We start from the raw sequence: 115,343 nt of genomic DNA, 5'->3' as shown, positions 1-115,343 counted from the left end.
CACGCGTGAGGCCGTCCTCGTCCAGCGCTGGCGTCCCGCCGAGTCCCTCGACCTGCCGTGCCCGTGCGGCGGCACGTGCGAGCCCGGCGAGACGTGCGAGCGGTGCCACGCCCGGCACCGGCACGTGGCGCGGTACCCGGGAAGCGCCACCGAGGTGGAGACCTGGGTCGACCGGTACGAGTGCACCGGCTGCCCGGCCTCGTACACGCTGCTCGTCGAGCTGCCGGGGCGGCCCTGGGGCGTGGCGGAGACGGTGATCCAGGGCGGTTCGGCCGAGGAGGTCGTGCGGGCCCGGGTCTTCCCCGGTGTGGTGCACCCGCTGCTGAAGCCCGAGACGCCGGAGGAGGACTGACGCGGCGCGTCGGTCCTCCTCGTGGCGGTGCCCCGGCGTCAGGCGTCGGGGGTCAGCCGCAGTGAGATCGAGTTGATGCAGTACCGCTGGTCCGTGGGGGTCGGGTAGCCCTCGCCCTCGAAGACATGGCCCAGGTGCGAGCCACAGCGGGCGCAGCGGACCTCGGTGCGGACCATGCCGTGGGCGCGGTCCTGGACGAGTTCGACCGCGTCGGTGTCCTTCGGGTCGTAGAAGGACGGCCAGCCGCAGTGCGACTCGAATTTGGTGTCGGAGCGGAACAGCTCCGCGTCACAGGCGCGGCAGGAGTAGACGCCCGTCGTTTTGGTGTCGGTGTACTCGCCGACGAAGGCGGGCTCGGTGCCGGCCTGGCGCAGCACCGCGTACTCGGCGGGGGACAGCTCCGCCCGCCACTCCTCGTCCGGCTTGTCGATGTCGTACGGCACGGTGGCTCCCTCAGCTCGACAGGTGGTCCAGGATGTGCGGGCCGAGGTCCGTGACATCGCCCGCCCCCATGGTGAGAACGAGATCGCCGGGCTTCGCCATTCCCGCGATGACCTCGGGGACCGCAGCCTTGTCGTGGACGGCGGTGACATCGGCGCCGGCGGCCCGTGCGGCGTCGATGATCAGGGTGCTGGTGATGCCGGGGATCGGGTCCTCGCGGGCCGGGTAGATGTCCAGCACCACGGAGGCGTCGGCCAGCGCGAGGGCCTGGCCCATCTCGGTGCCGAGCTCCTGGGTGCGGGAGAAGAGGTGGGGCTGGAAGACGACCAGGAGGCGGGCGTCGGAGGCGGCGCCGCGCATCGCTTCGAGGTCGGCGGTCATCTCGGTGGGGTGGTGCGCGTAGCTGTCGATGACCTGGACGCCGGCCGCCTCGCCCTTGAGCTGGAGGCGGCGCTTGACCCCGGTGTACTTGCCGAGGGCCGAGGCCAGGTTGTGCGCCGGGATGCCGAGGGCGACGCCTGCGGCGAGGGCGGCCACCGCGTTGAGCGCGTAGTGGCGGCCGGGGACGGAGACGGTGAAGGTGAGGTACTTCCCGTTGAGGACGACCGTGACCTCGCTGGTCAGGCCGCGCTGGGTGATCTTGTGGACGCGTACGTCGGCGTCCGCGGCCTCGCCGTAGGTGACGACCTTGAGCGCGGACAGGTCGCGCACCCGGCGGGTCAGCTCGACGGCGCCGGACTGGTCGGCGGAGACGACCAGGGTGCCGTCGGGGACGACCTTGCCGACGAAGGTCTCGAAGGAGTCGTAGATCTCGTCCATCGAGGCGTAGTTCGCGTGGTGGTCCAGCTCGACGTTGAGGACGATCGCGACCTCGGGGTCGTACTTCTGGAAGCTGCGGTCGCTCTCGTCCGCCTCGGCGACGAAGATCGCGCCCTCGCCGTGTGCGGCGTTGGTGCCGGGTCCCGCCAGGTCGCCGCCGATCGCGTACGAGGGGTCGAGGCCCAGCTCGGTCAGGGCGACGGCCAGCATCGACGTGGTGGTCGTCTTGCCGTGGGTGCCCGCGACGGCGATGGCCCGCAGCCCCTCCATCAGCGAGGCGAGCGCGTCGGAGCGGTGCACGACGGGGATCGAGAGATCACCGGCGCGCACCAGCTCCGGGTTGTCGGCGCGGATGGCGCTGGAGACGACCACACAGGTGGCGTCGTCCGCCAGATGCCCGGCGGCGTGCCCGATGTGGACGGTCGCCCCCAGCGTGCGCAGGGCCTCCGCGGTGGCGGACTCCTTGGAGTCGCTGCCCGCGACCTTCGCGCCGCGCCTGGTGAGGATCTTCGCGATGCCCGACATTCCGGCGCCGCCGATGCCGATGAAGTGCGGCCGTTCCATGGCGGCAGGAATACCGGGTGCCATGCGTGTGTCTCCCAGGGTCGGTACGGGTGGGGCCTCCCAGCCTATTCGCTGTGCGCGAAGAGCTTGAGCACCGGTACGCCGACCTTGTGCCGGGCCCGGGACGCCCAGTCGCGGTGGAAGAACTCCTCGACGTAGTGCGGCGCGGTCAGCACGATGACCTCGTCCGCTTCCGAGTCCTGGACCACGGAGGTGAGCTTGTCCAGGGGGTGGCTCTCGATCACCTGCCCGACGGCCTCGGAGCCCGACTGCCGCAGGGCCTCCAGGGACACTTCGAGCGCGAGTTCGGCGGAGGCCCTGGCGTTCTTGCCCTCCGGTTCCTCGCTCTCCCGGGCCGCTTCCTTCAGTTCGCCCATCGCCAGGTCGTCGATGGCCCGCAACAGCACATCCGCCTGGTCGCCACGTGGCTGCATCAGCACGACGAAGGAGATCTGCTCCTCCCCGTGCAGGGTGGTGACGAACTCGACGTCCTCGGAAGTGAGGGGCTTCTCGATCATCAAAACGCTGGTGAACACCACAGGCGCCCTTCTGCTTCACTGACCGTCGCCGGCCACTGCTGAAACCATCCTTCCCCGTGCTCGCACGGGGTCCGCGTTCCATTCTGCCCACCGAACGCTAACCGGAACGGTATATTCCGCTGATTGTCAGATCCGACGGTATCGAGAGAAGAGAAACCCGGCCTCCTCCAGCACCGCCGCCAGGGCGAATCGTTCCGGCACCGCCACCGACGGACCGCCCGCGATCCGCTGGGCGTCCCCGGCCGTCAGCATCGGCGCCAGCGTCAGACACATCTCGTCCAGCATGCCCGCCGCGACGAACTGACCGAGCAGCCGGGGCCCGCCCTCCGTCAGCAGCCGCTTGAGCCCCCGGTCGGCCAGCTCCCTTACGGCCCTGGCGGGGTCCACCCGGGACCCCTCCCCCGCGATCACCACCTCCGCACCCGCCGCGCGGGCCGCCGCGATCCGGTCCGGGGGCGCGCCCGCGCCGGTCAGCACCAGCGTCGGGACCAGCGGCGAGACGAAGAGCGGCAGCGAGAAGTCCAGGTCCAGGCTGCCACTCACCACGGCGACCGCCGGGGCGGGCCCCTGGCCGGCCGCCGCCCGCCGGGCCGCGAAGGCCTCCCGGGCGCGGGCGGGCCGGTAACCCTCCAGCCGTACCGTCTGCGCGCCCGCGATCACCACGTCCGCGAGCCCCCGCAGCGTGCCGAAGATCCGCATGTCGCTCGCGCAGGAGATCGGCTGCGAGCGGCCGTCGTGCTGGGCGGCCCCGTCGAGCGTCGACACCATGTTGGCGCGCAGCCAGGAGCCGTCCGTGTCGGGGTAGGCGTAGGCGTCGGCGAGAGCGTCGAGGCTCCACTCACCTCGGTCGTCGGCCGCTGTCAGGTCGGTCACAGGGAACAGGCGTCGCATGTTCCGCAGTCTGGCACGGCCTAAGCTGGGGAGTTGTGTCGTCCTTCACTGCCGTGCCGGGGCCCGGCCCCATAGCCGAAACGGCCCCGCTGTCCCTGTGCGCCCTCGAACCGCGCGTCCCCGCCGACCGGCTGGTCGCCGAGATGGTGCCACCGCCGCGCTTCGACTCGGTGCGCTTCGATACGTACGTCCCCGACCCGAACCAGCCGAGCCAGACCGAGGCCGTCAAGGTCCTCGGTGACTTCGCCGCCGGGCTCGGCGGGGCGCACGCCAGCGGGGAGCGGAAGCGCACGTGGTTCGGCAAGAAGGCCGAGCCGCCCCGCGCGCCGCGCGGCGTCTACCTCGACGGTGGCTACGGGGTCGGCAAGACCCACCTGCTCGCCTCGCTCTGGCACGCCACGCCCGCCGCGCCTTCCCTGAAGGCCTTCGGCACCTTCGTCGAGCTGACCAACCTGGTGGGCGCGCTCGGCTTCCAGCAGACCGTGCGGACGCTGAGCGGGCACCGGCTGCTGTGCATCGACGAGTTCGAGCTCGACGACCCGGGCGACACGGTGCTGGTCTCCTCGCTGCTGAGCCGGCTGGTCGAGGCGGGGGTGGCGCTCGCCGCGACCTCCAACACGCTGCCGGGCAAGCTCGGCGAGGGCCGGTTCGCCTCGGCCGACTTCCTGCGGGAGATCCAGGGGCTGTCCGCGCACTTCCGCCCGCTGCGCATCGACGGCGAGGACTACCGGCACCGCGGTCTGCCCGACGCCCCGCCGCCGTTCTCCGAGGAGCAGGTCACCCGGGCCGCGTACGCGACCGAGGGCGCCAGTCTCGACGACTTCCCCGCGCTGCTCGACCATCTGGCCCGAGTCCATCCCAGCCGGTACGGCGCGCTGACGGACGGTCTGCGGGCCGTGTGCCTCACCGAGGTGCAGCCGGTGCCCGACCAGTCGACCGCGCTGCGGCTCGTGGTGCTCGCGGACCGGCTGTACGACCGGGAGGTCCCGGTCCTCGCCTCCGGGATGCCGTTCGACCGGCTGTTCAGTGAGGAGATGCTGAACGGCGGGTACCGGAAGAAGTACTTCCGGGCAATCTCGCGGCTGACGGCACTGGCGCGCGACGCAAAGGAACTGGTGGGGCAGTAGGTTCGGGGGCGTGACACCGGCCGGGCACGACGGAGTGCCCCGCCACTCCCGTACAACCGCGCATTCCGTTTGAAGGGATCCAGCATGGCTACCACGCGTCAGGCGCACACGGTCTGGGAAGGCAACCTGATCGAGGGCAAGGGCGTCGTCACCCTCGATTCCTCGGGGATCGGGGAGTACCCGGTCTCCTGGCCCTCCCGCGCGGAGAAGGCGAACGGCAAGACCAGCCCGGAGGAGCTCATCGCCGCGGCCCACTCCAGTTGCTTCTCGATGGCGCTCTCCAACGGGCTGGCCACGGCCGGCACCCCGCCGACCCGGCTGAACACCCAGGCCGAGGTCACCTTCCAGCCGGGTACCGGTATCACCGGTATCCACCTCACCGTCGAGGGCGAGGTGCCCGGTCTCGACGAGGCGGGCTTCGTCAAGGCGGCCGAGGACGCGAAGGCGAACTGCCCGGTCAGCCAGGCTCTGACGGGCACGACGATCACGCTCACCGCGTCGCTCGCCTGAGTCGCCCGCCGGGCCGCGCACGGCCCGGGGCACGTATGAGACACAGATGAGGCCGGTGGCCCGCATGGTTTCCGCGCGGTGTTACGCGTGGTACACACGTGCGGGTCACTGCTCCTGTCCCCCACAGGAAGTTGCCTCATGTCATCCGCAGCAGCACAACAGCCCGCGACACGACGTCAGGTCCTGGCAGGCACCGGCGCCGCCGTCGCCTCGGTCGCCTTCGCCGGGGTGTTCACCGAACTCTTCGCGGGTACCGCCGCCGCCCACGGGCACGGCGGCTACGGCCCGCTGGTGCCCGACCCCGACGGACTGCTCGATCTGCCGAAGGGTTTCCGCTACCGGGTGCTGTCCCGCGAGGGAGACCCGCTCCGCTCCGGCGAGGGCCCGGTCCCCAGCCACTGCGACGGCATGGCCGCGTTCGCCGGCCGCCGCGGACACGTCCGGCTGGTGCGCAACCACGAGAACCGCGTCGACGCGGCGCTCGCCGTCCCGACCGTCGAGGGCCTCACCTACGACCCGATGGGCAAGGGCGGCTGCACGGCCCTGGAGCTGGACGGCGACAACCGCGTACTCGGCGAACGCGTCGCCATCGCCGGTACCGCGGTGAACTGCGCGGGCGGGCGCACCCCTTGGGACACCTGGCTGACCTGCGAGGAGACCGAGGACAGGGCCGGCACCAACGGCTACACCAAGGACCACGGCTACATCTTCGAGGTGGACGGCGCCGACCCGCGCCGCACCGGAGCCGTGCCGCTGACCGCGATGGGCCGCTTCCAGCACGAGGCGATCGCGATCGACCCGCACAACGGCATCGTGTACGAGACCGAGGACGCGTTCGACAAGCCGTTCGGGCTCTTCTACCGCTTCCTGCCGAAGAAGCCGCTCGGCGGCACGGGCTCGCTCCGGGCCGGCGGACAGCTGGAGGCCATGCGGGTGCCGGGCGTCCCCGACCTCTCCGCGGTCCAGGAGACCGGGACGAGCTTCGAGGGCATCGAGTGGGTCCCCGTACCGGATCCGCAGGCAACCGGGACCCCCATCCGGTTCCAGGACTTCGGGCCGCGGGGGATCACCCACGGACAGAAGCTGGAGGGCTGTTACTGGGGCGGTTCGTGCGTCTACTTCGTGTCCAGCTTCGCGCACAGCGCCGAGGGCTCTGCGGCCGACCACTTCGGCCAGGTCTGGCGGTACGAGCCGCGGCGGCGCCGGCTGACGCTGGTCATCGTCTTCGGGCCCGGCACGGACATCCAGCTGCCCGGCGAGTCCCCGGACAACATCTGTCTGGCCTCCGACGGCGGTCTGATGGTGTGCGAGGACGGGGGCGGCGCCCAGCACGTGTTCGGCCTGACCCGGCGGGGTGAGGTGTACGCGATGGCACGCGGCCGGCAGAACATCGGAACGCCCGAGAAGCCGGAGTGGGGCGAGTTCGCCGGGGTCACGTTCGCCCCGGACCGGCGGACGATGTTCATGAACTGCTACACGCCCGGGACGACGTTCGCGGTGACGGGGCCGTGGCACTGAACCGCTGAACCGGACGGCGGGTGGCCGCATCCACCCGCCGTCCGGGGGCCGCCGCACGACGCAGGAGCGCCGCGGCGCAATCGGTGACGGTTGATCAGTTATTTTCCGATAATGACAACTTCTGCACGGAAAATGACGACCCTGACCGTTCTGGGCATGGTGCTCGGAGGCGCCCTCGCCGCCTGCGGAGGCTCCGGGGGCACGGGTGGCACCGGAAGCCCCGGGGGCTCCCCCGGCGACAGACCCGCGACCGCCTCCGCGACTCCCTCCGGAACCGCGTCGAGCGCGTCCCCCGCCGCGAGCGGGCCGCCCCGCACGGCCCCGGGCCCCGACGGCCTGGCCCGTGTCCTCACCCGAGGCCCGAAGAGCCCCGGCAAGGTCGTCGCGCTCACCTTCGACGCCGACATGACGGCCGACGAGGGGCCGCGCGCGGCCGAGGGCGAGCACTTCGACAACCCGGAGCTGATCGCCCTGCTGCGCTGGCTGAAGGTGCCCGCGACGGTCTTCATGACCGGCCGCTGGGCCGAGGAGTACCCCTCGCAGGCCCGCTCCATCGGCACGGACCCGCTCTTCGAGATCGCCAACCACTCGTACAGCCACTACGCCTTCACGTCGCCCTGCTACGGGCTGCCGACGCTGGGGAAGGAAGCGATCGGCGGCGAGGTGGAGCGGGCCTTCGGCGCGATCCGGAAGACCGGCGCCCGCAACGTGGTGCCGTACTTCCGCTTCCCCGGCGGCTGCTACGACGATGTCTCGCTGCGCGCGCTCGCGGCGGAGAAGGTGACGGCGGTGCAGTGGGACGTGGTCAGCGGCGACGCCTTCGCGACGGACGCGGACGCGGTGGCGCAGCAGACGCTCGACGGGGTGAAGCCCGGTTCGCTGGTCGTCATGCACTGCACCCGCAGCGCGGCACCGGTCACCGGTCAGGCGGTCAGCCAGGTGGTGCCGGAGCTGCGGAAGCGCGGCTACCGCTTCGTGAAGGTGTCCGACCTGGTGCGCGGCTGAGCACCGCTCTGGCCCGCCGCGTCAGCCCGAGCAGGCCGAGCGCTGGGCCTCCTGCCATTCACAGACCGGGCAGAGCGTGCTCCCCCTGACCGACTCGGGGTACTCGGTCGGCTTCCGGCACAGCACGCACTCCGCGAACGGGGGCCCGGAGTCCGACTGGTCCACGCTCTCGTTCACATCGTCACGCACGCTCCGGTCCATGGCAGGAGCCTACTCAGCCGCGTACGGACGTGAGCGTGCGGGCGAGCGTGACGGTGCGGCGCCGGCCGGGTGCAGCGCCGACTGTTGGCCCCCTCGATCCGGACCAGGTCGACCCCGCGCAGCACCCAGGGGCCGGCGGGGCCGTACCGCCGGCCCACTCCCCGCAGCCGCAGGATGTCCGTACTCAGTTGGCGGACGCCTTCTCGGGCTTGACCTCGCTGGGACGTACGATCACGAAGCCCTCGCCGTCCAGCCGCAGTTGGACGGCCTCGCCCGAACCGCCGCGCAGCATCGAGCCGACGCTCTGCGAGCGGTGCAGCGACGTGGTGAGGTGGGCGCTCCAGCCGACGACCGCGTCCGTGTCGACGCATACCGGCTGCTGCGGCGTGACGGGGATCACGATGGGGTTCCCCTCGCACATCAGGCCGAGCTTCCCGTATCCGGTGAAGACGCTGTTGAAGAGGCCGCCGCCGGTCATCCCGGCGCCCTTCACGGTCTTGATCTCGTAGGCGAGCGTGGCGTCGAAGCACAGGACGTTGCGGCCGTTGATGGTGAGGACATCACCCTGCTCCATCTCCACGATGAAGCAGTTGGCCGCCTCGTGCGCGAACCACGCCTCGCCCTGCCCGCGCACCGCCATCAGCGGCAGGCCCTCGCCGGTGACAGCACGCTTGAGCAGTCCGCCGAGCCCCTGCCCCTTGCGCTCGAACTGGAGATCGCCCCGGAAGGCGATCATCGATCCCTGGCGCGCGTGCATCTCGCCGCTCACCGCGTACTTGATCGATTTGGTGTTCTGCAGGGTCATTCCGGGGGCGGTTGCCTGCTCCGCCATGTGCTCGCTGGAGAATAGATCGCTCTTCATGCGGTGCATCCTCACCCGGAGGGATTCATTCCGCCAAGAGCCGGTTTCCGGGCGGCTGGCAGACTGGACGGGTGAGCAGCAACGACACCCCCGCGTCCCCGTCCGACACCGCCGGCCTGCCCGCGGACAGCCCCTTCCGTCCCGAGCGGACGAACCGGGACGAAGCGCAGCAGTACGTACTCCCGCTGGTGGTCCATATCGAGAAGGCGGCTCCCCCGGCCCGCACCGACGCGCTGCGCACGGCCGCCCGCGCGGTGCTGGTGATCCTCTCCGACGAGCGGTCGCTCGGCGAGGGCGAGTGGGCGCAGGCGATGCGGGACTGGCAGGACGCCCGGATCCGCAAGGTGGTGCGGCGGGCGCGCGGCGCGGAGTGGCGCAAGGCCTGCGCACTGCCCGGGATCACGGTCACGGGCGAGAGCGCAGAGGTGCGGGTCTTCCCGCCGGTGCCGCTGGACGGCTGGCCCAAGGAGCTGGCCAAGCTCCAGGTCTCGGGGACGGAGCTGGACGACCCCGAGCCACCTGCCGCGCCCGACGCCACCGGGCCGGTCCTCTGGCTGAACCCCGAGCTCGACATGTCCGCGGGCAAGGAGATGGCACAGGTCGGGCACGGGGCACAGCTCGCCTGGTGGGAGCTGTCGGAGCCGGAGCGCACGGCATGGCGCGAGGCGGGTTTCCCGCTCTCCGTCGCCACCCCGGGGGCTGACCGCTGGCGGGAACTCACGGTCAGCGGACTGCCGGTGGTGGAGGACGCCGGATTCACCGAGATCGCCCCCGGGAAGACCGTGGTGGCCGAGGGCGCCCACCGCGTCGGTTCCCTTCCACCCCTGCGACAGCCGTAGGGCGTGTTCCGCCCCGCTCCGTGCCCCGTCCGCTGAGCGGCACCGGGGGGTAGCCCCCGCCGGAACGGGCGGCCAGCAGGATCGCGGCGTGCGGCCTCGACCGGAAATGCTGGGCCCGGCACACCGTGCCGGTTTCCCCGAGTTTCCGTAGGAGTTGGCTCGTGCGTACGCAGGCATGGAAAAGGTCTCGTTCCTCCGGACGGCCGCGGGGCGGTCGGAGCAGAGCCGTGCCGGCCGCCGCCGCGCTGACCGTGGGCGTCATGGCGATGGGTTTCCTGGTGCCGCCCGCGGCCTCCGCCGCCGGGCCGGTCACCGTCCAGCAGGGGCTGGACGCGCTGGTGCGCGCGGACGGCATGCCCGCCGCGCTGGCGAGCGTCAAGGGCCGCGAGGGCCGCACCCGTACCTACACAGCGGGGGTCGGCGACCTGGCCACCGGCTCGAAGGTCCCCGACGACGGGCAGGTACGGATCGGCAGCAACACCAAAGTGTTCACCTCCGTGGTCGTGCTGCAACTGGTCGGTGAGGGGAGGATCCGTCTCGACGCCCCGGTCGACACCTATCTGCCGGGCCTGGTGCGCGGGGAGGGCATCGACGGACGCCGCATCACCGTCCGTCAGCTCCTCCAGCACACCAGCGGACTTCCCAACTACACCGACTACGACCTCCAGCCACGGGACTTCGAACCCCGCGAGCTCGTCGACATCGCGCTCCGGCACGAGGCGCACTTCGCGCCCGGGACGAAGTGGGAGTACAGCAACACGAACTACGTGCTGGCCGGCCTGATCGTCCAGAAGGTCACCGGCCGGCCCCTCGCCGAGGAGCTGGACCGGCGCGTCATCACCCGCATCGGGCTGCGCCACACCTACTTCCCCGCCCGCGGTGAGACGACCGTCCGGGAACCCCATCCGAAGGGCTACGACCGGGACTCGGCAGCCGCGCCCCTGGTCGACGTCACGGAGATGGACTCCTCCTGGGCCTGGGCGGCAGGTCAGATGGTCTCCACCAACTCCGACCTCAACCGTTTCTTCACCGCGCTCCTGACCGGCCGCCTCCTCCCGGCGGCCCAGCTCGCCCAGATGCGCACCACCGTCCCCGCCGAGTACTTCGGTTCCGGCGCCCGCTACGGGCTGGGGCTCGTGCGGATGCCGCTGTCGTGCGGCGGGGCCTACTGGGGTCACGGCGGCAGCTTCCCTGGATACGAGACCCGGGGCGGGGTCACCGCCGACGGCCGCGCCGCCCATGTCGCGGTGACCGTCCAGCCGACCGATCCGACCGCCATGAAGCGTGTCGAGGGTGTCGTGGACACGGCCTTGTGCACTGACCGCACCGCCTCGCACGGCGCCCGGTGAACCGGCCCTGCGCCTGCCGCGAGCCGGGACGGCGTGCGGCAGGCGCAGGGAACCTCAAATCGACCTCTGAACGTCCCCCTCTTCGGATTCACCGCCGTGTGCCGGGGCCATGACCCCTGCACGGAGTGGACGAGGGGGACTCTATGGAGCTGGGTATCGGTATCGGATGGCGGCCGGAGATCGCCGACGCGGTGGAGGCACTGCCGGGGATCGACTGGGTGGAGGCGGTCGCGGAGAACCTCTGCGACGACCACCTGCCCGCCTCCCTGACACGGCTGAGGGAGCGTGGCGTCACCGTGGTGCCGCACGGCGTCTCGCTAGGGCTCGGCGGGGCCGACCGCCCCGACCCCGGCCGGCTCGCCGGCCTCGCGGCGCGGGCCGCGCTGCTGGGCACGCCGCTGGTGACCGAGCACATCGCGTTCGTACGGGCGGGAGGGCCGCGCACCGCGTCGCCCGTGCTGGAGGCGGGGCACCTGCTGCCCGTGCCGCGCACCTGGGCCGCGCTGGACGTGCTGTGCGAGAACGTGCGGATCGCGCAGGACTCGCTTCCGGTGCCGCTGGCCCTGGAGAACATCGCGGCACTGATCTCCTGGCCGGACGAGGAGCTGACCGAGGGGCAGTTCCTGGCCGAGCTGGTCGAGCGCACCGGGGTCCGGCTGCTCATCGACGTGGCCAACCTGCACACCAACCACGTCAACCGGGGCGAGGACCCGGCCAGGGCGCTCGACGAACTGCCGGTGGAGGCCATCGCGTACGTGCATGTGGCGGGCGGCGTCGAGAAGGAGGGCGTCTGGCACGACACGCACGCCCACCCGGTCACCGAACCGGTCCTCGCCGTCCTGGCCGAGCTGCGCTCCCGGGTCAGCCCGCCCGGGGTCCTGCTGGAGCGCGACGACGACTTCCCGCCGGCCGCCGAGCTGGCGGGCGAGCTGGACGCGATCCGCGCCACGCTCGACGCGGGCCGGGGCGGCGGGCGTGCACGGGGGGACTCGGCGCGGCCCGCCGGTCCGCGTCCCCCGGTGAGCGGATCCGTCGGCCCGGACGCCGTCCGGGACCGGGTCGCGATGGCGCAGACCTCGCTGCTCTCGGCCCTGGTCGCCGGCACCCCCGTCCCGGAGGGCTTCGACCACCGCCGGCTCGGCATCCAGAGCCGGGCGCTGGCCGCCAAGCGCGCCGATGTCGTCGCCAAGGTCGCACCCGAGCTCCCGGAGATCCTGGGGCAGGCCTACCGGGGAGCGTTCCTCGCGTACGCCAGGGCCCGCCCGATGTCCGCCGGTTACCGGCGCGACGCGCTGGACTTCGCCGAGCAGCTGCTCGTCGCGGGCCGCCCCGAGGACGGCGCGGCCCGCCGCCGGCTGACCCACTGGTGGCAGGACCGGGCCGCCCCGCGCCCACCGCGCCGCACCACCCGGCTGGTGCGTGCCGCTCGATCCGTACTCGCGGGAAGGTGACCGGGATGAACACCCTGGCCCTGGTACTGACCATCGCCGTCGCGGTCTCCTCGACGCTGCTGATCACGGCAGCCCGCCGTGCGGGGCGCGGGCCGGGCGGCCCCGTCCACGACCTCTTCGAGGTGGCCTTCCTGAACGGCGGGCCGGGCCGGGTCGTGGACACCGCGCTCGCCGCGATGCAGGCGGACGGCCGGCTGGTCATCGGCGGGCCCGGCATCGTCGCGGTCCAACGGCCGGACGCCCACGACCCGGTGGAGCGGGCCGTGATCCAGGAGCAGGCCGCGGCCCCGAACGGTGCGCTGTCCACCCTGCGGGCGGCGGCGATGCGCCATGCGGCGGTGCAGGAGATCGGCGACGGGCTGGCGTCACGCGGTCTGCTGGCGGCGCCCGGGGCGAACCGGACCCGAGTCCGCTGGGGCCTGGCGCAGGGGCTGCTCTGCCTGCTGGGATTCCCGGCCGCCCTCGCCCTGACCATTCATCAGTTCATGGCGGACGACTACGGCACCGCGTCGGCCTTCCCGTTCTTCCCGAAGGTGTTCCCGGCGCTTCTCGCCGGGGCCGTCATCGGTTTCGTCTGCGTGGCCGGCGCCCGGTCCCGGGTCACCAAGGCGGGCCGCAGAGCCGCCGCGGAATACCGCACCGCCAACACGTCGCGGACCGATCCGGCCCATCTGGTGGCGGTCTTCGGGCCGCGGGCCCTGCCGGATCCCGAGCTGCGGAGGCATCTGTTCACGGCGTCCCGGACGAGGCCGGCCGTGTCGTCCACGTCGTCGCACCACTCCTCGGGCTCCTCCGACGCGGTGCTCATGGCGGCGGTGTGGTGTGCCGGTACGGCCCCGGGCGGTGGCGGGTGCGGCAGCTCGTCCGGGCACCACGGCGGGAGCGGCGGCAGCGGATGCGGTTCGGGATCCAGCTGCGGTACCGGGTCCGGGTCCAGCTGCGGATCGTCCGGGTCGAGCTGCGGCTCCGGATCGAGCTGCGGATCGTCCGGGTCGAGCTGCGGCGGCGGGTCGAGCTGCGGATCGTCCGGGTCGAGCTGCGGCAGCAGCTCGTGAGCGGTGCCCGGGAGGCCGTCGGGCGCAATCACGTCGGCGGGGCGTGGGGCCGCGGGACAACCCCATACAGGCCCTGGAACGACAACGGTGCGGCGCGCAGGCTGCGCGCCGCACCAGGAGCCGAACCCGGTGTCGCTGGAACGGCGGCCGGCACACAGTGCCGCGGGCCCGCCGTCTGATCTTCCGGGTTGGGGTGGTCGGAACCCGCTCGCTACGCGAGCCCGGCCACCAGGTCTGCGACCGACTTGCGCCGGCCGGTGAAGAAGGGAACCTCCTCGCGGACGTGCATCCGCGCCTCGGAGGCCCGCAGGTGACGCATCAGGTCGACGATGCGGTGCAGTTCGTCGGCCTCGAAGGCCAGCACCCACTCGTAGTCGCCGAGGGAGAAGGAGGCGACGGTGTTGGCGCGCACGTCGGGGAAGCCGCGGGCCATCTTGCCGTGGTCGGCGAGCATCCGGCGACGGTCCTCGTCGGGCAGCAGGTACCAGTCGTAGGAGCGCACGAAGGGGTACACGCTGATGAAGTCGCGCGGCGTCTCGTCGGCGAGGAACGCCGGGACGTGCGACTTGTTGAACTCGGCGGGGCGGTGCAGCGCCATGTTCGACCAGACCGGATCCAGGCCCCTGCCCAGCCGGGTGCGGCGGAAGAGGTTGTACGCCTCCTGGAGGGCCTCCGCCGTCTCGGCGTGCCACCAGATCATGACGTCGGCGTCGGCGCGCAGCCCGGAGACGTCGTACGTGCCGCGGACGGTGACGTCCTTGACCGCGAGCTGGTCGAACAGCTCCTGGACCTCGTCGGAGTACAGGACACGGTCCGTGTCGGCGGGCAGCACGTCGCGAAGCTTGAAGACGGACCACAGCGTGTAGCGGACGACGTCGTTGAGGTCCTTCGCCTTCTTGCCGGCGTTGGGGCCCTTGCTTGATGTCACAGTCTCAGGAGCGCTCATACGGCTATTGTCCCGCCTCGCTCCCCGTGCCCTGAACCAGGGTGGGGGTGGCGATGATCTCCTCCGCGATCTTCTCCGTGTCCGCGCCGCTGTCGCCCGTGCCCGCGCCGCTCTCCCCGGCGACGTCGCGGACGATCTCGTCCGCGGCCCGGTGGGCGCTCGCGATGCAGGCGGGGATGCCGACCCCGTCGTAGACCGCGCCGCAGACCCGCAGCGCGGGCAGCTTGGCGACCTCCTCGCGGATCCGGGCGACCCGGCCGAGGTGGCCGACGGGGTACTGGGGCAGTCCGCCGATCCACCGGGTGACCTCGGTGGCGACGGGCTCGGCGGCCAGTCCCGTCGCCGCCGCGAGATCGCGCAGCGAGACGTCGACGAGTTCCGCGTCCTCGCGGTGCAGGTGGTCCTCCTCGCCGTACCGGCCGACCGAGGTCCGCAGGAGGAACAGGTCAGGGGCCGCGTCGGCGACCCACTGCCACTTCTGGCTGGAGAAGGTGGCGGCCTTGACGGTGCGGCCGTCGACCGGGGGCACCAGGAAGCCGGAGCGTCCGTCGAGCGTTCCGGCGGCGGTCACGTCGGAGCGCCGGAACGCCATGGTGATCAGGGCCATCGAGGCGTACTCGACGCCCGCGAGCTCGGCGGACGCGGCCGGGGACTCGGCGGCGAGCAGGGTGGAGGCGGACCAGGCGGGGGCGGCGAGGACGATGCCGTCCGCGGCGATCACCCGGGTGTCGGTGCGCACGTCCCAGCCGGAGGCGGTGCGGGTCAGCCCAAGCACCGGGGTCTCGGTGAGGATCTCGCCGCCTCCGGCGCGCACGGCGCCGGCGACCGCGTCCGGGAGGGTGCCGATGCCGCCCTCGATGCCCTGGAAGACCGGCCCGGTCTGCTGCCGGGCGGCGGCCTGTTCCTGGATGCGGGTCACGCCGTCGAGGAGTGAGCCGCCCCGCCGGGCGAGCTCGAAGAGCTGCGGTACGGCGGCGCGCATCGAGATCCGGTAGGCGTCGCCCGCGTACACCCCGCCGAGCAGCGGCTCCACCAGCCGGTCGACGACCTCGCGGCCGAGCCGGTCGGCCACGTACGCGCCGACCGCGACGTCGTCGCCGACCGCGGTCGGGGTGAGGTCGCGCTCCTGGGCGATCCGGGCGAGTCCCTCGGGCGAGAGCACCTCACCGAGCGCCGCCGGGTCGCCCGGTACGCCCATCACATGGCCCTTGGGCATGGGGCGCAGTGCGTCGCGCGTCCACAGGGAGGCGGTGGCCGTGGCGGGCGGCTGGAGCCGGTCCCCGAGGCCGACGGCCCGTGCCAGGCCGACCCCCTCCGGGCGGCGGGCCAGCATCGATTCGGCGCCGAGGTCGACCTGGACGCCGGCGACCTCGCCGGTCCTGAGTTTGCCGCCGAGCCGGTCGGTCGCCTCCAGGAGGGTGACCCGCAGCCCGGTGCCGAGAAGGCGGTGGGCGGCCGCGAGTCCGGCGATGCCGCCGCCGATGACGACGACGTGTCCGGTGGCCCTGTCCGCGCGGTTTGCTGAACGCTGCATGCCCCCACTCTCTCAAACCTCATCCGAGTCCTGACCGTGACCGCTTCGAAACCGGTATCACGCAACCCGGACCGGACCCCCGTACGTCGAACCGGCACCAGCAATCACCCGTCCTGGGGGGACAGTTATGCAGGCAGCACCATCCACGCGTACCGGGAGACGTCCGGGCCGTCCGGCAGCCCGCCGCACGCAGACCGCTCTCGCCGCCGGACTGCTCACCGCCGTGCTGGCGTTGAGCGGCTGCGGCGCGGCCGACGACTCCGGAGCGAGCTCCGACAAGGGGGCGGCCGCCCCGGCGCGGCAGGACAAGGCGGACGCCGCCGCCGGGGACGCGAAGCAGGGGGCGGGCGGTTCGGCGGCCGCGAAGAAGCCGAACCCGTTGACCACCGCTCATGTCATCCGTACCGCCTCGCTCTCCGTCGAGGTGAAGAGCGCGCCGAAGGCGGCGGCCGCCGCGCGTGCGACCGCGGAGGCGGCGGGCGGGCTGGTCGCCGACGAGAAGACCGAGCGGGTCGACGACACGCACGACTCCTCGCACCTGGTGCTGCGCGTTCCGCAGGGCGAGTACGACCGGGTGCTGGGGGACCTCTCGGGGACGGGCAAGCTGCTCTCCCGGACGTCGGCCGCCAAGGACGTCACCGATCAGGTCGTCGACGTGGAGAGCCGGATCGCCACCCAGCGCACGAGTGTGGCGCGGGTGCGCAAGCTGATGGACCGGGCCGACGCGCTGAGCGATGTGGTGACGCTGGAGGGCGAACTGAGCAACCGTCAGTCGGAGCTGGAGTCGCTGCTGGCCCAGCAGGCCTCGCTGAAGGACCGCACCACGCTGGCCACGATCACGCTCGACCTCTCGGAGCCGGCTGACGACGACGCCGCGGACGACGAGGGCGGTCCGGGGTTCCTGGACGCCGTGGGCGGCGGCTGGCACGCGTTCGTGACGATGGTGCGGTGGCTCGCGATGGCGGTGGGGGCCACGGCCCCGTTCCTGGCCGTGGCCGCCGTCGTGCTGGTCCTGTGGCGGCTGCTGCGGCGCCGGGGCGGGAAGGCGGGGCCGGACGGCGGCTGAGCCGTTCCGGGGGCGCCACGGCGCCACTGGGGGCCGTGGCGCCGTAGCGTGGGCCTTCGGACGGGGTATCGAAGGGACTGGCATGACGGCGGAACGACTGGTGGTCATCGGTGGTGACGCGGCGGGCATGTCCGCCGCGTCACAGGCGCGGCGGCTCAAGGGTCCCGGCGAGCTGAGCATCACCGCCTTCGAGCGGGGCCACTTCACCTCGTACTCCGCCTGCGGCATCCCGTACTGGGTCGGCGGTGACGTCGAGCGGCGCGACGACCTGATCGCGCGCGGCCCCGAGGAGCACCGGGCCAGGGACATCGATCTGCGGATGCGCACCGAGGTGACGGAGATCGATGTCGCGGGGCAGCGGGTGCACACCCTGGACCGGGACTCCGGCGAGACGTCCTGGACCGGTTTCGACAAGCTGGTGATCGCGACGGGGGCCAGGCCGGTGCGTCCGGCGCTGCCCGGCATGGACGCGGCCGGGGTGCACGGGGTGCAGACCCTGGACGACGGACAGGCGCTGCTGGACTCGCTGGACCGGGCGGCGGGCCGGCGCGCGGTCGTCGTCGGCGCCGGGTACATCGGTGTCGAGATGGCGGAGGCGATGCTGAAGCGCGGCTTCGAGGTGACCGTGCTCAACCGCGGCGAGCAGCCGATGGCGACGCTCGACCCCGACATGGGGCGCCTGGTCCACGACGCGATGGACGGTCTCGGCATCACCACGGTGAACCGGGCCGCGGTCACCGCGATCCGGACCGGGCCGGACGGCCGGGTGAGTGCCGTGGAGACCGGCGAGGGCTCGTACCCGGCGGATGTGGTGGTGCTCGGCATCGGCGTCGAGCCGGAGACGGCACTGGCCCGCGCCGTCGGCCTGCCGGTCGGTCCGCACGGCGGGCTGCTCACCGATCTGTCGATGCGGGTCGTCGGCCACGACAACATCTGGGCGGGCGGCGACTGCGTCGAGGTGCTCGACCTGGTGGCGCACCGCACCCGGCACATCGCGCTGGGCACCCATGCCAACAAGCACGGCCAGATCATCGGGTCCAACGTCGGCGGCGGCTACGGGACGTTCCCCGGGGTGGTGGGCACGGCGGTGAGCAAGGTGTGCGATCTGGAGATCGCCCGCACCGGGCTCCGTGAGAAGGACGCCCGCGCGGTGGGGCTGCGGTTCGTCACGGCGACGATCGAGTCGACGGGCCGGGCGGGCTACTACCCGGGGGCGCAGCCGATGACGGTGAAGATGCTCGCGGAGTACCGCACGGGGCGGCTGCTGGGTGTGCAGATCGTCGGCCGGGACGGGGCGGCGAAGCGGGTGGACGTCGCGGCGGTGGCGCTCACCGCCGGGATGACGGTCGAGCAGATGACGGCCCTGGACCTCGGCTACGCCCCGCCGTTCTCACCGGTCTGGGACCCGGTGCTGGTGGCGGCCCGCAAGACGGTGACGGCGCTGCGGAAGGCGGGCACCGCCTGAGCGGCGCCCGTCCCCCCGGCCGGTCAGCGGGCGGTGCTCGTGTGCACGTACTCGACGAGGCGCGTCAGCGCGTCCGGGGCCATCGCCGGCATCACGCCGTGGCCCAGGTTGAAGATGTGGCCCTCGAGACCGGCGGCCGCGTCCAGCACCTCCTGGGTCTTGGCCTCCACCACCTCGGTCGGGGCGAACAGGACGGCGGGGTCCAGGTTGCCCTGGAGCGCCTTGCCGGGGCCGACGCGGCGCGCGGCCTCGTCCATCGGGACCCGCCAGTCGACGCCGACGACGTCCGCGCCGGCCTCGCCCATGAGGCCGAGGAGTTCGCCGGTGCCGACACCGAAGTGGATGCGCGGCACTCCGTACGACGCGACGGCGTCGAAGACCTTCACGGAGGCGGGCAGCACCGAGCGGCGGTAGTCGGCGGGGGCCAGCGCGCCCACCCAGGAGTCGAAGAGCTGCACGGCGGAGGCACCGGCCTCGATCTGGACCTTGAGGAAGGCGCCGGTGATCTCGGCGAGGCGGTCGAGCAGATCGGCCCAGAGCTGCGGGTCGCCGTACATCAGGGCCTTGGTGTGCTCGTGGTTGCGGGACGGGCCGCCCTCCACGAGGTAGCTGGCGAGCGTGAACGGGGCGCCCGCGAAGCCGATCAGCGGGGTGGACCCCAGCTCGGCGGTGAGCAGGCCGATGGCCTCGGTGACGTACTGGACGTCCTCGGGGGTGAGGTCGCGCAGCCGGGCCAGGTCGGCGCGGGTGCGGATCGGCTCGGCGATCACCGGTCCGACGCCGGGCTTGATGTCGAGGTCGATGCCGATCGCCTTGAGGGGGACGACGATGTCGCTGAAGTAGACCGCGGCGTCGACCTTGTGGCGGCGCACGGGCTGCATCGTGATCTCGGCGACGAGCTCCGGCATCGTGCAGGACTCGAGCATCGGGATGCCTTCGCGCACCTTCAGGTACTCGGGCAGCGAGCGCCCCGCCTGGCGCATGAACCAGACCGGCGTGTGCGGCACGGGCTCGCGCCGGCACGCCTTCAGGAACACCGAGTCGTGGGTGGCGGAGGTCTTCGTCTGGTGGCCCGAGGGGCGGTCAATAGCGCTCACGCACAGAATCTTCGCACGCACGCGGAAGGAGCCCGGCCCCAACGGGTGTCCCTCCCTGCACGAGGCTCCGGTTCCGCCTACTCTTCCCCGCATGGCTCCGGCTCAGGGACACTTCTCCGATCAATCCGACAGCACTGACAGCACTGACAGTGCGGAGGGTGGTTCCGTCCCGCCCGCGTTCCGTTCGGCGGTGGACGCGCTGCGCTCGGCGCGGCTCCGCCCCGAACTGGAGGTGGAGCCGACGCGGCCGCCGAAGCGCCTGGCTCCGCACGCGTACGCGCTGGAGGCGGCCGTCGTCGACGGCGAGGACGATCTCGCCGACGGCAGGCTCGTCCTGCTCCACGACCCGGCCGGGCACGAGGCCTGGCAGGGCGCGTTCCGGCTGGTGACCCTCGTCCGCGCCGAACTGGAGCCGGAGATGGCCTCCGACCCGCTGCTGCCCGAGGTGTGCTGGTCGTGGCTGACCGGGGCGCTGGAGGCGCGCGGTCTCAGTTACGGGGAGGCGGGCGGCACGGTCACCCGGGCCGGTTCGCACTACTTCGGTGCGCTGGGGGCGCGGCGTCCGGCGACCCAGATCGAGATCCGGGCGTCCTGGACGCCCCGCGAGGGGCGCGGCGGGGTGCCGGACACGGCGGCGCACCTGATGGCATGGGGAGACCTGCTGTGCCAGATCGCCGGGCTGCCGCCCTCGGGCGCGGCCGACGCGGCGGTGGTGACGCTGCCGCAGCGGCGCGGGCCGCAGGTTCCGTAGGGGCCGGGGCCCCTCCTCCACATTCCGTGACACGGCGTCATAAACCTCGCACAGACACCGGCTCTCTTTTCGTACAATCGAGCGCATGTCCTATTTGCCCGAATTGTTACTCACCAAATCGTGATCTTTCTCTAAAGGAGCGGGCGTCCGGTGCCGAAGAGGTCAGTGACCCTTCAAGCACGGTTCGCCCCGGCTTCATCCCCGAGCCGGCCCGTCCCGCCACTCCCCAGGAGGCCTGGTGTCCGTTCTCCTCGAGCAGCCCGCAAGCCTGGTCGCCTACCGCCCGAACAAGCCGACGGCCATGGTCGTCGTGGCCGACCCGCGCGTCCGTTCCACCGTCACCCGCCATCTGTGGGCACTCGGAGTACGTGACGTCATCGAGGCGTCGTCCATCGCGGAGGCCCGCCCCCGCGTCGGCAACCCGCGCGACATCTGCGTAGCCGACGTCCACCTGCCCGACGGTTCCGGGCTGACCCTGCTGTCCGAAACCCGAGCCGCCGGCTGGCCGAACGGCCTCGCCCTCTCCGCCGCCGATGACATCGGCGCTGTGCGCAACGCCCTCGCGGGCGGCGTCAAGGGCTATGTCGTCACCGGCACCCGTACCAACATCGGCCACCCCACCCGTCCCGGCGTCGCTCCCATCGGCGCCAATGCCGCCCGTATGCACCGCCGTCCTCCCGGCACCCCGAGCCACCCGGGCGGCTACCGCGAACTGTCCGGCCGCGAGGTGGAGGTTCTCCGGCTCGTCGCCGAAGGGCAGTCCAACAAGGCCATCGGCGTCTCCATGGGGCTCTCCGCCCTGACCGTCAAGAGCCACCTCGCCCGAATCGCCCGCAAGCTCGGCACCGGAGACCGCGCAGGAATGGTCGCCGTGGCCCTGCGAACGGGCATCATCCACTGATTCCACACCCCCGCCGGTGTGCAGAAATGCGGATCCGGCTGGTTTACGTGCATCGGCGCCCGTCGACGGAACGTTCCGTCGACGGGCGCCGTGCATACACAGATACCCTTGACACGTGACCGACGCCCAAGAGACCGCAGCAGACACTTCACTGCGAACCACCGGGGGCGCTCCCCCGGACGACGTCGCCCCGGCGCCGATCCCCTTGCTCGAACCTCGCGAGGGCATTCCACCGGTGGTGGCCTCCGACGATGCCCTGGCCCGGGTGATCGCGGCCTTCGCCGCGGGCTCCGGCCCGGTGGCCGTCGACGCCGAGCGCGCCTCCGGCTACCGCTACGGGCAGCGCGCCTATCTGGTGCAGCTGCGCCGCGAGGGCGCGGGCAGTGCGCTGATCGACCCGGTCGGCTGTCCCGACCTGTCCGGGCTGGGCGAGGCACTGCACGGAGCGGAGTGGATCCTGCACGCCGCGACCCAGGACCTGCCCTGTCTGCGCGAGATAGGGATGACCCCGACCGGGCTCTTCGACACCGAGCTGGCCGGCCGTCTCGCGGGCTTCCCGCGGGTCGGACTCGGCGCGATGGTCGAGAGCGTGCTCGGCTACTCACTGGAGAAGGGGCACTCCGCGGTCGACTGGTCCACCCGGCCGCTGCCCGATCCCTGGCTGCGCTACGCGGCTCTCGACGTCGAGCTGCTGATCGATCTGCGCAACGCCCTGGAGGAGGAGCTCGACCGGCAGGGCAAGCTGGAGTGGGCGCGGGAGGAGTTCGCCGCCATCGCCGCGGCGCCGCCCGCTCCCCCGCGCCAGGACCCGTGGCGCCGTACCTCCGGGATGCACAAGGTCCGCCGCCGCCGCCAGATGGCGGTCGTACGGGAGCTGTGGAACACCCGCGACCAGGTCGCCCGGCGCCGCGACATCTCGCCCGGCAAGGTGCTCGGCGACGCCGCGATCGTCGAGGCCGCGCTTGCGGTGCCGGCCACTCTCCAGGCGCTGACCGCGCTGCCCGGCTTCGGCCACCGCATGGGCCGGCGGCAGCTGGAGCAGTGGCAGGCCGCCGTCGAGCGGGCGAAGGAACTGCCCGACACGGAGCTTCCGCAGCCCGGTCAGCCGCTCACGGGCCCGCCGCCGCCGCGTGCCTGGGCGGACAAGGACCCGGTCGCGGCAGCGCGTCTCTCGGCCGCCCGCGCCGCGGTGTCCGAGCTCGCGGAGCGGCTGCACATGCCCCAGGAGAACCTGATCACGCCGGACACCGTGCGCCGGGTGTGCTGGGAACCGCCGAAGGACCCGACGCCCGACGCGATCGAGAACGCCCTCTCCGGATACGGCGCACGGCACTGGCAGATCGAACAGGTGACCCCTCTACTGGTCGACGCACTGACTCCGGAGGCCTGAAAAGGCATTGGACAGGGGCGTATTCACGCCAGGTTGCGCGGCCTTTTCTGCGCTCACTCTGTGTTCCATGGCTCGGACGGGCCGATTTCGCGGCCGTCCGGGCCATTTCGCGTATGTGACCTTCGCCGCTCCCGCCGCAAGGGCTGGGCAGTCTGGTTACCCGCAAGTAGCATGAGGGGTGGCGGCGCGCTTCCGGGCGTGCCCCGCAGCAGTGCCATCCCGCACCCTGGAGGAGAGCCACCGTGCCTCGTACCATCCGGGACGTCGTCTTCGTCGACGGCGTCCGCACCCCGTTCGGCAAAGCGGGCCCGAAGGGCATCTACCACGAGACCCGCGCCGACGATCTCGTCGTGAAGGCCATCCGGGAGCTGCTGCGCCGCAACCCGGACCTGGACCCCGCCAAGATCGACGAGGTCGCCATCGCCGCGACCACCCAGATCGGCGACCAGGGCCTCACGCTCGGCCGCACCGCCGGAATCCTGGCCGGTCTGCCGCAGTCCGTCCCCGGCTACTCCATCGACCGCATGTGTGCGGGCGCCCTGACCGCCGTCACCTCGACGGCCGGCTCCATCGCCTTCGGCGCGTACGACGTCGTCGTCGCAGGTGGCGTCGAGCACATGGGCCGACACCCGATGGGCGAGGGCGTGGACCCGAACCCGCGCTTCGTCTCGGAGAAGCTGGTCGACGAGTCCGCCCTGTTCATGGGCATGACCGCGGAGAACCTGCACGACCGGTACCCCACGATCACCAAGCAGCGCGCCGACGCGTACGCGGTGCGCTCGCAGGAGAAGGCCGCCAAGGCGTACGCCAACGGCAGCATCCAGCAGGACCTGGTGCCGGTCTCCGTGCGCCGCACCGACCCGGCGGCCGGTGAGACGGGCTGGGGCCTGGTCACCGCCGACGAGCCGATGCGTCCGGGCACCACGATGGAGTCCCTGGCCGGTCTGAAGACCCCGTTCCGCGCCCACGGCCGCGTGACGGCCGGCAACGCCGCGGGGCTCAACGACGGCGCCACCGCCTCGCTGCTCGCCGCCGAGGACGTCGCCCGCGAGCTGGGCCTCCCGGTCAGGATGCGCCTCGTCTCCTACGCCTTCGCGGGCGTCGAGCCGGAGGTCATGGGCTACGGCCCGATCCCGGCGACGGAGAAGGCCCTCGCCAAGGCGGGCCTGTCCATCTCGGACATCGGTCTCTTCGAGATCAACGAGGCGTTCGCCGTACAGGTGCTCGCCTTCCTGGAGCACTACGGCATCGCCGACGACGACGCCCGCGTCAACCAGTACGGCGGCGCCATCGCCTACGGCCACCCGCTGGCCTCCTCCGGCGTCCGGCTGATGACTCAGCTGGCCCGCCAGTTCGAGGAGCAGCCCGAGGTCCGCTACGGCCTGACCACCATGTGCGTCGGCTTCGGCATGGGCGCCACAGTCGTCTGGGAGAACCCGCACTTCGACGCAGCCGGAGGCAGCAAGTGAGTTCCACCACCGAGCTTCTGAAGGGCGCGGCCGAGCTGTTCCCCGGCGAGGTCGTCACCCAGGCGCACGTACGCCACCTCGACCTCCCGGGGGGTGCGGGCAACTTCGCCCTCATCACCCTGGACAACGGCCTGGACCACACCAAGCCGACCACCTTCGGACCCCAGTCGCTGGCGAACCTGAACGCCGCGATCGACCAGGTCGAGAAGGAGGCCGCCGAGGGCGCGGTCACCGGCGTCGGCATCACCGGCAAGCCGTTCATCTTCGCGGTCGGCGCCGACCTCAAGGGCGTCGAGCTGCTCAAGGAGCACAAGGACGCGCTGGCCATCGGCAAGGGCGGCCACGATGTCTTCCGCCGGCTCTCCGGCCTCGCGGTCCCCACGTTCGCGTACTACAACGGCGCGGCCATGGGCGGCGGTGTCGAGGTCGGTCTGCACTGCTCGTACCGCACCGTCTCCAAGGCGCTGCCGGCGTTCTCGCTGCCCGAGGTCTTCCTCGGTCTGGTCCCCGGCTGGGGCGGCTGCGCGCTGCTCCCCAACCTGATCGGCGCCGACCGCGCGGTCTCGGTGATCATCGAGAACTCGCTGAACCAGAACCGCCAGCTCAAGGGCAAGCAGGTCTTCGAGCTCGGCATCGCCGACGCGCTCTTCGAGGGCGCGGACTTCCTGGAGCAGTCGCTGATCTGGACCGCGGACGTGCTGAACGGCACGGTCGCGGTGGAGCGTCCCGAGGTCGACCGCGGGGATGCCTGGGACCAGGCCGTCGCCCGGGGCAGGGCCGTCGCCGACTCCAAGGTGCACGGCGCCGCCCCGGCCGCGTACCGCGCGCTCGACATCATCGCCGCGGCCAAGGACGGTGACCTGGGCGCCGGCTTCGACGCCGAGGACCGGGCCCTCGCGGACCTGATCATGGGCGGCGAGCTGCGCTCCGGCATCTACGCGTTCAACCTGGTCCAGAAGCGCGCCAAGCGCCCGGCCGGTGCCCCGGACAAGGCCCTGGCCCGTCCGGTCACCAAGGTCGGCGTGGTGGGCGCGGGCCTGATGGCCTCGCAGCTCGCCCTGCTGTTCCTGCGCCGTCTGGAGGTGCCGGTCGTGCTGACCGACATCGACCAGGCACGCGTCGACAAGGGTGTGGGCTACGTCCACGCCGAGATCGAGAAGCTGCTCGGCAAGGGCCGCATCAACCAGGACAAGGCCAACCGCCTGAAGGCCCTGGTCTCCGGTGTGCTGGACAAGGCGGAGGGCTTCTCCGACGCCGACTTCATCATCGAGGCCGTCTTCGAGGAGATCGGCGTCAAGCAGCAGGTGTTCGCGGAGGTCGAGGCGGTCGCCCCGGCGCACGCGATCCTCGCCACCAACACCTCCTCCCTCTCGGTCACCGAGATGGCGTCCAAGCTGAAGAACCCCGAGCGGGTCGTCGGTTTCCACTTCTTCAACCCGGTCGCGATCCTGCCGCTGCTGGAGATCGTCCGCGGCGAGCAGACCGACGACGCCTCGCTGGCCACGGCGTTCGGGGTCGCCCGGAAGCTGAAGAAGACCGCGGTCCTGGTGAAGGACGCCCCGGCGTTCGTCGTCAACCGCATCCTCACCCGCTTCATGGGCGAGATCCAGAACGTCATCGACGAGGGCACCCCGGTCGAGGTCGCGGAGAAGGCCATCGAGCCGCTCGGCCTGCCGATGTCCCCGCTGGTGCTCCTGGAGCTGGTCGGCCCGGCGATCGGGCTGCACGTCTCCGAGACCCTGAACCGCGCCTTCCCGGAGCGCTTCACGGTGTCCGGGAACCTCGCGGCGGTCGTGAAGGCCGGCAAGCGCGGCTTCTACGTCTACGACTCCGGGAAGCCGGAGCTGGACCCGGAGGTCGCCGCCCTCCTGAAGCAGGGCGACTCCGTCCTGTCCGAGGAGCAGGTCCGCGACCGCGTCCTGGACGCGGTGGCGCAGGAGATCGGCCTGATGCTGGACGAGGGCGTCGTCGCCGAGGCCCAGGACATCGACCTCTGCCTGATCACCGGCGCGGGCTGGCCGTTCCACCTGGGCGGCATCACGCCGTACCTGGACCGCGAGGGCGTCTCCGAGCGGGTCAACGGGAAGAAGTTCCTGGCGCGGGGCGTGGCGAGCGTTCCGGCGTAAGCGGACGGTCGACGGCCCGGCACACCCTCGGTGTGCCGGGCCGTCGCCGTGTCACGGGGTTCACGGGGACCCGAGCCGGACGGTCCCCGGTCACCCGTGCCGGGGCGTCAGAGCACGTGCCACGGGTCGAAGCTCAGCCCCGGCGCGTCCGTCTGGCGCGCCACGCGCGGCGCCCCGTCCTCGCCGACGACGGCCATCACCACGCGCCCGAGGGTGTCGTGCGTCAGGGCCGGGGGGCTCAGGCAGGGCATCCTGGTGTCGGACCACCACAGCCCGTCGGCCTCGTTCTCGGTCACCCCCGCGCCGACGACCGCCGTGCCGTCGGCCCCGCGGTGCGCCAGCACCGTGCAGTCGAGGCCGTCGAGGTCCGTACGGAGCGAGGCGTGCGCGCCGTCGCCCGCGGCGCCGCCGAGAGACACCGGCCCGTCGCCACCCGCCCGGTAGGCGACGACGGCGCCCTCCGGGTCGGTCCAGTGGTATGTGGCGCGGCTGGGGGACGTCTCCAGCACGGCCAGGGACCCGGGGCGCACCGCGAACTGCGAGCGCCGGACCTCGCCCCAGCCGCCACCGGGCTTCTCCTGCTCCCAGTGCAGCACGTCCTTGTTCGTCGCCGCGAGGATCTCGATGCGTCCGGAGCTGAGCGCGATCACCGCGGGGACCTCCTTGATGCGCGTGCAGCGCAGGTCCTCCCAGCGGCGCCACTTGCCGTCGGCCCGCTCACGGCGCACCATCATGCCGCCGCGCCCGTTGCGGGCGGCGACGTGCACCTCGCCGGAGGCGTTCACCACGACGACGGGCGCGCCGAACCTGGCACCCACATCAGCTTCCTTGTGCGGGTTGCCCAGCGAGTTCCAGGCCGAGACGGGGCGCCCCGTCTGGTACTGGATCGCGTGCACGATGTCGACGGTGACGCCGCCCTCCGCCGCCGGCCGTTCGCGGCGGCCGGCGAAGTGGACGTAGCCCTCGGTGTTCTGAGCCACGGACAGATGGGTCAGCTCCGGCAGCGGCACCACATCCGGGGCGTCCCATTCCGGACCGCCCGGACGCGTCTCCGACCAGCGGCGCAGGCCGCCGTCGCCGGCGACGTACGCGGTGAGCCTGCCGTCCTTGCCCCGGGTGAGCCAGATGCCGCGTAGCGCTTGGGCCTCAGGGGCAACCTTCGAGGTCGCGCGGGCATCCTGTCCGAGCATGAGTCTGCGATTACCTTTCCAGAACTGACATTCGACAACTCGCGCAATTTTTCGAATCCGTTACATCCTAAGCCCCTGTACGGAGGGGTATTCCGGGGCTCACCAGCGTACGATTCGCGGCCGCTCCCGAATCCGGTGCGTATCCGAACTGTCACGATCCGGCCGCGGGACCCGTACGCGCACCGGCCCGGCTGTCTATAGTGCTCAGTCCCAGGAACACGTGGACCGGCTCCGCCCCCCACCCGAGTCCCACCCCATCGCCCACGCCCCGACCGGGCCATGAGTTGCGAGGACTCCTCAGGATGAGCCAGGACGCCGTAGCCCCCGACCACCGCAGCTCCAAGGAGAACCCCCGCCGGCGCGAGCGCGGGCGGACGCGCGGGAGCCGAATACGGCGGGTGGTCCTGCTGTCGGTCCTGGTCGTCCTCATCGCGGCGGGCGGGACGGCGTACTGGCTCTACAGCCGGCTCGACGGGAACATCAAGGGCGTCGACATCAACAAGGCGCTCGGTGACGACCGCCCCGAGAAACTCCCCACCAGCGGGCAGAACCTGCTCGTCCTCGGCTCCGACTCCCGCGCCGGGGCGGAGAACAAGGCCCTGGGCGGCGGGGGCGGCGTCAGCGGGGCGCGCTCCGACACCGCGATGGTGGTGCACATCCCCGAGGGCCGCAGCAGGGCCGTCGCCGTGTCCATACCCCGTGACACCCTGGTGACCCGGCCCGAGTGCGCCGGGGCCGACGGGTCCTCCGTGGACTCCGCGAACCGCGTGATGTTCAACTCCGTCTACTCCCAGGTCGGTCCGGCCTGCGTGGTCAAGACCGTGGAGAAGATGTCCGGGGTCCGCATCGACCACTACCTGGAGATCAACTTCGCCGGGTTCAAGGACCTCGTCGATGCCATCGGCGGCGTCACCGTCGACGTCCCCCAGGATATCCACGACCGGGCCTCCGGACTCGACCTCACCGCCGGGCCGCACAAGCTCAATGGCACGGAGTCCCTCTCCTACGTACGCACCCGCCACGGCATCGGCGACGGCAGCGACCTCGGGCGCATCGGGCTCCAGCAGCAGTTCCTGCTGGCCCTGCTCAGCGAGGTCAAGTCCCGCAACCTGCTGGGCAGTCCGGCCAACGCCTACCGGATCGCCAACTCGGCGACCAAGTCCCTCACGACCGACGAGGGCCTCGCCTCGCTCAAGTCGCTGACGGAATTCGCCCGTTCGGTGAACGGCGTGGACCCGGGCTCGATGGAGACCATCATGCTGCCGGTGGCGTACGACAAGACCGACCCCAACCGCGTGGTGGCGGCCCAGCCGCAGGCCAGGACGCTCTGGAAGGCGCTCCGCGAGGACGCCGCCATCCCCGAGTCCGCCAAGAAGTCACCCGCGACCGGCGGCTGACCGGGCGGCGGGGATGCCGGTGCGCGGGCGGTCTCAGCCGGTGGTGTGGTGCACCCGGCTGTGCTTGCGGCCGTAGCAGAAGTAGATGACCACGCCGATGGCCATCCAGACGCCGAACCGCAGCCAGGTCTCGGCCGGCAGGTTGAGCATCAGCCAGACCGACGCGGCCACCGAGACGACCGGGATGACCGGGACCCACGGGGTGCGGAAGGCGCGGTGCAGTTCGGGGCGGGTGCGGCGCAGGACGATGATGCCCAGGGCGACGACCACGAAGGCGAAGAGCGTGCCGATGTTCACCAGCGTCGCGAGTTCGTCGATGCTGGTGAATCCGGCGACGATCGCGATGATCACGCCGAGCAGGATGGTCGGACGGTACGGGGTGTGGAAGCGCGGGTGCGTCTTCGAGAAGAACCGCGGGAGCAGGCCGTCCCGGCTCATCGCGAAGAACACCCGGGTCTGGCCGAGCAGCAGGATCATGCAGACCACGGTGAGGCCGACGGCGGCGCCGAAGCTGATGATCCCGGCGTAGACGGGGTGCCCGACGGCCTTGAAGGCGTCGGCGAGCGGGGCGTCCACCGAGAGCTCGGTGTAGTGCTCCATTCCGGTGACCACGATCGATACGGCGACGTAGAGCGTGGTGCAGATGAGGAGCGAGGCCATGATGCCGCGCGGCATGTCGCGCTGCGGGAGCTTGGTCTCCTCGGCGGCCGTGGCCACCACGTCGAAGCCGATGAACGCGAAGAAGACGACGGAGGCGGCGGTGAAGATGCCCATGACGCCGAAGTTGGTGGGGGCGTACCCGAAGATCAGCTGGACGAGCGGGGCCTGCAGGCCCGATCCGGCGGACTGCGGCTGGGCCTGCAGGATGAAGGGCGAGTAGTTCGCGCTGTCGATGAAGAAGAGACCCGCGATGATCACGATCAGCACGACGGCCACCTTGATGGCCACCACCACCGTCGTGACCCGGGCGGAGAGCTTCATGCCGAGCACCAGGACGACGGTGAGCACCAGGACCAGGACGAAGGCGAGGATGTCGAAGCCGAAACCTTTCGCCGCATCGGTTCCGGAGAGCGCGTCCGGCAGGGACCAGCCGATGTTGTCCAGCAGTGAGCGGACGTAGCCGGACCAGCCGACCGCCACCACCGCCGTGCCCAGCGCGAACTCCAGCACCAAGTCCCAGCCGATGATCCAGGCCACCAGTTCGCCCAGCGAGGCGTACGAGAAGGTGTACGCGGAGCCGGCCACCGGGACGGTGGAGGCGAATTCCGCGTAGCAGAGCGCGGCCAGCGCGCAGACGACGCCCGCGACGACGAAGGCGATGGCGGTGGCGGGTCCCGCGGTCTCCTTGGCCACCTTGCCGGTGAGGACGAAGATCCCGGTGCCGATGACGACGCCCACCCCGAAGACCGTGAGGTCCAGGGCGGAGAGCGACTTCTTGAGGGCGTGCTCCGGCTCCTCGGTGTCGCGGATGGACTGTTCGATCGTCTTGGTGCGGAACAGCCCGTCCCGACTGGGCGGCAGGTCCTGCTGCGTGCTCACCGGCGTACCTCCACGCACTCGTCGTGCACGCCATGATTCGGACCGGGCCGTCCGCGACACGCTCCGCAGGGCGGGACTTCACGCGAATGGGCCGGTCGGACCACCCGTACAGGGTGGGCGACCGGCCCAGTCGTGGTGCGGCGTGACGGATCAGTCCCGGACGGGCTCCACCACGGAGCGGCTCTCCGCTTCCGTCTCGTAGCGGCCGTCGAGCTTGGCGACCAGGCCGGTGACCTGCCGGGCGATGTCCGGTGCGGTCAGCCCGATCTCGGCCATGACCTCCTTGCGGGAGGCGTGGTCGAGGAAGACCGGCGGGATGCCGAAGTCGCGCAGCGGTACGTCGACGTCGGCGTCGCGCAGCGCCTGGGCGACGGCGGAGCCGACACCGCCGGCCCTGCTGTTGTCCTCGACGGTGACGACGACGCGGTGCCGCGCGGCGAGCGGGGCCATCGCCTCGTCCACGGGCTTGACCCAGCGCGGGTCGACGACCGTGGTCGAGATGCCCTGGGCGTCGAGCAGATCCGCGATCTCCAGGCACATCGGGGCGAGCGCCCCGATGGAGACGAGCAGGACGTCGGGCACGGACGTGCCCGGCTCACGGAGCACGTCCATGCCGCCGGCCGTGCCGACGGCCTTGACCGACGGGCCGACCGCGCCCTTGGAGAAGCGGACGACCGTCGGGGCGTCGTCGACCGCGACGGCCTCGCGCAGCTGGGCGCGGACCTGGTCGGCGTCGCGCGGGGCGGCGATCCGGAGCGTCGGCACGCACTGCAGGATCGACATGTCCCACATGCCGTTGTGCGAAGCGCCGTCCGTACCGGTGACCCCGGCCCGGTCCAGGACGAAGGTCACCCCGCACTTGTGCAGGGCGACGTCCATCAGGACCTGGTCGAAGGCGCGGTTGAGGAAGGTGGCGTACACCGCGAAGACGGGGTGCAGCCCGCCGGTGGCGAGGCCCGCCGCGGAGACAGCGGCGTGCTGCTCGGCGATACCGACGTCGTAGATCCGGTCCGGGAAGGCCTTCTCGAACTTGGTCAGGCCGACCGGCTGGAGCATGGCCGCGGTGATCGCGACGATGTCCTCGCGCTCCCGGCCGAGCTTGACCATCTCCTCGCCGAAGACGGACGTCCAGTCGAGACCGGAGGTGGCGACGGGCAGGCCCGTGTCGGGGTGGATCTTGCCGACGGCGTGGAAGCGGTCCGCCTCGTCCAGCAGGGCCGGGGTGTAGCCGCGGCCCTTCTCGGTGATGCAGTGCACGATGACCGGCCCGCCGAAGCGCTTGGCGCGCTGGAGTGCGGACTCCAGTGCCTCCAGGTCGTGTCCGTCGATGGGGCCGACGTACTTCAGGCCGAGGTCCTCGAACATGCCCTGCGGGGCGATGAAGTCCTTGAGGCCCTTCTTCGCGCCGTGCAGCGTCTCGTACAGCGGCTTCCCCACGACGGGGGTGCGCTCCAGGAGGTCCTTGCCGCGGGCCAGGAAGCGTTCGTAGCCGTCGGTGGTGCGGAGCGTGGCGAGGTGGTTGGCGAGGCCGCCGATCGTCGGCGCGTAGGAGCGCTCGTTGTCGTTGACGACGATGACGAGGGGGCGGTCCTTGGCGGCGGCGATGTTGTTCAGCGCCTCCCAGGCCATGCCGCCGGTGAGTGCTCCGTCACCGATGACCGCGACGACGTGGTCGGGGCGGCCCAGCACCTCGTTGGCCTTGGCGAGGCCGTCGGCCCAGCCGAGCACCGTGGAGGCGTGCGAGTTCTCGATGACGTCGTGCTCGGACTCGGCACGCGAGGGGTAGCCGGAGAGGCCGCCCTTGCTCTTGAGCTTCGTGAAGTCCTGGCGGCCGGTGAGGAGCTTGTGAACGTAGCTCTGATGGCCGGTGTCGAAGAGGACCTTGTCCTTCGGCGAGTCGAAGACCCGGTGCAGGGCGATGGTCAGTTCGACCACGCCCAGGTTGGGTCCGAGGTGTCCGCCGGTCTTGGAGACGGCGTCGACGAGGAAGGTCCGGATCTCTTCGGCGAGCTGCTCCAGCTGCTCGGGGGTGAGCCGGTCCAGGTCACGCGGTCCGCCGATGCGGGTCAGCAGATCCCATCCGTTGCCCACCACCGCCCGTGCATGACGCGCTTCGCGCGGCTGTGTCACCGTGCCTCCTTGCGATTGAGCTGGTCGAGCATGCCGATCCGATGAGTCTAATGTTCCGTTCGCCGCCACGGACATCGGGCGGGCGTGTGCTGTCCCACCGTTACCGGCCGGAACCGTTCGGGACCCGCCCGGATCCGCCGGTGCGTTCCGCGCGCTTCCGGCCGGCCCCGTGACCGGACCGACGTCCAGGATTCAGGCCCTCGCCTCGCGGAACCGCCGCACCACCTCGCGCGCGCCCCCCGCCAGGACCAGCAGGACCACCACGGTGTAGAAGGCGTCCGGGGTCTGCCAGCCGCCGTTGACGTCGGACAGGAAGGCCGGGTTGAAGAACTCCCGCCGGTACAGGATCCAGGCCATCGGCAGGGTGAACACCGCCTGGGCGGCGATGTTCCAGAGCGCGAGCGAGCGCGTCGGAGCCCGCACCGCCCGGATCACGTCGAGCACCACGAGGCCGGCGAGACCGGCGAGGACCGGCCAGATCCAGCCCGACCACAGGCCCGGGTCGAGCACGTCGATGTGTGTGCCGGAGTCGGTCCGGTACGGCTGCGCGGTGTGCTGCCAGACGATCAGGGCCACCAGCAGCGAGTGCCACGACAGCCCGGCGTACACCGTCGCGTCGCGCTCCTTCGTCGCGCGGAGCCTGGGCAGCTCGTCGGGCGTCCAGGCCCTGCCGGGTGCGCCGGACGACTTGCCGGACGACTTGCCGGACCACTCGGCCAGGGCGAACACCACGGTGAGCCAGGCGATCATCTGGGCGCCGAGGGAGACCACCGTCCCGACGGCCCCGCCGATCACCGCTCCGGCCCCCTTGCCGTCCAGGACGTCGAGCACCGCGCTCACGGCGACGACGACCGGCAGCACGGTGAGCAGCAGGACCGCGAGGAGCCGTATGTACGTCGGGTAGAGGCCGGCCCCGATCAGTGCGAGCGGCCGGTCCGCGTACCGGGCGGCGAGCCGGACCGGGTCGCCCATCTCGGTGAGTACCTCGCGTTCGGCGGCCTCCGGGTCTTCCGGGCCCCGGGCCTCGACGGTGTCGGCGATCGTGGCGCGCAGCTCGTCGGCCACGTCGCCGCGCCGGCCGGCCGGGATGCGCCGGACGACCTCCGCCACGTAGCGGTCGGTCAGCGCACCGGTGCCGGACGTATGCAACATACTCAACGCTCCCCCTTGGTCAGACGTGATATCGAGGCGCCCAGCGCCTGCCATTCGCGCAGCAGCCCGGTGCGGACCCGGACTCCCTCGGGGCTGATCCGATAGAACTTCCGCGGCCTGGACCGGTCGGTGTTCCACTCGCTGCCGAGCAGCCCCTGCTTCTCCAGGCGGCGCAGCAGCGGGTAGAGGGTGTTGCCGTCCACCGCGATCCCGGCGTCGCCGAGCGTTTCCAGGAGCGCGTAGCCGTACTGCGGCTCTTCCAGGAGCGTCAGGCAGGCCAGGACGACCGTGCCGCGACGCAGCTCCTGGGCCTGGCTGAGGATCAGTTCATCGGTGCCCACGCCCCGCACGATACTGTGCGCCGCACACTAATGTCACCCGTCAGGTGCACCCTGGTTCCCGCACCGGCCGGGACACCACCCCCCGTACCCCCGCGATTGCGCCGGAACGCGGCAGTGCCCGGCGCCCCCGTGGAGGGCGCCGGGCACTGACCGGCCTCGCTGGTGCCACCGGGCCCCGCCGGGCCCGGTGAGTCAGGCGCGGCCGGCGGTCTTCTGGGTCTTGCGCGAGACCGAGTCGATGATCACGGCGATGAGGAGTACTCCACCGGTGATCATGTACTGGATCGCGTTCGACGAGAGGTTCATCTGGTTGAGGCCCTGGACGATCGACTGAATGACCAGGATGCCCAGCAGCGCGGACCAGACCTTGCCGCGTCCGCCGAACAGGGACGTACCACCGATGACGGCTGCGGCGATGCACATCATGAGCTGGTTGCCGCCACCGAGCGAACGGTCGGCGCCACCGGTCGCGGAGGCCAGGAAGAGACCACCGACCGCACCGAGCGTGCCGGAGATCATGAACACCGAGATGCGGATCCAGGACACGTTGATACCGGCACGACGCGCTGCCTCGATGCCACCGCCGACCGCGAAGATCTGACGGCCGTAGGTGGTGCGGCGCAGAACGAAGTCGGTGATGACCAGGATCGCGAGGAAGATCACCAGGGAGAGCGGGAGGCCCTGCTCCTGGTTGAACGCGTACGCGGCGAGGAGGCACAGGACGGCGAGCAGCGCGGTGCGCAGGATGATCTCGCTCTGCGGGCGGTGTGGCAGCGCTGCGGCCTTGCGGCGGCTCGAGTCGCGCAGCTGCGCGAGGTAGAAGGCAACGATCACGAACACGGCGAGACCGTAGGCGGCGGCGACATCGGCGAAGTAGTAGCTGGTCAGTTCGCGGACGAAGCTGCCGAGCGGGGTGGTGATGGTGGACTTGTCGCCCATCACCCAGGTCTGCAGACCGGCCCAGCCCAGGAAGCCTGCCAGCGTCACGACGAACGCGGGCACGCCGATCTTGGCGAAGACGATGCCGTGGAAGGCGCCGACGAGCGTGCCGGACAGGATGCCGACCACGATGGCGAGGGAATCGGGCATGTCCGTGCCGACCACGGCCCAGACGGCACCCGCGAGACCCGCGACGGAACCGACCGCGAGGTCGATCTCGCCGAGCAGCAGGACGAAGACGATGCCCACGGCCATGATGCCGGGGCCCGCCGCGTACAGCGTGATCTGGTCGAGGTTGTACGAGGTGAGGAAGTTGCCGGTCTCGATCTGGAAGACGATCCCGATGATGATCAGGCCCACCACGACGGGCAGCGAGCCGATCTCGCCCGAGCGCACCTTGCGCTTGAACTCGGTCCAGTAGCCCTTGAAGCCCTGCTCACGGATGAGCAGGCGGGGGTCGACGACCCTGACCGCGTCGGCCGCCGCTTCGGGAGCCTCGGTGGCCTCCGCCTGGGCCGGGACCTTTGCCGAAGTCTCGTTGATGTCGCTCACTTGGATGCCTCCGCGCTGCGGGACTTGCGGCGGGTCACGGCGTTGTCCGTGGCGCCCGTGATCGCGGCGATTATCTCTTCGTGGCTGGTCGTCGCCACAGGGAAGATGCCGTTGTTGTGGCCGAGTCGCAGCACGGCGACCTTGTCGGCGACCGCCTTCACATCGGCCATGTTGTGGCTGATGAGGATGACGCCCAGGTTCTGCTCGCGCAGCCGCTCCACCAGGTCGAGGACCTGTGCGGTCTGCTCGACGCCGAGGGCCGCGGTGGGCTCGTCCAGGATCACGATCTTGGGGTTGCCGACCAGGGCACGGGCGATGGCCACGACCTGGCGCTGGCCGCCGGAGAGCGCGGCAACCGGGATACGGACGCTGGGGATACGGATGGAGAGCGTGGACAGGAGGTCCTGTGCCCGCTTCTCCATGGCGACCTCGTCGAGGACGCCACCCTTCTTGATCTCGCGACCGAGGAAGAGGTTGGCGACGACGTCCAGGTTGTCGCAGAGCGCGAGGTCCTGGTAGACGGTGGCGACGCCGAGGTTCTGGGCGTCGTGCGGACGGTTGATGTCCACTTTCGCGCCCTCCCACTCGATGACGCCCTCATCGATGGGGTGCACGCCGGCGATCGTCTTGACCAGCGTGGACTTTCCTGCACCGTTGTCGCCGACGAGGGCGACCACTTCTCCGGCGTGGACTTCGAGATCGACACCGGAGAGGACCTGGACCGCTCCGAATCGCTTGAAGACCCCACGCAACGCCAGCACGGGCGTCTGTGACACGTGAACCATCTCCTTCGCCGCCTGACCGGCGGGGATGTACCGCCTGACCGGCGGAGACGCCGCGCCACGAGGGGCAGCGTCGACGTACTGGAAGTACTGGGGGAAGAGCGTCCGGCACCCGGCCGGCAGCGGGGTATGGGCCGGCCGGCTGCCGGACAGTCATGGGGCGGGCGGACTCCGCCGTGCGGCGCGGATCAGACCCGTACGTGCCAGGGCCTGCCGGCCCTGGCACGAGGAGGTACTACTTGATGCCCAGCGCGGTGCACTTGGCGGCGATGTCCTTGACGCAGATCGCGGAGGCCTGGTAGATGCCGTCCTTGACCACGGTGGACTCGATGTTGTCCTTCTTCACCACGGTCGGCTCGAGCAGCGTGGACGGAACGCCGTCCGTCTTGCCCGAGGCGCCGATGTCCTTGCCCTGGAGCAGGTTGACAGCGAACTGGGCAGCCGTCGGGGCGAGCTGCTTCGGCGACTTGTAGATCGTGAAGGTCTGCGTACCCGCGATGAGCCGCTGGATACCGGGGAGCTCGGCGTCCTGGCCACCCACCGGGATGTCCTTGATGCCGGCGTTGCCCAGGGACGTGATGATGCCGCCCGCCATGCCGTCGTTGGCGGAGTAGACCGCGTTGATCTTGCCCTTGCCGACCGAGGAGATGGCGGCGGTCATCTTCTCGCCGGCGATCTTCGGGTCCCACTCGCCGGACGCCTCGTAGGCAACCTTGATCTTGCCGTCGAGGGACGCGTGAGCACCCTTCTTGAACAGGCCGGCGTTCGGGTCCTTCTCGTCACCGTTGATCATGACGAGGTTGGAGTCGGCCGCCTTGGAGCCGAGGGCGTCGAGGATGGCCTGGCCCTGGAGCTTGCCGATCTTCTCGTTGTCGTGGCTGACGTAGGCGTCGGCACCGACTATGGCGCGGTCGTACGCGACGACCTTGACGCCCTTCTTGTGCGCGTTGGCGATCCACGAGGCGGACTTCTCGGAGTCGACCGAGGAGATCGCGATGACCTTGATGCCGTCCGCGATCTGCTGCTCGAACTGCTGCTTCTGCTGACCGACGTCACCGGCCGCGTTGTTGTAGACGACCTCGCAGTCCGCACAGTCCTTCTTGACCGCTTCGATGAACAGCGGCTTGTCCAGCGTCTCGTAGCGAGCGGTCTTGTTCTCCGGGAGAAGCAGACCGATCTTGGTCTTGCTGCCCGAGTCCGCCGAGTCCTTCTTGTCGTCGCCGGCCTTGCCACAAGCGGCGACGGAAAGGGCCATCGAGACCGCAGCGGTACCGATGACGGCGCGACGCATCATTGCGTTCATGTGGAGAAGCCTCCCTGACGAGGCCGCAGCGTCGCGGCCGAGGTGGGAGTGAGTCAACTCGGCCGCCACGTAGGCGTCAAGGAGTAAATCCTTAACAAGATGGCAACGGTGTCATTCATTATCTAAGTGAAGGCAGGAGTCGCAGCGGGGAGGGTGCTCTCCAAAAGGGTCGAATCGCCCATCTCGCTCAGGACGAGCGCGAGCGCGCCCAGCACCTCCGCCCGGCCGCCCAGGGCCCCGGGGAGCACCGACAGCTGCCGTGCGGCGCTGGGGATGGAGTAGCGCGCGACCGAGTCGCGGATCGGCCCGAGGACCAGCTCGCCCGCCTCCGCGAGCGAACCGCCGAGCACCACCCGGCTGGGGTTGAGCAGATTGCAGAGGTTGGCCACCCCGCTGCCGATGTGCCGCCCGACGTCGCCGATCACCCGGCGGCAGCCCGGATCGCCCTCACGGGCCAGCTGGACCACCCGCTCCATGGTGAGATCGGGGCCGTGGCTGGGCCGGAGGAGCGGCAGCACGTACCGCGCGGCCGTGAACGTCTCCAGGCATCCCCGGTTGCCGCAGCGGCAGACCGGGCCCGATTCGTCGAGGGTGATGTGGCCGATCTCGCCGGCCGTGCCACCTGGGCCCCGGTAGATGTGCCCGTCGATCACCAGACCGGCGCCCACACCGCTCGCGACCTTGATGTAGGCGAGGTCCCTGACCCCCCGGCCGCTCCCCCAGACCAGCTCCCCCAGCGCCCCGAGGTTGGCGTCGTTGTCGACGTAGACCGGCACCCCGAGGCGTCCGGCCAGCTCTTCCCTGGGGTTGATGCCCGTCCAGCCCGGCAGGATCGACGTGGAGCCCAGCGTGCCGGACTCGACGTCGATCGGGCCGGGAACACCGAGGCCGACCCCGATCACCTTGCCGGGGCTGATCCCGGTCGTCTCGATCAGCCGGTTGACCAGTTGTTCCGCCCGCCCGAAGCCCTCGGCCGACGAGGCGTCCACGTCCAGCGGCTCCGACTCCTCGGCGAGCACCTGGTGGGCCAGGTTGCCGACCGCCACCCGAAGGTGCGTGTGCCCGAAATCGACGCCGATGACGATGCCAGCGTCCCCACTGAGCGAGACGCTGCGCGCGCGGCGCCCGCCCGCGGAGGTGGGGGTCACCTCGACGGTGCCGCCCTCTTTCAGTTCGCGAACGATATTGGAGACGGTGGCCGCGGAGAGGCCCGTGCTCCTGGCGATCTCCGCCTGGGTGAGTGACCCCGCCATACGTACGGCGCGCACGACCCGCTCAAGGTTGGCGCGATGCAGAGATGTCTGCGACCCCGGAGTCTCCATCGACTCTCTCACTCCTGCCATTTTCTCCAACATGTGAACTCTAAGCTGAGCGTTTTGGGGTACTCCCCGTCAAGACCTTGAGCAGTCGAAGCCTCGGATGAGCACCGGACCCTCGCACGTCGACCCCTGTGAACTCCCCCTTAAACAGACGAACCGCCCGCCGGCGAGGGTGCCGACGGGCGGTTCGGTCGTTCGGTGCGAGCGTTCGAGGAGTTACTTCACCGCTCCCGCGGTGAGGCCTGCCACCACCTGGCGCTGGAAGATGATGTAGGCCGCCAGGACCGGCAGCATCGCCATCACCAGGCCGGCGAAGAGACCGGACCAGTCGCCCTTGTAGCCCTGCCCGTTGGCCAGTTCGACCAGCCCCTGGGAGAGCACCCGGTACTTCGGATCGGTGTTCAGCACCGTGGGCAGCAGGTACTGGTTCCACTGCCCGAGGAAGTTGAAGATACCGACGCTGATCAGGCCGGGCTTCGCCATCGGCAACATCACCTGGAAGAACGTCCGGGTGTGCGAGGCCCCGTCGAGCATCGCCGCCTCCGCCACCGAACTCGGCAACGAGCGGAAGAACGAGGTGAGGAAGAAGACGGTGAACGGCAGCGAGTACGCGATGTAGACCATGATCAGTCCGTGCCGCGTGTTCAGCAGGCCCATGTTGTTCATCACGAAGAACAGCGGGACCAGCGCCAGGATGATCGGGAAGCTCATCCCGCCGATGAACAGGTAGTACACGAAGCGGTTCCCGGGGAAGTCGAACCGCGCCAGCACGTACGCCGCCATCGAGCCGAGCAGCAGGGTGCCGATGAGCGAGCCGCCCACCACCAGGATGGTGTTCAGGAAGTAGTCGCTCATATGTGCCTGACTCCAGGCACGCGACCAGTTCTCGAAGTGAAGCTTGTCCGGCAGCGCCCACGGCGTCGACAGGATCGAGTCATCTGTCTTGAACGAGGCCATGATCGCCCAGAGCAGCGGCATGACCACCAGGATCGCCCAGATGACCAGCACGCCGTGCGAGAAGACGTTGAGGACCTTGCCCTCGCTGCCCTTCTCCTTGACGCTCTTCCCCTTGGCGCCCTCCACGGGCTCCTTGGACACGGGGGCCGGTTCCTTCACCGCATCCGCGGGAGGGGTGTCTGTGGCCTTCACGTGTGCTCACCTCGTACTACTGTCGAGCCGGCCGCGGGGGCCGGGCTGTCCTGCCTGCTGGGGATCCGGGCGCCGCGCCCCGGGGAGCACGGCATCAGAACTCCAGCCGCTCGCGCCGGCCCAGTCGCATCACGATGGCGGCGAACGCCATGGTGATGATGAGCAGTCCGACACCGATCGTCGTCGCGTAGCCGGCCTGTCCGTCGCGGAAGGCCGTCTGGTAGACGTACAGCGGCAGGACGGTGGTCGAGTAGTCGGGGCCGCCGGGGCCCACGGTCATGACCTGTACGGCCGTGAACGCCTCGACCCCGAGCGCCAGGATGCCCATGTAGACCCAGCCCGACTGCACGGTGTCCCAGAGCAGCGGCAGGGTGATCCTGAAGAACGTCGTGACGCGGCTCGCCCCGTCCAGGAGCGCCGCCTCGTAGAAGTCCTTCGGGATGGAGGCCATTCCGGCGGAGAAGAGGACGACGAAGAATCCGACGGTCGACCAGATCAGCACCGACATGACGCAGATGAGCGCCAGGCTCGGATCGCCCAGCCAGTCCGGCTGAATGGAGCCGAGCCCGACTCCCTTGAGCGCCGCATTCAGCATTCCACTGCGTGGGTTGAACGCGAACTGGAACAGCAGGGCGACGATGACGATCGAAAGCACCTGCGGGAAGAAGTAGGCGATCTTGTAGAAACCCGAACCCCGCACGCCGGAGACCGCGGCGTTCTTGCGCCGCCGGCCTCCGACATTGAGCATGAAGGCGAAGAAGAGCGCGAGGCCCAGCGTCACCAGCGGCAGCAGCAGCACAAGCAGCAGGCTGTGCTGCAAGGACTTCCAGAAGATCTCGTCCTTCAGCATCCTGGTGTAGTTGTCGAAGCCGACCATCTTGAAGTCGGGACTCAGACCGGTCCAGTCCGTGAACGAATAGTAGATGGCCTGGATGAACGGCCAGATGACGAAGACCGCGTACAACACCAGTGGGACTACCAAGAACCCCACAATGAAGCGGTACTTGCCGTGCTGCATCGTTTACCGACCCCGATCTTTCCGCGGGTGCCGCCGCTGGTGACGGTTACTCACTGGTGCTTGTAGTGCTTGATGGACTGATCCTTGGCCGCGGCGTCCGCGTAGTCCTGGATCTTCTTGATGGCCTCGGCGGGCGTCAGGCGCCCGGCCATCATCTCGCCGAGACCGGCACCGATCTGCTCCTTCTGGAGCTTCACGTACCAGTCCTGCAGACGCGGGTTCACCACGTTGTCGCCGGCCTTCTTCAGCACGTCGACGCCGGACTGCATGGCCGTGGACAGGGTCAGTCCGTCGGTGCCGCCGTTGTAGGCGCTCAGCGACTTGACCTGCTTGGTGAAGTTCTTCGAGGACTCCTCGGAGAGCATGATGCGCAGCTGCTCCATGCCGCCCTCGGGGTTCTTCGCCTTGGCGGGGATGATGAAGGGCTCACCACCGGACGCCCAGATGGTGCCGAAGGGCAGCTTGTCGGACGAGTCCAGGCCGGTCGGCGCCCCGACCATCATCTTGAAGTCCTTGGGCGTGGTCGGCGCAGCCTCGTTCTCCACCCACGAACCGTTCGGGATGAAGAGGGCCTTGCCCTTGGTCCACTCGGTCTGCGACTGGATGTGGGTCAGGCCGGCGGTGCCCTTGAGGATGTATCCCTTCTGCTGCAGCTCGTAGTACGCCTCGAACGCCGACTTGACGGCCGGGTCCTTCCAGGCGTTCGGCTCCAGGTTGTCGATCTTGTCGAGAACCTCCCGGCCACCGATCTTGGCGATGAACGGGTAGAGCGAGAAGGGAAGGTAGTAGGGGTACTTACCGGCGTAGGTCCAGCCGGCGATGCCCTTCTTCTTCGCCTTCTCGCACAGGGCGAGCATGTCGTCCCAGTTCTCGGGGTACTGGGCGTCCAGACCGTCGAGCGCGGTCTGCGAGTACCAGACGCCGTACACCGTGTACGCGTAGTACATGATCCAGACCGGGTCGCCGTCGAACTGACCCATCTCCAGCACGCCGGGCCGCAGGGTGTCGCGGACCTTCTTGCCGGGGTCGTCGAAGGACGGGGCGTCCATCAGCGGCGTCAGGTCGAGCAGCTGCTTCTTGCCGACGAGGACACCCATGTCCATCTGCTCGGCGCCCGAGTTGTCGATCAGGTCCGGCGGGGTGCCACCGTTGAATCGCGGCTGGAGCTGCGACTGGATCTTCTGCGTGGCGGTGTGCTTGACCTTGGCCTTGGGGAAGGCCTTGGTGTACTGCTTCTCGGCGTCGATCGCGTACTGCTCGCCGAAGCCGCCGTTGAAGATGACCACGTCGAGACCGGCCGTGTCATTGACGCCCAGCGGGTTCTTCGCGCTGGTCTTGCCCTTCTTGACCGTGTCATCGCTGCTGCTGTCGCTACTCGCACACGCCGACAGGAAGCTCATCGTCGGGACGGTGATCAGACCGAGTGCGGCAGACCGCTTGATCACGTCGCGACGGCCAAGGCCCTCATTCTTGTGGGCGGAGGTGGATCCCATGCTCAAGTCCTCGCCTTCTACAGGACTCAGGCGGTGTTGTACCGGTCGCCCATCGATATTCGCCTCAGGCGAAGGGCCCCGCCACCGCGGTCAGTTGCGCTTGGGTGGTGCAGATTTCAGGCTAGCCATTGCAGTGGGGGGTGTAGGGGGACCGGCCAGCCGACGCACCTGTGGCGCGTCGAGTTGCCCTGCCCCCGTTGTCCCCCCTGTTCGCACAGTTGAAAAAATGCTGTGCAGACGCCGACAGGTATAGTCCACTTGCAGCCAACTGAGCAAGATCGAATGCAGGTTTGAGCGGCAGTCTTTCCCGAGTTGAGACCTCGCGGATACCTCGGCACCGCACGGCCTCCTCCGGATGTAACGATTTTCGCAATACGGTCGATTCGACTGCGGGCTTCCACCCAACACCCTTGACACCACCAGCCACTTCACTTCCTACTGGTTCTTGCGCACGCTTCTGACAACGTTGTCCAAGCGCACTTCCTCGGGAGGAATGGCTCGGCATGCAGCCCCGACACGGTTCTCGCAAGAGACAAAACAGTACGGCCGCCCTGATCGCGGCTTCACTGGTCCTGGTCGTGACAGCCCCCACCGCGGCCGCCGCACAGTCGGCCGGGTCAGGAGAAAAGGGTCATAAGCCTTCGGGCGACCGGACATTCAGTTCATCCTTCGAGGCGGACGAGAAACAGCCCGACTGGCGCAATACCGTCGAAGAAGGCTCTGACGGAAAGAAGCGGACATCCGGTATCGATGGCGGCTTCTCCGCCGGAATACCGGGCAATGTGACCGACAAGGTCACAGAGGTCCGCGCGAGCGACGAGAACACCGGCGGCGGGGAGGTGAAGGAAAACCTCGTCGACGGTGAATCCGGTACGAAATGGCTGTCCTTCAAGCCCACCGCCTGGGCCGAGTTCGATCTCTCCGAGCCGGTCAAGGTCGTCACCTACGCGCTGACCTCGGCCGACGACCACGACGAGCGGGACCCGAAGGACTGGACGCTGCAGGGCTCCGAGGACGGCAAGAGCTGGACGGACCTGGACTCCAGGACCGGCCAGACCTTCTCCGAGCGCTTCCAGACCAAGTCGTACGACTTCACGACGGACAAGGCCTACCAGCACTTCCGCCTGGACATCACGAAGAACAACGGCGCCGGTGACGCGACCCAGCTCGCCGACGTCCAGTTCTCCGACGGGGACACCTCGGCCCCGGCCCCCGACGACATGCGCAGCCAGATCGACCGCGGCCCCTCCGGCTCCCCCACCGCCAAGGCCGGCGCGGGCTTCACCGGAAAGAAGGCGCTGCGCTACGCGGGTACGCACAAGGCGGACGGCCGGGCCTACTCGTACAACAAGGTCTTCGACGTCAACACGGCCGTCACCCGGGACACCGAGCTGTCCTACCTGGTCTACCCCCAGATGGGCGAGACGGATCTGTCGTACCCGGCCACGCACGTCGCGGTGGACCTGGCGTTCACCGACGGCACCTACCTGAGCGAGCTGCGCGCCACCGACTCCAACGGCGGCCTGCTGACCCCGCAGGGCCAGGCCGACGCCAAGCGGCTGTACGTCAACCAGTGGAACAAGGTCGACGCGCGGATCGGCACCGTCGCGGCCGGCAAGACCGTCGACCGGATCCTCGTCGCGTACGACTCCCCCAAGGGTCCGTCGAAGTTCCAGGGCTGGATCGACGACGTCAAGATCGCCCCGAAGGCACCGGAGAAGCGCAGGGCGCACCTCTCGGACTACGCCTCGACCGTCCGCGGCACCAACTCCAGCGGCAGTTTCTCCCGGGGCAACAACTTCCCCGCCACCGCCGTACCCAACGGTTTCAACTTCTGGACCCCGGTGACCAACGCCGGATCGACGAGTTGGCTGTACGACTACGCGAAGGGCAACAACGAGGACAACCTGCCCACCCTCCAGGCCTTCAGCGCCAGCCATGAGCCGAGCCCCTGGATGGGCGACCGGCAGACCTTCCAGCTGATGCCGTCGGCCGCGTCCGGCACCCCGGACGCCTCGCGCACGGCACGCGCACTGCCGTTCAGGCACGAGAACGAGACGGCGCGGCCGCACTACTACGGGGTCACGTTCGAGAACGGCCTCAAGGCCGAGGTGACGCCGACCGACCACGCGGCGCGGATGCGGTTCACGTATCCGGGCAAGGACGCGAGCATGGTCTTCGACAACGTCTCCAACGACGGCGGGCTCACCCTCGATCCGGGCACCAGCTCCTTCACGGGCTTCTCCGACGTGAAGAGCGGCGGCTCGACCGGTGCCACCCGGCTCTTCGTGTACGGCGTCTTCGACGCCCCCGTCACCGGCAGCGGGAAGCTCTCCGGCGGCGGTGGCGACGACGTGACCGGCTACCTCCGCTTCGACGCGGGCAAGGACCGTACCGTCAACCTGCGCCTGGCCACCTCGCTGATCAGCATCGACCAGGCGAAGCAGAACCTGGCCGCGGAGATCCCCGCCTCGCGCTCCTTCGGCCGGGTCGAGGACAAGGCCCAGGACGCCTGGGACGACCTGCTGGGCAAGGTGGAGGTCGAGGGCGCGACCGCCGACCAGCTGACCACGCTGTACTCCAGCATGTACCGGCTGTACCTCTACCCGAACTCGGGCTCGGAGAAGGTCGGCGGCAAGGACAAGTACGCCTCGCCGTTCTCACCGCAGGTCGGCTCCGACACCCCGACCCACACCGGCGCCAAGATCGTCGACGGCAAGGTGTACGTCAACAACGGCTTCTGGGACACCTACCGGACGACGTGGCCGGCGTACTCCTTCCTCACACCGAAGAAGGCCGGCGAGATGGTGGACGGCTTCGTCCAGCAGTACAAGGACGGCGGCTGGATCTCCCGCTGGTCCTCGCCCGGCTACTCGGACCTGATGACCGGCACCTCGTCGGACGTCGCGTTCGCCGACGCGTACGTCAAGGGCGTGAAGTTCGACGCCGAGGCGGCGTACGACGCGGCCCTGAAGAACGCCACGGTCGTCCCGCCGACCTCGGGCGTCGGACGCAAGGGCATGGAGACCTCTCCGTTCGTCGGGTACGCGAACACCGACACGCACGAGGGCCTCTCCTGGTCGCTGGAGGGCTACGTCAACGACTACGGCATCGCGCAGATGGGCCAGGCGCTCTACGAGAAGACGCACAAGCAGCGCTACAAGGACGAGTCCGAGTACTTCATGAACCGGGCCCGCAGCTACGTCCAGCTCTTCGACGACAAGGCCGGCTTCTTCCAGGGCAAGAACGCCAAGGGTGACTGGCGGCTGCCGTCCGACCAGTACGACCCGCGGGTCTGGGGCTACGACTACACCGAGACCAACGGCTGGGGCTACGCCTTCACCGCCCCGCAGGACAGCAAGGGCCTCGCCAACCTGTACGGCGGCCGGGACGGTCTGGCCAAGAAGCTGGACACGTACTTCTCCACCCCCGAGACGGCGGGCCCGGAGTTCGTCGGCAGTTACGGCGGCGTCATCCACGAGATGACGGAGGCCCGTGACGTACGGATGGGCCAGTACGGCCACAGCAACCAGGTGGCGCACCACGTCGCGTACATGTACGACGCGGCGTCGCAGCCCTCCAAGACGCAGGAGAAGGTCCGCGAGGTCCTGAGCCGCCTGTACACGGGCAGCGAGATCGGCCAGGGCTACCACGGCGACGAGGACAACGGCGAGCAGTCGGCCTGGTACCTCTTCTCCTCGCTGGGCTTCTACCCGCTGGTCATGGGCAGCGGCGAGTACGCGATCGGCTCCCCGCTGTTCACCAAGACCACGGTGCACCTGGAGAACGGCCGCGACCTGGTCGTCAGGGCGCCGAAGAACAGCGCGAAGAACATCTACGTCCAGGGCCTGAAGGTCAACGGCAAGAAGTGGACCTCCACCTCGCTGCCGCACGACCTGCTGGCCAAGGGCGGCGTGCTGGACTTCGACATGGGCTCCAAGCCGTCGGCCTGGGGCACCGGCAAGGACGCCGCCCCGGTCTCCATCACCAAGGACGACAAGGTCCCGTCACCGAGGAAGGACGTGCTGAAGGGCTCGGGCGCCCTGTTCGACGACACCTCGGCGACCTCCGCCCAGGTCGAGTCGGTGGAGCTGCCGGCCCCCGCCGGCACGAAGGCGGTCCAGTACACGCTGACCTCGGCGACGGCCGCGAAGGCCCCCACGGGCTGGGTCCTGCAAGGCTCGGCGGACGGCACCTCCTGGAAGGACCTCGACAAGCGGTCCGGCCAGACCTTCGCCTGGGACAAGCAGACGCGGGCGTTCTCGGTGCGGGTGCCGAAGGCGTACGCGAAGTACCGGCTGGTGAGCGCGTCGGCGGCGACGCTGGCGGAGATCGAGCTGATCTCCTGAGTCACCCGCCGACCGCATGAGGACGGGCCGCCCGCACACCGGGCGGCCCGTTCCCGTCTGTGCGGCCGGCCGTCGTGCCCCGGGCCGCGCGGAGGCGGTCTAACGGCCGGCCCTGTCCCGCAGGGCCTGTTCCACTGCCTGGCGCACCCGCTCCTCCTCACGCAGTGCGCGGCGCGAGCGCGCCCGCCGCCGCAGCACGAAAGCCGCCGCGGCCGCGCCCAGGACGAGGACCAGGAGCAGCAGGAGGGTCCAGGGGACCGCCCAGCCGTGGGCGGTGGCCCGGACGGGGTCGAGGGCGGTGGTGGAGCCGGCGGCGTCGGTGATGAGCGGGGTGACCGCGACGGTGGCCGTGAGCCGGAGGGCCGGGGTGACGTCGTGGACGGGGACGGTGACCTTCCAGCGCTCGCCGGGCAGCAGTTCGGGCGGCGCGGCGACGGTGCCGGCCTCGGTGCTCAGCGTCCCGAAGGGGCCGTTGAGGGTGACCTTCTGGGTGCCGGAGAGCAGCGCGTTGCCGGTGTTGTGGAGGTGGTAGGTCACCGTGGCGTCGCCCCGGGCGAACGGGGCGGCGGAGCCCCGGTAGTCGACGTGCACGTCCTCGACGGCGAGTGCGGGCCGCAGGGCGCCGCTGACGCGCAGCTTGATCCGGATGCCGAGGCGCCGGTCGACGGCGATGCCCTCCGCGTCGTCGGACTGCTTGAGCGACGTCAGGATGCCGCCCACGTAGTCGCCGGGGGTCGCGTTGTCCGGGACCTTGACGGTGAAGGGGATCTCGGCGCTCTTCCCCGGGGCGATCCGGACGTTCTTCCGGCCGGCCCGGACCCAGGAGCCGATGGAGCGGGACTTCTTCCCCTCGGTGAGGAGGTCGAGCTGGCCCTTCTCCGTCGTGAAGCCGTCGGCGGCGTAGACGGCGAGGTTCAACGGGTCGGTGCCGTGGTTGGCCACGACGAGGGCATCCTCGGTCTCACCGCCGGGGTTGACGGTGTAGCCGAAGCTCGACCGGTCCTCCCCGTAGTCGTTGGCGGCGGTCCGGACCGTCCACGTGACGTCGCCCTCGGCCGCCCGCGCCGGGCCGGTGGTGGTGGCGAACGCCAGGGCCGCGAGGAGGAAGAGGAGGGCGGTGCGGACGGCGGCGGTGCGGCGAGGTGGTGCCACTGCGTGCATGGGGTCTCTCTCGGAACGGCGGCGTGGCAGGCTGCGGCGTACCGGAGCCTGCCACGCCGGTGGAGCGGGGAGGGTCAGCTGCTCAGCGCGGTGATGGTGAGGGTGGCGCGGTAGCCGCCCTTCTGGACGGAGTCCGGGATCTTCAGATCGAGGTCGGCGCCCAGCCTGGCCGTGCCGCGGGCGTGGCCCTGGGGTGCGGAGCCGAGGCCGCGGGAGAGGGCCAGGCCGTCACCCTTGCCGCCGTAGCCGGAGGGGACAGAGGCACCGGCCTTGGCCCCGGCGCCCTGGTCGAGGAGGTACGGCGACCAGCCGAGGTAGGAGCCCTCGAACGTCTTGTCGGCGTCCTTGAACGCGCTCACGCCGGCCGATACCGCCCACGGGGAGAGCGAGCGGCGGGTGTCCGACACGAGGATCGGGTTGATCTTGCCGGAGGCGGTGAAGTGGTCGCCGTTCTCCTCCTTGGCCGTGCCGAGGTCCACCAGGCCGTTGTAGCCGTCGATGGTCCAGCCGAACTCGCCCGGAGCCGGCTTCGGCACGTTCACCTGGAGCGACTGGCCGTCACCGTTGTACGGGTGGACGCTCACCTTGTCGACGACCGAGCCGACCGGCTGGGCGGCGGTGGTGTTCTTGCACCAGTCACCCTGGGAGACCTGGGAGTTGGGCGCGGCACAGCTGCCGCTGCGGATGTTCTCCACGACGAGCTTCTCGTCCCGGACCTGGACCTTGACGTAGCTGCGGACGTGCTCCTGGTTCTGGACGGAGTTGTACCAGTAGCTGTCCGGGTTCAGCGGGTCGGCGCCGTTGCCCGCGCCGCTGGTGCCGCTGGAGTCGGGCGGGGTGATGTCGTAGTACTTCGAGCCCGAGGCCGAGTTGGCCGTGACGTAGAGGACACCGCCGGGGCCGGGGTAGACGTCGGCCGCGCCGGGCTGCTCTGCGGGGTCGGCCTTCTCACCGTTCTTGATGAGGTAGCTGCGGGAGTAGCTGTGGTCGTGGCCCTGGAGGACCATGTCGACGCCCAGCTTGGAGAAGGTCGTCGGGAAGTCGACCCGGCGGGCCTTGTTGTCCTTGTCCTTGGCGTGCGAGGCCGGCGAGTAGATCGAGTGGTGGTAGACGAGCACCTTCCACTTGGCTTCCGAGCCGTGCTCGTTGATGACGTCCGTGACGTACTTGGTGTGCGCCTCGTCGCCCCCGCCGCCCTGGGAGGTGGCGTAGCTGTTGCTGTTGAGGTCGATGAACAGCACATCCTTGTAGATGTACCAGTAGTTGCCGCCCGAGGTGTCGGACGCCGGGTTGCCGTTGGCGTACAGCGCACCGGAGTTGTCCGTGTTCGGCGTCGAGAAGTGCTGCTCGTACGCCTTGCCGCCGACGTCGTGGTTGCCGATGGTGGCGGCCCACGGGTACTGGCGCAGCTGGTCGGGCGCCAGGAAGGAGTTCCACTGGGACTCGTTGTTGGCGCTCTCGACCTGGTCGCCGCCGGAGACCAGGATCTCGGCCTTCGGGTTGGCCTTGGTGGCCACGTCGAGGGTGTCCTGCCAGCCGGCCTGGTCCTGCGCCAGGTCCCCGGAGGAGCCTATCTGCGGGTCGCCGAGGAAAAGGAAGTCGTACTCGCCCTCGAAGTCCTGGGTCGTGAAGGAGTACGCCTTGGACCAGTTGCCCTCGGCCCCGACGCGGTAGGAGTAAGCGGTGTTCTCCTTGAGGCCGGTGAGCGTGGCGCTGCGGTTGTAGCCGCCGCTGGCGGCGATGTTCTTGGCGCCCAGGGCGTCGAAGCCGGCTGCGTCGGCGGGGAACTCGCCGCCGGTGAGCTTCGCGGTGGGGGCGAGCTGGACCTTCTGGGCGGTGTCGGCGGAGGAGTACCAGCTGACGGTGCGCTGGGTCTCGTTGGCGCCGACGCCCAGGACGATCCCGGAGAGCGTGGAGGTTTCGGCCGCGGCCGCGGGTGCGGCCTGTCCGCCCGTGAAGGCCACGGCCAGACCGAGGAGGGCGGCGGTGGCGCCGGTGGCCACCCGGTGCCGCACAGGCCCTCGGGCCCGCTGGGAAGCGTTCGTTCTCATGAAGTATCGATTCTTTTGTGTTCAAACGGTGGGCATGAAGTGCACACACGAAGGAGGGCACCACGTTCTCCGCACCGGGTGAACGGCGTGCGAAGGTGATCCGGGCGGCGGCTGAACATCACCGCTGACCTGGGGTTTCTACGAGCCGGTCACGCGCTGCACGAACCAGGCGAGGCCCATGGCGGCCACTCCCGCCGACAGCGCTCCGGTGACCCACCGGGCGGCCCGCGGCGAGCGCCGTCCGAGCAGCAGGAGGAGCGGGAACAGCACGGCGATGAAGCCGAGTTGGACGGCCTCGATGCCGATGTTGAACACCAGCAGGGACCACAGCAGGGTCCATGACCACGAGGCCTCGATGCCGAGTGCGCCCGCGAAGCCGAGCCCGTGCACGAGGCCGAAGCAGAACACGACGCCGAGCCGGGTCCACCCGGCCCGGTCCAGGGCGAACCGGCTCTCGCCCGGCGCCCGGAGTTCCATGACCCGGGCGCCGTCCCCTCTCAGGCGCCACAGGTGCCAGCCCGCGACCACGGCGATGGACAGCGCGATGACGGGCTCCACCAGCCCGGCGGGGACGTCGACGAGCCCCAGGGCGGCCAGCAGGAACGTCACCGAGTGGGCGAGGGTGAACGCGGTCGCGGCCAGGACGATTTCGCGGGGCCGCCGGGATCCGGCGATGAGGGCGAGCAGGAACAGGATGTGGTCGGTGCCCGTCAGCAGGTGCTCGGCGCCGAGGCGGAAGAACTCCCAGAAGCGCTCCGGCCAGGACTGGCTGATCGGGAAGGACGGGTGCCCGCTGTCGAGGGCGGCGCTGCCGGTGAGGCCGTCGACGTCGTAGGTGACGATCGTCTTGGTTCCCTTGACGTAGCCCTCCGGGTCGGGGAAGAGGGTGCTGCGGATCTCGTGGTCGCCGGTGCCGTGTCCGGCACAGGTCCAGTCGAGCGCGAGCAGCGCGTAGGGGACGTCCTCCTCTGTGCCCATCCGGAATCCGCCGACGGGGGCGGGCTCGCAGCCGGCGCCCCCCGTGGCGACCGAGAAGCGCCGGGTGACGTAGTCGACGACGGTCTCGCGGTGGGCGTCGAGGGCCGCGGCGCGGGCGCGGGCGTCCCCGTTCTCGAACGCGTCGGTTCCGGCGCGGAAGAGGGGGTCGTCGGAGCCGGCGTCGGCGGCCGAGACGACGAGCAGGTCGTACTCCAGCTTCAGTTCGGTCCGCAGCGGCCCGTCACCGTCGGCGGTGACGTGCGCGTACACGACGGAGGTGAAGCCATGGGCGGCGGCGGGCCCGACGAGGCCGAGGAAGAGGAAGGCCGCCGCGGCGAGAACGAGCAGCAGGCGGCGGACATGGTGCGACATGAGTCTCCTTGGGGGTTGCCCGTGCACCGTGCTGGTCGCGGATGAACCGAGGCCGACCGATCGGCAAACCATGAGAAAACAAATGTTCGATGCGGGTCGGAACGGTGGAGATCGTGTGGAACGGACACGCAGGATGGGGGAAATACCGCTCCGCACCGGCCCCGTCCCGCTCCTCGCCGGGCAGCCGTCACGTTCCCTCCCGGAGGACGATCGCCTTGCACCGCCCGCCCCTTGCCGCCGTCCTGGTGGTGGCCGCCGCCCTGCTCACCGGATGCGCTTCGGGTGACGACTGGTCACAGCGGCGCCCCAGCCCCTCCGCCGTCGGCGCGCTGGGTGCGGGCTTCACCGAACCGGGCAGGTCCCCCGCACCGGAGTCGACGCTCACACCGAGCCCGGGTTCGTGGTCCGGGGTCCGGCCCTCGCCCGGCTTCCGCGTCGTCCTGCTCAGTGCGGGCGGCGACCGTCCGGCGAAGACCCTGGCGAAGGCGGTGAAGGAGTGGGCGAAGGACGCGGACGTCGACCTGCGCACCGTGACCGCGTCCGGCGACGCCGACCTCCTGCCCGCCGTCACCCGGGCGATGGAGATGCACCCGGACCTCATCGTCAGCGCGGGCAACGACCTCATCGATCCCCTGACGACGGTCAGCCCGAGCCATCTCACCCAGGAGTTCCTGGTCGTGGGGGCGGAACTCGCCGAACCCACCCAGAACGTGACGGCGGTCGACTGGTCGGGGGCCTCGTTCCGCGGGGAGGGGCTCGGCATGTCCTCGACGTACGACCCCGCCTCGTTCACCGATGCCCGCTGCGCGGCCGCCGTCCGGGCCGGCGCCGCCGCGGTACTGACGGGGCACACCGGGATCGTGGTCTGGCTGGACGAGTTCTAGGGCCTGTACTGGGTTGTCCCGCGGAAGGAGGCGCGGGGCTGGGTGCGTGCGATCACAAGGCGCCGAAACGCTCTTGTAGCGGAGCCACCAGGGCGTTTCGGCAACGCTGCGAGCGTGCGTGCCCAGCCCCGTGACGCCGCGGGACAACCCATACAGGCCTTAAGGACACGTCTCCTTCGTCCGGGCACCGCCACTGACCCGCCCCTGCCGAGGGAGCGCTGCACGGACGGCCGGTACCTCCCCACGAGATGCCGGCCGTCCGCGTCCTCACCCCACCGTGCAGGCGAGTTCGGTGGCGGGATCGGGGTCACCGCCGGCGGAGACGTACCCGAAGGTCGTGGACTCCCCCGGGTCGAGCGATCCGTTCCAGTCCACGTTGTGGACCATCACGTCCTGGCCCTGGACCGTCATCGCACCGCTCCAGAGGCTGTCCACGCGCTGCCCGTCCGGCTGGGTCCAGCCGACCATCCAGCCGAGCATCGGGACGTCACCGGTGTTGGTGACGGTCACCTGCGACTGGTAACCGCCGCTCCAGCTGCCGGTGGTTGCGAGCGTCGCGGCGCACAGGCCGGGCGGCGGTTCGGTCGGGATCGTCGGGTCCTTGACCCCGGTCACCTCACCGTTGCCCCCGTCGAAGACCACGTCCGAGCAGGAGTAGAACGTCTCCTGGCTGTCGGAGCGCTCCCACACCATGTAAATGATGTTGCGTCCGTCCTTGCCGGCCGGAAGCGTCCCGGACCAGGAGTAGTTGGCCTCCACCGTCCCCGGACTCCCGTTCAGCGGCGGGTGATCGACGTCCAGGAAGGGCGTCTCCTCCATGTCGTCCCAGGTCAGCGGCTGCGTCGGGTCGTAGCCGTCCTTGGTGATGTAGACGTGGAACGAACCGGGGTGCGCCGCCCAGGCGTTGTACGCGAAGTCGACGGTCGCGCCCGAGGTCAGATGGGTCAGCGGCCAGTCGGCGCTGGGCGTGTTGAAGCCGGTGAAGTTGGGGTTCCCGCCGCTGCACAGCTCACCGTCCGGGACGAAGCCGCGGGTGCGGCCCGCGCCGTCGGAGCGGAGCACGGAGAACCAGTTGTAGAACGGCGTGGTCCCGCTCTGCTGCGCGGCGGCCCGGCAGGCGGGGTTGACCGGCTTGATCTCCCCCGTGTCGGTGAGCGCGTCCTGCCAGCACAGGAAGGTGCGGCTGGCGGGCTTCATCGGCGTGCCGTGGGCCTCGGCCCGGCCGCCGGAGGTGACGACGACCAGCCCGAGGGCGGGGAGGGTCGTGAGGAGGGCGAGGAGGGTGAGGAGCAGGGCTCGGGGCCGGGTGGAGGCCAGTAATCGGTGGATCACGAGGTACGTCCCTTCGCTGCTGTCGTCCGGGGGATTGGCGGAACAACGTTCGGGTCGTGCGGTGTCGTGCTGACGGTCCGTCGCTCTGTCGCTCTGTCGCTCGACCGCTTGGGAGCGCTCCCATTGTTCGGGGAGGCTAGCGCTCCGGTGCGGGGCTGTAAACGCCTCCGGCCCGATTTCCGGCGGTCACGCCTACGGGTGACCGCCGGTCGCCGTCAGGCCCTTTCCGCGATGTCCGGACCGGCCGTGGGCAACAGGCTCTCCGGCAGGGTCACGTTCCACGCCGTGATGACCGGCTGGCCGTGCTCCCGGCCGAGCCGGGACACCGCCCCGGTGGCGAGCTGGAACAGCGTGCCCTCGGCCGGGGTCAGGCCGAGGTAGCGTGCGGTCAGGACGCGCAGGAAGTGGGAGTGGGCGACGAGCACGATGTCGCCGCCGCCGGCCCGTTCGGCCGCTTCCCCGACCTTCGCCAGCACCCGGTCGGCCCGCTCCCCCACCTCCGCGGGGGTCTCCCCGGGGTGTGCGTCGGGGCCTGCGGTGACGCCGTCCGTCCAGAGGTTCCAGCCGGGGCGGGTGAGGTGGATGTCGTGGGTGGTGATGCCCTCGTAGCCGCCGTAGTCCCACTCGCGCAGCTCGGGGGTGATCCGGGGCGCGGCGAGCCCGGCGAGTTCGGCGGTGCGCCGGGCCCGCACCGAAGGGCTGACCATGGTGAGGGCGATGTCACGGTCCGCGAGCAGCGAGGCGAGGGCGCGGGCCTGGCGTTCACCGAGGGGGGTCAGGGGCAGGTCGGTGTGGCTCGTGTGCTGCCCGTTGCGGGACCACTCGGTCTCGCCGTGCCGGATCAGGATCAACTCGCCCATGTGAAGGCCATCCGCTCTCTGTGCCGTTACCGCTCACGTGATTGTCGATGGTGCGAACCCGCTGTTCCACGATCGCATTCCGGCCGTGGCGGGGCGGTCGGGCGCGCCCGGGGGCGACCGGATGCGGCTGCCCGCGGTGGGTGGGAACCGCCTGTCCGCCCCGTTCCGAACCACCGAAGGGGGCTGTCGCCGCAGACCCCGTTGACCGAGGGTGGTCAAGGCGTGAGATTCTCGCCCCTGTCGGAATCAGCGGCGTACGAGGAATGGTGTGCGGTGGCCCGCTCGGACGTGACCCGAGACCTGCAAGTCGAGGAGACCTGCTCCGATCCGGCCTTGTGGACGGCGGACTTCCGGCGGTTCTTCACCGCCCGCACGACTTCCCTGCTGGGCGACGCGATGCTTCCCGTCGCGATCACCGCGGCCGTGATCCGGGCCGGGTACGGGACGAGTGGCGTGGGTTACGCGCTCGCCGCGCTGGTGGCTCCGTTCGCGGCACTGATCATCTTCGGCGGGGTGATGTCCGACCGCCTGGGTGCCCGGCGGCTGATGGTCGTTTCCGACACGGCCCGGTTGTGCTCGCAGGGACTCCTCGCGCTTCTGTTCCTGCTCGGCACGCCGCGGTTGTGGCAGATCCTGGTGCTGCTGGCGCTGATCGGGGCGGGCAGTGCGCTCTTCCAGCCGGGAGTCGCCAGCATCACGCCTCTCATCGCCCGGGACGTGCAGAAGGCCAACGCCACCCTTCGCGTCTCGGAGTCCATCACCGTCGTCATCGGACCGTCGCTGGCCGGCCTGCTGCTGGCGGTCTCCTCGCCCGCCGCGGTGGTCGCCCTCGACGCGCTGACCTACGCGGCCAGCGGTGCTTGCCTGCTCCGGCTCCGCTCGGTCCCGATGGGCCCGGCCGAGCGGGCCGGTGAACCCTCGTTCCGGGCCGATCTGGTGGAGGGATGGAGGGAGTTCAGGTCCAGGACCTGGCTGTGGAGTGTCATCGTCGTCTTCATGCTCTGGCAGCTGGCCGGAGCCGGCCCCACCACGACCCTCGGCAACAGCATGCTCGTCACCGACTACGGAGCGTCTGCCTTCGGGCTGGTCATGTCGTCCCTCGGGGCGGGAAGCGTACTGGGCGGGCTCGTCGCGATCAGACTCCGCCCGCGGTATCCGCTGCGGGCCGGAGCCCTCTCGATGATCCTCTGGGTACTCATGCCACTGGGTGTCGCCCTCGACCTCCCCGCCCCGCTCATCGCCGGGTGCTACGGGGTGAGCGGCATCGGCATGGCGTTCTGGATCGTCATGTTCCACACGAGTGTGCAGACCCACATCCCGCAGGACGTCCTCGGCAGGGTGCACGCGTACGACGCGGCCGGCTCGCTGGTGATGAAGCCGGTCGGGCAGGCGGCGGCCGGACCGCTCGCGCTCGTCGTGGGGGCCGGACCGCTGCTGTTCGTGTCCGCGTCCATGGCGATCGTCGCCTGCGTCCTGCTGCTGGCGATCCCGGCCGTGCGCGGTCTGAAGCGGGTGGAGCAATAGGGCGTGCCGTCAGACCACGGCGGTCAGCGGAGATCACACGGCTCGTGCTTCGGCGAGGGCCAGGATGCGCCGGACGGCCGTACGCCAGGCCGCCGGACACCCGCTCTGCATCGGGCGCGATGCCGGCGAGGAGCTCGTGGAGTTCACCCGTCAGAAGGTGACCGAGGCCACGAAGACACGACCTCGTCACGCATCCGGGGTGGGCCCGGACTCCGTCCCGGCAGTGGGGTGCGGTGAACGTGGCGTCGGCACGCTCTCCACCTCGCCGCATGGGGGACGACGAGCACACGTTGCGCCACGTCCCGGCCGGCCGGGGTTCGCGTCGACGTGATCCGTGAGCGGGAGCCTACGAACGCCTCCGGTCGGGGCGAGGCCGCCCGGCGGACCGCACCGGACGCAGCAGCACCGGACGCAGCCTGCTGTAACCGCGCACGGACACCGGTCGGAGCGCCTTGAGCTCGTACGCGGCCATGCCCGCCAGTTCGCCGGCGAAGGCCGTGTCGACCAGCACCGCATCGGGGCGGGCCACCGCGGTAAGCCGGGCCGCGATGTTGACGGCCGCCCCGTAGACGTCACCGAAACGGCCGAGGACGGCGCCGTACGCCAGGCCGGTCCGCAGCTGGGGCAGCCCCGGCTCCGCCGCCGCGCCGGCAGTGAGTTCCAGCGCGATGTCAGCGGCCGAGGACGCCGACTCGCAAACGAAGAGCACCTCGTCCCCGATGGTCTTCACCACCCTGCCCCGGCCTTCGGCGACCACGTCGCCGGTCAGCCTCTCGAACCGGTCGAGCACCCGGACGAGCTCGGTGCTGTCCAGTCCACGGGTCATCCGCGTGTAGCCGACCATGTCGGTGAAGCCGACCGCCCGGTCGCGGACGTCGGCCCCCTCACCGGACGGCATCTGCCCGGCTGCCACCGCGCTTCCCGGCCCGTCCTGCGCCCGGTCCGGCTGCTGCCCCGGCTCCACGGGCTCCGCCTCCCCGGCCTCGGCGAGCACCCGTGCGGTAGAGGCCGCGAGATGCCGGCGCCACACGTGCCGCTGCAGCAGTTCCAGCTCCGGCAGCAGCGCCGCCGCGCGGCCGGCCGCCTCCCCCTCTTCTGAAGGGGGGCGCGGCTCACGGTTCATCCAGGCCCAGAGGGTGTGCGCCTGCCATTCGGCGAGCCGGGACAGATGGTGCCCCAGAGCGCGCGCCATCGTGGTCTCGCTCTCCTCCGTGATGAGCCCGGCCGCGATGAGCCGCTCCCCCACGCGCAGCGCGTCCACATCGGCGTCGGTGAACGCGCGTACGTCGTCGCCCACCGCCGGGAACCCGAGCGCACGCCAGATCCGCACGGTGCGCTCGGGCCCCACCCCGGACCGCTCGGCGATGTCCCGCCTCGTCCAGACGCGGCCGCCTCCGAGAAGCACCTCCTCGACGGCCCCTCGCAGTTCGTCGGCTCGGGGCCGGGGAACCTGTTCCTCCGCCGGTTCCGCGGCACTCATGTGGTGTGCACGATGAGCACGTCGAGGCCGGCCTTCCTCGCGACGTCCGCCGGGACGGAGCCCAGGATGCGCCCGGCGAGCGAGCGCAGCCCCCGGTTCCCGACGACCAGGAGGTCGGCCGAGCACTCCCGGGCTATCCGCACGAGCGCGGCGACCGGTTCGTCCTGCACCGCGACGGACCGCACGTTCACCGCCCCCTGCGCCAGGGCCCGGCCCTTGGCGGTACGCAGGGTGTCCTCGGCGGGAGCCGAACCCACCACCTGGTACGCCTCAGCACCCAGTTGGTCCTGCGCCAGGGCGAGTTCGGGTCCGCGCATCGGTACGTACGCACATGCGATGACAAGTTCGGCGCCGCATACGGCGGCCAGTCGGGCCGCCCCTTCGACGGCGGCCAACGACGACTCCGAGCCGTCCGTGCCGACCATGACAGTCCGGTAGGCGGCCAAGTCAAACTCCTTACCTCAAAGTAAACTTACTTTTGAGTAAGGTAGAGCGCGGTCACCCCACCGGGCAAGAGGCAGGACCGACGGCAACCGCGACTGGTTCGGAGCCGAGAATTACGGGAAGCCGGACAAGACGCACTTTCCGCAACGGAAGCAGGAACCGTCGTGACCACCTTCGTCATCACCGTCCCCGGAACCTTCGTCACCGAGGTCCCGGACACCTCACTCGCGACACTGAAGGGGGTGCTGGCCAAGCGGCACACGGACGTGAGCAGAAGCGAGGGGCTCGATCTGCTGACCCTCAACGACGACGGCACCTTCTCCATCCGTCTGGAGGTCGAGGCCACGGACCGGTACGGAGCGGAGCTCGAAGCGGCAGAGCTGGTGTCCACGGCACTGCGGGAGGCAGGAATCCCGGCGCAGGACGCACCACTCGGAGCACCGGTCGTCACGGGAATCGACAGCGACCTCTGAGAGGGGTCAGGAGTTCAGCGCCACTGCCCCGGAACACGGCGAACGGCATCCAGCAGCAGGGCGCAGAACGCGACAGGCGGTGCCTGGCGGCGCGAGGCGTCCCGCGGCGGGGATGACCACGGCCGGACAGGGCCCCTTGACCAACCGGCCCCAGCGCGGCCCTACGACCGGGCCACGGCAGTCGGATCACTCGGACAGCGGGCACCCGGCCTCCGCTGAACGGCTGTCGGTGATCCATCGGCCAGGTGTCGGTGGCCGCTGACACCTTGGTGCGGAGGGCGTCCGCGGAACAGCCGCGGCCGCCTTCCACCGTAGGGGAGCCGCACCTCCATGACCTCGTCCAAGTCCTCCCGCCCGCCCTGGGACGTCCGGCGGCCGCCCCGCGCCGACGGCAGCGTTTTCCTGGTCACCGGCGGCAACGCGGGTATCGGGTATTTCATCGCGGAGCAGTTGTCCGCGACCCGCGCGACCGTCGTGCTCGCCGGGCGGAACCCCTCGAAGGGCGAAGCCGCGTGCGCCTCGATCCGCTCACGGGTGCCCGGCGCGCTGGTGCGGGCCGTCCGGCTGGACCTCGCCGACCTCGCGTCGATCGGACCGGCTGTGGAGTCACTCGGTGTGGAACGCCTCGACGCCGTGGTCCACAACGCCGGCGTCGCCCTCGACGATCCGCCGCGCGAGGAGACCGGGGCCGGACACGAGATCATGTTCGGCACCAACCATCTGGGGCACTTCGCGCTGACCCAGCGTCTGATGCCGCTGCTGGCGGCCTCTCCGGCGGCCCGGGTCGTGACCATGGGCAGCTTCGCGGCGAAGACCGAGCGGCTCGACCTTGACGACCTGCAGTCATGCGAGGACTACCGGCCGGGGCGCACCTACGGCCGCTCCAAGCTGGCACAGATGTACTTCGGCCTCGAACTCGACCGTCGGCTGCGCGCGGCCGGTAGCGCGGTGGCGAGCGTGGTGGTTCATCCCGGCGGCGCGCTCGACTCACTCACCCCGTCGCGGCCGCCGGTCCACGTACGGACGGCGGGTGCCCGGCTCGGTGGCGCACCGGCCGCCCTCCTGCTCCAGGGCAAGGACGCCGGTGCGTGGCCCGCGGTCCGGGCGGTGCTCGACCCCGCTGTGCGCGGCGGGCAGCTGTGGGGGCCGCGCGTCTTCGGCCTGCGCGGCAGGCCCCGGTGCGAGCCGGTGTGGGACCACCTGACCGACACCGTCGTCGCGGAGCGGTTGTGGAACGCGAGCTGCGAACTGACCGGCGTCGGCTCCGGCGCCTTCCTCACCACGCCCCCCGCACCGTGACGCGGGGCCCGTCCGGCTCCGGTCCACCGGACGGGCCCCGCGGCGGGCGGCCGCTTCCTCAGCCCTTGACGACGCCCAGCGACGTGTCGCCGACGACCACGACCTCGTACGGCCGGTCCGTGTCCGCCGTGACGCGGAGCGTGCCGCCCTCACGGACCAGGTGGTACGTGGCGGCGGGGGCGCCCGTGAGGTCGGGGACCGTCACCGTGCGGGTGAAGTCGCCCAGGCCTTCGGGGGCGTACACGCGCAGCTCCAGGTTCTGCGTCCAGTCGCCGTCGGGGCGGGAGATGTCCGCGCCGAGCGGCAGGACCGCGCCGGGGCGGACCACGAGCGGGAGGCTGTCGAAGCCGTGGGTGCCGTGGTGCCAACCGGGCCCGGAAACCGTCTCGCCGGTCAGGAAATGGGTCCAGGTGCCCTCGGGGACGTAGTACTCGACCTGCCCGTCCTCGCTGAAGACCGGCGCGACCAGGAGGTCCGGGCCGAGCAGGTACTGGCGGTCCACCGTGCGGGTGGCCGGGTCGTCGGGGAACTCCAGCAGCAGGGGCCGCATGGTGGGGACGCCGGTGCGGTGGGCCTCGACGGCCGCGCCGTACAGGTACGGCATCAGCCGGTGCTTCAGCTCGGTGAACTGCTTGGCGACCGCGACCGCCTCGTCACCGAACTCCCACGGCACCCGGTAGGACGAGGAGCCGTGCAGACGGCTGTGCGAGGAGAGCAGGCCGAAGGCGAGCCAGCGCTTGAAGACCGCCGGGTCCGGGGTGCCCTCGAAGCCGCCGATGTCGTGGCTCCAGAAGCCGAAGCCGGACAGGCTCAGGGAGAGGCCGCCGCGCAGGGACTCGGCCATCGCGCCGAACGAGGACCAGCAGTCGCCGCCCCAGTGGACGGGGAACTGCTGGCCGCCCGCCGTGGCGGAGCGGGCGAACAGGACCGCCTCGCCCTGGCCGCGCTCCTTCTCCAGCAGTTCGAAGACGGCCTTGTTGTACAGGTGCGTGTAGTAGTTGTGCATCCGCTCCGGGTCGGAGCCGTCGTGCCAGACGACGTCGGTGGGGATGCGCTCGCCGAAGTCCGTCTTGAAGCCGTCGACGCCCTGGTCGAGGAGGGTCTTCAGCTTGCCCTGGAACCAGGCGGTGGCCTCGGGGTCGGTGAAGTCGACCAGTGCCATGCCGGCCTGCCACTTGTCCCACTGCCAGATGTCGCCCTCGGGGGTGAGGACGAAGTAGCCCTTGTCGGCGCCCTCCGCGTACAGGGCGCTCTTCTGCGCGATGTACGGGTTGATCCAGACGCAGATCCTCAGCCCCTTCTCCTTGAGCCGGGCGAGCATGCCGACCGGGTCGGGGAAGGTGTCCGGGTCCCATTCGAAGTCGCACCACTGGTACTCGCGCATCCAGAAGCAGTCGAAGTGGAACACCGAGAGCGGGATGCCGCGCTCGGACATGCCGTCCACGAAGGAGGTGACGGTCGCCTCGTCGTAGTCGGTGGTGAACGAGGTGGTCAGCCAGAGGCCGAACGACCAGGCCGGGGGCAGGGCCGGGCGGCCGGTGAGCGCGGTGTAGCGGGTGAGGACGTCCTTGGGCGTGGGGCCCGCGACGACGAAGTACTCCAGGATCTGGTCCTCGACGCTGAACTGCACTTGGCCGACGGCCTCGGAGCCGACCTCGAAGGAGACCTTGCCGGGGTGGTTGACGAAGACGCCGTAGCCGCGCGAGGACAGGTAGAACGGGACGTTCTTGTAGGCCTGTTCGCTGTTGGTACCGCCGTCGGCCTGCCACATGTCGACGACCTGGCCGTTCTTGACGTACGGGGTGAACCGCTCGCCGAGTCCGTGGATCGTCTCGCCGACGCCGAGGGCGAGCTGGGCGACCATGTGATGGCCCCCGTCGCCCATGGTGGCGAAGGCGGTGCCCTTGCGCCCGGCGGCGGTCAGCAGGCGGCCGTCCGCGTCCAGGAACTCCAGGCCGAAGTCGCCCTCGGTGGGCAGCCGCAGGGTGAGCGGGCCGCTGGTGAGTTCGGCGGCCGGGCCGGCGTCACGGGTGGTGGCCGTGGTGTCCTCGGTGGCGCCGGGCAGGGCGAACTCCGGGCCGGGGCGGCGCTTGCCCGCGAGATGGGTGACGCGGACACCGATGACGCCTTCGGCGGGGGCGAACGCCTCCACCGTGATCAGCGGTGCGTTGAGCGTGTCACCGCGCCGCGTCACGCGCTTGACGGCCGCGTGGGCGGTGAGTCGGTCGGCGTCGAGCCGCAGGTCGCGGAGCTCGGTGGCGTACGAGGCGTGCACACCGTCTCGCATCTGCCAGAAGCCGTCGGTGAACTTCATGGGGGGGTCTTCCTTAGCCGGTACGGGGGTGTGTTCTGGGGTGAGTCGTCAGGAGGGAGCCGTCACGGGTGCGCCGCAAGGAGGGCCGGCGCCGCGCGGTCGAGGACCGAGGTCACCCGGTTCCAGGTGGCCGTGTCCCTCGGTACGGCGGGCAGTTCGCGGCCCCGTCCGGTGCCCCACTCCGTGGCCAGGGCCACCGGGTCCCGGCCGGTCGCGGCGCCCGCGGCGAGGGCCGCGGCGCCGAGCGCGACCAGCTCGGCCGCCTCGGGCACGACCAGGGGGCGGCCGGACAGCCGGCGCACGGTCTCCACCCACATCGTGCCGCGAGCGCCCCCGCCGATCAGCCGGAGCGGCGCGTCGGGCACGTCGAGCGGCAGCTCGTCCAGGGCGCGCAGAACGGCGACGACCGCGCCCTCGTAGGCGGCGCCGAGGATCTGCTGCCGGGTCGTGTCGTGCCGCAGCCCGTGCAGCAGACCGGAGGCGGTGGGGAGGTCCGGGGTGCGTTCGCCGTCCAGGAAGGGCAGCAGCACGGCCTCACCGCCGGGTGCGGCGTCCTCGCGGTCCAGGCCGAGCAGGGCGGCGACCTTGTCCACGGCGAGCGTGCAGTTCAGGGTGCAGCCCAGCGGGAGATGGGTGCCGTCGGCCCCGGCGAACCCGGCGAGCAGGGCGGAGTGCGGGCGGTTGCGGGTGGCCGCGAAGACGGTGCCGGACGTGCCGAGGCTGACCACCGGGTGGTCCAGGAGCCCTTCCGCGCCCAGGCCCAGGCCGACCGCGGCGGCCATGTTGTCGCCGGTGCCCGCGGCGACGGGGATGCCGGCGGGCAGGCCCAGGGCTCGGGCGGCCTGCTCGGTGAGGCCTCCGGCGCGGGTGGCCCCGGTGGCGGCGACGGTGGACAGCAGCTCCGCGCGCATACCGGTGAGGGCGAGCAGCTCGGGGTCGTATCCCCGGGTGGTGCCGGAGTCGTGTGTCCGGGCGCCGGGGCTGTACCAGCAGGTGCCGGAGGCGTCGCCGGGGTCGGTGACGGCGGCGCCGCTCAGCCGTTCGGTGAGGAAGTCGTGCGGGAGGCGGACGGCGGAGGCCGCCGCGGCGGAGGCCGGTTCGTGCTCGCGCAGCCACTGCCACTTGGCGGCGGTCATCGAGGCGACCGGTACCGATCCCGTGCGGTCCAGCCAGGTCTCCCGGCCCAGGGCCGCGGTGAGGGCGGCGGCCTGCGGGGCGGAGCGGGTGTCGTTCCACAGGAGTGCCGGGCGCAGCGGGCTGCCGTCCGCGTCCAGGACGACCAGGCCGTGCTGCTGGCCCGCCACGGCGATCCCGATCACCTCGGCCGGGTCCAGGCCCGAATCGGCGAGGGCCGCGGCGACCGCGGTGCGCAGGGCCTGCCACCACTCCTCCGGGTCGCTCTCCCGGGCGCCTCCCTGGCCGGTCACGGTGTGCGGGGCGCGGCCGACGGCGAGCAGCCGGCCGGTCACGGCGTCGACGACGGCGGCCTTGGTGGACTGGGTGGAACTGTCCACACCGATGACGGCCGCTGCCGGTGCGGTGGCCGGTTCCCTGGCTGGTCGCGACGTCATGTCGTACCTCGTTCCTGTGAGTCCCGGTTTTGATCGTACACAAAACAAATATTTTTCGAAGCGCTTCGACAGTGCCTGAACCGGCACTGCGGCCCACCCCAGCCGGGGCGCAACTCCCCACACTGCACCCCCGGGTTGCCTCTATGTGACGCTGTCGTCACAGGGGTGGTCTAGAAACAAACGTCAGGATGGCGTATTAGTACTGCCAGCAAACAAATCGGTCGGACGGCAGCGCAGCCGTCCGGGCATGTCGACAAGAGGCAGCAGAATGTCGAACCGCTTCACCCCCACCCCCGCCGACAGGTTCACCTTCGGACTCTGGACTGTCGGCTGGCGCGGCAACGACCCCTTCGGTGACGCCACCCGTCCCGCCCTGGACCCGGTCGAGTCCGTCGAGCGACTCGCGGAACTCGGCGCGCACGGTGTGACGTTCCACGACGACGACCTGATCCCGTTCGGCTCGACGGACTCCGAGCGCGCCGCGATCGTCACGCGCTTCAAGGACGCCCTGGACCGCACCGGTCTCAAGGTCCCGATGGCGACGACGAACCTGTTCACGCACCCGGTGTTCAAGGACGGCGGGTTCACGTCCAACGACCGTGACGTGCGCCGGTTCGCACTGCGCAAGGTCATCCGCAACATCGACCTCGCCGTCGAGCTGGGCGCCGAGACGTACGTCGCCTGGGGCGGGCGTGAGGGTGCGGAGTCCGGCGGGGCCAAGGACGTACGGGTCGCGCTGGACCGGATGAAGGAGGCGTTCGACCTCCTCGGCGAGTACGTCACCGAGCAGGGCTACGACCTCCGGTTCGCCATCGAGCCCAAGCCGAACGAGCCGCGCGGCGACATCCTGCTGCCGACCGTCGGCCACGCCCTGGCCTTCATCGAGCGCCTGGAGCGCCCGGAGATGTACGGCGTGAACCCCGAGGTCGGCCACGAGCAGATGGCCGGGCTGAACTTCGCCCACGGCATCGCACAGGCACTGTGGGCGGGCAAGCTCTTCCACATCGACCTCAACGGCCAGTCCGGCATCAAGTACGACCAGGACCTCCGCTTCGGCGCCGGCGACCTGCGCCAGGCCTTCTGGCTCGTCGACCTGCTGGAGAGCTCGGACTACGCCGGCCCGCTGCACTTCGACTTCAAGCCGGTGCGCACCGACGGCATCGACGGGGTCTGGGAATCCGCGAAGAACTGCATGCGCAACTACCTGATCCTCAAGGAGCGCGCGCTGGCGTTCCGCGCCGACCCGGCCGTCAAGGAGGCGCTGGCCGCCTCCCGGCTGGACCAGCTGGCGCAGCCCACCGCCGCCGACGGCGTCAAGGCCCTGCTCGCCGACCGCTCCGCGTACGAGGAGTTCGACGTGGACGGCGCGGCCGAGCGCTCGATGGCGTTCGAGGCGCTCGACCAGCTCGCCATGGAGCACCTGCTCGGCGTCGGCTGACGCCCCCGGGGCGCCCGGCGGACCGCCGGGCGCCCCGACTCCCCGGGTGCGGGCCTGCCGGATCCGTACCCGGGCGGATGGACTCATCCCGTCGGGACACCGTGGTCCCCTCGGGCCGGCACCCCTCTCACGCAAGGGCACCATCGTGACAGCACCTTCCCCGGACGGCCTGCGCCAACGGCGCCGTCGTCACCACCGGCGGGTCATCGTTCCGCTCACCGTCGTCTCCGCACTGGTCGGCGGCGTCGCCCTGGCCGGCTGCGGGCAGCAGCGCGACCCGGACGTGTACACCGTCATGAACTCGTCGACCGACGAGTCCTACCACCGCTGGGACGCCCAGACGCTGGCCCGGTGCAGCAAGCAGCTCGGGGTGAAGATCGAGCAGCAGAGCGTCCCGGCCGCGCAGGTGATGACGAAGGCCCTGCGGATGGCGTCCTCGAAGTCGCTGCCCGACGTCCTCCAGCTGGACGCGTCGGAGATGCCGACGTTCGCCGAGGCCGGCGGCCTGATCCCGCTGAAGGACCTCGGGCTGACCACCACCGACATCCCCCGGGGAATCGTCAACTTCGGCTCGTACGAGGGGACGTACTACGGCGCGGCACGCACGGTGAACACCCTGGCGCTGTTCTACAACAAGGACGTCCTCGACCGGGCCGGTCTCGACGTGCCCACCACCTGGGCCGAGATGCGGTCGACGGCGAAGAAGCTCACCCAGGGGAAGCGGTACGGACTGGCGCTGAGCGCGGGCGGTGCGGAGGACGGCGTCTTCCAGTTCACCCCGTTCATGTGGTCCAACGGCGGCGACGAGACGAAGCTCGACAGCCCGCAGGTGGCCGGGGCGCTGGACTACTGGAAGGGCCTGCTCAAGGACCGTTCGCTGTCCAAGTCGACGGTCAACTGGACCCAGGCCGATGTGAACGACCAGTTCATGGCCGGCAACGCCGCCATGATGATCAACGGCCCCTGGCAGGTGGAGACCCTCAACTCCAAGAAGGGGCTGAACTGGGGCATCGCCCAGATCCCGGTCCCGAAGGCCGGGGACGACTCGGTCGGTCCGCTGGGCGGCGGGATCCTGACCGTGCCCAACACCGGTGACAGCGCCCGGGAGAAGATGTCGGCGAAGATCATCGGCTGTATGGCGGGCGAGCAGGAGCAGATCACCTACGCCCTCAACAGCTGGATGGTCCCGGCCAACGAGAAGGCCGCCGCCGTGTGGCGCAAGAAGGTCCCGGAGCTGGCCGCCCTCTCCGACCAGGTCGCCACCGCCCGCTCGCGTACCGCGAAGCTCGGCGCGGGCTGGTCGTCCGTCTCCCTCGCGCTCCAGAGCGCCTTCCAGTCCGCCCTCACCGGCGAGTCGAGCGAGGCCGCCCTCAAGCGCGCCCAGCAGCGCGCCACGAGCGGGAACTGAGGTACCGCAATGTCGACCACCACCGCCTCCGCAGCCACCGGTCCGGCGCTCCCGGCCACCGCGGTCGGGAAGCCGCCGAACCCGGCACGCATCCGGCGCCGCAGGCGCCTGGCCCAGTGGGGCTTCATCGCCCCCGCCGTGATCTTCATGGCGCTCTTCTTCGGCTACCCGCTCGTCCGCAACATCGTGATGAGCTTCCAGGACTACTCGCCGTCCACGTTCTTCACGGGCAAGTCCCCGTTCAACGGAACGGCCAACTGGAGCAACGTCTTCAACGACGAGCTCTTCGGCAAGGCCCTCTGGCACACCGTCCTGTTCACCATCGGCTCGCTGATCGGGCAGTTCTGCATCGGTCTGGGTCTCGCGGTGTTCTTCAGCCGCCGCTTCCCGCTCAACGGGATCCTGCGGTCGCTGATCCTGCTGCCGTGGCTCGTCCCGATGGTCGTCTCCGGTGTCGTCTGGCGGCGCATCCTCGACCAGGACACCGGTGTCCTCAACTCGTTCCTCGGCACGATCGGCGTCGGCGGCGACACCCCGTGGCTGACCAGCACCAGCATGGCGCTGATCTCGGTGGTCCTGGTGAACATCTGGATCGGCATCCCGTTCAACATGGTGATCCTCTACGGCGGCCTCCAGGAGGTCCCCAGGGAGCTGTACGAGGCCGCCTCGCTCGACGGCGCCTCCGCCTGGCGGACCTTCCGCTCGATCACGCTGCCGATGCTCCGCCCCGTCATCACCGTGGTGCTGGTGCTCGGCTTCATGTCGACGGTGAAGATCCTCGACCTGATCCTGGCGCTCACCGACGGCGGTCCCGCCGACTCCACCCAGACCCTGGGCACCCTCACCTACCAGAACTCCTTCGTCCAGCTGGACTTCGGAGCGGGTGCCGTGGTCGGCAACATCCTGATCCTGATCTCCGCCGTCTTCGCGGTGTTCTACCTGCGGGCCAACCGCAACGAGGGGAAGTGACCGGCATGGCGAGCACTGTGCGTACCCCCGCCGCCCCCACGCATCTCACCGGCCGGCCGAAGCGGCGCTGGGGCGCCACGGTCTTCGGCGTCGTGGTGCTGGGCGTGATGCTGTTCCCGCTGTACTGGATGGTGAACACCGCGCTCCAGCCGTCGTCCGGGCTGCTGGAGGTCAGCCCCTTCCCGCACAGCCTGGATCTGTCGGGCTTCCGCTCGGCCATCTCCGACCAGGGCCGCAACCTGCTGACCTCGCTGGCCGTCGCGCTCGGTGCGGTGGTCATCTGCCTGGCCGTCTCGGCGCCCGCCGCCTACGGCCTCGCCCAGTTCAAGCTGCGCGGCACCAGGACGATCGTCTTCGGCACGCTGATCACCCAGATGGTGCCGGGCATCGTCATCGCCAACGCCCTGTACAGCGCGTACGTGGACATGGGCCTGGTCAACTCCTACGCCGGGCTGATGCTGGCCGACGCCTCGCTCGGCATCCCGTTCGCGATCGTGCTGATGCGCTCGTTCATGGTGGCCATCCCGCGCGAGGTCATCGAGGCGGCCGAGGTGGACGGTGCGGGGCGCCTGCGTACCTTCGTGCGGGTCGTGCTGCCGATGAGCCGCAACTCCCTCATCACGGCGGGGCTGTTCTCGTTCCTGTACGCGTGGAGCGACTTCATGTTCGCGCTGACCCTGAACACCACGGACGACGTCAAGCCGATCACGCTGGGCATCTACCAGTACATCGGCGCCCATGTCGGCGACTGGGGCTCCGTCATGGCGGCGTCCGTGCTGTCGGCGATCCCGGCGGCCGTCCTGCTCGTCCTGTCCCAGAAGTACATCGCCGCCGGGATCACCGGCGGCTCGGTCAAGTGAGGACTGCGTTTTTCATGAGTGACTTCCCCGTGTTCCCGCCCGGCTTCGTCTTCGGCGCGGCCACGGCCTCGTACCAGATCGAGGGTGCCGCGCGGGAGGACGGCCGCGGTCCGTCCATCTGGGACACCTACAGCCACACGCCGGGCAGGACCGACGGCGGTGACACCGGTGACGTCGCCTGCGACCACTACCACCGCTACCCCGAGGACGTGGCGCTGCTGCGCGAGCTGGGCGTGGACTCGTACCGCTTCTCCATCGCCTGGTCGCGCATCCAGCCGACCGGCGGCGGCGCGGTCAACCCCAAGGGGCTGGACTTCTACTCCCGGCTCGTCGACTCGCTCCTCGAAGCGGGCATCGAACCGGCCGCCACCCTCTACCACTGGGACCTGCCGCAGGCCCTGGAGGACCGGGGCGGCTGGCGGGTGCGCGAGACCGCGGAGCGGTTCGGGGAGTACGCCGGGATCATGGCGGAGCACCTGGGCGACCGGGTGCCGCGCTGGATCACGCTCAACGAGCCGTGGTGCAGCGCGTTCCTCGGCTACTCGGTGGGCCGGCACGCGCCCGGCGCGAAGGAGGGGCGCGGCGCGCTGGCCGCCGCGCACCACCTGCTGGTCGGGCACGGCCTGGCGATGAAGGAGCTGCGGGCGGCCGGGGTCCGCGAGGCGGGCATCACGCTCAACCTCGACCGCAACGTCCCCGCCACCGAGTCGGACGCGGACCTGGCCGCCGTCGTCCGCGCGGACACCCAGCACAACCTGGTGTGGACCGAGCCGATCCTCGCGGGCCGCTACCCGGCGACCGAGGAGGAGACCTGGGGCGAGCTGATCACCGCGCAGGACTTCCGCCGCGAGGGCGACCTGGAGCTGATCTCCCAGCCGATGGACTTCCTGGGCATCAACTACTACCGCCCCATCGTGATCGCCGCCGCCCCGCACCGCGAGGCCGACCCGGCGCTGCGCGTCGCCACCGACAACCGCTACAGCGAGGGCGAGTACCGGGGCGTACGGAAGACGGCGATGGGCTGGCCGGTCGTGCCGGAGTCCTTCACCGATCTGCTGACCGCGCTGAAGCAGACCTACGGGGACGCGCTGCCGCCGGTGCACATCACGGAGAACGGCTCTGCGGAGTTCGACACCGTGGACGCGGACGGCTCGGTGCACGACACGGACCGGGTCGCGTATCTGCGGACCCATCTGACGGCGCTGCGTGCGGCGATGGACGCGGGCGTGGACGTCCGGGGCTACTACGTCTGGTCGCTGCTGGACAACTTCGAGTGGGCGCTCGGGTACGCGAAGCGGTTCGGCGTCATCCGGGTCGACTACGACACGCTGGAGCGCACGCCGAAGGACAGCTACCGCTGGTACCAGGGGCTGATCGCGGCGCACCGGGGATAGTCCCGGGCGCCTCCGGGCTGCCCCGTCCGCCGTCCGGCGCGCGGGGCGGCTCTGCGTACGCCACGGGGCGGGTCAGCGCGGCGCGTACGCCGCCGGGTCGGTCAGGACCCCGCGCACCACCCGGGCGGCCGCGCCCCTGGCCGCGTCGCCGGAGAGCGAGGAGGCCCGCAGCCCGCTGCCGTTGCCCTGCCACCGCCCCGACACCACCCGGTCGGCGAGCTGGGCCTGCGCCGCGTCCGCGAGCCACGGCATCAGATCGCGGTAGATGCCGCCCAGCACGACGGTGTCCAGGTCGAAGAGGTTGACCGCCCCGGACAGCACCAGGCCCATCCGGTCCCCCGCCGCCCGCAGCACTTCCAGCGTCCTCGTGTCCCCCGCGCGGGCCCGCCTCTCCAGCTCGCCGAGCCCGCGCACGCCCGCCGCCGGATCGATCCCGGCGGCCCGCAGCAGCGCCGCCTGACCGGCGTACTGCTCAAGGCAGCCGCGCGCCCCGCACCCGCACAGCGGGCCCTCCGGGTCGACCACCACATGCCCCACCTCGCCGGCGAAGCCATGGGCGCCGCGCAGCAGTTCGCCGTGGAGCACCAGCGCACCGCCGACACCAATCTCGCCGGTGAGGTAGAGGAAGCAGCCGCCCCCGACGCCGCCGAACCAGAGCTCGGCCAGCGCCGCCAGATTGGCCTCGTTGTCCGAGCTGACCGCCAGCGCCCGGCCCGCCGGGCGCAGCGTGCTGAGCGCCTGGCCGAAGATGCCTTCGGCCGCGACCCGGTACCAGCCCAGGTTGGGCGCCTGGCGGACCATGCCGCCGGAGACCAGTCCGGGCAGTGCCAGCTCGACGCCGACGGCCCGCAGCCCCTGTTCGCCGGTCGAGGTGATGACCCGGTTGGTGAGCCGGGCCGCGTGGGCGAGCACCTCGGCCGGCGGGGTGTTCCGGTTGTCGATGTGCTCGGTGACCCGGACCCGGTCGGTGCCGGCGAGCCCGACCGCGCAGACCGAGACGTAGTCGATGTTGATCTCGACGCCGAGCCCGGCCGGGCCGGTGTCCGACACCTTCAGCACGGTGCCGGGGCGGCCGGCACTGCCGCTGAACGTCTTGCCGGACTCGGTCAGCTGGTCCAGGGACAGCAGCTCCTCGACGAGCGAGGACACCGCGGCCCGGGTCAGCCCGACCCGGGCCGCCACCCGGGCCCGGGTCACCTCGCCCTCCTCCAGTACGGCACGCAGGACGAGGCCGAGGTTGTGGCGGCGCACGGACTCGGTTCCGGCCTTGGCGCCGGTCGGGGTGGCATGGATCGTCATCAGGCCTTCGAGCGTAGGGCCTCGCCCGCCGACGGCGCGCACCTGTCCGGCGACGACCTGCGGGTTTCGGTCGTGCCCGGCCGTGCCGGACGGCCCCGCCCCGGGTGATCACGTGTCCGAAACACCACCGCAGCCCGCCCGCCACATCGCCCGGATACGTTCGTCGTACGCGGCCACCGTCGCCCGCTCCGCCCCCGTCCCGGACCCCGTGGTCCGGCCGGTGAACGAGGAGGCCCAGCGGTGCACCTTCCGCCGTCCCGAACTGTCCGCGAGAGGCTCCGACGCCGTACCCCTGACGTACGGCCCGGCCGCCGCGCGCCCGCCTGGCTCACCCACGTACTGCGCCTGCGCCGGGCCCCCGTGCCCCGCACGGCGATGGTGCGCGGCGCGCTGAGTACGGGGCCCCTGCTGGGGGCCGGGATCGCCGCGGGGCATCCGGGGCCCGGCGTCCTCGCCGCCCTGGGTGCGATGCTCGCCGGGGTCAACGACCGTCCAGGGACGCGCCGCAAGGGCCTGGTCCACATCGGGCCGCCGGCCGCGGCCGGAGCGCTCGGGCTGCTCGTCGGCGCCCTGGTCGCGGACGGTACGGGGCGGTGGACGGCGGTTCCGGTGCTCTTCCTGGTCGGCTGGGTCTCCGGGGCGCTGAGTGCGAGGGGGGCCGGGTGGTCGGCGGCCGCCCTCCAGATGCTGGTCACCACCACCATCGGCATGGGGATGCCGCTGGCGGGACCGGCCTGGCTGAAGGCCCTCTGCTTCCTGTCCGGGGCCGGCTGGCTGGTCCTGCTGCGCCTGTCGCTCCGTACGCCGCGTTCCCGGGACGCGACCCGGTGGAGCGGTGAACGCGAGGCCGTGGCAGCGGTGTTCGACGCGCTCGCCGACGCGCTGGAGGCGCTCGGCGGGCCGGGCACCCGGGGCGCCCGCCGCGGGCTCGTCGCCGCGCAGCAGCAGGCGGAGGAGGCGCTGTGCCTGATGCGGCTGCTGCCCTGGCCCGGCCGGTGGCCGGGCCGGGCAGAAAGCCACCGTCTCGCCGCCCGCTTCGGCGCGGCGGTCGCGCTGTGCGAGGCGGGCATCGCGCTGCTGTGGGAGGGCCGGGCCATCCCGGACGGGGTGGCCGACGGGCCCCGCCGGCTGGCCGCGGCGGTGCGGACCGGCGGTCCCGCGGGAGCGCTGCCGAGCCCGCGGCCGGACACGGTCGCCCGCCTGGCCTTCGACCGCGCGGTGCTGGCGGCCGCGGTGACCTTCGACCGGACGACGGCCGGGACACCGGCTCCCCGCCCGGAGCCGTCGCCGGACACCCGACGCGGGGCCGGGGCGTACTCCGGGCTCCGCCCGGGTCTGTTCGCACCGGCCGGGCGGGAGTACGGACTGCGCGTGGCGCTCTGCGTCTCGGTCACCGCGGCCGTCGCGCTGCTGCTGCACGAGGACCACTGGTACTGGCTCCCGGCCACCGCCGCGTTCCTGGTGAAACCGGACATGGGCCCGCTGTTCTCCCGGGTGGTGAACCGGTTCGCCGGGACCGTGGCCGGGGTCATCGCCTTCGTCGCGCTCACGGCGGTGCCCGGCGGCTCCGGCCGGCCGCTCGTCGTGGCGGCGGTCGTCGTGGCCGGGGCGCTGCTGCCGCTGTCCACCCGCCACTTCGCGTTCCAGACCGCGGTGATCACCGTGCTGGTGCTGTCGTTCGTGCACACCGCGGGTGACACGGAGGCGGCCGCGTCCCGGCTGCTGGAGACGTTCCTGGCCTGTGCCCTCGTGCTGCTCGTGGGCCACCTTCCGCTGTCGGCCGACCCCGGAGTGCGGGTCGGCCACCGGTTCGCCGTCACGCTGCGCTGCACGGAACGCTATCTGCGCCATGTGCTGGACGCGACGGACCCGGCCGGGGCCGCGCACCGGGCCGATGCCCGGGGGCTGGCCCTGCGCGCCGCCACGTACCGGGCGCTCGCCGAGGCGCGGGCGGCGGCGGAGACCGCGTCGGCCGAGCTGCCGGGGCCGTTCGGCGGGCGCCGGCGGGACTGGCCCGCGGTGACGGTGTCGGCCGAACTCGTCGTGGACGCGGCGACGGCGTGCGCGTTGCGGGTCGAGAACGGGGTGCCGCGCCCTTCTTCCGCCGAGGTGGAGCGGGTGACGTCGGCGCTGTCCCTGCTGGCGGAGGCCCTGGAGGACGGCCACCGCGTCCGGCGTCCCGCGCCGGGGCCCGGTCCGCGCGACTGCCGTTCGCTGCGGGACGTGATGACCCAGTTGCACGGCATTCACCGCCTCACCACGGCCGGGCTCCCCGGCCCGCCGGCGGCCTGCCCCGTATCCCCGTCCTGACCTCGCCCGATGCCGCAACACCCGCATATTCGGGCGAAGATGTCGCGGTGGCATCATTTCGCCAAACCCTTGGACACGTGAGGGACTCGTGAAAGGATCACCCTCAAATTCCGTGGCGTGTCCCCGTATCCCGCGGCGCGTCACGCCTCGTCCCACCACCCATGGAGAACACACGTGGCCAAGACCTCTGGCCGTCGGCCCGGACGGGCCGCCGCCCGTCTCGCCGCCGCCGCGATATCCGCGGCCCTCGTCGGCACCGGTACCGCCGCCTTCGCCGCGGAGCCGGGCGACGCGCCGATGTTCGGCATCGCCGGTCTGGACAGTGCCGGCACCTCGTACTACTACACCCCGTCCGGCGACGGCGGCCTCGAGAAGCGTGTCGAGCTCGACACCGGCTGGAAGAACGTCAAGTTCGTCGGCCGGGTCGACAACAACGCCGACAACGTCGCGGACGGCCGCTGGCAGCTCGGCACCAACGGCGACATCCACTACTACGCCAACGACAACTCCGCGGCGAAGAAGGTCGGCTACGGCTGGGGCATCTACAACAAGCTGGTGTCCCCCGGCCAGTTCGGCGGCGCGGAGGGCGGCGACCTCCTCGGCCGCGACGCCAAGGGCGACCTGTACCTCTACCTGGGCTACGGCGACGGCACCGTCACCAAGCGCATCAAGGTCGGTTACGGCTGGGACGTCTACAGCGAGATCGCCGGCAACGGCGACCTGACCGGCGACGGCAGGAACGACCTCGTCGCCCGCGACAAGTCCGGCGTCCTGTGGCTGTACAAGGGCACCGGCAACCAGCACGACCCGTACGCCAAGCGCACCAGGATCGGCAGCGGCTGGAACCAGTACAACGCCCTGTTCGCCCCCGGTGACATCGACCTGGACGGCATCGCGGACCTGGTCGCGCGGAACGCCGCCGGCGAGCTCTACCTGTACAAGGGCACCGGCAACGCCGCCGCCCCGTACAAGCCCAAGGCCATCATCGGAACGTCGGGCTGGAACACCTACCGCCTGTTCTTCTGATCAAAAGGGCAGGTTTTGTGCCCAAAATCGTGACACGATTCGGCTGAATCCGTGGTCCGCCGTCAACTCGCGGCGGGCCACGACCGATCACGATCCATGGAGTACTTCGTGGCCGAAACCGCTGGCCGTAACCACAAGCGCACAGCCGCTCGCGCGGCAGCCGCGGCGCTCACCGCCGCCCTCGTCGCCACCGGCACCTCCGCCGTGGCCGCAGACTCCCCGCAGCCGTCGATCAGCGCGGCGCAGCAGCCGTCCGCCGCGGCCGCGAAGGCGGCAGCCGCCGCAGCCAACAACTTCGCCCTGTTCGGCGTCAACTCCGCGGGCACCGCGTACGCCTACCGGTCGAACCTCAAGGGCGGTCTCACCGCCCGCAGCCTCAACGGATCGGGCTGGACGGGCGTCAACGCCATGCTCCAGGTCGCCAACGTGCCGAAGAGCAGCGGCGACAGCGACGGCATCTGGTTCCGTGAGAACAACGGGAACTTCGGCTACCTGAAGTTCGACGCCGACAAGCCGGTCCAGGTCGGCTACGGCTGGGACATCTACAACAAGCTGGTCTCCCCGGGCAACATCGGGGGCGCCGCCGCGGGCGACATCCTCGCCCGCGACAAGAAGGGGGACGTCTACGTCTACCTCGGCTACGGCACCGGCAAGGTGACGGGCCGCATCAAGGTGGGCTACGGCTGGGACATCTACAGCGAGATCGCCGGCAACGGCGACCTGACCGGCGACGGCAAGAACGACATCGTCGCCCGCGACAAGTCCGGTGTCCTGTGGCTGTACAAGGGCACGGGCAACCAGAAGGCGCCGTTCGCCAAGCGCACCAAGATCGGCAGCGGCTGGAACCAGTACAACCGGCTGGTCTCCACGGGTGACATCACCGAGGACGGCCGGACCGACCTCCTCGCCCGGAACGCCGCGGGCGAGCTCTACCTGTACCGGGGCACCGGCAACGCCGCCGCCCCGTTCGCGGGCAAGGTGAAGATCGGCACGAGCGGCTGGAACAGCTACAAGTTCCTCTTCTGAGCCACTCGGCACGTCCACCCGGACGGGTTCCGCCCGGCAGCTGAGAGCCGGAGCGTGCGCGCCGGGACATGAGAGAGGGCCGCATCCCCGTCACCGGGGATGCGGCCCTCTCGCCGTACTGCCCGCCGACCCTACTTGCGGATCAGGCTGCGGAGCACGTACTGCAGGATGCCGCCGTTGCGGTAGTAGTCCGCCTCACCGGGGGTGTCGATGCGGACGACGCCGTCGAACTCCACACCGGTGTCGGTGGTGACCTTGACGGTGCGCGGGGTGGTGCCGTTGTTCAGCTCGGTCACGCCGGTGAAGGAGAAGGTCTCCTCGCCGGTGAGGCCGAGGGACTCGGCGGTAGCGCCCTCCGGGAACTGGAGCGGGAGGACGCCCATGCCGATGAGGTTCGAGCGGTGGATGCGCTCGTAGGACTCGGCGATGACGGCCTTGACGCCCAGGAGCGCGGTGCCCTTGGCGGCCCAGTCGCGGGACGAGCCGGAGCCGTACTCCTTGCCCGCCAGGATGACGAGCGGGGTGCCGGCGGCCTGGTAGTTCTGCGAGGCGTCGTAGATGAACGAGACCGGCGCGTCGCTCTGGGTGAAGTCGCGGGTGAAGCCGCCCTCGGTGCCCGGCGCGATCTGGTTGCGCAGGCGGATGTTGGCGAACGTGCCGCGGATCATGACCTCGTGGTTGCCACGGCGCGAGCCGTAGGAGTTGAAGTCACGGCGGTCGATGCCGTGCTCCGTGAGGTACTTGCCGGCCGGCGTGTCGGCCTTGATCGCACCGGCCGGGGAGATGTGGTCGGTGGTGACCGAGTCGCCCAGCTTCGCCAGGACGCGGCCGCCGGTGATGTCCTCGACCGGGGTCGTCTCCATCGTCATGCCCTCGAAGTACGGGGGCTTGCGCACGTAGGTGGACTCGGAGTCCCACTCGAAGGTGTTGCCGGTGGGGATCGAGAGCGCCTGCCACTGGGCGTCGCCCGCGAAGACGTCCTGGTAGGACTTGTTGAACATGTCCTCGCCGATGGAGTTGGCGACGACGTCGTTGACCTCGGCCTCGGACGGCCAGATGTCGGCGAGGAAGACGGGCTTGCCGTCCTGGTCGACGCCGAGCGCGTCCTTGGTGATGTCGACCTTCATCGAACCGGCGATGGCGTACGCGACGACCAGCGGCGGGGACGCCAGGTAGTTCATCTTGACGTCGGGGTTGATCCGGCCCTCGAAGTTACGGTTGCCGGAGAGCACCGAGGTGACGGCCAGGTCGTGGTCGTTGACCGCCTTGGAGACCTCTTCCGGCAGCGGGCCGGAGTTGCCGATGCAGGTGGTGCAGCCGTAGCCGACGAGGTTGAAGCCGACCTTGTCGAGGTACGGGGTCAGGCCCGCCTTGTCGAAGTAGTCGGTGACGACCTTCGAGCCCGGGGCGAGGGTGGTCTTGACCCACGGCTTGCGGGTCAGGCCCTTCTCGACGGCCTTCTTCGCCACGAGCGCCGCGGCGACCATGACGTACGGGTTCGAGGTGTTGGTGCAGGAGGTGATCGCGGCGACGGTGACGGCGCCGTGGTCGAGCTCGTACGTCGAGCCGTCGGGGGCGGTCACGGTGACCGGGTTCGACGGGACGCCATTGGTGGCGGCCGGCGAGTCGGAGGCCGGGAAGGACTCCTTGCCCGCCTCCTCGTCGTCCGCGACGTAGTTGCGCACGTCCTGGGCGAACTGCGCCTTGGCGTTCGCGAGGACGATGCGGTCCTGCGGGCGCTTCGGGCCGGCGATGGAGGGGACGACCGTGGAGAGGTCGAGCTCCAGCTTCTCGGAGAAGTCCGGCTCGGCGGCCGGGTCGAGCCAGAGGCCCTGCTCCTTGGCGTACGCCTCGACGAGCGCGACCTGCTGCGCGTCGCGGCCGGTCAGGCGCAGGTACTTCAGCGTCTCGTCGTCGATCGGGAAGATCGCGGCGGTGGAGCCGAACTCCGGCGACATGTTGCCGATGGTGGCGCGGTTCGCGAGCGAGGTGGCGGCGACGCCCTCACCGTAGAACTCGACGAACTTGCCGACGACACCGTGCTTGCGGAGCATCTCGGTGATGGTCAGCACGAGGTCGGTGGCGGTGGTGCCGGCCGGGAGCTCGCCGGTCAGCTTGAAGCCGACGACGCGCGGGATGAGCATGGAGACCGGCTGCCCGAGCATCGCGGCCTCGGCCTCGATGCCACCGACGCCCCAGCCCAGCACGCCGAGGCCGTTGACCATGGTGGTGTGCGAGTCGGTGCCGACGAGGGTGTCGGGGTACGCCTGGCCACCCCGGACCATGACCGTGCGGGCCAGGTGCTCGATGTTGACCTGGTGGACGATGCCGGTGCCCGGGGGGACGACCTTGAACTCGTCGAAGGCGGTCTGGCCCCAGCGCAGGAACTGGTAGCGCTCCTTGTTGCGGCCGTACTCCAGCTCGACGTTCTGCGCGAACGCGTCGTTGGTGCCGAACTTGTCGGCGATGACGGAGTGGTCGATGACCAGCTCGGCCGGGGCGAGCGGGTTGATCTTCGCCGGGTCGCCGCCGAGCTCCTTGACGGCCTCACGCATGGTGGCGAGGTCGACGACACACGGCACACCGGTGAAGTCCTGCATGATCACGCGGGCCGGCGTGAACTGGATCTCCTGGCTGGGCTGAGCCTGGGAGTCCCAGCCACCGAGCGCCCGGATGTGGTCGGCGGTGATGTTCGCGCCGTCCTCCGTGCGGAGCAGGTTCTCCAGCAGCACCTTCAGGCTGTAAGGGAGGCGCGCGGAGCCCTCGACCTTGTCCAGCTTGAAGATCTCGTACGACTCGTCGCCCACGCGCAGCGTGCTGCGGGCGTCGAAGCTGTTCGCCGACACGACAGTCTCCTTCATCAATGTGCGCGTAACTCCGCGCCGCGCCTCACTACGGCGGGCGCCGCGTGGTGCTGCCTACAGCCACCCGACCATCCGCTAAGGTAAGGCTTAGTTAGGTAGCCCTTACCGCGCGGCGGCCCGCTGTGCGCCTTCGGCATATATCTCGATGTCGAGATAACTCTAGTACATCGCCGGGGAAGGGTCATGTCGGGGCACGCTTGACCGCTGCCATCCAAGCGAGGCGCTTACTCAGCGAACTCAGTCGTTGCGCCTTCCGTCTCAGCGAACATGGCCGTACGGACTGAACGCGCTGGGGCGCCGGGGTGCTGGTCGCCGTACCGACTGGGATGGATCTCGCAGGGCCGTACGTCGAGCTGTCGTACGCGGACGCCGTACGTCAGCGGCATCGGCGTCCGCTGCTGGACTGCGTGACGGCTCGGTTCGAGGACGTGGCTCCGGTACGGCCGTTCCGGCGGTCCCGTCGAAGCCCTCGGGGCTTGTGGAGAGCCGGGTGCGGTGCCGCGTCGCATGCCCGGTCCGGAAAGCGGCTTCGGGGAAACGCGCCGGCCGAAAGACCGGAACCGCGCCCCGGGCCGACTCCACCAACGCTTGACCGCCTGATCCTCGCGATGACGGCCGAGCGATCCCCGTCAAAGGCTGAGCACTGTCGCGCTGGACCTCGGCGTCCTATTCGGCTTCGTTCGGCTGCTCGGCGGAGCGGGCGCGTCGATGGGCCGCGACTCGTTCGCGGGTCGCGCACCGGCGGGAGCAGTAGCGGCGTTCGGGACCGCTGCCCTGGGTGATGAAGGCGTTCCGGCAGGCGGGGGATGCGCAGATTCTGCCGGGCGGGCGTTGGTGGTCCCAGAGGAGAACGGTCAGGGCCATGCAGGACGAGGCGATGAACCACTTGTCCCAGGGTGCGTTGTCCTGACGGTCGAGGTGGGGGTGCCAGGGGGTGCTGCCGCTGTGTGAGGTCAGGCGGAGCGGTTCGGCGTGGTCCGTCAGGAGCCGGTTGAGGGCGGCCGCGGCGTCGTCGGTGTGCTCGGCGGCGAAGACCGGTCGCAGCAGGGAGGCGGCTGCCCCCCGATGGCGGTGGTGGTCTCGGTGGTGCTCATCGCCCTGGCGCTGCCCGCCGCGTGGATGCTGCCCGCCCGTCCCGGTCGAGCTCGGGGCGTGCGGGCGACCTCATTGGCCGGCGACCTTGTCGCCGGAGTCCGGGTCATCGCCGCGAGACCCTCCCTGGCCAGGGCCACGCTCACCTCGGCCGTCTCCTGCATCGCCCAGGGAATGCTGACGGCGTGCGTCCCGCTCCTCGGCGAACGCGTTCTGGGCGGCGCCGGCCGAGGCGCGTTGCTGCTCTCCTGCGTGGCGATCTCGGCCTTGGCGGCCAATGCCATGCTCGCCCGGTTTCCGCGTTCAGTCGCCCCCGACACGATCATCTGGGCCAGTGCCCTTGTCCAGGCCACCGCGCTGGCCCTGGCCGCCTGGGGTCAGCCAGCCGTACTCGTCGTGGCCGTACTCATAGCGGGGATCGGTGAGGGACCCCGGCTGGCCGCCTTGTTCGCGGTCCGCCACCGGGAGGCACCGGATCACCTGCGAGGCCAGATCTTCACCACCGGCGCCAGCCTGAAGATCACCGGATTCGCCCTGGGGTCAGCAGTTGCCGGACCACTCGCGACCTGGTCTCTTCCAGGCACTCTGGCACTCGCAGCGAGCGTGGCGGTCCTTGCGGCACTGGTCTTCTTCGCGGTCCCGCCGGCCACCACCAACTCGTCCGAGAACAGCACGGTGTCGGCTTGAGCGTTCTCCGCGAAGAAGTCGGAGCCAGGGTGACCTTTCGCAGGTTGAGCGATTCTCAGCGAACCCGGCCGCGGATTCCGGTTGCCGTCAGCACTCGGCCGTCTCCTCCTGGCCGCACCGGTTCGCGCGGTCCACCTCGGCCATGTGTTCCTCGGCCCACGCACGGAGCATGGCCAGCGGTTGTTCCAGCGTCAGGCCGAGCGGGGTGAGCCGGTAGTGCACGCGCGGCGGCACCGTCGCCTCCACCCGGCGGCCGACCAGGCCGTCACGGGTCAGCCCTCGAAGGGTGACCGAGAGCATCTTCTGCGAGACGCCGGTCATCCGGCGCTGCAGCTCCGCGAAGCGCACCTCCCCCGGGGATGCCTCCGCCAGCACCTTGATGGCCATGGACGTCCACTTCGTACCGATCCGGTCGAGCAGACCGCGGGTCGGACACTGCGGATCGAACAGGTCTCCACGGTCCCCGTGAGGGGAAGGCGGCGTCGGGGAGGTCACCTGGGGCTCACCACCTGAGGCAGAAGTGCGGTCTTGGCCCTCCCACTTTAGTTACCTATCGTTTTGTTGTCACCATTCGTAACCGCCTGGAGATCCACGTGCCTGCCGCACCGCACCGCATGTCCGGCCACCGCCCGTCCGGCGTAGAACTCCGCCGCGTCAGGGCCAACGGCGTCGACCTCAACGTGGCCCTCGCCGGCGAGGGCCCGGCCGTGCTGCTGCTGCACGGCTTCCCGCACACCTGGCGACTGTGGACCCACGTCCTGGACGGGCTCGCCGGGCGATACCGGGTGATCGCACCGGACCTGCGGGGAGCGGGCGCGAGCACACGCGCCGTGGACGGCTACGACGCCGGCACGCTCGCGAGCGACGCCGAAGCCCTCCTCGACGCTCTCGGGGAGAGTTCGGCGGCCGTGGTCGGCATCGACGCCGGCACCCCGCCGGCCTTCCTACTCGCCATGCGCCGCCCCGGCCTCGTCCGGCAGCTCGTCGTCATGGAGTCGCTTCTGGGCAGGCTGCCGGGCGCCGAGGAATTCCTCGCCCACGGAGCACCGTGGTGGTTCGGTTTCCACGCGGTACCCGGCCTCGCGGAAACCGTTCTCGCCGGGCACGAAGCCCAGTACATCGACTGGTTCCTCGACGCGGGTTCGCTCGGAGAGGGGGTGGACCCAGCTGTCCGGGAAGCCTTCACCCGTGCGTACACCGGGACCGAGGCTCTGCGCTGTGCCTTCTCCTACTACCGTGCGCTGCCAGAGAGCGCCGGGCAGATCCAGGAGGCCGTCGGTACGGGCAGGTTGACCGTGCCCACCATGGCCATCGGCGCCCACCCCGTGGGCAGAGCCCTCGAACAGCAGCTGCGTCCGGTCGCCGATGATCTCATCGGCCACCTCGTCGAGGACTGCGGCCACATCATCCCGCTGCACCGCCCCGAGGAACTGCTCGGCCTCCTGGAACCGTTCCTCGCCTCGGCGGGGTCAGCCGCCGCGTGTGAACCACCCGGCGGCGGCGCCGTCGGTGCCGTCCCCGTCCGGACCGGGGGTGTCCTGCCCCAGGCCCCGGCGGATCGCGATCTCCACGGGTGAGTACGCCCCGTCGGCCCGCTCCAGTTCGTACGGCGCGGCCGGCATCAGCGGCGGCTGGGCCATGAAGCGCGGCCGCGCCCCGTGGTGCGGTTGCGCCGCGTGCACCAGGAACGGGTGGCACAGGTAGACATCGCCCGGGGACCCGGTGGCGAGGGCGAGCGGGCGGTGGTCGGACGCCGCCACCAGGTCGGGCGCGAGGGCCGGCCCGCTCGCTCCGTCCTCCCCGTACTTCTCCAGCACCTTCGGCACGTCGAGGTGTGAGCCGGCCCGGATCCGGGTCGGGGCGTCCTCCTCACCGACCTCGCTGAACAGGAACAGCATGAGCAGCGCCCGGCCCCGGGAGCGCAGATTCGTGAAGTACCAGCTCTCGCCCTCGGGCAGGTAGCTCCCCTCGATGTGCCAGCCCGCGTCCTGCGGCTCCTCCTCGTGCGGGAAACGCAGCGGGAAGGTGCCCAGCGAGTAACGCGGCTCCCAGCGTCCCGCGCCGACGAGCAGGTCGTACGCGTGCTGCAGGGACGGGGAGTTGGGGGCGGCGGCGAAGGGTCCCTGCGCCATGCCCGCCACCCGGTGCACGGGCTGCGTCCAGGTCGAGGGATCGTCCGGGTCGCAGCCCGTCTCCCGCCACAGCAGCCGCGCGCAGTCCGCGGCCACGCGCGGCGCGACGGCGCCCTCCAGCTTCACGAAGCCGTCGCGGAGGAAGCGGGATACCGAGGTCGTGTCATCCATGCCCCCATCGTCCGGCGACACCGGTCCCGCTCACCCGACATTCCCCGCACCGCCTTTGTCGGGTGACCGCCGAGCGCCTTCCCGTCCCTCCGGGACCGGAAGCGGCCGCCCCGCGGACTCCGGACCGGTCCGGTGTCCGCGGCCCGTCAGTCGAGACAGAACTCGTTGCCCTCGACGTCCTGCATCACGAGGCACGACTCGTCGAAGCCGTCGGCACGCAGGAGTCGCACGCGCACCGCGCCGAACGCGACCAGTCGTGCGCACTCGGCCTCCAGCGCGGCGACGCGCTCTTCGCCCACGAGCCCGACGGCGACCCGGACGTCGAGATGCACCCGGTTCTTGACGACCTTGCCTTCGGGAACACGCTGGAAGTACAGCCGGGGCCCGACACCTGCGGGGTCGTGGCAGACGAAACCCGCACCCTGACGCTCAGGCGGCAGCGAGCGGCCGAAATCGTCCCACGTGGCAAACCCCTCCGGCGGCGGCGGTACGACGTACCCCAACACCTCGCACCAGAAGCGGGCGACGCGCTCGGGTTCCGCGCAGTCGAAGGTGACCTGGATCTTCTTGACCGACGTCATCGGGCCAGCTTACTGACGCGTGCTGGTCACGGGGATCTGTCGGCGGACATCGTCCAGCAGGTTCCGCATCGCGATGCGGAAGATCTCGGCCTGGTGGTCGCCGAGGAAGGCCACGTGCCCGAACACCTCAAGGATGACAAGGCCGTTCAGGTGGCCCCACGCGCTCATCAGGAGAGCGGTGGCAGGGGGCGGCAGATGCCCCAGGCCGTAATGCGGCAGCTGCTCCAGATACGCCCGGAGTTCGGGTGAGAGCGCGGGACTCCCGGCGGCGGCGAGCTGCGCCTCGGTGAACCCGTCGAACATCTCGCGCTCGAAGATCACGCTCATCCGGCGCATCGCCCGGGTGGTCGGGCCGTCGACGGGTGCCGCGTAGTCCCGCAGCGGCGTTCCGTAGAGAAGCTGGAAGCGCTCCGGGTGTGCGACGGCCCATCGGCGGTAGCCCTCGGCCGCGATCACCAGGCGCGGCAGGGCCGGGTCGTCCGGCGCGGTGTCGACGGCGGCCTGCACGGCATCGGCCAGATCGCCGTACGCCTTGGCGATGAGCTCCGTGACGAGGGCTTCCCTGCTCGGGAAGTAGTGGTAGAGCGCCTGCACGGTCATCCCCAGATCCCGGGCGATCGCGCGCAGGGACAGGGCCGCGGGGCCGTTCTCCGTGATGTGGCGCTCGGCCGCGTCCAGGATCTCCTGGGTCGCGGCGGCCCGGCGGCGCTGGCGCAGGGTGGGCGGGGCCGTTGCGTGTTCGTCGGCAGGCATGCGGTGACGGTACGGCGGTCGCCGCATGCCGGGCAAGAAGAACTTACCGGCCGTGAAGAAAATCTCACACTGCCAAATCTTCTGTCCCGTCACTAACGTCACTCGCGGCGACAACGAGTGCGACACCGCACCCGCTTCGGACGGGGCGAAGAACCCCGGGAGCAGTGCGCCGGCAGTACCCCCTTGCTCAACTCCGGCCGCCTCGAGCCGACTTCACCGTATGGACACCTAAGGAGATCGTGCGTGTTTGAACGCATAGCCGAACTGGCGATTCGTCGCCCCCGGCTGATACTCGTCGTCGCCGCCGTGGCTGTCGTCCTCATGGGCGGCCTGGGCTCCGGCGCGTTCGGCAAGTTGCTCGGGGGCGGCTACGACGACCCGGCCTCCCAGTCCACCCGGGCCGGGAAGGTCATCGACGAGAAGTTCGGCGGAGAGACGAACCTGGTCCTGCTGGTCCGCGCCTCCGAGGGCCGCGTCGACGCCCCGGCCTCGGAGCAGAGCGGCCGGGCCCTGCTGGCCGGTCTCAAGAAGGAGAAGAACCTAGAGAACGTCGTCTCGTTCTGGGACACGGGCAGCTCCTCCCTCCGCTCCGAGGACGGCCGCGAGGCCATGGTGCTCGCCCACGTGAAGGGGGACGACACCGAGCGGGACGAGAACGCCAAGAGCGTCATCGACGCCTACACCGGGCCGTACAAGGACACGCTCACGGTCCGGGCGGGCGGCGCCGCCGCCGTGACCAGCGAGATGGGGAAGCAGTCGGGCGAGGACCTCCTCCTGGCCGAGGGCATCGCCGTTCCGCTGACCCTCGTGCTGCTCCTGATCGTCTTCGGCAGCGCGGTCGCCGCCCTGCTGCCGCTGGTGATCGGAATCATCGCCATCGCGGGCACGTTCGCGGAGCTCTTCGTCCTCGGCAGCGTCACCGATGTGTCCGTCTTCGCGATCAACCTGACCACGGCGCTGGGGCTCGGCCTCGGCATCGACTACGCCCTGTTGATGATCAGCCGGTTCAGGGAACAGCTCGCGACCGGGGCGGGCGTGGACGACGCGGTCCGGCGGACGGTGAGCACCGCGGGCCGTACGGTCGCGTTCTCCGCCGCGACCGTGGCGGCCGCGCTCGCCGCGCTCCTGGTGTTCCCGCAGTACTTCCTGCGCTCGTTCGGCTACGCCGGGGTCGGGGTCGTCGCCATCGCGGCGTTCAGCACCCTGTTCGTGATGCCCGCTCTGTTCGTCGTCCTGGGCCACCGGGTCAACAGCGGGCGGATGCCGTGGGCGAAGCCGGGGCGCTCCAGCACCCGGGCGCCGATGTGGGGGCGGCTGGCCGGCACCGTCATGCGGCGGCCCGCGCTCACCGCGCTGCCCGTGCTCGCGGTCCTGCTGGTCGCGGCGAGCCCGCTCCTCGGCATCACCTTCGGCACGCCGGACGAACGCGTGCTGTCCTCGGACGCCGAGAGCCGCCAGGTCTCGGCCGTCCTGCAGAAGAAGTTCAACGGCAACGACGACGCGGCCCTCCACGTCGTCGTCGACACCTCAGTGAGCAAGGCCCCTCTGACGTCGTACGCGCTCGAACTGTCCGGTCTCGACGGTGTCGCCCGCGTCGAGACAAGTGCGGGCACCTACACCGACGGACGCTCCACGGCCGCCGGCCCCGGGAACGCCGCCCTCGGCCGCCCCGACGCACAGCGGATCAACGTGGTGAGCGACCTGCCGCCGAAGTCGGACGCGTCGCAGAGCCTGGTCGACGAAGTGCGGGCGGTCGCCCCGCCCGCCGGATCACACCCCCTGGTGGGCGGAACCGACGCCGTACTGGTCGACGCCAAGGGCGCGATCGGCAACCGCCTCCCGCTCGCGGTGACCCTGGTCCTCCTCACCACGTTCCTTCTGCTCTTCCTGTTCACCGGCAGCATCGTGCAGCCGGTACGTGCACTGGTGCTCAACGTGATCAGCCTGGGAGCGACCCTCGGCGTCATGACGTGGATCTTCCAGGACGGCCACCTCTCCTCCCTGCTCGGCTTCACCGCCCAGCCGATGGAGGTGTCCATGACCGTGCTGATGTTCTGCATCGCCTTCGGCCTCTCCATGGACTACGAGGTCTTCGTCACCAGCCGCATCAAGGAACTCCACGACCTGGGCGAGGACAACGAGTCCGCCGTGACCAACGGCCTCGGGCACACGGGACGCATCGTCAGCGCGGCGGCCTGCCTGCTGGCGGTGAGCTTCTTCGCCTTCGGGACGGCCGAGCTCAGCTTCATGCAGCTGTTCGGCCTGGGCAGCGGCCTCGCCATCCTCATCGACGCCGTCGCGGTACGCGGCATCCTGGTGCCCGCCGCGATGCGGCTGCTCGGCCGGTCGGCCTGGTACGCGCCCGGCTTCCTGCGTACGTTCCACGCACGGTTCGGCCTCAGTGAGGGCGGCCCCGCGCCCGAACCGGCCGCCGCCGCGTACGCCAACTCGCCGGAGTACGTGACCGAGTCGCCGTACGCGAAGGACCCGACGCAGGTCTGACCACCTCCGGTCATGCCCGGTACGGGCCGGTGGTACCGGGCATGGTGGACTTCGGGTCCGGTGGATGGATCGGGTCGGACGGGTCGGGTCGGGTCGGGCCGGGCCGGGCCGGGCCGGGCGGACGGTTCGGGTCCGGCGGACGGTTCGGGTCCGGCGGCGGAGTGGCGCGGGCGGAGAGAGACGGTGGGGCAGCGCATGACCGAGCACGGCAAGGACCACGGGTATCTGCTGGACAACCAGCAGTCGGAGGCGGGCATCCGGTTCGGCGCGCTGGCCGAACTGTTCGACCCGGTGACATTCCGGCACATCGACCGCATCGACATCACCGAGGGCATGCGGTGCTGGGAGGTCGGAGCCGGCGGCCCCTCCGTTCCCGCGGGTCTCGCCGAACGGGTCGGCGCCACCGGGCAGGTCGTCTGCACCGACATCGACGTGTCCTGGGCCCGGGACGCCGCCTCCGACGTCGTCGAAGTCCTGCGCCACGACGTCGCGGCCGATCCTCCGCCGCCGGGTGGTTTCGACCTGGTGCACGCCCGGCTGGTCCTGGTACACGTCGTCGACCGCGCCGAGGCACTGCGCCGCATGGTCCAGGCGCTGCGCCCCGGAGGCGTGCTGCTCCTGGAGGACGCCGATCCGGGGCTGCAACCCCTGCTGTGCCCGGACGAGTCGGGCCCCGAGCAGCGGCTGGCGAACCGTCTGCGGTCCGGGTTCCGGGAGCTCATGGCGGGACGCGGTGCCGATCTCGCGTACGGTCGGACGCTGCCCCGGCGGCTGCGCGAGGCCGGTCTGCTCGGCGTGCGGGCGGACGCCTGCTTCCCGATCACCTCGCCGGCCTGCACCGTTCTCGAGGCCGCGACCGTCCGGCAGATCCGTGGCCGGCTCGTGGCCGCGGGGATCGCGACCGACGAGGACATCGACCGCCATCTGTCGAACGTCGCCACCGGAGACCTCGATCTGGCGACGGCCCCGATGATCTCCGCCTGGGGCCGGCGCCCGCAGGGTGCGGCGGACGCGTGTGACGGACGCGTGTGACGGACGCGTGTGACGGAGGCGTGTGACGGACGCGTGTGACGGAGGCGTGTGACGGACGGCCGGATCGGTCAGGATTCGAGAAGCGAGGGTCGCTGGACCGCGCATAGCCTGACCGTCATGGACATCACCATTCACACGAGCGCCCTCCCGCACGACGACCCGGACGCGTCCCTCGCCTTCTACCGCGACACCCTCGGCTTCGAGGTCCGCAGTGACGTCGGGCAGGGCAGGATGCGCTGGATCACGGTCGGCCCGGCAGGGCAGCCCGACACGTCCATCCTCCTGGCGCCCCCGGCCGCCGACCCCGGGGTCACCGAGGACGAGCGCCGCACCATCACCGAGATGATGGCCAAGGGCACCTACGGGTGGATCCTGCTGGCGACCCGGGACCTCGACGGAACCTTCGAGAAGGTGCAGGCCGGCGACACCGAGGTCGTCCAGGAGCCGACCGAGCAGCCGTACGGGATCCGCGACTGCGCCTTCCGCGATCCCGCGGGCAACATGGTCCGCATCCAGGAACTCCGCTGAGCCGCCCCGCCCTCGGCACGCCGTCGGCAGCCACCGCCATGCGAAGGAGTCCTCCCTTGTGCCATCCCTCGTGGGCGCGGGCCCGCGCCGCAGAGCAGCGACTGCGTGACCTGGCGCTGCTGCGCCGGGTCCGCGACCGGATCGACCGTGAGTACGCGCAGCCGCTGAACGTGGAGGCGCTCGCCCGCGGCGCGAACATGTCCGCAGGGCACCTCAGCCGTCAGTTCCGGCTGGCGTACGGCGAGTCGCCGTACGCGTACCTGATGACGCGTCGTATCGAGCGCGCGAAGGCACTGCTGCTCCGTGACGGCCTCAGCGTCACGGAGATCTGCTTCGCGGTCGGCTGCTCGTCGCTGGGCACCTTCAGCACCCGCTTCACGGAGCTGGTCGGGATGCCGCCCAGCGCCTACCGGCGCCGTGCGGCGGGCGCCGCGGCGGGGATGCCTCCCTGCGTGGCGAAAACGGTGACCCGACCGGTCAGGAATCGAGAAGCACCCGCCCCGGAGCCACACCTAGCGTGACGGACATGACATCCATCGAATCCGTCACCCTCGAAGTGGCCGACCCCACGGCCGCCCAGCGCTTCTACACCTCCGCCTTCGGACTGGACACGCAGCTGCGTCTGCGGGCCTCCGAGGCACCCACGGCCGGCTTCCGCGGTTTCACGCTCTCGCTCACGGTCTCCCAGCCCGCCACCGTCGACAGCCTCATCGACTCGGCCCTCGAAGCGGGCGCCACGTCGCTCAAACCGGCCGCCACGTCGTTCTGGGGCCACGGCGGCGTCGTACAGGCCCCCGACGGCACGATCTGGAAGGTCGCGACCTCGGCGAAGAAGGACACCGGCCCCGCCACCCGGGAGATCGACGCGATCGTGCTCCTGCTGGGGGTCGAGGACATGGCCGCGAGCAAGCGGTTCTACGTCGGTCAGGGGCTGGCGGTGGCGAAGAGCTTCAGCCGCATGTACGTCGAGTTCGCCGCCGGCCCGAGCCCCGTCAGGCTGGCGCTGTACAGGCGCCGCGCCCTGGCCAAGGACGTCGGGGTCTCCCCCGACGGCACCGGATCGCACCGGATCGTGATCGGCGGCGACGCCGGCCCCTTCACCGACCCGGACGGGTTCGCCTGGGAGGCCGCGTCGCCGGCCCTCGCGCCCTGAGGTGACCGCGCCCCGATGTGACGCAGGAGCTGCGGAGACGCGACCTCGTGCCCGTCGGCCGCGACCTCTCCCGACCGCCGCGAGGGACCACGCTCGCCCGACGTCCGGACTCCCGCAGACTCCGGGGATAGCCTCCCTCGACCCACGCGCGAGCGCCTCCGCGGCGCGTGCGAACGGAACCGGCGCCCGATGACAAGTACAGGGTGAGACCGTCGCCCGGCGGTCGGAGACGGAGACTCCGTGAAACCGGATGTCCGGCAACACGAGGGGCGCGGTGACCGCGCCCCCGAGCACGAACGCGACGACGACGCCCGGCTGACGCGGTCGGCGACCGGTGACGCCGCGGCGTTCACCCCGCTGGTGGAGAAGTACTCGACCGCCCTGCACGGCTATTTCGCCCGGCGGATGCCCGGCGCGGCCGACGATCTGCTGGCCGAGACCTGGTTCCAGGCGTTCGCCGCACGGCGCACGTTCGACCCCGCGCGCGGCTCGGCGAGGGGCTGGCTGTTCGGCGTGGCCCGCAACGTACTGTCTCAGCATCTGCGGCGGGCGGGGCGGCACGAGGTCGTACCGGGACCGGAGGTCACCGACCCCTGGCAGGCGGTGGACCAGCGGCTCGACGCGGCCGCACTGGCACCCGCCCTGCGCCAGGCACTGGCCGAACTCCCCGTAGAGGAACGTGAGTTGCTGCTCCTCGTCGGCTGGGAGCAGCTCACCCCGGCGGAGGCGGCCACCGCTGTGGGCATCCCTGCGGGCACGGCCCGCTCGCGGCTGCACCGGGCCCGGGGCCGGCTGCGCGACCGGCTCGCCCCGCCCCGCCCGGCGGGCCGGCAGCTGAGCGTGACGGGAGACCTGGCATGAGTCCGTACGACGACGCGGGACGGGCCGGCACGAGGCCGTACGACACAGCGGGGCGGACCGGCACGAGGCCGTACGACACAGCGGGGCGGACCGGCACAAGTCCGCACGACAACACGGAGCAGACCGGCACAAGTCCGTACGACGACGGCATGGAGCAGACCGGCATGAGGACGCACGGCGTGAAGGAGAGCGGTATGGACGAGCGAGGGACGCTGCTGGACTTCCCGGGCGCCGATGAACTGATGGCCGCGGGGCAGGTCGAACAGCCGTCGGCACAGGCGGTGTCCGACGCGCTGGCGCGGGTCGGGACGGCGGCGGCGCAGGAGGCCGGGCACGGGACGGGGGCCGTTGTCGTGGCACCGGCCCGGCGGCTGTCCGTGCGCCGCCGGGTCCTCGTCGGCATGTTCGCCGCCGCCGCGGTCGCGGCCGGCGCGGTGACGTACACGAACGCCGATGCCGGGGCGGCGGCGCCCACGGGCCCGCGGGGCGGGACGCGGGCGACCGGCGCGGCCGTCTTCCTGAACGACATGTCCACCGTTGCCGCAAGCCGGTCCGTCACCACGGGGAAGTACTGGAAGACGCACACGCCGATCGGGGACACCTACCTCTCGCAGTCCATGGACTTCTACGTCACGAACGCCGGCAAGGCCTACAAGAAGGGTCGCCAGTCCGGCTGGGAGTTCGGTCCGAAGAACGTCGACTGGAAGGGCCTGGACCAGCTGCCCACCGACCCGGCGCAACTCCTCCAGCTGCTGCAGACACCGACGAAGACCCAGGACATCGCCCCCTTCGACCAGGCGACCGCGCTGCTCGGCGACGCCCCCGCGAGCCCGAAGCTGCGGGCAGGGGTGTTCAAGGCGATGGCCGGGCTGAAGGGCATCAAACTCGTCGGGTCCGTCAAGGACAGCACCGGGCGCGGCGGGACGGCCCTTGAGTTCCAGGAGGCCAGGAGCCTCGGCCGGGTGACCGTCGACCCGAGGACGAGCGCGATCCTGGAGTACACCTTCACGTGGACGTCAGGGCCGAGCAAGGGCAAGGTCACCCACCACACGGTCCTGTCGATGGGATTCACGGACAAGATCGGCTGAACCTGACGGCGGGGCAGGACGAGCACTGAGGGACGGGACGGGGTGGCAGGGGTGCGCACATGGCTCCCCCGCCACCCACTTCCGTCCCCCACTCCTCCTACGCGGAGGTCCGCCGGCGGACCAGCTCCTTGCCCTCCTCCGGCAGTGCGTCGGCGGCCAGCAGCCGCGGCAGCAGGTCACCTTCCAGGGTCATGGCCCGGAAGACGAGCGCGACGGTCACGTCGTGATCCGGCCGGTGCACGACCTCGACCGGGTCATCCGCACGGATGTCGCCGGGCTCGATCACGCGCAGGTACGCCCCGGGCAGCGCGGCCCGCGTGAACCGCTTGATCCAGCCGTCGCGCCCCAGCCAGCCCTGAAACGTGCCGCACGGGATCCGCGCGCAGGACACCTCCAGGACCGCATCCGGCCCGATCCGCCAGCGCTCGCCGATCAGGGCGCCGTTGACGTCCAGCCCGAGGGTCGTGAGGTTCTCCCCGAAGACCCCGTTGGCCAGCGGCCGGCCCAGCTCGGCCGCCCAGCCGTCGAGGTCCTCGCGGGCGTAGGCGTAGACGGCCTGGTCGGAGCCGCCGTGGTGCTTCACGTCGTAGACCCGGTCACCGGCGAGGCCGACCGCACCGGTGCCCTTGGGGCCGGGGGCCGTGACGGCGACCGGTCCGTCGACAGGCCGCTTGTCGATACCGGTCGAGCTCAGCCCCTTCCAGGGGTTGGGACGGGGGTGGCCGGTATTGACGGAGAGCAGCTTCATTCCGGGGACCATACGATCACCCACGCGCCGGGTCGACCCATTTATCCCGCTGCCCGGCACCGGCGGCCCGGCACCGGCGAACGCACCCGATGGACGCGCTCCACGTGCCGAACCCGCCCGCCGGACGGACCATGGAGCCGGGCGGCAGTGCCCGTGATCGGCCGTGCCCCCGCGCTGCGGGCCGGCACCCGCCCGTCACTCGAACACCACACCCCACCAACAGCCTCATCTCATATCTGAGATAGCCTTTCGGTATGTCAGATGACTACCTCGTACGTATCGGCAAGCTCATCCGTGACGCCCGTCAGCACCGGGGCTGGACACAGAGCCAACTCGCCGAGGCGCTCGCCACCAGCCAGAGCGCCGTGAACCGCATCGAGCGCGGCAATCAAAACATCAGCCTTGAGATGATTGCGCGTATCGGTGAAGCACTCGACAGTGAGATCGTGTCGCTCGGCTACGCCGGCCCCATGCACCTGCGGGTGGTCGGCGGGCGCCGGCTGTCCGGCGCCATCGACGTCAAGACCAGCAAGAACGCCTGCGTGGCGCTGCTCTGCGCCTCGCTGCTCAACAAGGGCCGCACGGTGCTGCGCCGGGTGGCCCGCATCGAGGAGGTGTACCGCCTCCTGGAGGTGCTGAACTCCATCGGTGTGCGCACCCGGTGGATCAACGACGGCACCGATCTGGAGATCGTCCCGCCCGCCCGGCTCGACATGGACGCCATCGACGCGGACGCCGCCCGCCGGACCCGGTCGATCATCATGTTCCTGGGGCCGCTGCTGCACCGGATGGACCAGTTCAAGCTGCCGTACGCGGGCGGCTGCGACCTCGGCACCCGGACGATCGAGCCGCACATGATCGCGCTGCGCCGCTTCGGCCTGGAGATCGCCGCCACCGAGGGCATCTACCACGCCCAGGTCGACCACGCCGTCACGCCCGGCCGCCCGATCGTGCTGACCGAGCGCGGTGACACCGTGACCGAGAACGCGCTGCTGGCCGCCGCCCGGCACGACGGCACCACCGTCATCCGCAACGCGTCGTCCAACTACATGGTCCAGGACCTCTGCTTCTTCCTGGAGGCGCTGGGCGTACGGGTGGACGGGGTCGGCACGACGACACTGACGGTGCACGGTGTGCCGACCATCGACGTGGATGTCGACTACTCCCCCTCCGAGGACCCGGTCGAGGCGATGAGCCTGCTCGCCGCCGCCGTCGTGACCGAGTCCCAGCTGACGATCCGCCGGGTGCCGATCGAGTTCCTGGAGATCGAGCTCGCGGTGCTGGAGGAGATGGGCGTCGACTGCGACCGTACGCCGGAGTACGCGGCCGACAACGGACGCACCCGGCTGGTCGACCTGACGGTCAGGCCCTCGAAGCTGGAGGCACCGATCGACAAGATCCACCCGATGCCGTTCCCCGGCCTCAACATCGACAACGTGCCGTTCTTCGCGGCCATCGCCGCCTCGGCCCACGGCCAGACCCTCATCCACGACTGGGTCTACGACAACCGTGCCATCTACCTCACCGACCTCAACCGCCTCGGCGGCCGGCTCCAGCTCCTGGACCCGCACCGAGTGCTCGTCGAGGGCCCGACCCGGTGGCGCGCGGCCGAGATGATGTGCCCGCCCGCGCTCCGGCCGGCCGTGGTGGTGCTGCTCGCGATGATGGCCGCCGAGGGCACCTCCGTACTGCGCAACGTGTATGTGATCAACCGCGGTTACGAGGAACTGGCGGAGCGGTTGAACTCGGTGGGTGCGCAGATCGAGATCTTCCGGGATATTTGATGCGAAGATGCCGCCGCACCTCGCCTGACCTGCCATTTAGCGGGTCAGGGAGGGGTGCGGCGGCATCTCTGGGACTTCTCTGGGACTTTGGGCCCGCAGTGGGCTACGAGCCACGCTCCACAGGCTCTGCCGACCGGCCGCGGCTACGCGAAGATCGCGTCGATGGCGGCGGTGCCCCGTGCACCGGCTCGGGGCAGGAAGTGGGAGTACTCACGCAGGGTGAACCCGGGGTCGGAGTGGCCCAGCCAGCGTGCCAGGGAGACGACTGATTCGCCAGCCTCCAGTTCCTCGGAGGCGTAGAAGTGGCGCAAGGCGTGGAAGCCGTGCTCCCGCGACGGCTCCCATACCCGGGACCCACTCCGGTCGCTCTCTTGCAGCGGAGCGATCACGCCCGCTCCGGCCAGGGCCGGCTTCCAGACGTAGGAGTTGAAGAAGTTCCGGTTGATCGCCTTCCTCTCGCGTCCCGTCACCAAGAGGCTGTAGGTCCCCGGCCGCCGGTGTTTGGCATCCACAGGCGTCTCAGGGGGACTCGGGTCATCCCAGGGCAGCGTGACCGGCACTGGCGCGAAGAGTTCCATGTGCCGCTGGATGGTCCGGGCCACGCTCTTGGGCAAGGGCACGTCTCGGACCTTGCGGCCCTGGGAAGCGCGAAGCACAGCTTCGTCCGCACCATCTTGACCTGGCGCCGGATAGGGACGACTTCCTTGGCGAAGGCGATGTCCTCCGCGCTCAGCCCGAGTGCCTCTCCTTGTCGGAGGCCAAGGCCCGCTCCGATCTCGACGAGGACGCGATACCGTTCCGGCATCGCCGCACGTACGGCCGGCACGCGTTCGGGTGGCCACGCCTCAACCCTGCCGGGTGCGGCAGCCGGCGGACCGACCGTGCTGGAGCGGCACGGGTTACGTGCAAGGCGGCGATCCTCAACGGCGGCCTGGAGGACGCTGGACAGCGTCACCCAGCAAGACGGATCGAGGTTGGACCAAGGTCCTTCTCCAGCCGCTTCTTCCAGTTGCGCAGCGTCTCCGTGCCTATGCCATTCAGCGGCTGGGCACCGAGATGCGGAAGGACGTGCCGACGCACACGCTGCTCGATACGCTCGACGGTGGACGGGTCTCCGCTCTGGGTGGGCCACCAGTGCGTCTCGATGTAGTCCTTGAGCGAGATGGCCCCGTCGCGCGGATCGACGAACTCGCCGCGCCGTGCGTCGGTCTGGGCCTGGGAGAGCCAGGTCTTGGCGTCCTGGAGTGCGTCGAACGAGCGGGTCCTTGACGCCGGGGATGCCCTTGACGCGGTAGCGGGTGCATTTGCCGTACATGGCCGTGCGCTCGCGCCTACCGGTCTTCGGGCTGGGGCGCTTCTTGAGCCATCGGTCTTCTATGTAGCCGGCCAGGAGAAACTCCTTGGTGTAGCAGATGGGAACGGCGGCGGTGACCTGCGAGAACACCGGAGAGATGCCGCAGTGCGCGGCTGGACAGATCGATGCCGGACGGGTAGACAAGCACGTGAAGCTCCTGGCGGACTGGTGATCTTGGTCGTGAACCCGTCTACCAGGAGCTTTCTTCATGCCCGCCGCCGGGGCTGCCGGTTCACCCACCCGTCAGGTTGGAAACCGTCCCGCGATTTCCCCCCTGCTTCAAACGACAAGGCAACGGGTGGGCGGAGAACTGGTTCTCCGCCCACCCGGGCCAGATCCCTCCCGTACCTCACAGAGAGACCAGCGATGCCTGCCCAATCTTCGGATCGGTTCGCGCTGGCGTCGCCTGACCTGCGGCCGCCAGGCCCTGCTCGTCCTGGCCCACCTGCGCTGCGGCGACACCTACGCCCGTCTCGCCGCGGGCTTCCGCAATCGGGATCGCCACGGCCTACCGCTACATACGCGAGGCGGTCGACCTCCTGGCCGCCCTCGCGCCCACGCTGGAACAGGCCATGACGTCCGTCCGGAAGAAGGCGTACGTGATCCTCGACGGCACCGTGCTGCCGATCGACCGCATCGCCGCAGACCGGCCGTACTACTCCGGGAAGAAGAAGCATCACGGGATGAACGTGCAGGTCATCACCGATCCCGCCGGACGCCTGATCTGGGGCTCGGACGCACTGCCGGGAGCCACGCACGGCCTGACCGCGGCGCGGGCCCACGGCATTCCCGCCTCCCTCGCCGCAGACGACATCAAGTGCTGGGCCGACAAGGCGTATCAGGGCGCCGGCCCCGCGATCCGTGTCCCGATCCGTGGCAAGCACCTGCGCGGCTGGCGCCGACGTCACAACCGGGACCACACGAAGATCCGCAGCCTCGGTGAACGCGCCATGGCGATCCTCAAGTCCTGGCGGCTCCTGCGGAAGCTCCGCTGTAGCACCACCCGCATCACAGCCGTCGTCCGAGCCGTCGTCGCCTCGAACTCGCCAGCTGATCAAGATGGAAAAGGTTCAGTCAAGTTAGGCGTCATTCATCGACGCGTCCAGGTCTGGTTGTCCCAGCCACTGCATTCCCAAAGGACCACCACCGTTCCGCTCGTGCCCCCGAAAATGGTGACGCATTTCTGTGACTGATCAGCCAGCAACTCTTCCCCGGAGAAGTGGAATTTCTGACTGGCGTCGCCGCTGCACCCGGTCAGTTGAATTTCGGTCCGGTCATCGGACGCGCCTCCGGCCACGGTCATGCATTTCCCCGATGACCGGATGCTCCTATCCGGTCCGATGCGCCATTGCTGCGCCGCCGAGTCGTCGCACGTGGCCTGGACCAGCTGTATCCCTTCGGTCCCGGCGCCGCTGCTCAGGCATTTCTTCGTGGCGGGGACCACCAGGGCATGGCCGGCCGGGGCGACCGTTGAGTCGGATCCACTGTTTGTGGACGGGCTCTCATCTCCGGGTTCCGTGTCAGGATCCTCCTGTCCGGCCTTGGGCGTCGACTCCTGCGATGGGGTGCGCGCCGTCGGCGACGTGACGCTGGAACTCGTAGAGCTCGACGGCGAGGAGGCGGAAGAGGCTGTCGGTGTGTCTGCGGACTGCGACGTCGTGGTGCCGCCGACTGGGAGCGGGCCGGCCGGCTCTGTGCCGCTGCTGGTGTTCTTTTCCGTCTCCGTGTTGACCAGCAACGCGATCGTGATCAGTACCGCCGTGGCGACCACTGCGGCAAGCACGACCAGCTTTTTCGAATGGCCCGTTCGGCCAGCGGGCCGCAGCGCCCGCAGGTTGGTCGTGGCCGACTGCGTGCGTTCCGCTGCCGGGGCGGCAGGGGATGCCTCGCGTGTTCTGTGCCCCAAGTTCGGTTCCGGACTCGGGGCCGGTTCCGGCCCTAAGTTCGGTTCCGGACTCGGGGCCGGCTTCGCAGCCGCAGCCGCAGCATCATTGGCCGCCGCAGGGGCGGCGGGCGGAGTGGTGGAGGAGCCCACTCGGCGTATTCGTCGTGGGTCGGCGACCGCTGTCCGCAAGAGGTGCTCGGCGTCCTCGGCCGATATTCGGTCGGCCGGGTTACTGGCGAGCAGACCCTGGATCAGCGGGGTCAGCGGCCCGGCGCCTCGCACCTCGGGAGCCGGCTCCATGGCAATGGCGTACATCGTCTCCGCCACGGTGTCCCGGAGGAATGGCGAGCGGCCCTCGACCGCATGGAAGAGCGTTGCACCCAGCGCCCACAGGTCTGCCTCCGGACCCGACTTGGCGCCGACCAGGCGCTCGGGGGCCATGAAGTCGACCGACCCCACCAACTGGCCGGTGCGGGTGAGAGGCGAGGTCTCGGCGGCCTGGGCGATGCCGAAGTCGGTGAGGACCACCCGGCCGTCCTCGGCGAGCAGTACATTTGCCGGCTTCACATCCCGGTGCAGGATCCCTGCCCGATGTGCCGCCAGCAACGCGGCGATCAGGCCACGGCCAATCCTGGCGGTCTCTTCGGGCGGGACAGGGCCGTGTGCCTTGATCAGGTCATCGAGGGTGGTGGAAGGCACGTACTCCATGACGATGATCGGCAGGCCCTCGTCGTCCACGACATCGTGCACGACAACGACATTGGGGTGGCTGATCCTGGCGGTGCTACGGGCCTCGCGGCGGGTGCGCTCGAAGAGGGTGGCGAGTTCGTCGGCGTCGAGATGCGGCTGGGGATGCAGCTTCTTGACGGCGACCTGGCGGGCGAGGAGATCGTCGTGGGCACGCCACACGGTGGCCATGCCGCCTCGACCGATACGGTCGAGAATGCGGTACCGGCTGGCGATCAGCCGTCCTTCGTCGGACACCGTGGATTCCTTTTCTCTACTTCAGGATCGATCTGGCCACCGGCGCCACGGGGGTTCCTCTAGCCAGCCATATGCCCAACGGTCCCTAGCTTACGGCTTGTCGAGGAGCGCCCTGTCAGTTGAAGGGGGCCTACGAGGAGGACGGCGAGTGCCGGAGGGCGGGTGGATACCGAGGTCGGAGGGGGCACCCTCGCCGGGGCACGGGTGGCTGCGGCGGGCGGAGTTGGCGGCTGGTGGGCTCGTCGCCCCCAAGATCAGTTATAAATACGACCCGGCCCACGTCTCGGGCGATACACCACCCGGTTGTCGCGCATTCACTGGCCCCGGACTTGTTGGCGTAGCCCTCTTCCGTCGCTAAGCGGGGTGCGGGTGCTCGTCGCGGCCCTGGGCCCTCCCCCGAGAGCACGGGCTCTGTTTCTCGACCCCCGCGAGAGCACCACCTGGCCCGATCCTTGCCGTACGGGCCACGCCGATTCGGTCGAACGCGCCGCTCATGGTCGAGCCCAGACCGCTGGCGTCACTGCCCAATCCGAGGCTCAGGCCACGACGAGCATCAGATTCCGTCTGAATGGTGACGGCTGCAAGCGAGGATGCACATCGGGGCCCACAGCTGTGGGCCCCGATGTGTCAGGCGGCGCAGACGAGCTGACGGCCGTAGAAGCATCGGTTGACGAGGTACGCCGGCGCTACGAGGAAGGAGACGGGCGCTTTGGGGTTGCACGCCCCCCACGCTTCCTGTCTGTCGAGGTCCAGGTGCTTTCCTGCGACGTGGTCGTAGTTCCATTCATGCGAGAGTCCGGCCTGGGTGATGCGCTCCATCAGGTCGACGCAACCCGTGCGCAGCCGGTTGATCGCTGCCTCGGTGGCTGGCTTCGGACACGGCGGTCCGGTCGGACACGTCGGCCGGGAAATATGTCACGGTGCCCGGGCCCTCCGCGGTGAGCTTCCCGGCGAGCGTCCGGCCGGGCTCCTCGCTGATTCCCAGGGTGGCCACGTGGGCCCCGGCTCGAACGAAGGACGCGACTGCCGCGGCGGCGATGCCTCGCGGGCCGCCGGTCACGATGATGCGCTTGTTCAGAGCTGTCATGGCACTTTTCCGCAGAGTGAGAAGGGATCGAGTCCGGGCCCGGAGGGTGGTCGGCCTCTCATTCACCATGCTCGTTCCTGGACGTGTCGGACGAAAGTTCACATGTTGCCCACTGGCTGGCCAGGTTCTCACCTGATCAGGATCCGGTGAGAACCTGACCGGCCCTCCCGCCGGGGTGCGCCGGGGAGCCCGTCCGCTCAGGGCTGGTCGAGGGCGTTCGTCACGAGCGCGCGGGCGTACGCGGCGTCCAGCGGGCCGGGGCGGAAGAGGATGCGATACATGATCGGCGCGACGACACGATCGATGATCCGCTCCGTGTCGGGCACGGCCTCGCCCCGCAGTGCCGCGTGCTTCAGCACGACGTCCACCTGTTCGGCTGCGTAGGCCGAACACTGACCGGCGTTACTGCCGTCCGGGTCGCCGAGCAGCGCGTCCCTGATGTACGCGCGCCCGGGTGGAGAGGCCATTTCGTCGAGGAACTGCTCCGCCCAGGCGTCGAGGTCGGCCCGCAGGCTCCCCAGATCAGCCGGATCCGTTTCCGGGCGGAGTCGCTCGACCGCCACGTCGGAGAGGAGCTCCTGCAGATCGCCCCAGCGACGGTAGACCGTGGAAGGGGTCACACCCGCTCGGGCCGCCACCATCGGAACGGTCAACGCGTCACGACCGACTTCGCCGACAAGTTCACGCACCGCCGCGTGGACGGACTCCTGCACGCGTGCGCTGCGCCCGCCAGGTCGGGCCATAGGCTTGGGGCTCATGCAACCCACCTTAATGCGAATCTGTTGCTTCTAGCGGCCGGTCCAGTCGCCGTTACAGGATCGCGTACAGGATCGCGATGCCACCGCCCCTGAACGACGCGCCCGGCGCGGTGACCGCGCACTGCAGGTGGACGTCCCCGCCGCAGAGGCCGGGACGTCCACCTGCTTTCAGGCCGCGATCGGGGCGATCCGCCCCGCACCGGCGGAGGCTTCCTCGTAGGCGCGGCCTGCACGGAGCACCGTGGCGTCGCCGAAGGGTCGCGCCATGAGCTGCATTCCGATCGGCAGGCCGGCGCTGTCGTGCCCCACCGGCAGGGTGAGAGCCGGCACTCCGGTGATGTTGGCCGGGGCGCAGAGACGGACATAGCTGTCGGACACGGCTTCGACCGTACCGTCGGCCCAGTGGACCGCGTACTGATCCGCCCTGGCGGCCGTCATCGGCACTGTTGGCGCGGCAAGGACATCGATTCCGTCGAACATGCAGGTCCACGCGTCGCGCATCATCGTGCGGGCTCTCTGAGCGCGGAGGTAGTCTGCCGCCGAGGTGAGCTCACCGGCCTCCAGCAGGATGCGGACGTCCGGTGTGTACAGGTCGGGCACTGCCCGCAGGGACCCTTCGTGGTAGGCGGTGGCCTCAGGGACCATCAGTCCCCACTGCACGGCCTGGATGTAACGCACCATTGGGATCTCGACGTCGACGAGCTGTGCACCGAGCTCCGCCAGCCGCCCGATCGCGCGGCGTACGGCCTCCTCGACCTCAGGGTCGACCCGTTCGAAGTAGTAGTTGCGGGGTACGCCGACCCTCAGGCCTCGCAGGTCACCGCGGGAGATCTCGCCCATCGGGGCACTGTGCACCCCCGCCGGGTCGCGGGGATCGGGGCCGGCCGTCTCGGACAGCACCAGTGCCGCGTCCTGGACGGTGCGGGTGAGGGGGCCCACGTGGTCCAGGGACCAGGACAGGGAGGTCACGCCCGAGCGTGGGACCAGCCCGTAGGTCGGCTTGAGACCCACGACTCCGTTCAAGGCAGCGGGAACCCGGATGGAACCGCCGGTATCCGTTCCCAGGGCGAACGTCGCTCCGCCGCCGGCAACGGCCACCGCCGAGCCGCCGCTCGATCCTCCGGCCACCCGGGTGTGGTCCCAGGCGTTGTTCGTCTGCGGCGTCGTCAGGCCGTAGGCGAACTCGTGCGTGTGGGTCTTGCCCAGAAGGACCGCACCGGCGGACGCGAGTCGCTCGGCCACCGCACTGTCGCGCTCCGCCACATGTCCGGCCCGTACGTTCGAGCTGGCCGTGGTGGGTGTCCCCTCGGCGTCGATCAGGTCCTTGAGACCCATCGGGATTCCGTGCAGCGGGCTCCGGGGCCCGCTTTTCGCGACCTCCCGTTCGGCCGTTTCCGCCGCCTCCCTGGCCGCTTCGGCGGTGACGGCGACGTAGGCGCCGAGCCTTCCTTCGACCACCCCTATGCGGTTCAGAACGGATTCGGTGAGTTCGACGGGGGACAGCTGACGCGCTCGTACCGCCTGGGCGGCTTCGGTGAGGGACATCTCAAACGGTTGCATCGACGTTCTCCTGTCCGGCCCGGTAGGTGAACGCGGGAGGCGTGTCGCCGAAGTCGAGCTCGCGCAGCGTGGCGATGACGGAGTGGATGTGGTTGGCGGTCGCGGCCACCCCTTCGTGGCGGTCGTCCCCCAAGGGGAGTCCCGCCCGCAGCGCCCCTCGGGCCGCCTCCTGGGGAGTGAGTTCGCTGGTCATGGCGTCCTTCCGGATCAATCCGGCAGCCGGGTCGAGGACAGTCCCGCGACCACCGACCACCTAAAAGCGAATCGTTTGCTTTAGATGACGGTAGGACCTACGGTGACTTAAAGCAAACCGATTGCTTTTAGCTCGGGAAGGACCCTCATGCAGAGCGTCTCCGCGGGCCTCACACATCCCCGCGTCTCCACCCCAGGGTCTCGATCTTTCGCCCTGCACGCGTCGATCCTGATCGCGTTGCTCGCAGCGTCCAGCGCGCCGACCCCGCTGTACTCCCGCTACCAGGAGCAGTGGCACCTGTCCGCCCTGGACATCACCGTGGTCTTCAGCACGTACGCCCTCGCACTGCTGGCCGCGCTGCTGACCACCGGCACGCTCTCCGACCACCTCGGGCGCCGCCCCGTTCTCGTAGGCGCGCTCGGACTGCAGATCATCGCCATGGCCCTCTTCGCGACGGCCGGCGGCCTGGCCGCCCTGCTCGTCGCCCGACTGCTGCAAGGCATCGCCACCGGCGCGGCCACCAGCGCAGCCGGTGCGGCTCTCATCGACCAGGAGAACCCAGCCCGGCCGGGACGTTCCGCGCTGGCCAACAGCATCTCGCCGGTGTCCGGCATGGCGGCCGGAGTCCTGATCGCCACCCTCCTGGTGCATTTCGCACCCGCCCCCACAACCACGGTGTACGCGGCGTTGGCGGCCGTATTCGCCGCCCAGGCAGTCGCTCTCACCAGGACTCCCGAGTCGGCCCTCCCCCACCCGGGCGGCCTGCGCTCCATGCGGCCGCACCTGACCCTTCCGGCCACCGCCCGGCCGGCATTCCTGCTCAACGGCGCAGGAGTCGTCGCCGTCTGGGCACTCGGCGGCTTCTACTCCTCACTGGGCCCGGCGTTCACCAGGCTCATCTCCCCCGACGCGCCCGAGGCTGCCGGCGGCATGGTCTTCTTCACCCTGACAGCCGTCGCCGCTCCGACGGTGTACCTCACGCGTCGGCGACAAGCCGACGCCCTGGTCCTCCTGGGGAGCTGTGCGGCGATACCGGCGGCCGGGCTCTCCCTCGGCGCGCTCTTCCTCGGCAGCGAAACCCTGCTGTTCGCCGGAGCAGCCATGGCCGGATTCGCCTTCGGAGCCGTGTCCCAGGGTGCGCTGCGCGCGGTCGTCGACTCCGTCACCGCTCACGAGAAAAGTGGCACCCTCGCTTCCTACTACGTACTCAGCTATCTCGCGATGAGCCTGCCGGCCATCGGTGCGGGAGCCATCGCATCAGACTTCGGCCTGCGCACCGCGGCAGTCAGTTACGCCTGCTGCGTCGCGGCTCTGGCCGTCCTCTCCATCACGGCGCTGTCCGCCCCCCTGCGCACCGGTCAGAGAACATCGCCCGGCCCTGCGGCCCCCGGCCCGACCACGACGGACACCGCGTCAACAGGCAGCGATGCCATCACCCTCATCCCCTGCGCACGCCCCGTACACAACAGCTGAGGAAAGAACCTTGATCACTTCAACGGACACCAACACCACGGCCTCCCCCGCCGCGCCCTCGTGGACAGTCGGCGACCACACCGTCCGGCGCATCGACGAGGTGGCCCTGCCCCCGCAGACCGGTCCCTGGCTGCTGCCCGGAGCGACTGCCGACCTCGTGACCGGCACACCCTGGCTGCGCCCCGACTTCGCCGACGAACAGGGCGTCCTGCACTTGGCGAGCCACAGCTTCGCCGTCGAGGTGAACGGCATGAAGGTGCTCGTCGACACCGGCATCGGAAACGGAAAGCCGCGCGCCAATCCCGCGTGGCACAACCTGGACAGCGACTACGAGTCCCGGCTCGTGGCCGCGGGCTTCGCACCGGAGAGCGTGGACCTCGTCATCCTCACCCACCTCCACGCGGATCACGTCGGCTGGAACACACGGGCCGATGGGGACGACTGGGTGCCCACCTTCCCGAACGCGCGCTACCTCACCACTCGCACCGAGTGGGACTACTGGGCCGGCGTCGACATGGAGGAGGCCCGCCGTCAGATGTTCCGCGACTCGGTCCACCCCGTCCACGACGCCGGACTGCTCGACTTCATCGACGTCACGGACGGTGGCACGGACATCGCACCCGGCCTCCGGCTGCTGCCTGCCCCGGGTCACACGCCCGGGCAGGTCGCGGTGGAACTCAGCAGCGGGGACGAACGCGCGCTGATCACCGGGGACAGCATCCATCACCCGGTGCAGATGTCGCATCCTGACCTCTGCAGCTGCGTCGACATCGATCCCGTGCGTGCCGTCAGGACCCGCACGGAAACACTTGAGTCCCTTGCCGGTACGTCGACATTGCTGATCGGTAGCCACTTCCCGCCGCCCACCGCCGGCCGCGTCCAGCGCCAGGGGCAGGGGTACCGGCTGATCCAGGCTGCTTCCGGGAACACGCCCGACCGCATCTGAGCCCCTCACGGGCGCGGCTCGTCACCCGCCCCCCTCCTCGGGGCCGGGCAACGAGCCGCGCCTCAGGCCTGGCCACGCTGGCTCCGCCGGCCGAGCCGGGGCGGCGCCACTCGCGGCTTCTTCCAGCCGGCCGAGACTGCTCGCGGCACCCCGGGCTCGGCCCTCGGACCGACCTCGACGACCCAGGCGAGCCGATCCAACCGCTGGCCCGAGCCGAGGACTTCGGGTTCCGGTGTGTCAGTGCACGCCCGCGCTCAGAGCGGGAGCCGAGGGTTCGTCAAGATCGAGCCCGTTCGGCTCTCCCGCAGCAAGACGGTGACGCAGCCGTTCGCCCTCGATGTCGACGTTCGGCAGAAGGCGTTCGGGCTTCCCACGACCGCACTCACCGTCCCGCATCACGACCGCGTCGGCTGTGCCGCGCCACCCGCACCCGGTTTCCGCACCCGACCGTGCACCACTCGCGGCGGGAATGGCTCTTGACGAAGTAGAGGACACAGCCCGGCGCGGGGCATGCTCTCAGCAGCTCCGCGCCGGTGCCCGCGCCCGCGAACAGGGCCACCGCCTCGGCCGCGATCCGGGCCAGAGCCGCGCGCCGAGGATCGTCCTCGGACCGGCGGCCGATCACCGTGATGAGCCCCTCCTCCTGCACCAGTTCCTGCCACGAGGCGGCCCGGCGGGCCCAGGTGTTGAGCACGGCGAGATCGGCCGGTTCCGCGGTGCCACTCGCCGTACGCACACCGGCGAGCGCCCGCAAGGAGCGCCGCAGGCCCAGGAAGTCCTCGAAGAGAGACGAATCCACCGGGGCGGCTCGGAGCATTTCGTCGGCGACCGGCGCGGGGAACCGGACACGCTGCGCGGCAAGCCAGACGTCGAGGTCCGGCGGTTCGGCGAGGGCGTCGATCATCCTGCCGCGAACACCGCCCTTGATGTAGACGGTGTTCACCAGATCGAGGGGCAGCGGTTCGCCGGTGAGCGGAAGCTCTTCGATCGCGGCCGACCGCGGGCCCTGCATGTCGCTCTCGCCCATAGGTCCATCCTGCCTCGTGGAAAGCAGCACACCAAGCTAATGGACAGGATAATCTTCACCCATTAGTACTGCTATTGTGCGTGAAGGGATCTTTCGTGTCCGAAACCCAGTTGCCCCAGCTCGCCGGGCCACGACGCCGGACCGCCGCCCTCGCGGGCGAGGCGCCCGCCCGCCCGGCCCCCGGCTTCATCTCCGTGGCCACCCTGGGCGGTGTGGCCGCGCTGGTGCTGCTGGCCGCGATCGGCACACTGCTGGACCAGACGGTGCTCATCCCGCCGCTCGCCGCCAGCGCCGCCCTCGTGTTCGCCGCTCCCGCCCTGCCCCTGGCCCAGCCACGCAACGTCATCGGCGGTCAGCTGGTCTCCACCCTGGTCGGCTTCCTGGCCCTCGCCGTGGCGGGCAGCTCGGTGTGGGCCTCGGCCGTCGCCGGCGGTCTGGCCATCGGCGCCATGGCCCTCACCCGCACCTCGCACTCCCCCGCCGCGGCCACCGCAGTCATCGTCGTGGTGACCGATCCCTCGGCGGCCCTGTTCCTCCCCCTGCTCCTGCTCGCCACCCTGGTGATCGTCGGCGTCGGCATCCTCGCGGGACGGACCGGCAAGACGGTCCGCTACCCGGCCTACTGGTGGTAGGACCGGGCCGACATGACCAGCCGATACGCGCCACCACTCTTCAGCCCTGCGGTCCAGGAACACGAAACGCTCCACGCGAGCCGACGCGAGTACGCGGCGATGAGCCAGGGACCCGCGCGCGCCGACTCCCCCGCGCCGAGACCGAGTTCGTCGCAGGCGCGGACAGCTTCTACCTGGCGACCACCGGATCCACCGGCCGGCCGTGCGCGCAGCATCGAGGCGGTCCTCCCGGATTTCTGCGCGTACCCGATGAGCAGACTCTCCGCTTCGAAGCCCTACGCCCAGGCCGACCACCTCGTCCTCGACGGGAATCCACATGCCGCGCCCCGTCACCTTCCCCAGGGGCGGCGGATGGGGCGGGAGCCGCTCCTGGACCTCTTCAAGACCTACGAGGCCGACGGCGTCGACCAGTTGATACCGAACCTCCGCTTCGACACTCGCCCGGCCGAGCACGTCATGGTGGAACTGGCCTCGTACGTGCTGCCGCACTTCCCGTCCCCGACTGCCGACGGTTAGGGCCAATGCCGTTCGGTCAGGGGTTCGTTCGGCGGTGCGACTTTCGGCGTTTCGGCTGGTGATACGGGTGCAGCCCTCGTAGTGGTTCTCGGGTCCGCCAAGACTCGTGTTCCTCTGCAAGGGCTGCAGTGTCTGATTTCTGTCATCACGCATGCTCCCGGTGTGTTTGCCATGGGGCACCTGGGCGAGTTGACCCAGGCTGTTCCGTTCGATCTCGTCGACGAGGCACTCGCGTCCGCAGGCGGTCTACAGCAGCGGGTGCGGCGGCTGCCGTCGCGGGTGGTGGTCCATCTCCTGCTCGCCGGCGCGCTGTTCACCGGGACGGGCTGGACGGGGATCTGGTCGCGGCTGACTGCCTCGCTGCCCGTGCCGCTGCCCGTGCCGGCGGGTTCATCGATCACGGCTGCGATGCGACGGGTCGGACCCAAACCGTTGAAAGCACTGTTCGACCTGGCCAAAGGCCCCGCAGCGGCGACCGCGACACAGATGACACGGTTCGCGGGCAGGCTGGTGGTCACGATCGACGGCACCCAGATCGCACTGCCGGACACGCCCGCGAACCTGTCAGTGTTCCCCAGGGCGAAGACCGGACCGAACGGGCCCGCCGGTTACCCGATGCTGCGTCTGGTCACGCTGACGGCCTGCGGGACCCGAACCCTCATGGACGCCGCCTTCGGCACCGACGCGACCGGCGAGCTCACCTACGCCCGTGGCCTGATCACCGCTCTGGTCAGGCTCTACCGAGAACGCTGGGAGATCGAGACCAGCTACTGCGAGCTGAAATCGACCGTCCTGGGCGGCAGAGTCCCGCACGGCCGCCACCCGGCAGCCGCCACCCAGGAGACCTGGGCACTTCTGGTCGCCTACCAGGCACTACGCACCGCGATGAGCGACGCCGTCCCGCACCGGCCCGACATCGACCCCGACCGCGCCGCATTCACCATCACGCTGAACACAGCACGTGACCAGATCATCCGGGCCACCGGCATCATCCACACCCGGACCGACCTCGTCGGACAGATCGGCACCGCCATACTCAACGGCCTCCTACCCGCCCGCCGAGACCGGTCCCGACCCCGCGTGAAGAGTCGTGGACCTTGGCGACGAACTGCGGATCGGCGGACAGTTTGAAGGAGTCCCCCAGGTGGGGCTTGAGGTCGGACTTCTTCCGGATCCGGCCGATGGTCGACTTCGACGGGCCGGTGCGCTGGGCCATCGATGCCCGTGACCAGCGCGTGTCCCTGTCCGCGGTCGACTCCAGGGTGGCCACGATGGCCTGCTCGGCCCGGTCGAGGAGGATCTACGGCGGCCGACCCGAGCGCGGCTCGTCATGCAGGCCGTCAGTCGTGATCGGCCGGACAAGACCTGAGGGCAGCGCCGGTTGAGGAGCAGGTCGTCGACTGCCGCGTGCAGAGTCGCGGCGGCCACTCCGTCGCGCATCTGCGTGGACAGACCCAGGACAACCCGGTGGCCCACAGTGACCCTCATCACTTATGGATCGATTGAGCCATAATAACTTGACCACGCGTCGGGCCGGGTTGAGTATTTCGGTATGACCGATCCAGAATACGAGACCGACTCCGCCGCCCGCCCCACGCTGAGCCGCGCGATGGTGCTGCTGCTGGCGGTGACCTGTGGCGCGGCAGTAGCGAACATCTACTACGCGCAGCCTCTGCTGCCGGTCATCTCCCGGGCGTTGGGGGTGTCCGAGGGGGCCGGTGGTCTGGTCGTCACTGCCTCGCAGATCGGCTACGCGATCTCCCTGGCACTGCTCGTGCCCCTCGGTGACGTACTCGAACGGCGGCGTCTGGTGAGCGTGTTGCTCGGTCTGAGCGCCGTCGCCCTGCTCGGCGCGGCGATCTCACCCTCGCTGGGATTGCTGTACGCCGCTGTCGCGCTGATCGGGGTGACCTCCGCCGTGGCGCAGATCGTGGTGCCGATGGCGGCCTCGCTGGCTGCCGACCACGAGCGCGGCTCGGTGGTGGGCACGGTCATGAGCGGCCTGCTCGTCGGGATCATGCTGGCCCGTACTGCTGCGGGCTTCCTCGCGGAGTTCGGCGACTGGCGGCTGGTGTTCGTCTTCGCGGCCGTGCTCATGGTAGTGCTGGCCGTCATCCTGCGCCTGGCGCTGCGCCCCATGCCTCCGTCCGAGACCACCCCATATCCCCAGCTCCTGCACTCGGTACTGACGCTGGTGCGCACCGAGTCGCTGCTGCGCAGGCGCATGGGTCTGGCCGCGGTCGGTATGGGCTCCTTCACCATCCTGTGGACGGCGTCGTCGTTCCTGCTGGCCGGTCCGGCCTACGGGTACGGCCCCGCCGGCATCGGCCTGTTCGGCCTGGCCGGAGTGGTCGGGGCCGCCGCCGCGGTGGTGGCCGGCCGGTTCGCGGACCGCGGGCGCGGCCGTCAAGTGGCGACCGGTGGGCTGGTCCTGCTGACGGCCAGCTGGGGCGTACTGGCCTTCGCGGGAGCGGGCGGCGCAGGCGGCCTGATCTCGCTGGTCGTCGGCATCATGCTCCTCAACCTTGCTCAGCAGGCCCTGCTGATCAGCCATCAGAGCGTGCTCTACCACCGGGTTCCGCATGCCCGTAGCCGGGTGACGACGGCCCTCATGGTCTCCTCGTTCGCAGGCAGCACCGTCGCCTCCGCGCTCGCCTCGGCGCTGTACCCACTCGTGGGCTGGACGGGGATATCGGCGCTCGGCGCGGTGACCGCGCTGATCGGTGTCGGGATCTGGATCCTGGAACTGCTCCGTCCGAGCCCCTCCGAACCGCTCACCGACCCGTCGGTGAGCGTACGCACCGCGACCGCGGACCCCGCAGACTCGCACTCGAAGAGCTCGAAGGATCCTGCTCATGCCTGAAATCCGCCGCGTGGCAATCCTGGACGACTATCAGGGGATCTCCCACCGGTACGCCGACTGGAGCGCCCTGCCCGACGGCGCGCGACTCACCGTCTTCACCGAACACCTGGGCGGCCCCGAAGAGGTGAGTGCCGCGCTGAAGCCGTTCGACGTCGTCGTCGCCATGCGCGAGCGCACCGCCTTCCCGGCCGAGGTCCTCAGCGCACTGCCGAACCTGCGCCTGCTGGTCACCACGGGTCCGGCCAACGCGGCCGTCGACGTGGCCGCGGCACACCGGCAGGGGATCGTGGTCTCGGCCACCCGCGCGGCGGGGCTGCCCTCGACCGCCGAGCTGACCTGGGGGCTGATCCATGCCCTGACCCGTTCCATCCCCGCCGAGGAGCGCAGCCTGCGCGAGGGCGCCTGGCAGCGCACCGTCGGGCGCGACCTGTGCGGCGCCCGTCTCGGAGTCATCGGACTGGGCAACGTCGGCGGCCGGGTGGCCAGGGTCGGACTCGCCTTCGGCATGGACGTCGTCGCCTGGAGCGACAACCTCGACGCCGGGCACGCCGAAGCACTGGGTGTCACTCCGGTCGGCCAAGGGGAACTGCTGGCCACGTCGGACGTAGTCACCCTCCACGTCCAGCTCTCCCCCCGTACCACCGGACTCATCGGCCGCGACGAACTGGCCCTCATGCGACGGGACGCGCTGCTGGTCAACACCTCCCGGGCGGGCCTCGTGGACGAGCGGGCGCTGCTGGCCGCCCTCGACTCAGGAAGCCTGGGCGGAGCCGCACTCGACGTCCATCCCGCCGAACCGCTCCCCGCCGGCTCGCCATGGCACACCGCACCACGGACGGTGCTCACCCCGCACCTGGGCTACGTCACCGCCGGCACCTACCGGACCTTCTACGGCGACGCCCTCGACGACGTCCTCGCGTACGCCGCTGGAGAACCGGTCCGCGTGATCGCTCCGTGAACGGATCCCGCCCGACCCCTTCCTCTCCGATCCTCCATCCACTTCCGCCGCACCCGTACGAAGACGCGAAGAAAGGCTCGACCATAGCCATGAGCGACCAGACAACCACGGCCAACGTCCTCCGGCCCGACGGCACTGACGGCACTGACGGCACTGACGTCGCCGGTGACTCCGGGCGCCGTATGCCGACGCTATGGACCCGGACCATCGGGGAACTCACCCTGACCTATCTGCCCGATGCCGGTGTCACCATGATCCCGACGCGGGTCTACCCCGCTTCCGAGGAGACTGACTGGATCCCGTACCGCCCTCACATGACGGACGCCGGCCACCTGGCCATGGGATGCGGCGCACTGCTCGTCGAACGCGCTGGGCACCACCTGCTTCTCGACGCGGGCCACGGCCGGATCTCGGGCGACGACCCGGAACACTTCCAGTACGGCTTCGAGCACGTGAAGGATCTCCCCGCCTCGCTGGCGAGCCTCGGCGTCGCCCCGGCCGCACTGGAAACAGTCGCCTTCACCCATCTGCACGACGACCACACCGGCTGGGCACGCCCCGATGCGGCCGACCATCCGCACAGCCTGTTCCCGAACGCCCGATGGGTCGTCGGGGAAGGTGAACTGGAGGGCCTGGATCCCGCCGCCGGGCCGCGGCTCGCCGGGCAGAGCGAACGGACCAGGCCCGTGGCCGACGGGACCGAGATCGCCGAGGGCGTCCGGGCCTGGGCGCTGCCCGGGCACACGACCGGGCACACGGCCTGGGTTCTCGACGCGGGCGACGGCCGCCGGATCGTCGCGTTCGGCGACGCCATGCACTCCCCCGTCCAGGTCCACCACCCCGACTGGGAAGTGCTCCTCGACCACGACCGGGCAGAGGCCGAACGCTCACGGCGCCGGCTCGTGGAGTACCTCTCCCAGGACGGGGTCTACGGCTTCGGCGTCCACTTCGCCGACCAGCAGCTCGGCACGGTCGACGGCAACGGCCGCTGGCGCCCGTGGAACGACGCGACGGACGCCCGCTGAGCCCGCCCCGGAACGAACGGCGTTCCCACCGCGAACGACCCCGGTTTCGGCACTCACACCCCAGTTTCCAGCCAACCCACTTGTGAGACCAACGATGAATGCGACCCACCAGCCCGCCACCGCGGCAGGCACTTTTCGCCTCGGCGGCGACCTTCCCATCACCCGTCTCGGCCTCGGCACCATGCAGATGACCGGTCCCGGCGTCTGGGGGGACCCGAAAGACCCGGACCGAGCCGTCCGAGTCCTGCGCCGCGCTGTCGAGCTCGGCGTGAACTTCATCGACACGGCGGACTCCTACGGTCCCGCCGTCGCCGAGCCACTCGTCAAGAAGGCCCTGTACCCCTATCCGGACGACCTGGTCATTGCCACCAAAGCCGGGCTGACCCGCTCCGGCCCCGACCGGTGGCACCCTGTCGGCAGGCCCGAGTACCTGCGCCAGCAGGCCGAGATGAGCCTGCGCCACTTGGGAATGGACCACATCGACCTCTTCCAGCTGCATCGCATTGACCCGAAGGTCCCACTTGAGGAACAGCTCGGAGAACTGCAACTCCTTCAACAGGAGGGGAAGATCCGGCACATCGGGCTCTCCGAGGTCTCTGTCGAGGATCTCGAAGCAGCCTTGAGGACGGTCCCGATCGTCTCGGTGCAGAACCTGTTCAACCTCGCCGACCGCACGGCTGAGCCGCTGCTGGAGTACGCGACGCACCACGCCATCGGTTTCATCCCTTGGTTCCCGCTGGCAACCGGAAAACTGTCGAGGGACGACGGCCCGCTCGCCGAGCCGGCCCGGCAGCACGGCGTGAGTCCGTCACAACTCGCCCTGGCCTGGCTGTTGAAGCGTTCGCCCGCGCTGCTGCCGATCCCGGGAACCTCGTCCGTCGAGCACCTGGAGGAGAATGTCCGGGCCGCCGAGATCGTTCTGCCCGAGGCCGTGTTCGACGCCATGACCCACGCCGCGTAGCGCGGCCGGTCGCCAGGCTCCGCGTACGCCTGGGCCTGTCCGGCGGATCATGACGATGGCAGAGTGCGCCCCGTGTGTTGCAGCGTCTTCCTGCTCCGGTTCGTGGACAGCACGGTTGTCGCGTCGGATGCCGATGTTCCGGCATGTGACTGAGCCGTACATGGCCGCGGGCGGTCCAGGGGAGGGTTCCCCCACTCCACGTGGAGGACGGGGACAACGTGGTGTACCACGAGTCCCACGGCGAAAGCGGCATGCCGTGAGTGACGGCGACGCAGTCTGCCCGTGGGCCACGGTCCGGACCTGCGGGCTCCGGCCGTGTGCTGGTGGGCCCGGCCGCCCGCGCCCTCCCGACGGGCGGCCCCGACCACTTCTCCGGTCGCTTCGGCCTGCTGCCCGGCTACGGCCGGCCCCACTGTCGCAGCACCCTGGCCCACCGCCCGGAGTCCGCGGCCGGGCCGAGCCGCTCTTCGAGGCCATCAAGATCCATCAGCAGAACCTCTTGGACAGGCTCCCCGGCGCCCACGGCTACCTGCGCGGGCCGCACGGGCAGGCAAGGGTCCGAGGAGGTCCCCCCCTCCCCATTGACCGGGGCCACACCCTCCGTCCAGTGACTCGGCTCGCATCGTTGACCGGGTGATGGACGGGTTGCCCGGCAGTCAGCAGGTCAGGGTGGCCAGGTGCCCGCCGGCTGTGCACGCGATTCATGTCGATTGAAGTCGTGCGGTTCCGGGGGCTGCGCGTGGACCGATGCCGACGTGTGGTGCACGTGGGCGTCAGCGTCCCCGTGTGTCCCAGTTCGCGAGCACGGCGTCGGCCGCCGCGTGCAAAGTCCGTGCTGATGTGCCGTCACAGACCTGTGTCGAAATACCGAGCAAGAAGCCGTGGATCATTGACGTGACGCCGTCCACGTCGGTGTCTTCGGCGAGTTCTCCTGAGGCGATACCGCGTACGATGCACGCCCTGATGCGTTCTCGGTCCGCTGCGCGGCGCGCCGCTACGACCCTTCGCGCTCCGGCCTCGCCCGCTCCCGGTGCCCGGACCGTCCCTGAGAGGGCGATGAGGCATCCGCGGGGATGGGATGCGTCGGTCTGCATGTTGATCGACCCGTGGAGGAGCCGGGCGATGGCCTCACGGGGACTTTCCGCCTCGTCGGCCACGACATCGGTGACGCTGCCCGGTCCGGCGATGTAGTGCTCAACGGCCTTCTCGAAGAGTCCCTCCTTCGAACCGAAGGCGCCGTAGAGGCTCGCGGAGGACAGCCCTGTGGCCTCGCGGAGCTGGGCCAGCGATGTCCCTTCGTAGCCCTGTTCCCAGAACAGCAGCATCGCGGCCTCCAGGACGGCCTCCATGTCGAAGATGCGGGGACGGCCGACGGTGGGCACGGTGAACCTCCTCCATTGCGGACTGAATGATCCAGTTTGACACGCGTCGACACCGCGGTCAATATTGGATCAGTCAATCCATAACTGGTGAGGAGTCCGCCCCGATGACCACAACGAACCCCACACCGGTCCACGAACGAGCGCACCATTCGTTCCCCGTCCCCGCACTGGTGGTGATGGCGTGCGCCGGATTCATCGTGATCATGACCGAGACACTGCCTGCGGGACTGCTCCCGCAGCTCGCTGCCGGACTTGACGTCTCCGAAGGCGGTGCCGGCCAGCTCGTGAGCGCCTACGCGATCGGAACGGTCCTCGCGGCGATACCCGCCATCACGCTGACCCGCGGGTCACAACGCAAGCCGCTTCTCCTCGCGGGCCTGATCGGGTTCCTTGTCGCGAACACCGTCACTGCGGCAGCGCCATCGTTCACCGTCGCCCTTGGCGCCCGGTTCGTCGCGGGAGCATTCTCCGGCCTGCTGTGGGGCATGCTCGCCGGATACGCCCGGCGTATCGCCGCACCTGAGCATGCCGGGCGCGCCCTTGCCATCGCCATGACCGGTACCCCCGTCGCGCTGGCTGTCGGAACTCCCCTTGGCGCCTGGCTGGGCTCGGCGGTCGGGTGGCGCTGGTCCTTCGCCGCGATGTCGCTGCTCAGCATCGTCGCCATAATCTTCGCGAAATCCCTCGTGCCCGACGCCCCGGGGCAGTCGGCGCAGACACGCGCTCCCCTCAGCCGAGTGCTGGGCATTCCCGGCGTGGCGACCATCCTCGGCGTCGTATTCGTCTGGATGCTCGCGCACAACGTGCTCTATACCTACATCGCTTCCTACCTGCAGCAGATGCATCTCGCGCTCCGGCCCGACATCACACTTCTCGTCTTCGGCGTCGCTGCGCTCGGAGGTATCTGGATCACCGGTGTATTCATCGACCGCGCACTTCGCAGGCTCACCCTGGCGAGCGTGACTCTGTTCGTCGTCGCCGCGGCGGTTCTTGCCGCCGCGCAGCAGTCCACGGTGCTCGCGCTGCTCGCGATCGTCCTGTGGGGCCTCGCGTTCGGCGGCGCGGCGACGCAGTTGCAGACGGCCATGGGGGAGGCCGCGGGCGAGAACGCCGATGCGGCGAACGCGGTGCTGACGACATCCTTCAACCTGGCGATCTTTGCGGGCGGTGCCGTGGGGGCCGTGGTCGTCGATGGCGTGGGCGCATCGGTTCTTCCAGCCGGGATGATCGCTCTCACGCTCATGGCGCTCGTCATGGTCGGCTTCGGCCGGCGCGCAGCATTTCCCGCCGGGCGTTGACCGAGAACTGACCGGACCACTCTTCGTGGCTCGTCATGCAGCCTTGGGCGCGGGTATGCGCTCCACTCGCGGACTGGCGAGTCGGGGGCGAATCTGCGTTTGGCTTCGGTCCGGGCGTTGCGCCGGCGGATGTAGGCGGCAATGGCGGCGTTCTGCTCTCGCGGGGCGGTGGTCGGTGCCATTGAGGGCACGAAGTAGCGCCTGGCCGCGAACTCTGATCGGGTCCAGTTCAGCCAGGATCCGTAGGTCGGCAGGAAGACCAGCTCGAGTGTTGTCAGCGGCCCAGCTGCGGACCTCGGCGTGCTTGTGGGGGGGGAGAAGTTGTCCAGGACGACGTACAGCTTCTCCGCTGGTCAGCGGGAGCGTTGAGCAGGCCGAGGAACGTTCGCCTGCGTTTGCGCTGCCGGATCCTGTAGTAGATCTCGCCAGTGGCGGGCGGCAAACATGTGCATCACGGGGCCGTACCGGTTGCAGGTCGCCCGCAGCTGACGGGGCTTGCCCACCGGACGCCGGTCCATGCCCTTGCATGGCTGAAGATTGACGGGCCGAATTCGTCGACGCGTATGACCCGGCCGTCAGCCGTCGGGGTCGTACAGGGCCAGGACTCGGCGCATCTTGGCGATGAAGTTCGGATCAGTAGCGGCCTTCCACGTGGTTGTGGCCTTCCAGGAGCATCGCGTTCAGCGCGACCCGCGCCGAGTGGTCGGCCAGACCTCCTTGCGGATGCGCCGGATGTCGGAGGGATGGGTGTCGGGTCGTCCGCTCCGCCGTTGCCCGCATGCAGCCGGGAGAACTGTCTTGGGCCGCAGGAACCCCTGGGACTTTTCTGGGACATTCGGCCGCACCTGCGCGCACACGCGGGAGACATCCGAAAGGGGATTCACGCAGGTCAACGCTCTGCAACCGCGTATTGTCGCAGGTCATAGAACTGCCTGGTCTCTTCCGGGACATCCGACCGGCGGGGTGTTGTGCCCTTACAACGGCTAACACAATGAGGTGATCTGTCGGTGGGTGATGAGGCAGCAGGCGAGTTTGAGGAAGGCTTCGTGGATGTCTGCTCGTCGTTCCCAG

At 70.4% G+C, this 115,343-nt stretch carries 96 protein-coding genes and 3 pseudogenes (1 of these 99 running past the window's edge); 51 read left to right on the top strand and 48 right to left on the bottom strand.

From position 1 onward, the window contains the following. A protein-coding gene (locus ACIO3R_RS35330) for a hypothetical protein (protein ID WP_385036695.1) crosses the window boundary here: on the top strand, positions 1 to 352 show its 3' portion. 110 nt of this gene lie to the left of the window's left edge; 352 of the gene's 462 nt are visible here — the last part of the coding sequence; the start codon falls outside the window, past its left edge; its stop codon occupies positions 350 to 352. A 38-nt stretch (positions 353 to 390) separates the two neighbouring features. Here ACIO3R_RS35330 and msrB read toward each other — a convergent pair whose 3' ends face one another. The 4 genes from msrB to ACIO3R_RS35310 form a co-directional block, all read right to left on the bottom strand. Next, the gene (gene msrB / locus ACIO3R_RS35325; protein WP_385036693.1) at positions 391 to 795 is read right to left on the bottom strand and encodes a peptide-methionine (R)-S-oxide reductase MsrB; all 405 of its coding nucleotides are present in this window, start codon (positions 793 to 795) and stop codon (positions 391 to 393) included. Positions 796 to 805: 10 nt separating this feature from the next. Then, complete coding sequence (gene murC, locus ACIO3R_RS35320; RefSeq protein WP_402111098.1) at positions 806 to 2,200, bottom strand: UDP-N-acetylmuramate--L-alanine ligase; 1,395 nt, start codon at positions 2,198 to 2,200, stop codon at positions 806 to 808. Positions 2,201 to 2,241: 41 nt separating this feature from the next. Beyond that, the gene (locus ACIO3R_RS35315) at positions 2,242 to 2,694 is read right to left on the bottom strand and encodes an indole-3-glycerol phosphate synthase (protein ID WP_385036689.1); all 453 of its coding nucleotides are present in this window, start codon (positions 2,692 to 2,694) and stop codon (positions 2,242 to 2,244) included. A gap of 147 nt (positions 2,695 to 2,841) precedes the next feature. Beyond that, positions 2,842 to 3,606: a pyrimidine reductase family protein gene (locus ACIO3R_RS35310; protein ID WP_385036687.1), complete on the bottom strand. Its 765-nt coding sequence runs from the start codon at positions 3,604 to 3,606 to the stop codon at positions 2,842 to 2,844. Positions 3,607 to 3,641: 35 nt separating this feature from the next. Between ACIO3R_RS35310 and zapE the strand changes: the two genes are divergently transcribed. From zapE to ACIO3R_RS35290, 4 genes are all read left to right on the top strand, one after another. Continuing rightward, entirely contained in the window at positions 3,642 to 4,733 is a 1,092-nt protein-coding gene (gene zapE / locus ACIO3R_RS35305; RefSeq protein WP_402111096.1) for a cell division protein ZapE, read from the top strand. An 84-nt stretch (positions 4,734 to 4,817) separates the two neighbouring features. Further along, positions 4,818 to 5,243 (top strand): OsmC family protein, encoded by a 426-nt coding sequence (locus ACIO3R_RS35300; RefSeq protein ID WP_124285482.1) that lies wholly within the window; start codon positions 4,818 to 4,820, stop codon positions 5,241 to 5,243. A 138-nt stretch (positions 5,244 to 5,381) separates the two neighbouring features. Then, entirely contained in the window at positions 5,382 to 6,761 is a 1,380-nt protein-coding gene (locus ACIO3R_RS35295; RefSeq protein ID WP_385036682.1) for an alkaline phosphatase PhoX, read from the top strand. Between the two features lie 132 nt (positions 6,762 to 6,893). Continuing rightward, positions 6,894 to 7,766 (top strand): polysaccharide deacetylase family protein, encoded by an 873-nt coding sequence (locus ACIO3R_RS35290; protein WP_402111093.1) that lies wholly within the window; start codon positions 6,894 to 6,896, stop codon positions 7,764 to 7,766. Between the two features lie 21 nt (positions 7,767 to 7,787). Here ACIO3R_RS35290 and ACIO3R_RS35285 read toward each other — a convergent pair whose 3' ends face one another. Beyond that, positions 7,788 to 7,967 (bottom strand): hypothetical protein, encoded by a 180-nt coding sequence (locus ACIO3R_RS35285; protein ID WP_385347146.1) that lies wholly within the window; start codon positions 7,965 to 7,967, stop codon positions 7,788 to 7,790. A 184-nt stretch (positions 7,968 to 8,151) separates the two neighbouring features. Next, entirely contained in the window at positions 8,152 to 8,829 is a 678-nt protein-coding gene (locus ACIO3R_RS35280; protein ID WP_385039137.1) for an AIM24 family protein, read from the bottom strand. A gap of 71 nt (positions 8,830 to 8,900) precedes the next feature. Here ACIO3R_RS35280 and ACIO3R_RS35275 point away from each other — a divergent pair, with 71 nt between their 5' ends. From ACIO3R_RS35275 to ACIO3R_RS35260, 4 genes are all read left to right on the top strand, one after another. After that, positions 8,901 to 9,668: a peptidyl-tRNA hydrolase gene (locus ACIO3R_RS35275; protein ID WP_402111090.1), complete on the top strand. Its 768-nt coding sequence runs from the start codon at positions 8,901 to 8,903 to the stop codon at positions 9,666 to 9,668. 227 nt (positions 9,669 to 9,895) lie between these two features. After that, the gene (locus ACIO3R_RS35270; protein ID WP_385039142.1) at positions 9,896 to 11,017 is read left to right on the top strand and encodes a serine hydrolase domain-containing protein; all 1,122 of its coding nucleotides are present in this window, start codon (positions 9,896 to 9,898) and stop codon (positions 11,015 to 11,017) included. Between the two features lie 143 nt (positions 11,018 to 11,160). Next, entirely contained in the window at positions 11,161 to 12,468 is a 1,308-nt protein-coding gene (locus tag ACIO3R_RS35265; RefSeq protein ID WP_402111087.1) for a DUF692 domain-containing protein, read from the top strand. Between the two features lie 5 nt (positions 12,469 to 12,473). Beyond that, positions 12,474 to 13,523 carry a TIGR04222 domain-containing membrane protein gene (locus tag ACIO3R_RS35260; RefSeq protein ID WP_402111085.1) on the top strand — a complete coding sequence of 350 codons (1,050 nt, stop codon included), beginning with the start codon at positions 12,474 to 12,476 and terminating at the stop codon, positions 13,521 to 13,523. A gap of 211 nt (positions 13,524 to 13,734) precedes the next feature. Here ACIO3R_RS35260 and hemQ read toward each other — a convergent pair whose 3' ends face one another. Both hemQ and hemG read right to left on the bottom strand, forming a co-directional pair. Next, a complete protein-coding gene (gene hemQ / locus ACIO3R_RS35255) occupies positions 13,735 to 14,469 on the bottom strand; it encodes a hydrogen peroxide-dependent heme synthase (RefSeq protein ID WP_385039150.1) in 735 nt (244 codons plus the stop codon). Between the two features lie 4 nt (positions 14,470 to 14,473). After that, positions 14,474 to 16,003, bottom strand: coding sequence for a protoporphyrinogen oxidase (gene hemG, locus ACIO3R_RS35250; protein ID WP_402111083.1), 1,530 nt, complete (start codon positions 16,001 to 16,003; stop codon positions 14,474 to 14,476). Positions 16,004 to 16,130: 127 nt separating this feature from the next. On the opposite strand from hemG, the gene ACIO3R_RS35245 reads away from it, so the two are divergent. Next, complete coding sequence (locus ACIO3R_RS35245) at positions 16,131 to 17,069, top strand: DUF4349 domain-containing protein (protein ID WP_385039156.1); 939 nt, start codon at positions 16,131 to 16,133, stop codon at positions 17,067 to 17,069. Between the two features lie 82 nt (positions 17,070 to 17,151). After that, positions 17,152 to 18,534 carry an FAD-dependent oxidoreductase gene (locus ACIO3R_RS35240; RefSeq protein WP_385039158.1) on the top strand — a complete coding sequence of 461 codons (1,383 nt, stop codon included), beginning with the start codon at positions 17,152 to 17,154 and terminating at the stop codon, positions 18,532 to 18,534. Between the two features lie 23 nt (positions 18,535 to 18,557). Here ACIO3R_RS35240 and hemE read toward each other — a convergent pair whose 3' ends face one another. Continuing rightward, positions 18,558 to 19,631: a uroporphyrinogen decarboxylase gene (gene hemE, locus ACIO3R_RS35235; protein ID WP_385039160.1), complete on the bottom strand. Its 1,074-nt coding sequence runs from the start codon at positions 19,629 to 19,631 to the stop codon at positions 18,558 to 18,560. 91 nt (positions 19,632 to 19,722) lie between these two features. Between hemE and ACIO3R_RS35230 the strand changes: the two genes are divergently transcribed. The 5 genes from ACIO3R_RS35230 to ACIO3R_RS35210 all read left to right on the top strand — a co-directional run bounded on the left by ACIO3R_RS35230 (position 19,723) and on the right by ACIO3R_RS35210 (position 26,268). Beyond that, on the top strand, positions 19,723 to 20,382 hold the full coding sequence (locus ACIO3R_RS35230; protein WP_385039163.1) for a DUF3000 domain-containing protein: 660 nt from the start codon (positions 19,723 to 19,725) through the stop codon (positions 20,380 to 20,382). 238 nt (positions 20,383 to 20,620) lie between these two features. After that, positions 20,621 to 21,283 (top strand): response regulator transcription factor, encoded by a 663-nt coding sequence (locus ACIO3R_RS35225; RefSeq protein ID WP_024488613.1) that lies wholly within the window; start codon positions 20,621 to 20,623, stop codon positions 21,281 to 21,283. Positions 21,284 to 21,398: 115 nt separating this feature from the next. Next, a complete protein-coding gene (locus ACIO3R_RS35220) occupies positions 21,399 to 22,673 on the top strand; it encodes an HRDC domain-containing protein (protein ID WP_402111079.1) in 1,275 nt (424 codons plus the stop codon). 242 nt (positions 22,674 to 22,915) lie between these two features. Beyond that, entirely contained in the window at positions 22,916 to 24,142 is a 1,227-nt protein-coding gene (locus tag ACIO3R_RS35215; protein ID WP_402111077.1) for a thiolase family protein, read from the top strand. Then, entirely contained in the window at positions 24,139 to 26,268 is a 2,130-nt protein-coding gene (locus ACIO3R_RS35210) for a 3-hydroxyacyl-CoA dehydrogenase NAD-binding domain-containing protein (protein ID WP_402111075.1), read from the top strand. Before ACIO3R_RS35215 ends, ACIO3R_RS35210 begins: the two co-directional genes overlap by 4 nt. Before the next feature lie 107 nt (positions 26,269 to 26,375). Here ACIO3R_RS35210 and ACIO3R_RS35205 read toward each other — a convergent pair whose 3' ends face one another. Next, positions 26,376 to 27,458 carry a hypothetical protein gene (locus ACIO3R_RS35205; protein ID WP_402111073.1) on the bottom strand — a complete coding sequence of 361 codons (1,083 nt, stop codon included), beginning with the start codon at positions 27,456 to 27,458 and terminating at the stop codon, positions 26,376 to 26,378. A gap of 302 nt (positions 27,459 to 27,760) precedes the next feature. On the opposite strand from ACIO3R_RS35205, the gene ACIO3R_RS35200 reads away from it, so the two are divergent. Beyond that, a complete protein-coding gene (locus ACIO3R_RS35200) occupies positions 27,761 to 28,855 on the top strand; it encodes an LCP family protein (protein WP_402111071.1) in 1,095 nt (364 codons plus the stop codon). A 33-nt stretch (positions 28,856 to 28,888) separates the two neighbouring features. On the opposite strand, the gene ACIO3R_RS35195 is transcribed toward ACIO3R_RS35200, so the two are convergent. The 11 genes from ACIO3R_RS35195 to ngcE all read right to left on the bottom strand — a co-directional run bounded on the left by ACIO3R_RS35195 (position 28,889) and on the right by ngcE (position 42,572). After that, on the bottom strand, positions 28,889 to 30,394 hold the full coding sequence (locus ACIO3R_RS35195; RefSeq protein ID WP_402111069.1) for an amino acid permease: 1,506 nt from the start codon (positions 30,392 to 30,394) through the stop codon (positions 28,889 to 28,891). A gap of 150 nt (positions 30,395 to 30,544) precedes the next feature. Next, positions 30,545 to 32,524: a 1-deoxy-D-xylulose-5-phosphate synthase gene (gene dxs / locus ACIO3R_RS35190; RefSeq protein WP_385040578.1), complete on the bottom strand. Its 1,980-nt coding sequence runs from the start codon at positions 32,522 to 32,524 to the stop codon at positions 30,545 to 30,547. Between the two features lie 192 nt (positions 32,525 to 32,716). Next, complete coding sequence (locus ACIO3R_RS35185) at positions 32,717 to 33,676, bottom strand: HAAS signaling domain-containing protein (protein WP_385040587.1); 960 nt, start codon at positions 33,674 to 33,676, stop codon at positions 32,717 to 32,719. A 2-nt stretch (positions 33,677 to 33,678) separates the two neighbouring features. Further along, positions 33,679 to 34,017, bottom strand: a complete 339-nt coding sequence (locus ACIO3R_RS35180) for a PadR family transcriptional regulator (protein WP_385040574.1) — start codon at positions 34,015 to 34,017, stop codon at positions 33,679 to 33,681. Between the two features lie 192 nt (positions 34,018 to 34,209). Beyond that, a complete protein-coding gene (locus ACIO3R_RS35175) occupies positions 34,210 to 35,508 on the bottom strand; it encodes a sugar ABC transporter permease (protein ID WP_385040571.1) in 1,299 nt (432 codons plus the stop codon). Continuing rightward, positions 35,505 to 36,293, bottom strand: a complete 789-nt coding sequence (locus ACIO3R_RS35170) for an ATP-binding cassette domain-containing protein (protein ID WP_030979331.1) — start codon at positions 36,291 to 36,293, stop codon at positions 35,505 to 35,507. The genes ACIO3R_RS35175 and ACIO3R_RS35170 overlap by 4 nt, the downstream gene beginning before the upstream one ends. 232 nt (positions 36,294 to 36,525) lie before the next feature. Further along, positions 36,526 to 37,593, bottom strand: a complete 1,068-nt coding sequence (locus ACIO3R_RS35165) for a sugar ABC transporter substrate-binding protein (protein WP_385036644.1) — start codon at positions 37,591 to 37,593, stop codon at positions 36,526 to 36,528. A 122-nt stretch (positions 37,594 to 37,715) separates the two neighbouring features. Further along, the gene (locus ACIO3R_RS35160) at positions 37,716 to 38,915 is read right to left on the bottom strand and encodes an ROK family protein (RefSeq protein WP_385036646.1); all 1,200 of its coding nucleotides are present in this window, start codon (positions 38,913 to 38,915) and stop codon (positions 37,716 to 37,718) included. 213 nt (positions 38,916 to 39,128) lie between these two features. Then, complete coding sequence (locus tag ACIO3R_RS35155) at positions 39,129 to 40,061, bottom strand: carbohydrate ABC transporter permease (RefSeq protein WP_385036642.1); 933 nt, start codon at positions 40,059 to 40,061, stop codon at positions 39,129 to 39,131. Positions 40,062 to 40,155: 94 nt separating this feature from the next. Next, positions 40,156 to 41,079 (bottom strand): carbohydrate ABC transporter permease, encoded by a 924-nt coding sequence (locus ACIO3R_RS35150; protein ID WP_385036640.1) that lies wholly within the window; start codon positions 41,077 to 41,079, stop codon positions 40,156 to 40,158. 50 nt (positions 41,080 to 41,129) lie between these two features. Then, complete coding sequence (gene ngcE, locus ACIO3R_RS35145) at positions 41,130 to 42,572, bottom strand: N-acetylglucosamine/diacetylchitobiose ABC transporter substrate-binding protein (protein ID WP_385036638.1); 1,443 nt, start codon at positions 42,570 to 42,572, stop codon at positions 41,130 to 41,132. Between the two features lie 503 nt (positions 42,573 to 43,075). On the opposite strand from ngcE, the gene ACIO3R_RS35140 reads away from it, so the two are divergent. After that, positions 43,076 to 46,921, top strand: coding sequence for a GH92 family glycosyl hydrolase (locus ACIO3R_RS35140; RefSeq protein ID WP_402111065.1), 3,846 nt, complete (start codon positions 43,076 to 43,078; stop codon positions 46,919 to 46,921). A 99-nt stretch (positions 46,922 to 47,020) separates the two neighbouring features. Here the strand turns inward: ACIO3R_RS35140 and ACIO3R_RS35135 are convergent, their stop codons facing one another. The 3 genes from ACIO3R_RS35135 to ACIO3R_RS35125 form a co-directional block, all read right to left on the bottom strand. Continuing rightward, on the bottom strand, positions 47,021 to 48,082 hold the full coding sequence (locus tag ACIO3R_RS35135; protein ID WP_402111064.1) for a WxL protein peptidoglycan domain-containing protein: 1,062 nt from the start codon (positions 48,080 to 48,082) through the stop codon (positions 47,021 to 47,023). 74 nt (positions 48,083 to 48,156) lie between these two features. Further along, a complete protein-coding gene (locus ACIO3R_RS35130; protein WP_402111063.1) occupies positions 48,157 to 50,133 on the bottom strand; it encodes a fibronectin type III domain-containing protein in 1,977 nt (658 codons plus the stop codon). 138 nt (positions 50,134 to 50,271) lie between these two features. Next, entirely contained in the window at positions 50,272 to 51,483 is a 1,212-nt protein-coding gene (locus ACIO3R_RS35125) for a HupE/UreJ family protein (RefSeq protein WP_402111061.1), read from the bottom strand. 215 nt (positions 51,484 to 51,698) lie between these two features. Here ACIO3R_RS35125 and ACIO3R_RS35120 point away from each other — a divergent pair, with 215 nt between their 5' ends. Beyond that, entirely contained in the window at positions 51,699 to 52,367 is a 669-nt protein-coding gene (locus ACIO3R_RS35120; protein ID WP_402111059.1) for a hypothetical protein, read from the top strand. A gap of 267 nt (positions 52,368 to 52,634) precedes the next feature. Here the strand turns inward: ACIO3R_RS35120 and ACIO3R_RS35115 are convergent, their stop codons facing one another. Both ACIO3R_RS35115 and ACIO3R_RS35110 read right to left on the bottom strand, forming a co-directional pair. Continuing rightward, a complete protein-coding gene (locus ACIO3R_RS35115) occupies positions 52,635 to 53,696 on the bottom strand; it encodes a lytic polysaccharide monooxygenase (RefSeq protein WP_402111124.1) in 1,062 nt (353 codons plus the stop codon). A 218-nt stretch (positions 53,697 to 53,914) separates the two neighbouring features. Beyond that, on the bottom strand, positions 53,915 to 54,559 hold the full coding sequence (locus ACIO3R_RS35110; protein ID WP_402111057.1) for a histidine phosphatase family protein: 645 nt from the start codon (positions 54,557 to 54,559) through the stop codon (positions 53,915 to 53,917). A 273-nt stretch (positions 54,560 to 54,832) separates the two neighbouring features. Between ACIO3R_RS35110 and ACIO3R_RS35105 the strand changes: the two genes are divergently transcribed. Further along, positions 54,833 to 56,083 (top strand): MFS transporter, encoded by a 1,251-nt coding sequence (locus tag ACIO3R_RS35105; protein WP_402111123.1) that lies wholly within the window; start codon positions 54,833 to 54,835, stop codon positions 56,081 to 56,083. Between the two features lie 346 nt (positions 56,084 to 56,429). On the opposite strand, the gene ACIO3R_RS35100 is transcribed toward ACIO3R_RS35105, so the two are convergent. After that, entirely contained in the window at positions 56,430 to 57,563 is a 1,134-nt protein-coding gene (locus ACIO3R_RS35100) for an adenylate/guanylate cyclase domain-containing protein (protein ID WP_402111056.1), read from the bottom strand. Continuing rightward, a complete protein-coding gene (locus ACIO3R_RS35095; protein WP_385354690.1) occupies positions 57,560 to 58,009 on the bottom strand; it encodes a universal stress protein in 450 nt (149 codons plus the stop codon). Before ACIO3R_RS35095 ends, ACIO3R_RS35100 begins: the two co-directional genes overlap by 4 nt. Before the next feature lie 162 nt (positions 58,010 to 58,171). Here ACIO3R_RS35095 and ACIO3R_RS35090 point away from each other — a divergent pair, with 162 nt between their 5' ends. Continuing rightward, positions 58,172 to 58,480 carry a hypothetical protein gene (locus ACIO3R_RS35090; RefSeq protein WP_385036622.1) on the top strand — a complete coding sequence of 103 codons (309 nt, stop codon included), beginning with the start codon at positions 58,172 to 58,174 and terminating at the stop codon, positions 58,478 to 58,480. Between the two features lie 330 nt (positions 58,481 to 58,810). Next, a complete protein-coding gene (locus tag ACIO3R_RS35085) occupies positions 58,811 to 59,779 on the top strand; it encodes an SDR family NAD(P)-dependent oxidoreductase (RefSeq protein ID WP_385036621.1) in 969 nt (322 codons plus the stop codon). 58 nt (positions 59,780 to 59,837) lie between these two features. Here the strand turns inward: ACIO3R_RS35085 and yicI are convergent, their stop codons facing one another. Next, on the bottom strand, positions 59,838 to 62,093 hold the full coding sequence (yicI, locus tag ACIO3R_RS35080) for an alpha-xylosidase (RefSeq protein WP_402111053.1): 2,256 nt from the start codon (positions 62,091 to 62,093) through the stop codon (positions 59,838 to 59,840). 62 nt (positions 62,094 to 62,155) lie between these two features. Further along, the gene (xylB, locus tag ACIO3R_RS35075) at positions 62,156 to 63,664 is read right to left on the bottom strand and encodes a xylulokinase (protein ID WP_402111052.1); all 1,509 of its coding nucleotides are present in this window, start codon (positions 63,662 to 63,664) and stop codon (positions 62,156 to 62,158) included. 268 nt (positions 63,665 to 63,932) lie between these two features. On the opposite strand from xylB, the gene xylA reads away from it, so the two are divergent. The 5 genes from xylA to ACIO3R_RS35050 all read left to right on the top strand — a co-directional run bounded on the left by xylA (position 63,933) and on the right by ACIO3R_RS35050 (position 69,733). Then, a complete protein-coding gene (gene xylA, locus ACIO3R_RS35070; protein WP_402111051.1) occupies positions 63,933 to 65,102 on the top strand; it encodes a xylose isomerase in 1,170 nt (389 codons plus the stop codon). A gap of 145 nt (positions 65,103 to 65,247) precedes the next feature. Further along, on the top strand, positions 65,248 to 66,510 hold the full coding sequence (locus tag ACIO3R_RS35065; RefSeq protein WP_402111049.1) for an ABC transporter substrate-binding protein: 1,263 nt from the start codon (positions 65,248 to 65,250) through the stop codon (positions 66,508 to 66,510). Between the two features lie 9 nt (positions 66,511 to 66,519). Further along, positions 66,520 to 67,479, top strand: coding sequence for a carbohydrate ABC transporter permease (locus tag ACIO3R_RS35060; protein ID WP_385041664.1), 960 nt, complete (start codon positions 66,520 to 66,522; stop codon positions 67,477 to 67,479). 5 nt (positions 67,480 to 67,484) lie between these two features. Next, complete coding sequence (locus ACIO3R_RS35055; protein ID WP_385041666.1) at positions 67,485 to 68,339, top strand: carbohydrate ABC transporter permease; 855 nt, start codon at positions 67,485 to 67,487, stop codon at positions 68,337 to 68,339. Positions 68,340 to 68,353: 14 nt separating this feature from the next. Continuing rightward, on the top strand, positions 68,354 to 69,733 hold the full coding sequence (locus tag ACIO3R_RS35050) for a GH1 family beta-glucosidase (RefSeq protein ID WP_402111046.1): 1,380 nt from the start codon (positions 68,354 to 68,356) through the stop codon (positions 69,731 to 69,733). Positions 69,734 to 69,805: 72 nt separating this feature from the next. Here the strand turns inward: ACIO3R_RS35050 and ACIO3R_RS35045 are convergent, their stop codons facing one another. After that, positions 69,806 to 71,032 (bottom strand): ROK family protein, encoded by a 1,227-nt coding sequence (locus ACIO3R_RS35045; RefSeq protein ID WP_402111045.1) that lies wholly within the window; start codon positions 71,030 to 71,032, stop codon positions 69,806 to 69,808. A 240-nt stretch (positions 71,033 to 71,272) separates the two neighbouring features. Between ACIO3R_RS35045 and ACIO3R_RS35040 the strand changes: the two genes are divergently transcribed. From ACIO3R_RS35040 to ACIO3R_RS35030, 3 genes are all read left to right on the top strand, one after another. Next, a complete protein-coding gene (locus tag ACIO3R_RS35040) occupies positions 71,273 to 73,342 on the top strand; it encodes an FUSC family protein (protein ID WP_402111043.1) in 2,070 nt (689 codons plus the stop codon). 174 nt (positions 73,343 to 73,516) lie between these two features. Beyond that, positions 73,517 to 74,368: an FG-GAP repeat domain-containing protein gene (locus ACIO3R_RS35035; RefSeq protein WP_385041607.1), complete on the top strand. Its 852-nt coding sequence runs from the start codon at positions 73,517 to 73,519 to the stop codon at positions 74,366 to 74,368. A gap of 108 nt (positions 74,369 to 74,476) precedes the next feature. Continuing rightward, entirely contained in the window at positions 74,477 to 75,394 is a 918-nt protein-coding gene (locus ACIO3R_RS35030) for an FG-GAP repeat domain-containing protein (protein ID WP_385041604.1), read from the top strand. A 131-nt stretch (positions 75,395 to 75,525) separates the two neighbouring features. On the opposite strand, the gene acnA is transcribed toward ACIO3R_RS35030, so the two are convergent. Continuing rightward, on the bottom strand, positions 75,526 to 78,240 hold the full coding sequence (acnA, locus tag ACIO3R_RS35025; RefSeq protein ID WP_385041182.1) for an aconitate hydratase AcnA: 2,715 nt from the start codon (positions 78,238 to 78,240) through the stop codon (positions 75,526 to 75,528). Positions 78,241 to 78,924: 684 nt separating this feature from the next. Beyond that, a pseudogene (locus ACIO3R_RS35020) lies at positions 78,925 to 79,317 on the bottom strand (CGNR zinc finger domain-containing protein); the annotation flags it as partial. Here ACIO3R_RS35020 and ACIO3R_RS35015 point away from each other — a divergent pair. Then, entirely contained in the window at positions 79,231 to 80,037 is an 807-nt protein-coding gene (locus ACIO3R_RS35015) for a hypothetical protein (RefSeq protein ID WP_402111040.1), read from the top strand. The pseudogene ACIO3R_RS35020 and the gene ACIO3R_RS35015 overlap by 87 nt on opposite strands. 87 nt (positions 80,038 to 80,124) lie before the next feature. Here ACIO3R_RS35015 and ACIO3R_RS35010 read toward each other — a convergent pair whose 3' ends face one another. Continuing rightward, positions 80,125 to 80,532, bottom strand: a complete 408-nt coding sequence (locus tag ACIO3R_RS35010; RefSeq protein WP_402111038.1) for a winged helix-turn-helix transcriptional regulator — start codon at positions 80,530 to 80,532, stop codon at positions 80,125 to 80,127. Positions 80,533 to 80,651: 119 nt separating this feature from the next. On the opposite strand from ACIO3R_RS35010, the gene ACIO3R_RS35005 reads away from it, so the two are divergent. Further along, on the top strand, positions 80,652 to 81,614 hold the full coding sequence (locus ACIO3R_RS35005) for an alpha/beta fold hydrolase (protein WP_402111122.1): 963 nt from the start codon (positions 80,652 to 80,654) through the stop codon (positions 81,612 to 81,614). Here the strand turns inward: ACIO3R_RS35005 and ACIO3R_RS35000 are convergent. The 3 genes from ACIO3R_RS35000 to ACIO3R_RS34990 all read right to left on the bottom strand — a co-directional run bounded on the left by ACIO3R_RS35000 (position 81,507) and on the right by ACIO3R_RS34990 (position 83,674). Beyond that, positions 81,507 to 82,340: a phytanoyl-CoA dioxygenase family protein gene (locus tag ACIO3R_RS35000; protein ID WP_385041192.1), complete on the bottom strand. Its 834-nt coding sequence runs from the start codon at positions 82,338 to 82,340 to the stop codon at positions 81,507 to 81,509. The two genes, ACIO3R_RS35005 and ACIO3R_RS35000, sit on opposite strands and share 108 nt — an antisense overlap. A 146-nt stretch (positions 82,341 to 82,486) precedes the next feature. Continuing rightward, positions 82,487 to 82,921, bottom strand: a complete 435-nt coding sequence (locus ACIO3R_RS34995; RefSeq protein WP_385033847.1) for a VOC family protein — start codon at positions 82,919 to 82,921, stop codon at positions 82,487 to 82,489. Between the two features lie 9 nt (positions 82,922 to 82,930). Then, entirely contained in the window at positions 82,931 to 83,674 is a 744-nt protein-coding gene (locus ACIO3R_RS34990) for a TetR/AcrR family transcriptional regulator (protein ID WP_385033850.1), read from the bottom strand. A gap of 243 nt (positions 83,675 to 83,917) precedes the next feature. Between ACIO3R_RS34990 and ACIO3R_RS34985 the strand changes: the two genes are divergently transcribed. The 7 genes from ACIO3R_RS34985 (at position 83,918) to ACIO3R_RS34955 (ending at position 90,838) form a co-directional block, all read left to right on the top strand. Continuing rightward, complete coding sequence (locus tag ACIO3R_RS34985) at positions 83,918 to 86,176, top strand: MMPL family transporter (protein WP_402111035.1); 2,259 nt, start codon at positions 83,918 to 83,920, stop codon at positions 86,174 to 86,176. A gap of 195 nt (positions 86,177 to 86,371) precedes the next feature. Beyond that, the gene (locus tag ACIO3R_RS34980; RefSeq protein WP_402111034.1) at positions 86,372 to 87,208 is read left to right on the top strand and encodes a class I SAM-dependent methyltransferase; all 837 of its coding nucleotides are present in this window, start codon (positions 86,372 to 86,374) and stop codon (positions 87,206 to 87,208) included. 117 nt (positions 87,209 to 87,325) lie between these two features. Beyond that, positions 87,326 to 87,736, top strand: coding sequence for a VOC family protein (locus ACIO3R_RS34975; RefSeq protein WP_123466183.1), 411 nt, complete (start codon positions 87,326 to 87,328; stop codon positions 87,734 to 87,736). 56 nt (positions 87,737 to 87,792) lie between these two features. Then, entirely contained in the window at positions 87,793 to 88,257 is a 465-nt protein-coding gene (locus ACIO3R_RS34970) for a helix-turn-helix transcriptional regulator (RefSeq protein ID WP_385351812.1), read from the top strand. 5 nt (positions 88,258 to 88,262) lie between these two features. Next, on the top strand, positions 88,263 to 88,889 hold the full coding sequence (locus tag ACIO3R_RS34965) for a glyoxalase (RefSeq protein ID WP_402111031.1): 627 nt from the start codon (positions 88,263 to 88,265) through the stop codon (positions 88,887 to 88,889). Between the two features lie 240 nt (positions 88,890 to 89,129). Continuing rightward, entirely contained in the window at positions 89,130 to 89,750 is a 621-nt protein-coding gene (locus tag ACIO3R_RS34960; protein WP_402111029.1) for an RNA polymerase sigma factor, read from the top strand. Then, positions 89,747 to 90,838, top strand: a complete 1,092-nt coding sequence (locus ACIO3R_RS34955) for a hypothetical protein (protein WP_402111027.1) — start codon at positions 89,747 to 89,749, stop codon at positions 90,836 to 90,838. Before ACIO3R_RS34960 ends, ACIO3R_RS34955 begins: the two co-directional genes overlap by 4 nt. Positions 90,839 to 90,935: 97 nt before the next feature. Here ACIO3R_RS34955 and ACIO3R_RS34950 read toward each other — a convergent pair whose 3' ends face one another. Next, the gene (locus ACIO3R_RS34950; protein WP_402111025.1) at positions 90,936 to 91,586 is read right to left on the bottom strand and encodes an MOSC domain-containing protein; all 651 of its coding nucleotides are present in this window, start codon (positions 91,584 to 91,586) and stop codon (positions 90,936 to 90,938) included. A 254-nt stretch (positions 91,587 to 91,840) separates the two neighbouring features. Between ACIO3R_RS34950 and ACIO3R_RS34945 the strand changes: the two genes are divergently transcribed. Next, the gene (locus tag ACIO3R_RS34945) at positions 91,841 to 93,370 is read left to right on the top strand and encodes a helix-turn-helix domain-containing protein (RefSeq protein WP_385033875.1); all 1,530 of its coding nucleotides are present in this window, start codon (positions 91,841 to 91,843) and stop codon (positions 93,368 to 93,370) included. 143 nt (positions 93,371 to 93,513) lie between these two features. Here the strand turns inward: ACIO3R_RS34945 and ACIO3R_RS34940 are convergent, their stop codons facing one another. Further along, positions 93,514 to 93,840 (bottom strand): integrase, encoded by a 327-nt coding sequence (locus ACIO3R_RS34940; RefSeq protein ID WP_385033878.1) that lies wholly within the window; start codon positions 93,838 to 93,840, stop codon positions 93,514 to 93,516. A 1,194-nt stretch (positions 93,841 to 95,034) separates the two neighbouring features. Between ACIO3R_RS34940 and ACIO3R_RS34935 the strand changes: the two are divergent. After that, a pseudogene (locus ACIO3R_RS34935) lies at positions 95,035 to 95,758 on the top strand (transposase family protein); the annotation flags it as partial. 56 nt (positions 95,759 to 95,814) lie between these two features. Here the strand turns inward: ACIO3R_RS34935 and ACIO3R_RS34930 are convergent. The 6 genes from ACIO3R_RS34930 to ACIO3R_RS34905 form a co-directional block, all read right to left on the bottom strand. Beyond that, positions 95,815 to 97,593 carry a serine/threonine protein kinase gene (locus ACIO3R_RS34930; RefSeq protein ID WP_402111022.1) on the bottom strand — a complete coding sequence of 593 codons (1,779 nt, stop codon included), beginning with the start codon at positions 97,591 to 97,593 and terminating at the stop codon, positions 95,815 to 95,817. 627 nt (positions 97,594 to 98,220) lie between these two features. After that, positions 98,221 to 98,412 carry a hypothetical protein gene (locus ACIO3R_RS34925; protein WP_385033940.1) on the bottom strand — a complete coding sequence of 64 codons (192 nt, stop codon included), beginning with the start codon at positions 98,410 to 98,412 and terminating at the stop codon, positions 98,221 to 98,223. Next, a complete protein-coding gene (locus ACIO3R_RS34920) occupies positions 98,378 to 98,680 on the bottom strand; it encodes an SDR family NAD(P)-dependent oxidoreductase (RefSeq protein WP_402111020.1) in 303 nt (100 codons plus the stop codon). The genes ACIO3R_RS34925 and ACIO3R_RS34920 overlap by 35 nt, the downstream gene beginning before the upstream one ends. Positions 98,681 to 98,877: 197 nt before the next feature. After that, positions 98,878 to 99,438 (bottom strand): TetR/AcrR family transcriptional regulator, encoded by a 561-nt coding sequence (locus ACIO3R_RS34915; protein WP_385033887.1) that lies wholly within the window; start codon positions 99,436 to 99,438, stop codon positions 98,878 to 98,880. A 168-nt stretch (positions 99,439 to 99,606) separates the two neighbouring features. Further along, positions 99,607 to 100,998: an amidase gene (locus ACIO3R_RS34910; protein WP_402111018.1), complete on the bottom strand. Its 1,392-nt coding sequence runs from the start codon at positions 100,996 to 100,998 to the stop codon at positions 99,607 to 99,609. Next, positions 100,985 to 101,191, bottom strand: coding sequence for a hypothetical protein (locus ACIO3R_RS34905; RefSeq protein ID WP_385351787.1), 207 nt, complete (start codon positions 101,189 to 101,191; stop codon positions 100,985 to 100,987). Before ACIO3R_RS34905 ends, ACIO3R_RS34910 begins: the two co-directional genes overlap by 14 nt. Positions 101,192 to 101,338: 147 nt before the next feature. Here ACIO3R_RS34905 and ACIO3R_RS34900 point away from each other — a divergent pair, with 147 nt between their 5' ends. Together ACIO3R_RS34900 and ACIO3R_RS34895 are read left to right on the top strand one after the other, a co-directional pair. After that, positions 101,339 to 102,664, top strand: coding sequence for an MFS transporter (locus tag ACIO3R_RS34900; protein WP_402111016.1), 1,326 nt, complete (start codon positions 101,339 to 101,341; stop codon positions 102,662 to 102,664). Positions 102,665 to 102,674: 10 nt separating this feature from the next. Further along, a complete protein-coding gene (locus ACIO3R_RS34895) occupies positions 102,675 to 103,610 on the top strand; it encodes an MBL fold metallo-hydrolase (RefSeq protein ID WP_385351782.1) in 936 nt (311 codons plus the stop codon). 382 nt (positions 103,611 to 103,992) lie between these two features. Here ACIO3R_RS34895 and ACIO3R_RS34890 read toward each other — a convergent pair whose 3' ends face one another. After that, positions 103,993 to 104,637, bottom strand: a complete 645-nt coding sequence (locus ACIO3R_RS34890) for a CGNR zinc finger domain-containing protein (protein WP_402111014.1) — start codon at positions 104,635 to 104,637, stop codon at positions 103,993 to 103,995. A 95-nt stretch (positions 104,638 to 104,732) separates the two neighbouring features. Here ACIO3R_RS34890 and ACIO3R_RS34885 point away from each other — a divergent pair, with 95 nt between their 5' ends. The 7 genes from ACIO3R_RS34885 (at position 104,733) to ACIO3R_RS34855 (ending at position 111,592) form a co-directional block, all read left to right on the top strand. Further along, positions 104,733 to 105,269: an HPP family protein gene (locus tag ACIO3R_RS34885; RefSeq protein WP_402111012.1), complete on the top strand. Its 537-nt coding sequence runs from the start codon at positions 104,733 to 104,735 to the stop codon at positions 105,267 to 105,269. 249 nt (positions 105,270 to 105,518) lie between these two features. Beyond that, positions 105,519 to 105,785, top strand: a complete 267-nt coding sequence (locus tag ACIO3R_RS34880; RefSeq protein WP_402111010.1) for a hypothetical protein — start codon at positions 105,519 to 105,521, stop codon at positions 105,783 to 105,785. An 81-nt stretch (positions 105,786 to 105,866) separates the two neighbouring features. Beyond that, positions 105,867 to 106,916 (top strand): transposase domain-containing protein, encoded by a 1,050-nt coding sequence (locus ACIO3R_RS34875; protein ID WP_402111008.1) that lies wholly within the window; start codon positions 105,867 to 105,869, stop codon positions 106,914 to 106,916. 421 nt (positions 106,917 to 107,337) lie between these two features. Further along, the gene (locus ACIO3R_RS34870; RefSeq protein WP_402111006.1) at positions 107,338 to 108,648 is read left to right on the top strand and encodes an MFS transporter; all 1,311 of its coding nucleotides are present in this window, start codon (positions 107,338 to 107,340) and stop codon (positions 108,646 to 108,648) included. Continuing rightward, positions 108,641 to 109,606, top strand: coding sequence for a D-2-hydroxyacid dehydrogenase family protein (locus ACIO3R_RS34865; RefSeq protein ID WP_402111004.1), 966 nt, complete (start codon positions 108,641 to 108,643; stop codon positions 109,604 to 109,606). The genes ACIO3R_RS34870 and ACIO3R_RS34865 overlap by 8 nt, the downstream gene beginning before the upstream one ends. An 89-nt stretch (positions 109,607 to 109,695) precedes the next feature. Then, the gene (locus tag ACIO3R_RS34860) at positions 109,696 to 110,631 is read left to right on the top strand and encodes an MBL fold metallo-hydrolase (protein WP_402111003.1); all 936 of its coding nucleotides are present in this window, start codon (positions 109,696 to 109,698) and stop codon (positions 110,629 to 110,631) included. 94 nt (positions 110,632 to 110,725) lie between these two features. Beyond that, positions 110,726 to 111,592 (top strand): aldo/keto reductase, encoded by an 867-nt coding sequence (locus tag ACIO3R_RS34855; RefSeq protein ID WP_402111001.1) that lies wholly within the window; start codon positions 110,726 to 110,728, stop codon positions 111,590 to 111,592. A 773-nt stretch (positions 111,593 to 112,365) separates the two neighbouring features. On the opposite strand, the gene ACIO3R_RS34850 is transcribed toward ACIO3R_RS34855, so the two are convergent. Beyond that, positions 112,366 to 112,974: a TetR/AcrR family transcriptional regulator gene (locus ACIO3R_RS34850; RefSeq protein WP_385033926.1), complete on the bottom strand. Its 609-nt coding sequence runs from the start codon at positions 112,972 to 112,974 to the stop codon at positions 112,366 to 112,368. 104 nt (positions 112,975 to 113,078) lie between these two features. Here ACIO3R_RS34850 and ACIO3R_RS34845 point away from each other — a divergent pair, with 104 nt between their 5' ends. After that, complete coding sequence (locus ACIO3R_RS34845; RefSeq protein WP_402110999.1) at positions 113,079 to 114,272, top strand: MFS transporter; 1,194 nt, start codon at positions 113,079 to 113,081, stop codon at positions 114,270 to 114,272. A gap of 983 nt (positions 114,273 to 115,255) precedes the next feature. Here the strand turns inward: ACIO3R_RS34845 and ACIO3R_RS34840 are convergent. Next, a pseudogene (locus ACIO3R_RS34840) lies at positions 115,256 to 115,343 on the bottom strand (IS5/IS1182 family transposase); the annotation flags it as partial.

Source organism: Streptomyces sp. NPDC087428, from assembly GCF_044744085.1.
GTDB lineage: Bacteria > Actinomycetota > Actinomycetes > Streptomycetales > Streptomycetaceae > Streptomyces.
Note: the sequence above shows the minus strand (reverse complement) of the source record. Positions and strands in the feature narration are given on the sequence as shown.

Coding starts and splice junctions, on each gene's coding strand:
- murC (WP_402111098.1), bottom strand. CDS start 2,200: ATGGCACCCGGTATTCCTGCCGCCATGGAACGGCCGCACTTCATCGGC.
- ACIO3R_RS35315 (WP_385036689.1), bottom strand. CDS start 2,694: ATGATCGAGAAGCCCCTCACTTCCGAGGACGTCGAGTTCGTCACCACC.
- ACIO3R_RS35310 (WP_385036687.1), bottom strand. CDS start 3,606: ATGCGACGCCTGTTCCCTGTGACCGACCTGACAGCGGCCGACGACCGA.
- ACIO3R_RS35300 (WP_124285482.1), top strand. CDS start 4,818: ATGGCTACCACGCGTCAGGCGCACACGGTCTGGGAAGGCAACCTGATC.
- ACIO3R_RS35295 (WP_385036682.1), top strand. CDS start 5,382: ATGTCATCCGCAGCAGCACAACAGCCCGCGACACGACGTCAGGTCCTG.
- ACIO3R_RS35290 (WP_402111093.1), top strand. CDS start 6,894: ATGACGACCCTGACCGTTCTGGGCATGGTGCTCGGAGGCGCCCTCGCC.
- ACIO3R_RS35285 (WP_385347146.1), bottom strand. CDS start 7,967: ATGGACCGGAGCGTGCGTGACGATGTGAACGAGAGCGTGGACCAGTCG.
- ACIO3R_RS35280 (WP_385039137.1), bottom strand. CDS start 8,829: ATGAAGAGCGATCTATTCTCCAGCGAGCACATGGCGGAGCAGGCAACC.
- ACIO3R_RS35265 (WP_402111087.1), top strand. CDS start 11,161: ATGGAGCTGGGTATCGGTATCGGATGGCGGCCGGAGATCGCCGACGCG.
- ACIO3R_RS35260 (WP_402111085.1), top strand. CDS start 12,474: ATGAACACCCTGGCCCTGGTACTGACCATCGCCGTCGCGGTCTCCTCG.
- hemQ (WP_385039150.1), bottom strand. CDS start 14,469: ATGAGCGCTCCTGAGACTGTGACATCAAGCAAGGGCCCCAACGCCGGC.
- hemG (WP_402111083.1), bottom strand. CDS start 16,003: ATGCAGCGTTCAGCAAACCGCGCGGACAGGGCCACCGGACACGTCGTC.
- ACIO3R_RS35245 (WP_385039156.1), top strand. CDS start 16,131: ATGCAGGCAGCACCATCCACGCGTACCGGGAGACGTCCGGGCCGTCCG.
- ACIO3R_RS35240 (WP_385039158.1), top strand. CDS start 17,152: ATGACGGCGGAACGACTGGTGGTCATCGGTGGTGACGCGGCGGGCATG.
- ACIO3R_RS35230 (WP_385039163.1), top strand. CDS start 19,723: ATGGCTCCGGCTCAGGGACACTTCTCCGATCAATCCGACAGCACTGAC.
- ACIO3R_RS35205 (WP_402111073.1), bottom strand. CDS start 27,458: ATGCTCGGACAGGATGCCCGCGCGACCTCGAAGGTTGCCCCTGAGGCC.
- ACIO3R_RS35200 (WP_402111071.1), top strand. CDS start 27,761: ATGAGCCAGGACGCCGTAGCCCCCGACCACCGCAGCTCCAAGGAGAAC.
- ACIO3R_RS35185 (WP_385040587.1), bottom strand. CDS start 33,676: ATGTTGCATACGTCCGGCACCGGTGCGCTGACCGACCGCTACGTGGCG.
- ACIO3R_RS35170 (WP_030979331.1), bottom strand. CDS start 36,293: ATGGTTCACGTGTCACAGACGCCCGTGCTGGCGTTGCGTGGGGTCTTC.
- ACIO3R_RS35165 (WP_385036644.1), bottom strand. CDS start 37,593: ATGAACGCAATGATGCGTCGCGCCGTCATCGGTACCGCTGCGGTCTCG.
- ACIO3R_RS35160 (WP_385036646.1), bottom strand. CDS start 38,915: ATGGAGACTCCGGGGTCGCAGACATCTCTGCATCGCGCCAACCTTGAG.
- ACIO3R_RS35150 (WP_385036640.1), bottom strand. CDS start 41,079: ATGCAGCACGGCAAGTACCGCTTCATTGTGGGGTTCTTGGTAGTCCCA.
- ngcE (WP_385036638.1), bottom strand. CDS start 42,572: ATGGGATCCACCTCCGCCCACAAGAATGAGGGCCTTGGCCGTCGCGAC.
- ACIO3R_RS35140 (WP_402111065.1), top strand. CDS start 43,076: ATGCAGCCCCGACACGGTTCTCGCAAGAGACAAAACAGTACGGCCGCC.
- ACIO3R_RS35135 (WP_402111064.1), bottom strand. CDS start 48,082: ATGCACGCAGTGGCACCACCTCGCCGCACCGCCGCCGTCCGCACCGCC.
- ACIO3R_RS35130 (WP_402111063.1), bottom strand. CDS start 50,133: ATGAGAACGAACGCTTCCCAGCGGGCCCGAGGGCCTGTGCGGCACCGG.
- ACIO3R_RS35125 (WP_402111061.1), bottom strand. CDS start 51,483: ATGTCGCACCATGTCCGCCGCCTGCTGCTCGTTCTCGCCGCGGCGGCC.
- ACIO3R_RS35110 (WP_402111057.1), bottom strand. CDS start 54,559: ATGGGCGAGTTGATCCTGATCCGGCACGGCGAGACCGAGTGGTCCCGC.
- ACIO3R_RS35100 (WP_402111056.1), bottom strand. CDS start 57,563: ATGAGTGCCGCGGAACCGGCGGAGGAACAGGTTCCCCGGCCCCGAGCC.
- ACIO3R_RS35085 (WP_385036621.1), top strand. CDS start 58,811: ATGACCTCGTCCAAGTCCTCCCGCCCGCCCTGGGACGTCCGGCGGCCG.
- yicI (WP_402111053.1), bottom strand. CDS start 62,093: ATGAAGTTCACCGACGGCTTCTGGCAGATGCGAGACGGTGTGCACGCC.
- xylB (WP_402111052.1), bottom strand. CDS start 63,664: ATGACGTCGCGACCAGCCAGGGAACCGGCCACCGCACCGGCAGCGGCC.
- xylA (WP_402111051.1), top strand. CDS start 63,933: ATGTCGAACCGCTTCACCCCCACCCCCGCCGACAGGTTCACCTTCGGA.
- ACIO3R_RS35060 (WP_385041664.1), top strand. CDS start 66,520: ATGTCGACCACCACCGCCTCCGCAGCCACCGGTCCGGCGCTCCCGGCC.
- ACIO3R_RS35055 (WP_385041666.1), top strand. CDS start 67,485: ATGGCGAGCACTGTGCGTACCCCCGCCGCCCCCACGCATCTCACCGGC.
- ACIO3R_RS35050 (WP_402111046.1), top strand. CDS start 68,354: ATGAGTGACTTCCCCGTGTTCCCGCCCGGCTTCGTCTTCGGCGCGGCC.
- ACIO3R_RS35045 (WP_402111045.1), bottom strand. CDS start 71,032: ATGACGATCCATGCCACCCCGACCGGCGCCAAGGCCGGAACCGAGTCC.
- ACIO3R_RS35005 (WP_402111122.1), top strand. CDS start 80,652: ATGTCCGGCCACCGCCCGTCCGGCGTAGAACTCCGCCGCGTCAGGGCC.
- ACIO3R_RS35000 (WP_385041192.1), bottom strand. CDS start 82,340: ATGGATGACACGACCTCGGTATCCCGCTTCCTCCGCGACGGCTTCGTG.
- ACIO3R_RS34995 (WP_385033847.1), bottom strand. CDS start 82,921: ATGACGTCGGTCAAGAAGATCCAGGTCACCTTCGACTGCGCGGAACCC.
- ACIO3R_RS34990 (WP_385033850.1), bottom strand. CDS start 83,674: ATGCCTGCCGACGAACACGCAACGGCCCCGCCCACCCTGCGCCAGCGC.
- ACIO3R_RS34980 (WP_402111034.1), top strand. CDS start 86,372: ATGACCGAGCACGGCAAGGACCACGGGTATCTGCTGGACAACCAGCAG.
- ACIO3R_RS34975 (WP_123466183.1), top strand. CDS start 87,326: ATGGACATCACCATTCACACGAGCGCCCTCCCGCACGACGACCCGGAC.
- ACIO3R_RS34965 (WP_402111031.1), top strand. CDS start 88,263: ATGACATCCATCGAATCCGTCACCCTCGAAGTGGCCGACCCCACGGCC.
- ACIO3R_RS34955 (WP_402111027.1), top strand. CDS start 89,747: ATGAGTCCGTACGACGACGCGGGACGGGCCGGCACGAGGCCGTACGAC.
- ACIO3R_RS34950 (WP_402111025.1), bottom strand. CDS start 91,586: ATGAAGCTGCTCTCCGTCAATACCGGCCACCCCCGTCCCAACCCCTGG.
- ACIO3R_RS34945 (WP_385033875.1), top strand. CDS start 91,841: ATGTCAGATGACTACCTCGTACGTATCGGCAAGCTCATCCGTGACGCC.
- ACIO3R_RS34925 (WP_385033940.1), bottom strand. CDS start 98,412: ATGGAGCGCATCACCCAGGCCGGACTCTCGCATGAATGGAACTACGAC.
- ACIO3R_RS34920 (WP_402111020.1), bottom strand. CDS start 98,680: ATGACAGCTCTGAACAAGCGCATCATCGTGACCGGCGGCCCGCGAGGC.
- ACIO3R_RS34915 (WP_385033887.1), bottom strand. CDS start 99,438: ATGAGCCCCAAGCCTATGGCCCGACCTGGCGGGCGCAGCGCACGCGTG.
- ACIO3R_RS34910 (WP_402111018.1), bottom strand. CDS start 100,998: ATGCAACCGTTTGAGATGTCCCTCACCGAAGCCGCCCAGGCGGTACGA.
- ACIO3R_RS34905 (WP_385351787.1), bottom strand. CDS start 101,191: ATGACCAGCGAACTCACTCCCCAGGAGGCGGCCCGAGGGGCGCTGCGG.
- ACIO3R_RS34900 (WP_402111016.1), top strand. CDS start 101,339: ATGCAGAGCGTCTCCGCGGGCCTCACACATCCCCGCGTCTCCACCCCA.
- ACIO3R_RS34890 (WP_402111014.1), bottom strand. CDS start 104,637: ATGGGCGAGAGCGACATGCAGGGCCCGCGGTCGGCCGCGATCGAAGAG.
- ACIO3R_RS34880 (WP_402111010.1), top strand. CDS start 105,519: ATGAGCAGACTCTCCGCTTCGAAGCCCTACGCCCAGGCCGACCACCTC.
- ACIO3R_RS34870 (WP_402111006.1), top strand. CDS start 107,338: ATGACCGATCCAGAATACGAGACCGACTCCGCCGCCCGCCCCACGCTG.
- ACIO3R_RS34865 (WP_402111004.1), top strand. CDS start 108,641: ATGCCTGAAATCCGCCGCGTGGCAATCCTGGACGACTATCAGGGGATC.
- ACIO3R_RS34860 (WP_402111003.1), top strand. CDS start 109,696: ATGAGCGACCAGACAACCACGGCCAACGTCCTCCGGCCCGACGGCACT.
- ACIO3R_RS34855 (WP_402111001.1), top strand. CDS start 110,726: ATGAATGCGACCCACCAGCCCGCCACCGCGGCAGGCACTTTTCGCCTC.
- ACIO3R_RS34845 (WP_402110999.1), top strand. CDS start 113,079: ATGACCACAACGAACCCCACACCGGTCCACGAACGAGCGCACCATTCG.